The sequence below is a fragment of the Acinetobacter sp. YH01005 genome (assembly GCF_013420465.1).
Taxonomy (GTDB): domain Bacteria; phylum Pseudomonadota; class Gammaproteobacteria; order Pseudomonadales; family Moraxellaceae; genus Acinetobacter; species Acinetobacter amyesii.
On record NZ_VOYA01000006.1, the window covers coordinates 115343 to 217341 of the forward strand.

Here is a 101999-nt window from a genome sequence, read left to right on the forward strand (position 1 = left end):
CGTTAGACGTTAAAGTTGGTGACAACGTGCTTTTCGGTGCTTATGCAGGTACTAAAGTAAAAGTTGACGGCGAAGAGCTTCTTGTAATGAAAGAGTCTGACATTTTAGCTGTACTTGAAGGCTAATCTCAGAACTTTCGAACCAAATTCGATTTGAAAAATATATTAAAAATTTTGGAGTAAACCATGTCAGCTAAAGACGTAAAATTTGGTGATTCAGCGCGTTCAAAAATGATCGCGGGTGTAAATGTACTTGCAGATGCTGTAAAAGTGACTTTAGGTCCTAAAGGCCGTAACGTTGTCATCGACCGTTCTTTCGGTGCGCCGCACATCACTAAAGATGGTGTTTCTGTTGCTAAAGAAATCACGTTAAAAGACAAGTTTGAAAACATGGGCGCTCAGCTAGTTCGTGAAGTGTCTTCAAAAACCAACGACATCGCGGGTGACGGTACAACAACTGCAACTGTTCTTGCACAAGCAATCCTTAATGAAGGGATTAAATCAGTAACTGCGGGTATGAACCCAATGGATCTTAAACGCGGTATCGATATCGCGGTTAAAGCTGTAGTTGCTGAAATTAAAGCGACTGCAAAACCTGCATCTGACTCTAAAGCGATTGAACAAGTAGGTTCTATTTCTGCGAACTCTGACACCACTGTTGGTAAACTTATTGCTCAAGCAATGGAAAAAGTCGGTAAAGAGGGTGTAATTACAGTTGAAGAGGGTTCAGGCTTTGAAGATTCTCTAGATGTTGTAGAGGGTATGCAGTTTGACCGTGGTTACATCAGCCCGTACTTTGCAAACAAGCAAGATACACTAACAGCTGAACTTGAAAACCCATACATTCTTCTTGTTGATAAAAAAATCAGCAACATCCGCGAATTAATTGCTGTACTTGAAGCTGTTGCTAAAACAGGTAAACCGCTTCTTATCATTGCTGAAGATGTTGAAGGTGAAGCACTTGCAACTCTTGTTGTAAACAACATGCGTGGCATTATCAAAGTTTGTGCTGTTAAAGCACCTGGTTTTGGTGATCGTCGTAAAGCGATGCTTCAAGACATCGCGATTTTAACTGGCGCGACTGTAGTTTCTGAAGAAGTAGGCATGTCACTTGAACAAGCGTCTCTTCAAGATTTAGGTACAGCTCATAAAGTGACTGTTTCTAAAGAAAACACAGTAATTGTTGATGGTGCAGGTGTTGCAGAGCAAATTGCTGAACGTGTAACTCAAATTCGTGCGCAAATTGAAGAATCTACTTCAGAATACGACAAAGAAAAACTTCAAGAACGCGTTGCTAAATTGGCAGGCGGTGTTGCTGTAATCAAAATCGGCGCTGCAACTGAAGTTGAAATGAAAGAGAAGAAAGATCGCGTTGACGATGCACTTCATGCAACTCGTGCTGCAGTTGAAGAAGGTGTTGTAGCAGGTGGTGGTGTTGCACTTGTACGTGCTGCAAAAGCACTTGAAGGTGTGTCTGGTGCTAACGATGACCAAAATGTTGGTATCAACATTTTACGTCGTGCAATTGAAGCACCGCTTCGTCAAATCGTTGCAAACTCTGGTGATGAGCCATCAGTTGTAATCAATGCTGTGAAAAACGGTGAAGGTAACTTCGGTTATAACGCTGCGACTTCAGAGTATGGCGATATGTTAGAAATGGGTATTCTTGACCCAGCTAAAGTAACACGTTCTGCGCTTGAGCATGCTGCATCTGTTGCGGGCTTAATGCTTACAACTGAATGTATGATTACTGAAATCCCAGAAGATAAACCTGCTATGCCTGATATGGGCGGTATGGGTGGCATGGGCGGTATGATGTAATTCATACTGATCATCCGATCTAAAAAATCCCCGCTACTTGCGGGGATTTTTTTATAACAATCCTACTTAGAGTAAAACACTAATCAAGCTTTTTGGTGAGTTTAAGATTTACTTCAGGCATTTCTAGTTTTTCACCTTTATCACCACGAAGCTCAATAAAGTTTTCACCTACAAAATAAATTCGATTGTCGCCTTGGGCATCAAGTTGAATCATCCCAGGTTGATCTGGCAAAAACTTAAAACTGCCTTTCACTTTATTTTCAGTGTTCGCAGCTTTACCTAAAAACTCTTGGCTAAGCTCGTAGCTTTTATCGAGTTTGAGTTCAAGCTCAGTTTCAATCCCTTTGCAATCATGGCAAGGCAGAATCCCTTTATATTCACCTGCCCAATCAAGTGCATTTTCGGTGTTATCACCTGTGGCAATCGGACTTTCTGAGGCTGCGTCTGTATTGGCAATGACATTATTATCTGGTGGTGTCGCAGTTTCAGATTCATTGCTGGTTTTTGAACATGCCGTTAAGGTTGCACTGACCATACAGAGAGCGAGCATTAGTTTTTTCATGAGATTTATACACCGTACGTACCCAATATAATGCTAAGCGTGACTATTATTGCGCAAGAAAAATAGCCTATTCCTGTTAACAATTGTGTGTTTGGTTAATGGGTCAAAACTGAAATTTGTTTTTTAATAATTCGTAAATGAAAAAATATTGGTGACTTACCTAAAAGTGAACGCTAAAGGACATTTATATATTAATTGGTGAATAACTGAACAATATAGGCTTTTATAATTATTTTGCGTTGTTAAACTCTGCGGCATAGAAAAAACTGTCGGTGCAAATTGTGTTTGAAAAAACAGCGGAAAAAAGTCTGAACTTAATGGGGTGGCAAATTGATAACCATTGGGATTTAAATATCGACCAATGTGTCATGATTGCAGCGCCACATACCAGTAATTGGGATGCACTTTATGCACGCCTTGCCCTGAAAGCTTTAGGGGTAAATGTTCGTATCACGATTAAAGACAGTTATATGAAATTCCCGTTTGGGCCTTTTGTACGTGCAATGGGCGGAATTGGTATTAATCGTCGTCCAAAACAAGATGGTGAAGCACGTCAAAGTATGGTTGAGCTGATGGCTAACTTATTTAAGCATCATCCGAAATTAGTCATGTTGGTAACGCCTGAAGGGACGCGCGCTAAACAAGAGAAGTGGAAAACCGGTTTTTATCATGTTGCCATGCAAGCAGGTGTGCCGATTGCTTTAGCCTATATGGACTATGCGCAGAAAAAAACGGGTGTGGGTAAAATTGTTTATCCTACAGGCGATTATGAAAAAGATATGGCTGAAATCATGGATTTTTACGCGCAAATTCATGCCAAATTTCCTGAAAAATTCAGTGTCGATACACGCTATCACTAATTTAACAATCCAAAAAAAAGGACAGCATCGGCTGTCCTTTTTTATGTTTAGATTCTTCTATTTAGATTCTTCTGTTTAGATTTTTATATTGAAATTAATCATTAAAATCGGGATGGATACCGCCCAGATTTTGACATGCCGCCTTATAAATTATGTATTGCTGATCAACTACATCGATGAGCGGGATACGAAATAATTTTTCGCCTTCTTTATAGCTGTCGATATATGACACGACCTTTTGTTTACTTGATGCCAGTTTTTCTTCATGAAAACTTGTAATCGAGCTATGAGTCATATGTGAACTTTCAATATTATTGCATTGAAAATGTGAGAGTAGTTTTTCAGCTTTTTTAATTTCGCTGGACGTGCCAAACATACAGCCGCTAAGCAGAGTTACACCTGCAAGCAGGATGAACTTTTTCATGGTTTTATTTTAAGCAAAATTATGAGGTGCAATATTCTATTAATTTTCGTCAGAAAAATTAATTACTTTTTTACCATTTGGCTAATTTTTATTTAAATGTGAACTGTGTCATTGTTACAAGATGTGAATATCTAACTGAGAAGGGGTTTTTCTAGAATGATTTGGACAAATATCTTTAGGTTTTGAGTCATCAGCTTAAGATACTCATCGTTACCAAAAAGCAGCCTGAAGAAAATAATAGCCCTAACACGATATGCTTAAATTGGCGTTCTGAAATGCGATAAAAAAGTTTGGCACCAAAAATCACTGGAAAAGCCATAATTACCAACAGCACGGCTAAATAGGGCAGATGTTCACGATGGATGATCCCTTGTAGCAGATAGCTGATGAGTGTAACGAGCTGAATGGCTAAATTGAAATGTCGCAAAATATAGCGTTGTTCTGCTTTGGGTGTATTTTTCAGCATGAGCCATGCAGAGGGTAATGCACCACAAAAGCCTCCAAGACCACCCAAGATTCCAGCAATATATCCAATACTAGAATCCGCCCATTTCCCTGATTTTTGGATGAATGAAAATTTAGGATTAAAAAATAAAATTGGGCACCAAAACATTAAAAAAGCGCCCAAAACCAATTTAAATGTATCTGGATTAATGCTGTCTAATAAATACGTACCGAGCGGTACACCTAAAATTCCTGCAATTAAATAGGGATAAATGATTTTTTTATTGATCGGAATGCTTTTACGTTCTGATGATAATGAAATGAAGTGGCTATAAACTGAAGCGCAGACCACCAAGGGTGCGGCTATTTGAGGGGGGAGTATCCAAACCCAAAATGACATTGCGATAAGGGCGAATGCAAACCCTGTTAATCCTTGTATGAATCCCGCAAAGATGGCACCAAGAATAAAAATCAGCCAAGTCATTAAATTACAGCTTTGAAATACGTGGCGCTATTGTAGTGAATTTTTCTATATAAATGTGGCTGACTGAGTAAATGTAGCAAAATTGGACATCAAATCATGAATAGAACATGAATATTTAAATACAGCAGATGTACACAGACTTCCAATTAAATTCATTTCGATAAGTGAAAATGCTCTTCATCAAAGAGGTGAAAATGCTCTTCATCAAAGAGGAGTGCTACACATGCTTAAACAAGTTGCTTTGCTATCTGTGGTTGCAGTTACATTTACAGGGTGTGTCGTGGCGCCATTTGATGATGGCCGATACCATTCGAATCAATATGGCTATGCAAATCAATATGGTTATTCAGGTCAATATGGTGGTTCATACGGACAGCGTTATGACCGCTCGTATGGTCGAGTGAATAGCCCGCAACATCGACCAAACTCACCACGACCGAATTCGAATAGCCGTCCAGACGATACTCATAAACCGAATGTGCATAAACCGAATGTACAGAAACCTTCATCTCAGCATCCGTCAAATGTGCATCGTCCAAGCGCAAAGCCTCAGACGCCAGCTAAACCCAATACAAGTAAGCCCCAGCAGCAAAAACCACAGCAACAACGTCCAAAAGTGACGCCCGTGGATAAAGCTAAAACCCCAGGTGGATTTAACAGCCAGCGTCCACTTCGACCACAGGTTTAATGATTTTCAAGTAATAAAAAAGGACGCATTAACGTCCTTTTTTGTGTGCATTTACATTAAGCCTTTTTATATAAGCCTGCACGTACCGTACCTGCTTTGGTTTGTTTGATTTGCTGCCAACTGCTCGGGAGCTTTAACTGAGCAAGATCACGATCAGCTTCGATATAAATTAAACCATTGTCTGCAATGCAGGGATCGACCAATTCAGCAAGTTCTTGCCATAAATCAAGACTATACGGTGGATCTAAGAAAATCAGATCAAATTGATCTTTCAAATTAGGAATGGCTTGTTGAGCCGTCATGTTTTTGAGTTGCACACGTTGTTTGCTCACCCTTAAGAGTTCTAAATTGTCCATGAGAAACTTCGCTTGGGTGCGATCAGGTTCAATTAAAACGGCTTCTGCTGCACCACGTGAGAGTGCTTCAAACGATAATGCCCCTGAACCTGTACAGAGGTCGAGGACTTTGGCATTTTGAACATCCCACATGAGCCAGTTAAATAATGTCTCGCGGACACGGTCAGGTGTAGGGCGTAAACCGTCAATACTGGCAAAAGGTAATTGACGACGCTTCCATTCACCACCAATGATTCTTAATTGATTTTTCATGAATTATTCCTCATCGGTTGCATGTGCTGCACTGGCAGCACGAGGTGTTGTATTTACACTATTCGGTTGTTGAGTGGCACTGTTGTTCTGCTGAGCTGTTGGGCTCGCATTTGGATCGGCTGATAAAATATTCGAGCCGCTTGGTAATTCACTTGGTTTTAGACCTGCAGTCATGAGACCACCGCTAATTTGATGGCTAGCAGGACGAATTGGATTCTTTTTACGTGTTAATAACCAGTAATCAAACATCGGTTTCGCAATTTGAGCAGCAGAACCACCGTGACGACCATTTTCCCAAACGACGGCAATCGCAATTTCAGGTTTTTCCGCAGGGGCAAAACCAACAAATAAACCATGGTCAAGCTGACGCTCTGTCAATAAGGACTCGTTATAACGTTTACCTTGGGCAATACTTTTAACCTGTGCGGTCCCTGTTTTACCTGCTATTTGATACATTGGGGTACGAATACCACGACCGGTCCCTGTTTGAACCACATCAATCATGGCATCACGCATTTTGATCCAATCATCTGGCTTACCATTAAATTGAATGCGACCATTCGGGGCGTTATGGACTTTATGGACTTTAGCACCTTTACTTTCACGCAAAACGTGAGGTGTAACATGAGAGCCTTGATTTGCGGTAATGGCTGTCGCCATCGCCAGTTGTAATGGTGTTGCAGTAAATGCACCCTGACCAATACTGACAGAAATAGTTTCACCTTTGAGCCAGTTGGACTTCCGTGTGCGGAGCTTCCATTCAGGATTTGGATATAGCCCCGTACTTTCACTTGGTAAATCTACACCGGTTTTTTCACCGAAGCCAAACTGACGCATCCAAGTATTCATTTTTTCAATGCCCATACGATAGGACAAGACATAGAAATAGGTATCGCAGGAAATGACTTGAGCTTTGTGTAAATTAACTGAGCCATGACCAGTTTTTTTGTGGTCACGGAAACGATGGCTGTCACCCGGAAGCGTGAAATAGCCCGGATCTGAAATGGCAGTACTCCAGTCCACTAGACCATAATGAATACCACCTAGACCAAACATTGGCTTGATCGTTGAACCTGGAGGATAAGCCCCTTGCACAGCACGGTTATATAAAGGCTGATCAAGGCTATCACGTAGTTCAGAATAATCTTTACTGCTAATCCCGGTAACAAATAAGTTGGGGTTAAAACTTGGACTAGAAACGAGAGCAAGGATTTCCCCAGTACGTGGGTCAATCGCAACAATCGCACCACGTCGATCTGCAAGCTGCTCTGAAGCAACCATTTGCAGTCCATAATCTAGGGATAAATATAAGTCATTACCACGAATTGGATCTTTACGACCTAAATGGCGTAACACATTACCAAAGGCATCGGCTTCAACCGACTCATTCCCCGGCATACCGTGTAAAAGTTCTTCGTATGATTTTTCAACGCCAATTTTACCGATCAGGTTTGAGCCAGCGTATAAATCTTTATCAATCGTTTTTAGTTCTTTGTCATTAATACGACCTACGTAGCCAATCACATGGGCAAACAGTTCACCATGTGGATAGTAGCGAGTCATTTGGGTCTCTATATTGACACCCGGAAATTGATATTTCACCTCACTAAAACGGGCGATATCATTTTCATTTAAATTCAGTTTAATCGAAACACGTTCAGTCTTTTTAGAGGTTTTAATTCGACTTTTAAAGCGTTCGATATCTTCAGATGTAAGCTCTAATAAGGGTGTTAGGCGCTCAACAGTATCATCGATATCTTCAACATCCGCACGGCTCATGGTTGCTGAGAAAACCGGATAATTATCGGCTAATAACACGCCATTACGGTCATAGATATAACCACGAGAAGGTGCAAGTGGTTGCAGTCGAATTCGGTTTTGATCTGCAGCAGTTGAAAAGGTCTCATAACTCTTGATTTGCAAATATGCATAACGTGCCACAAGCAACAGCATAAAGAAGGAGACAATCCCTATCGAAATCACCACGCGATTACGATAAATCCGCTTTTCTTGCTGGACATTTTTTAAAGGATAATGCTGCTTCATACGCGTTCGACTTAAAGACTGAGAGCTAAAATAACGGAAGAGGCATATTCTAGCGCAACTGACATTTTTTTGATAAATAAAAAAGACTCTGCTGTGATTGCAGTCTATATTTTGACTTTGCAGACATGAAAAATATGGGGCTTTGTGTATAACAGTTCATATTATTCTGCTAAAGTCGAAACGTATAAAAAAGGAATATTCCAAAAAATAATACTAAGGAAGTTTGTGAAAACAATGAATAAATTATATCCATTGCTTGCATTTATGATGCTCGGAAGCATCGCACATGCCAATGACAATTCATTTTTACCTGAGGCAAAGTTAACAGGTAAGGGTTATCAACCATGGAATGTTGGAGCAGGTTTTACTCAAAAAATTATTCACGTGAATGGTGAGTGGGTAAACCCATATGGCATTGCCTATGCAAAAGCTGGTGTTTTCTTGAACGATGATAAAACACCTGGTGGGCAAGTCGGCTTTCGTTACCCCGTTCATTTCACTGGCAAAGATAAAAATGGTTATTATATCGGAGCTTATGCGGGCCACATCGACTCCAAGAAAGTAGATGGTGAAGATGAAGCGCGTTTAGGTGGTGGTATCGATCTTGCTTATGTGATGTTGAGTGCCGAGCGTATTAGTACGTTTAGTGTAGGCTTGGGTGCGGGTGAAAAATTAGAAGACAAATCAGGTAATGTGATTGTGGAAACCGAACCGAGACTACAAATCTCATATACTTTAAGTTTTGGTTTGTAGTGAAAATAATCAACTTTATTTTATAACCGCACTCACTGAATAAAATTAAATATGGAAGTTATGCATGCTTGAGTACGTTAACGAATTGTGGCAAACCTTTTTGCAACGTCCCGATTTTTGGGCTGTGCTGAGTATTATCCCCGTTACCGCATTCGTTACCTGGGCACACGTTTGGATGGCACTGAAAATGGTGTTTTACCCGATTACTTTCTGGGGATTCCATTTAGGTCCATTACCCGTAGGATGGCAGGGGATTGTGCCAAGAAAAGCTGGACGTATTTCTGGCATTATTACGGATAATACATTGTCTAAATTGGGTTCCTTACGTGAGTTTTTGGATGCAATGGATCCTGAGGACATGGCGCGCATCATTGGTGAACAAGTTGGCTTTGAACTTGAGCATTTGATTGATGAAGTCATGCTAGACCGAAATGCGGTGCTTTGGGAAAACTTACCGTATTCGATTAAACGCCGTATTTATGCCCAAGCACATAAACAGCTGCCAAATACCTTAAAAGAACTCGTGACCGAACTGACCATGAACGTAGAGTCACTTGTTGACATGCGAGAAATGGTGGTGAGTCAAATGGAAGCGGATCGTCTCTTGATGGTGCGGATGTTCCTTAAAGTTGGCCAGAAAGAAATCAACTTTATTTGGCATATTAGTGCCTTGATTGGGATGTTCTTTGGTATCTTCCAAATGATCGTTTGGTTTGTGGTGCCATGGCATTGGACGGTTCCATTTTGGGCCGCAATCTGGGGCTTTTTGACCAACTGGATTGCCATCTGGATGGTATTTAATCCAATAGAGCCGCACCCTGTTAAGTATTTGCAATTATTTGAATTAACTAAAGATCGTAAATTCCCTTGGATTAAACCTGTGATTCCACGTATTGGAACGTACAATGTTCAAGGGGCATTTATGAAACGCCAAGAAGAAGTTTCAGATGTATTCGCAAGTGTAGTCACAGAAGACCTAATTACGTTAAAATCTATCATGACCGAAATGATGTATGGCGGGAAGAAAGATAAGACTCGTCGCATTGTGAAACGTCATATTAATGAAATTATGGAATCTCCACTGGTTCGTACCTCATTACAGTTGTCTTTAGGTCCAAAAGAGTACGCAAAACTCAAGACAGACTTGATCGATCGCTCAATTGAAATTACGATGGTGCCTGTATGCGACCCTGCGTTTAATGCGAGCCGTGCACAGAAAATCTTTCAAATGTTTAGAGACCGTATTCGTGAGCTAACACCGAAAGAATTTCAAAATCTATTACGTCCTGCATTTCAGGAAGACGAATGGATTTTAATTGTCTTGGGTGGTGTAACCGGTTTTATCGCGGGTACAATACATTTGTTTGTGGCTTTCTTATAATTAGATGCTGGAAGACGATCTGAATCTTGGGTTCAGATCACTACATAGCGTCATACACAATGTTTAAAATGAGGATGTTTTTTTATGCGCATTATATTACTCGGACCACCTGGAGCAGGTAAAGGTACACAAGCTCAGTTGATCTGTAAGCGCTACGATATCCCACAAATTTCAACCGGTGATATGCTCCGTGCTGCGATTCGTGAAGGTACTGAATTAGGTCTACAAGCTAAAAGCGTCATGGACAATGGCGGCCTTGTATCTGATGAGCTTATTATTGGTCTTGTAAAAGAACGCATTGCTCAACCTGACTGTGTCAACGGCTGCATTTTTGACGGTTTCCCGCGTACGATTCCACAAGCTGAAGCGCTTGAAAACGAAGGGATCAGCATCGATCATGTAATTGAAATCGATGTACCTGACGAAGAAATCGTTCAACGTTTATCTGGTCGTCGTCAACACCCTGCATCTGGTCGTGTATATCACACCGTTTACAACCCACCAAAAGTGGAAGGTAAAGATGACGAAACTGGTGAAGACCTTGTTCAACGTCCGGATGACCAAGAAGCAACAATTCGTAAGCGTTTAGGTTCTTACCACGCTGAAACTGAGCAATTGGTTGGTTTCTACCAAGGTCGTGCAGCTTCTGGCGAAAACGCACCGACTTATGACAAATTAAATGGTCTTCGTCCAATCGATCAAGTTCAAACTGATTTGTTCGCGATTTTAGATCAGTCTAAATAATTCAACTTTTTTGAATTTTTGACAATCAAAGAGTCCTACTGCATAGTGGGGCTCTTTTTTTATGTGGCTTTTAGGGCGAATCTGTTATGAAATTTGCTTTGGTTATAATGGTCATCATCGCTGTGGCGGTGTTATTGGGCTTATTATTTGTCAGCTTTAAAATGTTGCGTAAGGTGCAAGTGGAAGAAGCAGAGCAAGCTAAATTGAACCCGAAGCAATATCGCTTACATCCAAAGCTGCAGCAAGAGTTTGATAAAAAAAACAAAGAACAAGATAAAAATTAAGCATCAACTCGATCAATTGATTTATACAAATTCCATCTACCCCGAAATTGAAGAGATTAATCTTCAATTTGGGTGGTTTTAATCGGTCTTAATGCGCCAAAGTCAAAACGGTCAGGCCAATTACATACATCAGACACGATACATTCATGACATTTGGGTTTGCGGGCAATACAGGTATAACGCCCATGCAGAATCAACCAATGATGTGAATCAACAATAAACTCTTTGGGGATGACTTTGACGAGTCGGTATTCGACTTCCAAAACATTTTTGCCGACAGCCAATCCTGTACGATTACCTAAACGAAAAATATGTGTATCAACGGCCATGGTCGGTTGACCAAAAGCAGTATTCAGCACCACATTTGCAGTTTTACGACCGACACCGGGTAAGGCTTCCAAATCTGCACGATTATTCGGAACGATGCTGTTGTGCTTCTCAATGAGAATCTTGCAGGCTTTAATGACATTTTCCGCTTTTGAGTTATACAGGCCAATGGTCTTGATATATTCCTTCAGTCCGTCAACACCTAATGCATAAATAGCTTCAGGAGTATTTGCTACTGGAAAAAGTTTATCTGTGGCTTTGTTGACACTGACATCTGTGGCCTGAGCAGATAGGGTAACAGCCACTAAAAGTTCAAATGGACTACTATAATTGAGTTCGGTTTTCGGGTTGGGGCGTTGCTCACGTAAGCGTTCAAAAAAAGTTTGAATTTGCTTCTTAGTCATGTTTTTAACAGCCATGATTAAGCCCCTTGCAGTTGTGTTAATTGTTGCGTGAGCGTATGGAGTAACTCACGTTTTTTTGCATCGTCTCGAACACTCAGTTGTTTTTCTAATTTCTTAATTTGTGTACGAATTTTTGCAAGTTCAATGGTGGTTTTTGCATCGAGTTGAACGACTGGCGTAGCAGGTTTTTCCACGACTTCAATGACCGGTACCAAGTCTGTCTGGGTCGAAAATTGGGCAAAAAGTTCCGTATCAATTTCTGCGCGTACAATAGGGCCTTTACGATGAATTCGGCGCTTTTCCTCACGTTGAATATGTGCATAGTAGCGGCGACGTAAATCATTCTGTTCTGCGATTCGAACAGGTTCAGATGGCACATGATCAAGCTCTTCGACTAGGTCGATACAATCCACTGGACACGGTGGGATGCAGAGTTCGCAGCCCGTACATAAATCCGTCAAGACCGTATGCATCAATTTGCCTGAGCCAATAATGGCATCGACAGGGCAGGCACTGATACATTTGGTACAACCAATACATTCATCCTCACGAATCACAGCTTTAACCCGTTGCGGGCGTCCATCACTTTGGATTGGCCAAACGCTGGCTTCTGCTGTTAAGTGTGGACGATTTAATAACGCTGCTAGTGAATCTGCCACAGGTTGACCACCGGGTATACATTTATTGGCTTCTTCTCCTTCACTGATGGCTTTGGCATAGGGTAAGCAGCCGTCTCGGTGTCCACAAAGTCCACATTGAGTTTGTGGCAATAGGGCATCAATTTGTTGGATGAGGGAAATTTCAGAAGTCATGGGTAGTCGCGAGTACAAATGAAGGCAGTGAAAAACCAAAGAGGACGTTGAATTCTAGCATGTTTCAGTATGAATTGCTGTGCGCAAAAATGGGTCTATAGATGCATCATAAATGAGCAAAATAATTCATTAAAATATTCCTAAAAGTAATAATATTTATAACTAAAATATCTGATTAATCAATTTAAATCGCTGTTCTTTAAAGAATTTAAAGATTTTTTAAAAAAACTATTGCTGATTAGTTACAAAAGATATTTAATATTTTGCGCCAAAATATATCTTTGATCAAAATTGTGATCAATTTTGATCCATACATCTGCTGAGGATTAAGCGTTGAAATATAACAGCCTTAACGACTTCCTAGACTACGTTAAAACACGTGATGAACATCAACCTGAATTTCTTCAAGCTGTTGAAGAAGTAATGACGAGCCTTTGGCCATTCATCGAAAAGAACCCACAATATGCTGACTACGGTTTGTTAGAACGTCTTGTTGAGCCTGAGCGTGCAATTCAGTTCCGTGTTTCATGGGTAGATGACAAAGGTCAAACTCAAGTTAACCGTGCTTTCCGTGTTCAATACAACTCAGCAATTGGTCCATTCAAAGGTGGTATGCGTTTCCACCCATCAGTGAACCTTTCAATTCTTAAATTCTTAGGTTTTGAACAAACTTTCAAAAATGCCTTAACTACACTTCCTATGGGTGGTGGTAAAGGTGGTTCAGATTTTGACCCTAAAGGTAAATCTGAAGGCGAAATCATGCGTTTCTGTCAAGCATTAATGATCGAATTATACCGTCATCTTGGTTCTAACACTGACATCCCTGCGGGCGACATCGGTGTAGGTGGCCGTGAAGTTGGCTACATGGCTGGTATGATGAAAAAATTAAGCAATGACACAGCATGTGTGTTCACTGGTAAAGGTTTAACTTTCGGTGGTTCACTTGCGCGTCCTGAAGCAACTGGTTACGGTACTGTGTATTTCGCTGAGGAAATGCTAAAAACTCGTGGCGATAGCTTTAAAGATAAAGTTGTAACGATTTCGGGTTCTGGTAACGTTGCACAATACGCTGCTGAAAAAGCAATGTACTTAGGTGCGAAAGTGGTTTCACTTTCTGACTCAGCTGGTACTGTATACGTAAAAGACGGTTTCACAACTGAACTTCTTGCTGAAGTAATGGAATTGAAAAACGTTAAGCGTGGCCGTATTTCTGAATTTGCATCTAAGCACGGTTTTGAATATTTAGAAGGTCAACGCCCTTGGTCAATCAAATGTGATATCGCACTGCCATGTGCAACTCAAAATGAACTAGATGAAGCTGATGCTGAAGCTCTTCTTGCTAATGGCGTAATCTGTGTTGCTGAAGGCGCAAACATGCCATCTACTTTGGCTGCAGTTGAGAAATTCGTTGAAGCGAAAATTCTTTATGCACCAGGTAAAGCTTCAAATGCAGGTGGTGTTGCAACTTCTGGTCTTGAAATGTCTCAAAACGCAATTCGTTTGGGTTGGACTTTCGAAGAAGTTGACGAGCGTCTACACGCGATCATGAAAGAAATTCACCGCAACTGCGTGAAATACGGTACTGAAGAAGATGGTACTGTGAACTACGTAAACGGTGCGAACATTGCAGGCTTCGTAAAAGTTGCTGACGCAATGCTTGCTCAAGGCGTTTACTAAGTTCTCCGTAAGTTGAACTGAAAACCGAGGCTCAAGCCTCGGTTTTTTTATGGCTGAATGGTTTGGAATATATTGGATTGTTAATTAGTGCTCATCAGGGTAAGTTGAATTTCGCTATCCATAACATTGAAGTGAAAATTTAAGGGTTGGTCGAGCAAACGTTTAAAAATAAAGCCCTAGCCGATGTAACTGTGGGCAGAACTTCAGAGTACTCCCTACATCATAATTGTGGCCAATGCGATTACAGCCACTAAAAAATGTCATCAGGCCATTGTTGAATGTGTGAGTTATTTGGGCGGGAGAGCGTTATTCTCTACGAGAACCCACGTCTATTGAGTTAATTGTTCTGCTTCAAAATCGCGTCAATGGGTAATTCGCTGTATGCTTAAAAATATCTGTCTGTTGATTGCGATTCGTCAGGATGAATTCAGGCAGGGCATTTTGCTTTTGTAGTGGCTTTAAATTTACATCGCTAAAGCGTTGGCTGAAAAGTACATCGTGATTTGAAAACTTTGCACGGCTGATCAGCGTTTGCGGTTGTGTAGATATAAAAAAAGACCGAGGCGATGACCTCGGTTTTTTATCGGCTGTAACTTACAAGGGACCTTTTACGGCTTCACGTTCGACTGACATATCAAAAATATAGGCATATTTTGATTGATCAGCAGCAGGGTTTTTACGTTCAAAACGTTTTACGCGAATAATTTGGCGTTCTGCAGGAGTGTGCTTAAAGCCTTCAATTTGATCGTAAAATAAGGTCCAGTCTTTATCAACTTGTGTTTTTAGGCCTTTTTCATCGTACTTCACTTCACGCACTTGCAAACAAGTTTGTGGAGCAGCGCCTGTACATTGTTTCGTTTCAGGGCTGACTTCTAGGAAAATCGTTTCGCCTTGTGAGTTGTACTGAGTTTCATGTGTTAATTTTCCAGTGAAAACCAGTTTTTCACCTGCTGCAGAGATAATGGTTAACGTTGGATTTTGCGGATCTGTGGTATTTAAAACAAAAGGTGCTTTACGGTCACTCAAGAGTGAAGATGCAAGTCCTTCTTGTTTCATCGCATTATCAGCACACGCCATCATCGTAGATGCAATATTGCCTGTTACGAGGGTATTGTGTTCCACTTTCCATTGGGTTGACATGCTATTACAGCTGGTTGAAATACCCAAAGTGCCATTTTCTAGAAAATTTAAAACCAAAGGTTTTGGTGCATTTTCAGTGGTGGTGCTCCATTGATATGAAGCTAAAGTTTTATCAGCATTTTGTTGTTGTAATACGCTCACGGCTAAATCTCCAGCTTTTTGGATATCGCTTGATTGACATGCTGCAAGGACTAAAGGGAAGAGGGCGATCGCTAAATATTTTAATTTCATTACGCTAACTGTTCTAAGTGAATTTCAGCCTGTAGCATAACCCATTCATTTTAAAAGAATATGAATACATTCAGCTCAAATAAGTAGCAAAATGTATCCATAAATAATAATTTGTTAACTTATTAATATAAATTATGAATAAGTCAAGCTATCAAGTTTATTTCACGTTTAATCAAAACGATAAATATCCATACCCAGCGAACCCATACTAAAGCTACTGTGAACAATAGAGAAGCGGGGGCCTGCACCCATCGCAAAGAAGATGGGTGCAAAATGTTCAATGGTCGGATGGTTGCGTTGTACAAACGGGATATTTTGCCAATCGAGAACTGCATCAAAATCTTGATGAGTGAGCTTATTGACCACAAAATTACGGAATGTAGATGCCCACTCAGGCACGGTTGCTGCACGTCCATCCCAAGCCAATTCACGTAAGTTATGAGTAATACTGCCCGATCCAATCAACAGGATTTGCTTGTCACGTAAAGGTGCGAGCGTTTGTCCAATTTTATAGATCTCTTGCGCAGACATAGTCATCGGCAGCGATATTTCAATCACAGGAATGTCTGCATCAGGATACATATGCAACAACGGCATCCAAACGCCATGATCACGTGGACGAGTGCTGTTGGCATGTGCCGATAACCCTGCCTTGGCAAGCAAATGAAGGATTTCTTCAGCGAGCTCTGGGTTACCCGGTGCAGGATAGCGAATATCATAAAGTTCCGGAGGGAAGCCACGGAAGTCATGCCAAGTTTCAGGACGGGCACTGGTACTTACTTCTAGTGCGTTACTTTCCCAATGTGCGGACATGATAATAATGGCTTCCGGTTTTGGAAGATTCAGGCTTAAACGTTCCAACGCAGGACCGACTTGCTCAGGATTGATGGCAAGCATAGGTGAGCCATGGGAAATAAATAAACCTGGAAGTGTTTGTAAATTCATCGCGGTCGCCGTTGGTTGTTTAAAGGAATATGATGATCATGCACTATATTATTCAGCGTAACAATTCGGATAATTTCAACGGTTTGTTTCATTGTTGCAACGCTGTAACTGCTGTATACGCTGGATGTTAGTTCGGATTAACCCGCACGATGGTAAGGGTGATTATGATTAATACTCATTGCACGGTATAGCTGTTCGATGAGCATGACACGAACCATTGGGTGTGGCAAAGTTAGTTTAGACAAAGACCAATGCCATGCTGCTGCTTTACGTACCGCCTCAGAATGTCCATCTGGCCCACCAATGGCTAAAACCACATCATTGCCTTCAAGCATCCAACCTTTCATGGTTTCAGCCAGTTTTTCCGTACTGAACTCACGACCACCAACTTCTAAGGCGATCAGTACTTCATTCGATTTCATGGCATTTAAAATGCTGTCACCTTCAATTTGACGGTATTTTAAAATGTCGGCTTCTGAGTCGTTCTTGCCACGTTTGGCCATAGGCAGTTCAATGATCTGCGTTTGAACAAATGGCTGAATACGTTTGAAATAATCTTCAAAACCCGTCAGAACCCATGCTGGCATTTTTTGACCGATTGTCAGAATACGAATTTTCATACAGCGCCTGAAAGTATACAAAAGAGCATTATAACGGTTCGCTTGCGCTTTGTATGTTCAGACACAATTTGCAATTGAAATCGTGTTCTGCTTGCTGTTTAAATACGCAGCATAAGCAGATTAGATCGAAGATGAAAATTGGAATAATAACAATGAAAAAAACATGGCAGGACGGTAAATTATTTTTGCTCAAGCAAGCAGCAATGCTTTCAATTTTTGCATGGTGTTCATTTGCGGCGTATGCCAACAATATTAGAACCGCTGAACCGGATAATTTAAAAGTCTATTTAGAGCAAATTATTGGTAATGAAGCTGAATATCGTAACTATAAGAACATTCAAGAGTTAAATCGGGTGTCTGCTTGGATTCGTGAGCAGATGCGTTTATTTGGTGTGAATTGTCGTTTTCAAACCTATACCGTAAACAGCCAACCATACCGTAATGTGGTTTGTCCCTTAAATGCAGGGCATAGCAACCGAGTGATCATTGGCGCGCATTACGATGTATTTGAGGAGCAGCATGGCGCTGATGATAATGCTTCTGGCGTTGCAGGTGTACTCGAAGCTGCTCGGATTCTTTCGGCTGAAAAAGCGCGTTTAAAACAAAATATTGAATTTGTATTTTATACCCTCGAAGAACCGCCGTATTTTAGAACAGAGTCGATGGGCAGTTTTATCCATGCAAAATCGGTAGCAAAGGAAAAGGATAAAATTTCAGGTGTGTATATTCTGGAAATGATTGGTTATTTTGATCCGAAAGTCACCCAAGAATATCCAGTTGGGTTGAAATGGATTTATCCATCGCATACGAATTTTATTGCATCGGTAGGGAACATTCAGTCTCGTGACTTAACTTCATCGTATTGTGCGGCGATGGAGTCTTTGAAGCAGTTGCAATGTGAACGCTTGATTTCACCGTCATTTATTCAGGGTGTGGATTTTTCAGACCATATGAATTATTGGCAATTTGATATGCTAGCGATGATGATCACTGATACTGCATTTTATCGTAATAAGCACTATCACACCGAGCAAGATACTATGGATAAATTAAACTTAGACAAAATGGCTCAAGTGATCGATGGTTTGGTGAAAACCATCTTAAATTTGAAATAGCATGTCTTTAAAAACATGACATAAAAAACGCAGCCCCGAAAGCCTGTGGACTGCGATAAAAGGTCATCTACCTGGAGATGTAGATGACCATCTTGTTCCAATGATCATCACGCTTTTACACGTGATTGGAACCAATAAAGAAACATACAGCGCGTATATCTCTCTACTATATATGTGGGATAGAGGGCGATATTTCAAGTAATAGCATTCAAATTTTGTAAGACTTTCTTATGGGTTATTATTGATCTTGATGTCGAATTTGAAATAGTTATCCAATCCATAGTTGTAGCTGTTGTCTTGAGTCTTGTCATAGCGAAGGATTTGAATGAAATTTTTCGAATATGCAGTATGAATAATGGATAAAAAAAAGCCCTGTCCAAACAGGGCTTTTTTCATTTATTGCGAGTTGCTAGCGCTTAGTGACGAGCAGCTTTGCCACCTTCAGTTGCTTTGACAATCGGTGTCTTTGCAAGAGGTTTAGGCATATCAACTAAGGCTAGAGGTAAAATCTCATCAATCGATTTCACTGGTTTAATTTCTAGACCTTCTTTGACATTGTCTGGAATCTCAGTCAAGTCACGAACGTTATCTTGTGGGATAAAGACAAGCTTGATGCCACCACGGTGAGCAGCGAGAAGTTTCTCTTTTAAACCACCAATGCGCATTGCACGGCCACCAAGACTGGTTTCACCTGTCATCGCAATATCTGGACGAATCGCAATGCCTGTAAACGCTGAAACCAGAGCAGTGGTCAGGGCCAAACCAGCAGATGGACCATCTTTCGGTGTTGCGCCTTCTGGTAAATGCACATGCACATCTGTTTCTTCAAAGCGAATCGCTTCAATACCTAGTTCATCTGCACGGGTACGTACAACGGTCATCGCTGCAGTGATCGATTCTTTCATGACATCGCCAAGAGAACCAGTGGTAATGAACTTGCCTTTACCTTTCACTGCTGCAACTTCAATCGTCAGTAGTTCACCACCAACAGATGTCCAAGCCAAGCCGTTTACACGACCCACTTCAGCTTCTTCTTCGGCCATACCGAAGTCGAATTTGTGTGGACCTAAGTAGTCAGGAAGATTTTTCGAATTCACTTCAATTTGAAGATTTTTCGCTTTCTTGCTCACTGCTTCTTTTACCACTTTACGTGCAATTTTCGATACTTCACGTTCTAAGCTACGGACACCGGCTTCACGTGTATAACGTTGTACGATATCGCGGATGGCTTCTTCGTGAACGGTTAATTCTTTTGCACGTAGACCGTTGTTCTTGATGGCTTTTGGAACAAGGTAACGTTCAGCAATATTCACTTTTTCATCTTCGGTGTAACCCGGTAGACGAATCACTTCCATACGGTCAAGCAAAGCTTCTGGAATATTCATGCTGTTTGCAGTGCAGATGAACATCACTTCAGAAAGGTCTAGATCAAGATCTAAATAGTGATCATTGAACTTACTGTTTTGTGATGGATCGAGGACTTCAAGCAATGCTGAAGCAGGGTCACCACGGTAGTCTTGCGCCATCTTGTCGATTTCATCGAGTAAGAACAGTGGGTTCTTTACGCCAACTTTTGTCAAAGACTGCACAATTTTACCGGGCATCGCACCGATATATGTACGACGGTGACCACGAATTTCAGCTTCGTCACGCACGCCGCCAAGCGCCATACGGACAAATTCACGACCAGTCGCTTTGGCAACAGATTCACCGAGTGAAGTTTTACCAACACCTGGAGGACCAACTAAACATAGGATTGGACCACGAAGTTTTTTCACACGTGATTGAACAGCAAGGTATTCCACAATGCGGTCTTTCACGTCGTCTAAACCATAGTGATCGGCATCAAGAATATCTTGAGCTTTCGCAAGGTTAATGCTGACTTTGCTGGCTTTGTTCCAAGGCGTATCTAAAATAACTTCTAGATAGTTACGCACGACAGCAGCTTCGCTCGAAGCAGGTTGCATTGCTTTTAGCTTACGGAACTCATTTTCAGCTTTCTTGCGTACATGTTCAGGTAAATCGGCTTCAGCTAGACGTTTTTCAATTTCTGCAACGTCATCCTCACCACCGCCATTCATGTCAGAAAGTTCGCGTTGAATGACCTTCATTTTTTCATTTAAGAAGTATTCACGCTGATTCTTTTCCATTTGGCGTTTTACAGAATCATGTAAGGTTTGCTCAATTTGCTGTTCTTCTGACTGTTGTAATAAATACGTCATCAGCTCAGCTAAATGTGCTTCAAATTCATCATGCTCTAAGAATTTTTGTTTTACATCAATATTCAAAGGCACGCGTGTTGCTACAAAGAATAATAATTGCAGCAAATCATCAATTTTATTGGCTGCTGCAATCAATTCACGTGCGTTACGCAATTTTGCTTCTGCATATTGAGCAAATAAGGTGCGTAATTCTTCCACACGATTATTCTGAGTTTCTGAGTCAACAGAAACCGTCATTGGGCTTAATGAATGCTCGGCAGTCAGGTAATCATCGGTATCGATAATTTTTTCTAACTTGGCACGATATAAGCCTTCAATCAGTACTTTTATACAGTTTTCATCATTCTCATGATTCACAACTTGCACAATCTTCGCGACAGTACCGTATTGATATAAATTGTCGTGATCAATTTCTTCTGTAAGCGAATCTTTTTGTGCAACTACGAATACAAGATTGTCACTGTCACGTGCGACATTGACTGCATTGATCGACTTTTCACGACCCACAAACAGTGCAATTTGCATGTGAGGATATACAACCACATCTCGTAGCGCTAAGAGCGGTAATACGCTCGGAATTGTAGTTTCCAAGCTTTCTTCATTCATAATAATCTCAGACATGGGCACTCCTAATGAGTGACAACGGTGTTGCCATGTTTTTTATAGTGATGTGTATTTTTTAAATTACAAGGGTCATGCCAATTAAAATGTGTAAAAAATGACTAAATATGTGATTTTTAAGTGTAACTCAGTGTCAAAAATATCAAATTAACGCTTAAAACGTAAAAGATGGGAGGGGGTTAAAAGTGCATCTAAAGGCTGATCCCATGATTCTCTTTTTAGTGTTTCATTGATTAATTGAAAGTCATGTGCAAGACCTAGTCGGTAGGGCTTTGTTGGTGCAGTCGCGAGGGTTTTATCGTAAAAACCTCCACCCATCCCAATGCGCGTGCCGAAGTGATCACAAGCAAGTAAAGGTAAAATAAGTAGATCTAAATGGGCGACATGTTGACCACGACTTGCCATAGGCTCCTTCATGCCGAGTGGGTGATGAGAAAAACGTTTACTAATGTATTGATGACGTGAGATTTCAACCCAAACCAATTGCTGATTCATGTTGCAAATCATGGGTAAATACACGTGTTTTTGATGCGCAAAACAATAGTGGATGATCTTTTGAGTGTGAATTTCACCGAATGCATGTAAATACACGCCTATATGCTGACTGCGCTGAAAATGACTGAGTCTGACTAAACGCTGGAGGACTTGTTGTTCAGCTTGTCGTTGGGTCCATAGGTTTAGGCTACGACGCTGCTTGCGGAGTTGTTTACGAAGGCTGGTGGTGCTCAAAGTCATGATTCATTTCAAAGTAGCACAAAATTCTTAAGGCATTTTAACGCGTTCAAGCTTAAAAGTCCGAAAAAATAGGTTTTATCTTTTTTATATAAAGCGTTCCTTAAACACTAGTTAGCTTAAGGAACGCATACTTATTTAAGTTTTTTTATACCAAGAATTTGCACATCAACACGGCGGTCTGCTTGTAAGCAAGCTTTTAAGGCATTTCGATCTTGCACATCAAAACAACCATTGGTTACAGGCTGAGTTTCACCTGCTGAAGCGAAACTTAATTTGTCAGCAGCAATCCCTTGGTTCATTAAGTAATTTTTGACAGTTAGTGCACGTTGCAATGCAAGTTGCTGATTATATTTTTCACTGCCTAAACGGTCGGTATGTCCGGTAAGCTTAATCATATCAATACGTGCATATTGGTTATTAAGTTTAGTTGCTAGTTCATTCAAGCTTGATTTACCTGCAGGAAGTAAATCATTTAGTTTGCCACCATTAAATTTTAATAAAGAATCGGCAGCTAAATTTATATTATCTAAACTTGGTTCAATTGGTTTTATCACATTTTTTAGAGCATTTTCTCTAATCGGGCAATTATTAATCCTAGTGCCATCATTATTCAATATAACGGGTTTGCCTTTATTATCAACTGTAAGTAATAAGTCATTCAAAAGTGACTTTTCGTTTACACAATAGCTAACTGAATAATTTTCACAATGATTTGTACAATTTTTCAATTTAAATTGGTATTCGCCTTCTTTTAAATAAAAATCAGCAGAATTATTAATATAAAAATCTCCCGCTTTAAAGTCATCTATATAGAGTTTAGTTGCACATTTTTGGTCTTTAGCTTGATCATCTGCGCATAATTTTTCATCACGTTGCACATGTATTTTGTATGCATCAATAGTATTGTTTTGAAACAACAAATTATCTGGTTTTGCATACTTATTTACGCCAGGAAAAGTTGAACATGCGACAACTGAGCGTCCACAAGTTGAAGTGACTGTGACACCGAATGGTGACATCGTACAGACTTACCCTGATGACACCGATCCATCCACAATTACGCCTGACCAAATTACGGTTAAAGATCCAAATGGCAAAGACATCGTGGTTGAGTTTGGTACACCTGAGACTCAACCAGACGGTTCAATCACGGTAACGGGTAAAGTGCCAGAGGACGTTGAAGGCAAAGTTACGGTTAATGTACCAGAAGGTTCATATGAAGACACTTCGGGTAACCTGGGTCTACCAGGTACAGGCAACGAAAACATCAATATGGTTCCGCCTGTAGCAGAAGTGACGATTACACCAGATGGTAAGATCACTGTGACTTATCCGGATGATGTTGATCCATCGACAATTACAGAAGATAAAATCATTGTTGAAGGTCCAAATGGTCCAATCGAAGTACCATTTACGCCGCCAGTGGAACAACCAGATGGCTCATATGTGGTGACTGGTGAAGTACCTCCGGGTGTTGATGGTAACGTTACGGTAACTGTCCCTACAGATAGTTATGAAGATAAATCAGGTAGTCCAGGTGAGGAAGTAGATAAAACTGTCCCAGTGGACAATATCGCTCCTGAAGTTGAGACAACCCAAGTGGTTACGATAGAAGATCAAAGTGTGACATTAACATGGGCGCATTTTGGTATTTCAGATGCAAATACAGCAAATGATCAGCTTGTTATTACGGTAACAAATCTGCCAAAAGACGGTGTATTGACAATCGTAGATGCTGCTGGGAATAAAACACCAATCATCGTGGGTCAAACACTATCTTATGCTGATATTAATGCCGGAAAAGTTGTATTTGCGCCAGATGCTAACGAAGCTTCAGCAACTGACGGCGGAGTATATGCAGGCCTAGAATTTAATGTTTCTGATGGTAAACATGTGACTTCAGGTGAATTGGAAATTGTTGTTGATGCAGTGGCAGATAAGCCTTCTTTAACATTAGATTTATTAGATTGGAGCCCAACGGCTGTTAATTTAAATATTCAAACTTGGAATAATCTTAAAACTGTTACTGTTGATGGAAAATTTTATAATTTATTGCAAGGTAATGGTAATGGCATGCCAGCAGATACCTTGAGAACGGTTTTTGAATACTTAACCAGTTCGAAAAATACAACTCTTCCACCTGCAAGCACTAGTGAAACTACAAGTTTGGTTGAACCGTACCGGGTTTGTCGGAGACTTTTTATTTAAGTTAGGCCACGTGACCTAACGGGTTAATCTTATCATAGTACATTGCTTCAAAATCAAAAGGTGATACATAACCTAGTGCACTATGTACACGCTCTTTATTGAACCAATCTACCCAGTTTAGTGTCGCAAGTTGTACATCCGCTAAACCTTGCCAGTCTGCTTTTAAATATTCAATCACCTCTGTTTTGTATAACCCATTCACTGTTTCAGCCAAAGCGTTATCGTATGAATCACCGGTCGTACCGACTGATGCTCGTAAATTTGCTGCTTCTAAACGATTGGTATAGCGAATTGAAAGATATTGAACACCTCTATCTGAATGATGAATCACATTCTTAGGCATACCTCGGTCATGCAATGCTTGCTCTAGTGCATCGAGCACCATGTCTGTATTCATACGTGTTGATACTTTCCATCCAACAATGGCTCGTGAAAACACATCAATAATAAATGCGGTATATACCCAGCCTGAATGAGTTTGAATATACGTGAAGTCACCGACCTGAGAAGCACTGCTTCGCAAGGGTCAGGATAATCTGCACTAAAATCCCGTTTCACTAAGTCGGCTGCTCGTTTTTGATCATCTCGGCTACGGGTCGTTTGTTTATTCTTACCACGCCAAACACCTTGTATACCTAGCTTTTGCATCAATCGAGCAACTGTACAGCGCGCAATAACATAACCTTCACGTTTCAGTTTTTGCCAAACTTTACGTACACCATATCGACCTGAACTTTCCTTCCAAATTCGTTTAATTTGTTCAGCATGATGCAAGTCATGTAAATCTCGTTTCGCTCGATGTTCTGGATTGTCCGCGAGATCTAAAGTCCGGTAATAGGTCGAAGGGGCGATCGGTAAAATCCTACAAATCGCATCAACACCGTATAACACTTTATTGTTATGGATAAAATCCACCATTATTTGTGTGGGCGGTCGAGCTCCGCCTGGGCGAAAAAAGCGGCTGCTTTACGCAGAATTTCATTGGCACGCTTTAATTCTTTGATTTCACGTTCCATTTGCTTCATTTTTTCTTGATCAGAGATCTGTTGTACTTTGATAGGATTTTGCTCATCTAAATGCTTTTGATGCCAAGCACGAAGTGTTTCAGGAGTACAACCAATCTTAGGCGCAATAGCTGTGATCGCAGCCCAATTAGATGGATAGTCTTTTTCAGATTCAATCAATAATTGAACCGCTCTTTCTCTGATTTCAGGGGTATATTTTAATTTGGTCATCGGAACATTCTCTCAGAATACTGAGTCTCCGACAAACCCGGTACGGTTCAGGAACTCAAATTGCTAAGACAGGTGAGAAAAATCAAAATGGACAGGATCAACTTGGTGTAGTAGCTCCGGAAGCAGACGCTCCAGAGAAAGTTTTACAATTTACTTTACATGCAGAAGTTTTAAATGATGCAGAGGAAAATGTGAATGTAAATGGTGTGAAATTTAAATCTGCTGCTCTTGATGCTTTAGTTGATGCCAAAGTTTCGGTAAATGGTATATCAGTAAGCAAAGATTCAGATGGGTATTATACTTATCAAGGCACTTCAAGTAGTCAAGTTGAAGATTTTATCGTGAAAGTTACAGTCCCTGAAACCTCAATTCAAGATGTAAATGTACTTACAACCCAGCTCGAAACAGAGTTAGGAAACAGTAATAATGTACTTCCTATTTAGGAAACAGTGACTGCGACAGCATCGTTTGCGATGTTCTCATTAGAAAGTGAAAGTTTACTTATTGGTGATGATATTGTTTTTGACCTTCTTGCAGACGATAATTTGGGTGGAAATGCATTAACAACCGTAAATGATTTTTCTACAACTGACCAAATCGACATCTCTTCATTACTTTCTGACAATGCTACTGAAGCGAATCTCGCAGAGTTTGTAACAGTAGAATATGACGAAGAAACTGATTCAGCTGTGATTTCAATTGACCGTGATGGCACATCAGGTCTGAAATACGAATCACAAGATCTCGTGATCTTGCTCAATCAAACGAGCAAAGTCGAACTAGATGATTTAATTAACAATAATCAAATTATTTACTAATAATTTGATGAACTAAAAAAGCACCTTCGGGTGCTTTTTTTATGCTTCCCAAAAAGTGAATGCAGATTGAAGACTTGGTTTTAATCAACAACTCATCGGAATTAAAACAAATACGCTATATCTACACATGTATATTGAATAAGCTTTCTTTGCGCTTAAAAAGCGACACTTATCTGATGACGTAGCTCAAAAGGTATGCATAAAAACAAATTAATGGACAATAAAAATGAAAAAGAATCTCTGGATCAGGACACTTCTTTGTATGACGGTTGCGGTGTCGCCACTTACTTTCGCAGCGACAACCACTGCACCCGTTCCACCCAATAGCCAGCAAGTTTTTTTTGTGGGTAATAACTGGGATGGTACGGTTACAGTCATCAATCCTTCAAAAAACTATCAAAAAGTTGGTGTCATCAATATGGTGCCTGACAAAAAAGAACGGCTCACTGAAATTTACCTTAACCCAGTAAAATTGATCGCCTATAGCTATATTCGTAATACAGCAGGAGAGGGAAATGATCAATTGGTCGATGACATGTATTCCACACCAGATGGCAAATCGGTAGTTGCATCACGCCCAAGTTTTGCAGATGTAGTCTCGATTAACATAGCAACAGGGAAAATTAATTGGCGCACACCCGTTGAGGGATTTCGAGCAGACCATATGGCAGTATCCCCTGATGGGCAACAGGTTGCAGTATCAGCGTCTTCAGGAAATGTCGTACATATACTCGATATCAACACAGGCAAGGAGCTCGGGCGCTTTGCCACAGGAGATAAGCCACATGAAAATATTTACTTTGATGGTGGCACAAAAATTCTTAACTCAGCCATAGGTAATGTGGAAACCTCAATGGATGCAGCGTGGCAGGATTTCACTAAAGGCAAACGCTATATCACCATTGCCGATGCTAATAATTTTAAAGTCTTGAAAAAAATTGATTTTCGACCTGCATTGGATGCCTTTGGCCGTAAAGACCTGTCTAACTCAGTTCGACCGATTGTATTTAGTAAAGATGAATCCAAAATCTATGCTCAGGTCTCATTTTTTAATGGTCTGGTCGAATATGATCTCAATCAAGACAAAGTCACGCGCATTGCACAGCTTCCGGGAAGTACAACTATTCCCTCTGATCGCACGAAATGGGTAAATGACTCACGTCATCATGGGCTTTCAATCAGTGGAGATGGTGAAAAACTATGTGTTGCAGGAACGATGGATGATTATGCCACCATCGTCGATCGTAAAACTTTGACCGCGGTGAAATTGATTGCTGCAGGCAAACCGTATTGGGCAACGCAAAGTCCAGATGGTAAGCGTTGTGTCATTTCTGAAAGTGCCACAGATGCAGTAACCGTGATTGATTTTGCAACAGGTGAAAAAGTCATCACAGTTCCAGTTGGCAATCACCCACAGCGTGTTCGTTTAGGTTATGCGCCAGCAGGATGGGGCAGTCAGTAAAACAGTTTAAATCAAATGCAAATGGAAAATTCAGAGTCAAATCGGCTCTGAATTTTTTAATTGAAGAACATTAGAGATTGGATCATGTATAAGAAATGGATAGTTCTAGGCTTAACGGTTGGCTTAATTTTATTGTTGATGATTCAGTTTTTAAAATCAGGGCAGCAGGAGGTTCATAAACAGCTACCGTTAGATCAACAAAAAGTGTCTGAAATACATTCAGAGCGAACTACAGAAAAGGTTTTACAGCATTCAAGTTCAAAACAAATACAAGAAAGACAAGATAAGGAAACGCACATCCAATTATTACAGCAACGTGAACAAGTATTTCAACAATTTCAGCAAATAAATACGCAGATGAGTCAGGGGCAGCAGCCGAATCAAAATCAAGTACTCGCTTTACTCGAGCAACAATATAGATTGGTTGAAAAAGGTGTCGTGCACGTGGATGAAGCCATTTCATCTATTCAATATTTACGCCAAATACTGCCGGAAATGGATCGATTTTTAGATGGGCAGCAAGCCAAACTGGAACAACTCAAAGATTGAATAAGGCGGATTAAATAAGCTTTTGAAAATTAACAAACTTGAATGAAATATTTACGCGAGGAACAGAAGTTGAATAGAACAGAAATAGAATAGTGAATTTTTTAGAGTATTTTTGAATTGAGATGAATGTTTAAAATTCATTTAATGATTTGGAAAATAAACACTCCGAAGATGCCGCTGCAAATGTCGTGACCCTGAACCCGATGAGTTCAAGGTGGACGCGACGTACACTCGCTGGGTTTCCCACACAAGGAGGGCATACGCTCAGAATATACAGAACACATCCATAAGTTTAAGTATCGGCAGGGGATTAGACCTAGCTGGCGAACACCTCAGAGATGTGCTCAGTATAACGAATTCATCGTTATTGGCAAATCACCAAACGCTGACAAAGTGTTTAAAATGAAGCAATCGGGCAAAGTATAATCACTAAACCACCGATTAATCAGTCAATTCTTCCACTTGTTCCAAAATATTTTGCAACAAAAGTTCGCAGTTTGCATATTCTTGCAAACTCTTATTCATCGACAGGACTTCTTGCATTAACTCAAGTGCGACCATAATGATCAGCTTACTCGGTTCCATACGTGGCGCTTTACGACGAAATTCATCGTATTTGTCATTCAGCAGTTGCGCTGCGCGTTCTAAATCTGCTTGTTGGTCAGAGGTCGTCGCTAAACGGAAACTATGACCTAGAACTTTTAAATCAACTGCAATTTGTTCACTCATGATCAAACTTCCTCATTGCTTTCAGTCGGATGCGCCAATTGTTGAATTTCTTGTGCATGTTGATCTTGAGCTGTACCTAAAATGGCTAAACGTTGAATAATCGCTTCAACTTTGGCTTTGGCATGTTCATTTTTTTGAAGCAGACGTTCACGTTCTTGCTTTAAACCTTGAATTTCTTGCTGAGCATGACGTTGTTCATTTTGCATTTTTTCTTTGACGATACGTAACTCATTACGCTCTGCCAAAATTTCCTGAAAACGATTTTTTAGATCAGTACAGCTTTTTTCGAGGCGGCTGTATCGGTCAGCCAAAGCAGTTGCATCAGTATTGAGCTGTTGAAGTTGAGCACGTGAATCAGTTAATTGCTCATTCAGTGTTTCAATTTCTTCTTGTTTCGAGGTGATAATGCCGTTCTTATGTACAATTTGAGCATGATGCTGCTCATTAGATGAGTTTTTCTCATCTTGTAAGGCACCATTTTCGCTTTCAAATTGCGCCAGTCGCGTTTTTAAAACGCTAATATGCGCTTGGAGACGCTGTAATTCTTCTAACATAACGTAGTCGCACAGTCTTGCAAACAAAGGTAATATATACGAAGTATAGAGATTGGATAAGCGAATGCAAGACGATATTTCAGGTTGGTCAGATTGGTCCCACAATTTTTCTAAAATTGAAGAAATTTCAAGCCCAAGTGAGTTACATGGTTTACTCACCGGTATAGTTTGTGTGTCAAAACCACCGAGTCGTGAAGAGTGGCAACAAATTTTAGCAACGCTTGATGTTGCTGAATTAGATGAAGATGCATTGGCATTGTTAACTGAAGAAGCAGAAGATGTAGCTCATTCACTTTCAGATGATGAACTCGACTATCTTCCTTTATTACCAGATGATGATCACTTACTTGGTGAGCGTGTGCAAGCCTTGGCAGACTGGTGTGCAGGTGTGGTTCTTGGTTTTGGTTTAGCAGCAGGACATCTGCGTACCAATGAACAAGAATTGATTGAGCATTTACAAGATGTCGCTTCAGTAGAATTTGAAGATTCAGATGATGATGAAGAAGGTGAAGAAAGCTATCAGGAATTATACGAATTTGTACGTTTAATCCCAGTGAGCCTGTCGATGGGACGTACCAAAGTTGATGTTTCAGAAACACCGTTGCTACAACTGAGCGCTAAAAATTCATCGGCTCAAGTGGGTAATGTGGTTGAAATGTTCACCCCGCATCGTCCAAGCTAAGGCATTAATTTTGCTTATATCTATGTGAGGTATTACGTGTTTTTATATGTGCCTCACATAGATTGAGAGATTCATATTCAATTGAATCAAAATTTAAACAATATCAGCCAGCAGGTATAAGAAGTACTTAAATGAAGAAATTAACTCAAGCGGATTTTCAAGAACGTCGAGACATCCTTGCGGGTGAAATGGGACTACGTAGTATTGCAATTATTGCCACGAGCAAAGAAGCCATGCGTAATCGCGACGCAGATTATAAATTTCGAGCTGATAGTAGTTTCTTTTATTTAACAGGTTTTGCTGAACCTGAAGCGGTTGCAGTGATTGAAACCTTTGATAGCGAAGAAGAAGGTTATAGCTATAGTTTGTTCTGCCGTGAACGTGACCGTGAAATGGAAATTTGGAATGGCTACCGTGCGGGTGTAGATGGGGCTGTAGAAGATTATGAAGCTGATGAAGCTTATGCAATTGATTTGCTTGATGAAGAAATTTTAGAAAAATTACAAAATAAAGATAAATTATTCTACCGTATTGGGCAGCAACCAGATTTTGATGCTCGTGTGGCGCAGTGGATTTCGGCTGCAAGTGGTGAATCACGTAAGGGTGCAAGTGCGCCTGCTCAAGTCATTCAACTAGATCGCATCATTGATGAAATGCGTTTGCATAAGTCTAATGATGAACTTGAATTGATGCAGATTGCTTCGGATATTTCAGCAGAAGCGCATACTCGTGCCATGCAAACGGTTAAACCAGGCATGATGGAATATGCACTAGAAGCAGAACTGAATTATGTCTTTGGTAAAAATGGCTGTGTGCCTTCCTATAACAGCATTGTCGGCGGCGGTGAAAATGGCTGTATTTTGCACTATGTGGAAAATGACAAAGAACTCAAAGATGGTGATTTGGTACTGATTGATGCAGCATGTGAATATCAGCTGTATGCTTCGGATATTACCCGTACCTTCCCAGTCAACGGCAAATTTAGCCCAGAACAAAAAGCGCTTTATAATGTAGTGCTCGATTCGCAAATTGCGGCGATTGATGCTGTGCGTATTGGCAACTCTTATAAAGAACCGCATAACGTTGCAGTGCGTATTTTAGTTCAAGGCTTACTGGATCTTGGGATTATGCAAGGAGATATTGACGAGATCATTGAAAAAGAAGCTTACCGTCAGTTTTATATGCATGGTACGGGTCATTGGCTTGGTATGGATGTGCATGACGTCGGTTCATACAAGCAAGACGGTGAATGGCGTGCCTATGAAGAAGGCATGGTTGTAACGGTTGAACCGGGGCTCTATATTGCGCCTGATGATGAAAGCGTTGATGCGAAATGGCGTGGTATCGGTATTCGTATTGAAGATGATGTGGCTGTAACTAAAGCAGGTCCACGTGTTTTAACAGCTGCAGTGGTCAAGTCGGTGGAAGACATTGAAGCCTTGATGGCGCAGTAACTTGCAATGAATAAAAAAAGCCGGTCAGTTGATCGGCTTTTTTTGTGTACAAGAGTTTTTTATGTTAATTAATTTTTTTCTATGTAAATCTGATAGTTTTATGAAGAGTAAGCTAGTAAAAACCTCTCGATATCCTCAATCATTCTGTGAACATTTTCCTCTGTAAACTGATCATAGTTACCATGGGCTGCATTATTTCGAATATCAGCCATAGCTGTGATGAGTTTTTGTTGGAGAGGGTTGTAAACTCCTGCTTTTGCTAAGTCTTCATTTAATCGTGTTAATTTTTTCTTCTCTAATTCTATTTCATTATTTAAACATAGTTCTTTAATTGCGGTTTCTAGAACTACACCAGCAATCACAGCAGCTGAATTTTTATAACCACTATTTAAGAGCGACCGTGCTTGCTCTAATTCACTATCAAAAACTTCTGCTTGAACGATTTGTTTGAAAGAAGTTAAAAAACCATTTTTAAAATCATCATATGCTGCTTTCAAAATTGGAATTAATCTACTGATTATTCTAGTGTTAGTATCAAAGCTTTGAGTTTCTTCAGCATCTAAAAAATCACGGTAATGAATAGATTTTTCACCACATGATAGCAATAATAGATTTTTAACTTTAACTTTCCATTCAAGGTAAAGAGCATCACCCTCATCACCCAACGTATCATAGCTTCCGCTATATTCTGAATAAGCTTTTTTTGCCATAGCTTTGATAGAAGCAGAATCGTTTAGTAGTTGTTCATAGCGTTGTAATATTTTTTGACTCATATTGATCCAAATATTTTGACTGAATTATTTAAATATTATTGCTATACAATAACATATATAATCATTGAGAAAATAATAAGGTCTGAATTCTTGAATGTCTCATAGTCTTTGGGTCTATTTGCGAACTATGATAAAAGTCAAAGACAAATCAATATTGGGAGAGCACAGCCTCCGACATAAAAACCAACAATTGTACAAACCAAAATGTTTTTTTCCTTATTGAGATCTATATGTTTATTTATATCCTCAATTCAATGGCTTATTAAATTTCATGGATAGGTAAAGTAAGTAGATAATATGTCTGATTGAATAGCCATCATAATAAAGAAGAGAATAAGATGACAAACTTCAGCTCAAGTTATACACGCACAGAAAAAATTAAACAGATAATTTTTCTTAGCCTAACTATGCTCATTATTTGCATATTGCATTTCATGGTTTTTCCATGGTTGAAGAGCACAAATTGGTTTCTCTGTCATCCCCATGAATTTGATGTGCTATATGGCTTCTTTACTATTTTTACTTTATTTTATTTGTAATGCTGCATTTTCTATTTTATTGACCTCGAAATATACGTACTGTGCGACTAAAGCAATATCCATTGCCTGTGCAAAAAACATAGTGACCGCAGCCATATCAATATGGCATAAAAGCCACATGGCGTGCGTATCTTTCAATTCTAATGATTCCATTCTGGATTGTGATGAGCGTATGGGGTTACTCAATCACACAGGATTTAAAAGCATCGCTCAATCCTCACAAACTACAACAAGAGCGTGTATTACAATGTCAAAAAACTGAGTCATGATGTAAGATAAATCCAATATATAAATGACGTATTTCGACACTCGAATCGAATACAACAGATAAGGAAACAAGCATGCAGCAAGAAGTCATCATAGTTGGTGGTGGTATGGTCGGTTTAAGTCTGGCACTCATGTTGGCCAAAGACAAAATTGGCGTAAAACTTTTAGAAGCCACTAAATACCCCAATTATGATGATGCAAACCTTGAGCCTTATCACTCGAGTTTTGATGCACGAAACAGCGCCTTGTCACGCCGTACGGTGCAAATTTATCAAGAACTAGGCCTCTGGGATGCTTTGCAGGAACACGCCACACCTATTTTAGAAGTGAATATTACAGAGCAAGGCAGTTTTGGTAAGGCAAGACTCAAAGCAGAACAAGAAAAAGTCGAAAGCTTTGGACAAGTTATTGAAAATGCATGGCTCGGCCGTGTGCTGCTCACAGAAGTCAAAAAAGAACCGCTGATAGAATTAATTGACGGCGTACAAGTGACTTCGCTGACGCAGGATGCAGACCATGCCTATATTGAAGCAAAGCGTGCTAAAGAACAGCTCAAACTACAATCTAAAATTGTGATTGCCGCCGATGGCCGTGATTCATTCTGCCGTAAAGCCTTAGGTATTGGCGCATCGGTGCATGATTATGACCAAGTGGCGATTGTCACTACAGTACAAACCTCTAAACCGCATGGTTATGTCGGTTTCGAGCGTTTTAGTCCGCTTGGTCCGCTAGCGCTGCTGCCACTTCCAGGTGAATACCGTCGCTCAGTGGTTTGGCCTGTTCCTAAAGGAACTGAAGGCGAGTGGATGGGTGATGAAAATGATCAGCACTTCTTAGATGCTTTACAAGAAACCTATGGCGACCGTGCAGGTAAATTCCAAAAAACTGGTAAACGTTTCAGCTTCCCATTGTCGCAAGTACTTGCAGAGAAACAAGCTGTAGGTCGTGTAGTGCTCATGGGAAATGCTGCACATACCATTCACCCAGTTGCTGGTCAGGGCTTTAACTTATGTATGCGCGATGCCTATGTACTACGCCGTTATTTAAAAGAGCAAGTTGAAAAAAATGCAGATCTGGGTGATGCAGCTATGTTGCTTGATTATGAAAAATCGCGCCTGACCGATCAGCAGCGGGTGATTAAATTCTGTGATTCAGTTGTTCGTGGTTTTAGCAACCAGAACCCATTTTTAAAATTGATTCGCAATACTGGATTAGTTGCCTTTGATACCATTCCGGGGATTAAGCCTTTGGTCGCGAATTATGCAATGGGGCTAAAAGCATGAGTTTAAATCAAACAAATGTACTGGATGCCGTGATTGTCGGCGGCGGCTTGGTCGGTGGCTTAACGGCATTGCTGTTGGCGCAAGGCGGTGTGCAGGCTACGGTATTGGATGCGGCACCTATTTTGGATGCAGAAAAAACCAAAAGTGTTGCGAATCCTCGAGTTTTGGCGCTCAGTCAAGCCACCATTCATTTACTCAAGACTGTGGGTGTTTGGGAAAAGCTTGCCCGTCAGCAGCCTTATACTGGTATGCAGGTGTGGAATAAAAATGGCTATGGAGAAATCAATTTTGGTCATGTGGCAGAGCAAACACCATCAGTTGAGCAAGCTTTAGGTTCAATGGTTGAACCAAGTGTATTGAATTTAGCCATTCAAGAAGAAATGCTAGAACAGCTTGAAGACTACCGAACCCAAGTTAAGGTCAGTCGAGTTGAGCGTGGCGTTGGTGTGTGGATCATTCACCTCGCAGATGGTACCCAGCTCAAAACAAAACTGGTGATAGGTGCAGATGGTGCAAACTCATTTGTCCGTGAGCAAGCTTTCATCGATCTAGATGTATTGGACTATAAGCAAGCCGGTGTGAGCTGTGCAATTAAAACCTCCCAACCGCATCAGCATTTAGCACGTCAAATTTTCTTAGAAACTGGCCCTTTAGCATTTTTGCCGATGGCGAGTCTGAAAAAAGAAGAAAGCGGTTATTGGCAATCGATTGTGTGGACCTTACCAGATGATTATGCCGATGAATATGTGGCTTTATCCGATGTTGAATTTACTGCGTTGCTCACTCGAGAAAGCCATCACATGCTCGGCGAAGTCTTAGAAGCAACGCCACGTGCTAAATTTCCATTGAAGGCACGAGCTGCACAGCAATATGTTCATGATGGTCTAGCGCTGATTGGAGATGCGGCCCATGTGATTCATCCGCTTGCAGGACAAGGCGTGAATATTGGCTGTTTAGATGCAGCGGTGCTTTGCGATGTGCTTTTGACCGATAAAAAACGAGGTGTGTGGGCACATGAACAAAGTTTGAAGCGCTATGAGCACCGCCGTAAAGGGCAAAACGATGCCATGATGCATAGTATGTCCGCGATTGGTTGGTTAGAAACCACCACTTTTTCACCTGTGGTGTGGGCGCGAAACTTTGGTTTAAAACAAGTGGAAAATCAGACTGTTCTAAAAGATGCGTTTATGGCTCAAGCCAATGGTCTGAGTATTTTAAAAGAGACAATCTACGCAGCTTAGGTCAAAGTCTGATATTTTTTAGACAGTCGTATAAACAAGGTTACGATTTTGATTAAAAAAGATACGATTTTTTGGTTGTGGGTACTAGTCGAAATGCTCAGAGATTGCTAAATTTCTGTTAATTTAAAACCAGCCATTCGCTGGCAAACAGAAGTCATTCGCGGGGAGAACACAATGACTGATATGAACGATTATGATGATCCAGAAGATTCAGTAGTTGATGAAGATGAAGCACAAGCAGCTGAAAAAGGTGCAGGTGACGCAGCTGATTCTGCCTCTGATGGTGACACCTCTGAAGCTGAAACATTAACAGTGACTGCAAAACTAAAACAACGTCAGGCGCTTGAAGATGAAGTTGCTGCGTTCTTAGCGCGTGGTGGTCGTATTACCGAAGTCCCTCCAGACGAATCGGCAAAAGATTAAAAATGAAAAAACACCACGTCATGTGGTGTTTTTTTTTGCTTCATTCGCTTGTGCGAGGCTGAAGGTCATTCATTTTTAAACTAAGCATGTTTAGTTATGACGTTGTGAAGTTATTTTAAGTCGTCTTTGGCTTCATATATTTACGACTGATCGCGTAAATAGGATAGAACACAAAATGCAGTAAAAGCAAAAACATACAATTGATAATGAATGCAGCAATATACGGCGGTGCATGCATGGCCGCCACAGCAGCGACAAAAGATTGAAAAAGTAATACCGCACTCAAAACGACATAAGCCCAATAGCGATGCCTATCCCAAAATTGGCTCAGTTTTAGTAAATTACCGACTACAAAATAGAGGGAACAATATCCACAGACCATCGCAATCGCGCTATGATCGGCCGTCATTTGCTCGCCACTAATATAGTGCGGATAGGGTTGAATGCCAGTATAAATAATATATGCAAGGGCCGTGAGCCAAACCAGATTAAAGAGAATGAACATCAGCGGTTTTTTGACAGACAGATTTATGGACATGTTATAAGCAACTTTTTTCATTCTATTTAAATTATTGTATGGGATAGCTTATGGAACCCGTAGGTCCCATAAGCGGTTCAAATTAAAAATAAAAAAAATTAAGCTTAATCGTTCGCTTGGGTTAATTCTAAAGCACGTTGATAGGCTACTTTCTTTTTAATCCCAGTTAAATCTGCAGCCAACTGAGAGGCAGCTTTAACGGACAAGTCTTGAAGTAAACGGGTCAACAATTTGTCTAACTTTTCTTGCTCTAGGTCTTTTTCTTCGGTCGCACCACCAATCACCAATACGATTTCGCCTTTTTGCTGATTGTGATCAGATTCGACAAAATGAACCAATTCGCCCAAAGACATTTTTTTAATAGTTTCAAATGTTTTGGTAATTTCACGTGCAAAGCCCACAGGACGATCTGCACCAAAGACATTCGACATATCTTTTAGGCAATCCACAATACGGTGCGGCGCTTCATAAATAATCATGGTTTGAGTTTCGTCTTTCAGTTTTTCCAGTGCTAAAAGACGTTGTGACTGTTTAGACGGTAAAAAGCCTTCGAAACTAAAACGGTCACTGGGTAGGCCGACAGCACTGAGAGCTGCAATGGCAGCACAGGCACCCGGCACAGGAATGACACGAATATTTTTTTCTTGTGCAGCACGAACCAGTTTAAAGCCGGGGTCACTGATCAATGGTGTGCCTGCATCACTAATCAGCGCCATATTTTCACCCTTTTCGAGGCGTTCAATCAGCTGGTCTATTTTGTTGCTTTCGTTATGGTCGTGGCAGGCGGTTAAAGGTGTATTGATACTAAAATGTTTAAGTAATTGTGCTGAAGTTCGTGTATCCTCGGCGGCAATAATTTTAACCGACTTCAATACCTCAATTGCACGATAACTAATATCATCTAAGTGCCCGATTGGAGTTGCAACAACAAATAACTGAGCACTCATAGGTTTCTCCATGTTGGATAATAAGAACAAAATTTTGGGTCTTTGCCTTTTAAGCAGTATGTTTACTGCTGCACAGGCAAACGTCTTGGTCATTCTACCTGAATCTGGTCCTATGGCGCGAGCCGCATCCAGTATTAAGCAAGGTTTCAATAGCGCATATCAATCATCAGACTACAAAGTGCCCATTAAGTTTGTAGATTCAAATCAAAAGCAAATTGCAGTGATATTGAAGCAACAGGTAAATAAAAAAACTCAATTGGTGATTGGCCCTTTAGCACGTCAAGACGTTGAAGCACTTGTAAAGGCAAAGCCTAAAGTCCGCGTGTTGGCTTTAAATGAAACGACGAGCCAAATTCCCAATGTTTGGCAGTACAGTTTATCGAAACGTGATGATGCCTTAGCACTTCAAAAAGTCTTTGAAAAAGACAAGTTAGCGCAAGTGCTTGTTCTACGTCAGCCTGCAACAGAGGCAGAACATGAATTATTGCTCATGTCCTTAATCAGCCAAAGTTCAGTACCTATTCAAGTGGTTGAACAACTCCCAACGAAGCTAGACAAAAATCAAGGGGTGCTGTTGCTGGGCAATAATGAATGGTTAAACAGTCAAAAAAAACTACCCAAAATGAAACTATATAGCGTCGCCAATGCGATTGAAGCCACTAAGCCCATTCCTGTAGGGCTGAAATTTTGTGATGCACCTGCCTTACATGATGCGCGTTGGCCAGACCTGATCCGAGCTTATGAGGAAAATCCAGTAGATATGCCATATCAACGTCTTTTAGCTTTTGGTGGGGACACATGGCATATCGCAAAACAATATTTGCAAGAACCGAAATTAAAAAGCATTGAGTTTCAGGGGCGAACAGGGCTAATCAGAATTAGTCAAAATAATATTCAGCGTGTTCCTCACTGCTATGAGCGAAGTAAAAAAGGCATCGTGGCGATCTCACTTTAGGGATGAAACGATGCAGCTAAACTTAGAGCAGATGAATTTGGGACAGATGAATCTGGGGCAGTGGGCAGAACGGCAAGCGCTGCGTTTGGTTGAGCAGCAAGGCTATGTACAGGTGCAACAGAATTATCATAGTCGTTATGGTGAAATTGATTTGATCGTTGCACGTGGTCAAGAATTGGTGTTTATCGAAGTTAAAGCCCGTTCAAATACCCGCTATGCCCAAGCCATCGAAAGTATTTCCATTCACAAACAACGTAAGATGATGAAGACTGCGTTGCTTTTTTTAAATGAACAGTCACATTTTCAAAATTATTATTGTCGCTTTGATGCAATTTGTTTTGATTTTTATCAACACTTTGCAAAAACACTACAGCAAGATTTTTCTAAATACCCGTATCATCAGCAATGGATTGAAAATGCTTTTACTTTTGATCAAGAGTTGATTAATCTCTGATAAAACAAACTGTGTAAACGCATAGAAAAATACGTGTGGAAATTTGAGGAGTCGTGCTGAGTGGTTAAGCGTATTGCAATAACGATGCTTTGTGTCGCAAGTTTATCTGGCTGTGCGAGTTTTATTTCGAATGGAACAGGATCAGCACCTGTAGGAACTGAAAGCGGCGCACGCTCATTGGGACAAGTTTTTATTGACTCTTCCATTGTTCGAACAGCAAAAATTAACTTATATAAATTAGATACTCGTTTTAAACAGTCACGTGTCAATATTGAAAGTTTTCATGGCAATGTCTTATTGACTGGGCAAGTGCCAGATAATCATTTAAAAGAATTGGCAGAAGAAAATGTCCGTTCAATGAGTGATGTCAAAACTGTACATAACTATATTACAGTGGGTAATCAGATCAGCTATAGCACCATCATGCAAGATACTGCGGTCACTGCGAATACCCGTGGTTTGATTATGAAAGCGCCTGTGGTATCTGACAGCAAAGTACACATTCATACTGAAGATGCTGTTCTTTATGTGATGGGCCGTTTAAACAGTGCGGAAATCACAGACTTAAATCAAATCTTGCAACAAGTGGGTAATGTAACGCGAATTATCACTTTAATCGATAATATTGATCAGAACCCAAATCCACAGGCACGTTCAATTAACTCAAGTTACACCACACCTGCTGTAGGTAATGTGCAACCTGAAGTACAAACGCCTGTAGCGATAGATCCGGATGCTGTTGATCCAAATGCTCAATAAAATGTCGGAAATGATGCTGTAAAATATGAATCAATGGTCTCTGCGGCTTCAGCAAAAAATGGATTTGGCTAAATCTTTATACCGAAATTTTCGGTTATATGATTTTGGCAGTTATGCATTAAATCGACTGACACCCAAACAAGGATATCATGTTCAAAACAATATCCCTTATGGTCTAAAAGCGCGCCATCGCCTAGATTTGTATCGCACGTCAGCACCTCGTCAGCAACGTCCACTCATCGTATTTGTACATGGTGGAGCGTGGATGCATGGTGACAAAAAGGACTATGGATTCATTGGTGAAGCTTTTGCCAAAGAAGGCTTCGATGTTGCTGTCATTAATTACCATCTCGCACCTGAATATATTTTTCCGGCTTCAATTGATGATCTTAGCCTTGCATTAAACTATTTGACGCAGTCTCAGCATAAGTTGCAGATTGAAGTGGAAAATGTGGTGTTAATGGGACATTCGGCAGGGGCATTTAATGTCATGTCTGCACTGTATCATCCGACGCCTTATCAGCTACAAGTGAAAGAGAATATTCGTGCAATTGTGGGATTGGCAGGGCCATATCATTTTGATTATAAAGGTGATCCGATTTGTGCAGATGCCTTTGATCAAAATGTACCGTATCAACAAGTGATGCCGTATTATTTTGTTGAGCACAATCAAGTGAAGCATTATCTATTTACTGCGGATAAAGACAATATCGTTGGCTATAGCAATAGTGAAGATTTAGATCGTCGATTAAAAGCCTCAGGCAACCACAGTCAGTTGATTCAAATCCCACGTGTTGGGCACATCACGATGATTGGTTCAGTTTCGAGTTTATTTAGTCGCTTCTTTAAAACCAAAGCTGAAATCATGCGTGTACTCGATGAAATTAGTCCACCTTAATGTCTTTGGTTAAATGATTGAAAATAAAAAAACCGCCAAGTATGGCGGTTTTTTTATTGCATGATTTATTTACTAAAAATAGCTACTTATAACCATGCTTCGGTGTCATCTGCAACAGCAGACCCATGGATGACATGCATAATCATCGAATGGGCGATACTTCCTTTGAACGGAATTTCAGGTAATGCATCAAATTTAAAGAAAGCCGCATCACTGATTTCTTCTTCTTGTAATTGAAGCTCACCTGAAGCATATTCTGCTTTAAAGGCGATCATTAAATTACTTGGGAAAGGCCAAGGTTGGCTTGCCAAATATTGAATATTTTTGACCTTCAGCCCAACTTCTTCTTCAGTTTCACGACGAACTGCTTCTTCTAGAGTTTCACCCACTTCAACAAAACCTGCGATCAGTCCATACATAGCACGGACATTTTTTGCATTTTTTGCCAATAAAATTTCATCTTCACCACGGGTAATGACGGTAATGACACAAGGATTGACACGAGGGTATTGGTGATAACCGCAAGCAGGGCAAACCATAGCATATTCTGTGGCGTGGACTTGAGTTGCAGTACCGCAGTGGCTACAAAATTTATGATTACGGCGCCATTCTAAGAGTTGAATAGCACGGCTGGCTTGTTCAAATTGCTGAACATTCCAAAGTTGTAAAAGCTGACGAATAGGGATGAGCTGTAAGCCTTCAGGAATTGGCTCATTTTCAAGTAGATCACGGGCAATCACTTGATCACCCGTGCCAATATTTAAATCACTTGCGAGTTGTTCAACTTCGGGAAGTTGAAAGTTTTCATCGACCAGCAATTGCTGTTGTTTGAAGATATACGCAAGTGATAATTTAGACATTAGGCTGCTGCTGATTTCAGTTTTTCGCTACTGTCCAATGCTACCTTAAACATGCCCTGTAAAACAGGTTGTTTGTTCTTTAAATTGTCAATCAACATATCTGCGCTTGCCAATGAATCTAATGCTTGATTCACTTCGTTTGCTTCAATCGCTGTTGAAGATTCAACTCGTTTCAAAATGAATTGAGCTGTTGAATTCAGCGCATTTTGAGCTGCATCTGCATTGAGGAACAACATTGCACCACCAATTTCACGGAATTGAGTTGCAGTCGCTTCAAGTTGTGTCAAATCTTGGTTTTGTAAATACAGAACCAAAGATTGGCTAGCAGCATCAATTAAAACCTTGGTCTCATTTAACAGAGCAGCGTGTGCTTCATCTAAACGGTCGAGTGAAATATTCATATTATTCACACGAAGTTGTAAGCGGCTAGAAGTGTGATGACGTTCAAGCACACCAATCGAGTTCATGGCAGACAAGATATTGTTCATCAACTGCTGGGCAAAGCTTTCATCTTGTAAAATCTCAGCATTACCTAATGACGCAGCTTGACGCGACAGGTCGTTATACGCTTCATTTAAGTTCAAGACTTTGAAAATATTTGCCAATTCGTTCAATTTCGCTTGAAGTTCTTGGGTTTTTTCAGGCGTCATATTTTGATAGTTAAATTCAATATCATTACGAATTTGCGTCATTTCAGTCGTAACCAATTCACCAATGGTATGCATGGTTTCGAAGTCAGGACCATATAAATGACGACTGAAAACTTGCAATTGGGTGTCGGTAAGAAGGTCTTCACCGATATTTAACTTGCCACGAATATGATGAGAAATGTCATCTTCTTGGCTAATGCTTAGACTTAAGACATTGGCTAAATCAGAAATGGATGCTTTAAAGCGCTCAGTTCCTGCAAAATATTGAGCTATATTGCGTTCAATGCTTACCAAGGTACGTAAACGAGCATCGGTAATTAAGATTTGATCAATTTGATTAAATGCAACAAAAACCAAGTTCCAGTATTGTTTGCTTGGATGTTTATCTGAAAGACCTGCTAAATACGCACCGACCAATTTAATCGCTTGCAGATCCAGCTCAGTTTCTTCTTGTTTAATCAATTTATTCAACGCCAACTTATACAGACGGTGAACGTATTTTGATTTTTCAAGTGCAGGAGCTTGAGGTAGGTCAAAGTCAGGAGTAATACAATCGAGTAGGGACTCAATGTGTTGGCCTTCCGACGTTAAAGGTTTACCTAAAGACAGTTCTAGACGATTCAGACTGTCGAGTAGGAACTGTGGGATTTTAACTTCACGTAAGCAGATAAATTCAATATAGCGTTTCAGCATGGTTGTGCCTTCGCTCAGTGCGATGACATCTTGAGTGTTAATTTGCGCAGGATTCCCCATGATCTTGCGCATTAACTCTGCTGAATATTGAGCGATTTTTGCCAAACTTGGCATATCAACTAAAGCTAATACTTGAGCACATTGTTCAAATTGAATCAGTGCATCATCAATCCCGAAAGGTAAAGTTTGATCTTCAACTAAGGTGCTGACTGCTGATTCGACTAACTTGATTGAGTTATCAACCTCATTTTTTATTATCAGCAAAGCCGTTGGATCAAAATGGATAGAGGTTTGGTAAGACATGTATCTGCACCTTTCCTAGATGTTTTATCTTGTTTATTAACCGCCCCTTAAGGCGGTCCATGTTTATGGTTTTACTATAGCGTATGTAAGAATTGTTTATATACAAAAAGTAACACGAAATTTAGATTTTATTTCGCAAAAAGGCAAGGTGTACCATGTTTTTCTTCAAATTGTTTGACCCATGTCTCATGGGCTTCAAGTTCATCGGCTGAAGGTAAAATCACGGGTAATTCTATTTCAACAGCGGCGCGGGTTTGCGAACCATCTTCATTTTGCGAGTGGGTCAGGGCATCGATATCAAAGGATACCTGACCACCCGTCATTGCTAGGTATACGTCAGACAGAATTTCCGCATCGAGTAAGGCACCATGGAAGGTACGGTCACGTTGTGGAATTTCGTAACGACGCACTAATGCATCGAGTGAGTTTTTCTGGCCTGGATGCTTGGCTTTGGCCATAGCCAAGGTATCGGTGACTTCGCAAACTTCAGATAAGGCCACAAAACCGGCACGTTTGAACTCCATATCAAGGAAGTTCATATCGAAGGTTGCGTTATGCGCAATGATTTCTGCGCCTTTTAGATAGTCAAATAAGACATCAGCAATTTCAGCATACAATGGTTTGTCTTTTAGAAAGTCATCACTGATTCCGTGAATATTTTCAGATTCACCGACAGGTTTTTGCGGGTTGATATAAATATGGATTGAGCTGCCGGTTAGTTTGCGGTTAATCATTTCCACCGCACCAACTTCAATAATGCGGTCTCCATCTTGGAAATAGAAACCCGTGGTTTCCGTATCCAAAATTAATTGTCGTGGGCCAGATACATCAACTGTTGCTGGTGTAATGACAATCATTGGATGGATTTCAGCAGCTTGCTTAGACTGTGTAGAAGCATCTGGACTCAACGTTGAAGCAGTGTCTGTTGCTTGTTGTTCTATCACAATGTCATCAATCTGCTCTGCGTCAATAGCTGACTCAGCTGAGATTTCTTCTGCTTCATCCTCGCTATCAGCAAATTCGAGTCCAAATGGATCATTTAATAGCCAGTCGGGTTCAGCTTTTTTTTTAGGTGCTTCAGCTGTAGTTGATGCCGCTAGTTTGATCTGTTCGAGGGTTTTTTCTGCGCCTAGATTGGCCAATTGATCGGCCATTTCATTTCCCGGATGGCCTGCATGCCCTTTAATCCAGTTCCATTCAATTTCCCGACCCTGACAAGTTGCATCCAGTAATTTCCACAGACCAGGATTTTTAACATCTTTCCAGTTTTTCTTTTTCCAACCATGTATCCACTCGGTAATACCTTGTTTGACATAGTTGGAGTCTGTCCAAATAATCAGTTTTGCATCGGACGGACAGTGTTGAATGCCTTCAATTGCAGCAGTCAATTCCATACGGTTATTGGTGGTTTCAGCTTCGCCGCCGCAGAGTTTTTCTTCTCCAGTTTCACGGATGATATACGCCCCCCAACCCCCTAAGCCAGGGTTGCCTTTACATGCACCATCAACATAAAGCGTGATTGTTTGAGACATAAATCAAATCCGGAGAAAAACAAGCATTCAGAACCGTATATTGTATAACGCAAATGACAGAGAGAAATCCATTTCTGGCGATTTTTTTAATTTCTTGTAACATTTATACTGAAATAGCGTTAAATTAACGCCTTGTGTCTGTGTTCTGCTTCACTACAATGGCATATCTAAAAAATAAATTTTATATGAGTTGTCTGGATTTTTTTATGTATAAATCAACTGCGACTGTCTGGCAGCCTACGTTACCACAAATTTTTAAATTTACAGTCTTGGGTTCTGCGCTCGCAGCTCTTGGTCTGACGGGCTGTTCTTCATCGCAAACGACTAAGCAGAACTCAGCAAGTAAACAAGTTGGCTCAAACTTTCTCGATGCCAATAGTTTAGATTCACTCGAAGATTTACTTTCTGCAACAGACATGCGTGCCGTAGAAGGCGATCGCCTTTTAGTACTTAAGCATGGTGATGTCTGGAAGCGTATGACTGTGGGTTTCAAAATGGATTTGAACCACTGGGATACGCGAATTGAAGCGCAGCGTGGTTGGTTTATTTCACGTCAACCATATATTGATCGTTTAAGTGCGCGTGCGTCCCGTTATTTATATCACACGGTTAAAGAAGCAGAACGTCGTGGTTTGCCGACTGAGTTGGCGTTATTACCAGTGATTGAAAGTTCTTATGACCCAGCAGCAACCTCAAGTGCAGCCGCAGCAGGCTTATGGCAATTTATTCCAAGTACTGGACGTATTTACGGCTTAAAACAAACCTCAATGTATGATGGTCGTCGTGACGTAGTGGAATCAACGCGTGCAGCTTATGAGTTTTTAGGTGCGCTACATAACCAGTTCGGTTCGTGGGAATTGGCTTTGGCTGCATATAATGCAGGGCCGGGCCGCATTCAACAGGCGATTAACCGTAACCGTGCAGCTGGTTTGCCAACCGATTATTGGTCGCTAAAACTGCCACAAGAAACTATGAACTATGTCCCACGTTTCTTGGCTGTTGCTCAAATTATTAAAAATCCAAGTGCCTATGGCGTAAGTTTGCCGCCAATTGCCAACCGTCCACACTTTCGTGAAGTGGCTGTAGGGCCTGCAAATTTAAATGAAATTGCATCTATTACCGGTTTAAGCCGTGCAGAACTCTATGCACTAAACCCGGGTCATCGTGGCGATGTGATTGATAGTAGCAGCCCAATGCGGATTTTAATTCCTGCGGATGTGAGTCCATCAGTCGATGCACGTTTGAAAAAATTACAATCAGGTGGTTCATCAGGTTATTGGGCAAGTAATTCAACTTATAACTTACCAAAAAATAATGTTGAAATAACACCGTCACGTGTTACTCCGCCGGAATTAAATAGTAAAACTATTCAGCCTGCAAAAGTGACGCCACCTACGCTGACCACACAGCCGACAGTGACAGCTTCTGCCAAACCACCTGTAGTCGCTGCAACGGTAATGCCAAGTATTCCATCAGGAACGAAAGGCAAAACACCAATGGGATCATCTGCTTTGGCTGCATTTGCATCGAATAGTGATATTCCAAGTGCGCCGCGTATTCCAGTCGCTGTAACACCTACGACGCCTGTGAAAGCCGTGTCTGTCGAGCCACCACTCAGCGCAAATGAGCGCGAGCAAATTATGGCGGCTATTAAAGCTGAAGGTGAGACCAAAACAGTCGATGAGGTATTAAAACCAGTAGCGACCAAAGCAGAACAAGAAGAAGTCGTTCAGGAAATTAAAGCTATTGCGCCGAAAGGCACTGAAATTGTCGATCCTTACGATGGCAAGATTAAGTTGACTGCGATTCAGACCAGTCAGTCGATTGCAGATCAACAAGGTAAAGAACTGACTAAAGGTTTCTCTTACCCGAAAAGCGTGGCTGAAAATACAGGTGCAGATTCCGAAGAAGCCAAACGCAACCAAGGTAAAAATGTCATTCGTACAGATTCTGAAATTGTAGTTGTACCACCTAAAGGTAAACGCAGTACTTATACAGTTTTGGCGGGCGACACATTAGCATTGATCGCGATGAAAAATGGCGTGAATTGGCGTGATATTGCAGCTTGGAACCAAATTTCGCCAGATTCGACCTTGTATGTTGGTACGACCATCTATTTATATGATGCGAAACCAATTGTGCAAAATAATGAAGAATCGAAAGCCAAGCCTATTGCAGATAGCTATGTAGTCAAAGCAAATGACAGTCTTACAGCTGTTGCGAGTCAATTTGGTTTAAGTACGAAGCAACTCGCAGACTACAATGGTTTAACCACCACGAGTGGTTTATATGTTGGGCAGAAATTGTCCTTAAAAGAAACACCTGCATCTAAAGCAAAATTGGAAGCTGACAAGAAAGCAGCTCAAGTTGTCGAAAAATCTGCAAAAGTTCAAACAAAATCCTACACGGTAAAACGTGGTGAATATCTAAAACTCATTGCAGATCGTTATGCGCTGTCAAATCAAGAGTTGGCAGATTTAACAACAGGCTTAACGGCTGGCAGTAGTTTGATGGTGGGGCAAAAAATTAATGTGCCATTACAAGCTGTAGCCGAGGTTGAGAGCAAAGTAGAGAAGCTCGACAGCAAAGTCGTAAATCGCATTGAAAATATCAAAGTTGATCCTGCATATAAAGTTGAAAGCTATAAAGTGCAGCGTGGTGATACGCTTTACAGTATTGCGACGCAGTCAAAAATCAGTTTGTCAGAATTGGCGAGTTTAAATGACATGTCGGCAAACAGTGGGCTGATGGCGGGGCAAAGCATTAAAGTACCTGCAATTTCAACTGTTCCAGATACTTATGTGGTGCAGTCTGGCGATACACTGACAGGTATTGCTAGCCGCTATGATTTGGGCATGGACTATGTCGCGAATTTAAATGGCATAGAGCGTAGTTCAGGTCTACGTGTTGGGCAGAAATTAAAATTAACAGGTGATGTTGCACCGGTTAAAGTAGAAACCAAAGTTGAGTCGACCAAAACTGAAAGCAAAACCAATACACGAACGAATTCTGCTGAAGTGACCGATATTCATGTGGTGAAATCAGGTGAAACGTTGGGTGTGATTGCGAAGAAATATCATCTTCAATTGCGTTATTTAGCCGAGTTAAATGGCCTAAATACCAATAGTGCGATTCGTGTAGGGCAGCGTTTAAAAGTTGATGGTGAACTCCCTGCTGATGTAGCTAGTAAAGCAACTGAAACTAAAAAAACGGAAGCTAAATCTTCTACGAGCAATGTGAAACCAGCAAATACTGAAAGCTATACTGTGAAATCAGGCGAGTCTTTAAATTCGATTGCTAGTCGGACAGGTTTAACTGTGGCAGCATTGGCTGAATTAAATAACTTGAATCCGCGTGCAGGACTGCGTGTCGGTCAAAATTTACAAGTCCCTAAAACTATTAGTGAATACCGTATTAAACGCGGCGATACGCTGATTGGTTTGGCAAGTCGCTATGGACTAGACACATCAAAACTCGCTGAAATGAATGATATGCAACCGTCTGCTCAGTTACGTATTGGTGACGTGATTAAAGTACCGAATTAAGCAACGACTACAGGGAGTTGTCATTGATGTTGGTGTCGTTCAAATCAGCACATCAAGCTATTGGGATGTGTGTGCTTAGTCTGTTCGGTCAAAGTGTGTGGTCTGCGATACAGACCACGCCTTATATTGCGATTCATAGCACACCCAAATATGACTCTGTCAAAGTCATGCCTTATGCCAATGCTTCTGCACCCAAAGGTGGATATTTAAGTACTTCATCAAATGGGACATTTGACAATTTAAACAGTATGAATGGTAAGGGCAGTGCGGCTGAGGGGGTAAATTATTTATTTGACTCCCTTATGGATAGGTCTTTAGATGAACCTGGCGTGCTGTATCCATTATTAGCTGAGAAGGTCACGTTCGATCCCGATCATACGAATTTTGTCATTTATCACTTAAATCCAAAAGCACGATTTAGTGATGGTTCAGAACTCACTGCTGAAGATGTTAAATTTAGTTTTGATACTTTTCAGACCAAGTCAAACCCAGGTTTACAAATGTATTTGGCAGATTTAGATAAAACCCAAGTGTTATCTAAATATGAAGTCAAAATGACCTTTAAGTCGGGTAATAACGCTGAAATGCCATTAATATTGGCGCAAATGCCGATTTATTCCAAAAAAGATTGGGCAAAAAAAGATTTTACTAAAATTACTATGCAGCCGATTTTAGGTTCTGGCCCGTATTTACTTGATCGAATTGATTCTGGCCGTAGTATTAGTTTTAAGCGCAATCCTAATTATTGGGGACGTGATTTAGTGATTAATCGCGGACGATATAATTTTGATCATTTGAAATATGTCTATTACCGAAATTTAGATGTTGCTTTTGAAGGCTTTAAGTCTGGCCAATATACTTTGCATGAGGAATTTACAGCACGAAAATGGGTGACGGAATATAAGTTTCCGTCCATCACTGCAGGAATGGTGGTGAAGTATCGTGATAAGCATGAAAATCCAATTGCAACTCAAAGTTTTGTATTTAATACGCGTCGATCGCCGTTTAATGATATTCGTTTTCGACAAGCTTTAACCTATGCTTATGATTTTGAATGGCAAAATAAAGCTCTGTTTTATGGTCAATACCAGCGCCTACAAAGCTATTTTTCAAATAGTGAGTTAGAAGCTAAAGGGGTACCCTCAGATGCTGAAATGCAAATTTTAAAACCATTGTTAACGAAATTAACCCCTTTAGAGCGTAAAGGGGTGTTATCAAACTGGAAATATCCCGTTTCGGATGCTAGTGGATTTAATCGAAATAATTTATTGACTGCTCGTCAGCTATTAATAAATGCTGGTTATCGATTTAAAAATGGTCAATTATTAGACCGACATGGTCAAGCCATTCGTATTGAATTTCTCATTCACCAAGATGGCTTACAGCGAACATTAATGCCTTTTGTGCGCAATATGAAACGTTTAGGTGTGACTGTAAACATTCGCCAAGTGGACGTGCCTCAATATATAGAACGGATGCGTTCGAAAGACTTTGATATGACAACAAATGTTATGCCACAGTCGCTCAATCCGGGTAATGAGCAAGCGCAATTTTGGGGAAGTGCATCGGCAGATCAGCCTGGCAATTACAACTATGCTGGCATTAAAAGTCCGATCATTGATGAAGTCATACAACAGGTGATTCGGGCACCAAATCGTGAACAATTGGTGGTGCGTACCAAAGTATTGGATCGATTATTAAGAGCTGGGTATTATCAAATTCCAACCTATGGTAAAGGTGAAAAATGGTTTGCGTATTGGAATATGTATCAACAGCCAAAAGTAAAACCAAAATTATCAACAGGTATTGATTATTGGTGGAGTAATGAAGCGCAATCGAAAAAAGTTGCAAACTATTTGCGCCAACAATAAATACTAATGAATGACAGGGAATGTTAAAGCAACATGGGCACATATATTTTAAAAAGATTGCTCCTGATTATTCCAACATTGTTTTTCATTTTACTGATTAACTTTGTCGTGATTCAGATTGCACCGGGAGGACCTGTTGAACAAGCCATACAGCAAGCTGAGTCCTTTCAAGGTATGGGAAACACAGGTGGTGGTGAAACTGCGACGACAGGCAGTAAATACCAAGGTGCTAAAGGCCTCAGTGAAGAAATGGTGGCAAAAATCGAAGCGCAATATGGTTTCGATAAACCATTATTCGAACGTTTTTGGCTCATGTTAAAGGGCTATGTGACGCTAGATTTTGGTACCAGTTTCTTTAAAGATAAGCCTGTGACCCAGCTACTTTGGGAAAAGCTGCCTGTATCCTTATCCCTTGGCTTATGGAGTACCTTGCTGATCTATATGGTGTCTATTCCATTAGGCATTAAAAAAGCCCGTCAACATGGTCTGTTATTTGATAAAAGTACGTCTATTTTATTGGCTATCGGCTACGCCATTCCTGCTTTTGCCTTTGCCATTTTACTCATTGTATTTTTTGCAGGTGGTTCATATTTTCAGTGGTTTCCTCTACAAGGTTTAGTTTCAGAGAATTTTGCTGAGTTAAGTGTATTTGGCAAAATTTCAGATTATTTTTGGCATATGGTGTTGCCTTTGTTTGCTATGGTAATTGGTGGTTTCGCTGGCTTAACTTATCTGACCAAATACTCTTTTATGGAAGAATTAAATAAGCAATATGTTCTTGCTGCTCGTTCTAAAGGTTTGACCGAATCACGTGTGCTGTATGGGCATGTATTTCGTAATGCAATGCTCATTGTTATTGCTGGTCTACCAGAAGCATTAATTGGCATCTTCTTTGTGGGAAATCTATTTATTGAAATTATTTTCAATCTAGATGGTCTGGGGTTATTAGGATTTGAAGCCATTGTACAGCGTGATTATCCAGTGATTTTTGGCACCTTGTTTATTTTTACCTTGATGGGGCTGATATTAAGATTAATCAGTGATGTCATGTATCAAATGATTGATCCACGAATTAATTTTGATTCGCAGGGGGCAAAATAATGTCTCCGATCATGCAAGCACGTTTTCAACGTTTTAAAGAAAATAAATTAGGCTTTACATGCTTTATCAGCTTTGCCTTGATTTTTATGTTGTCATTAGCTGTCGAGTTTATTGCCAATGATAAACCGCTCTTGGTCAAATACGATGATTCTTTATACGTTCCCGTATTAAAAAGTTATCCAGAAACTGCTTTCGGTGGCGTATTTGAAACTGAGGCAGATTATAAAGATCCTGTGGTACAGCAACTGATTGATGATAAAGGATGGGCTGTATGGCCACTGATTAAATTTTCCTATCAAACACCGAATTTAGAGTTGGCTGTGCCTGTGCCATCTGCACCGACTGCACAAAATTGGCTCGGTACCGATGACCAAGGGCGTGATGTGCTCGCACGTATTTTATATGGACTACGTGTGTCGCTCTTGTTTGGTTTTGCATTAACTTTTGCTTCAGCCATATTGGGCATCATGGTTGGGGCGATACAGGGCTATTATGGTGGCTGGGTAGACCTCATTGGTCAACGGATTTTAGAAGTCTGGGGCGGACTACCGATGCTATTCATGGTGATGATTTTGGTCAGCATGTTTACTCCGAGTGTGTATTGGCTCTTTGTCATTATGCTGCTGTTTGGCTGGCCCACTTTGGTCGGCTTGGTTCGTGCAGAGTTTTTGCGTGCTCGTAATTTTGATTATGTCCGTGCAGCACGGAGTCTTGGCGTTACAGATAGCACCATTATGTTTCGGCATATCTTACCAAATGCGATGAGTTCCAGTCTTTCACAGCTACCTTTCATGCTCACGGCAAATATTACGGCACTGACAGCCTTAGATTTCTTAGGTTATGGCTTACCGCCTGATGCCGCGTCCTTAGGTGAGTTATTGCTTCAAGGGAAAAACAATCTGAATGCACCATGGCTTGCCTTATCGGGGTTTTTTACCTTAGCGATCGTGCTGTCTTTATTGATTTACATTGGGGAGGCGACACGTGATGCATTCGATCCTAGACGTCAATAATCATCAAGTTAATGTACCTCCCATCGTATTAGCGGTTGAACATTTACATATTTCCCATGCAGCACAGGTCTTGGTTGAAGACCTGAATTTTAATTTGCATGCAGGTGAAACGATAGCCATTGTTGGAGAAAGCGGTTCTGGTAAATCGATTAGCAGCCTAGCTATACTCGGTTTGTTGCCAAGTGATCTGCAGGTCACAGGCAGCGTCAGCCTGAATGGACAGAATATTCTTGGACTGAGTCCTGAGCAGCATCGAAACATTCGTGGACAGAAAATTGCCATGATTTTTCAAGAGCCGATGACGGCCTTAAATCCCTTACATCGTGTGGAAAAGATTGTTGGTGAGTCATTGTTGTTACAGGGATGGTCGAAGGCAAAAACACGACAGCGCGTTATAGAATTATTAAATGATGTGGGTATTCCTGATGCTGAAGATAAGTTAAGGCGCTATCCACATGAATTATCAGGCGGGCAGCGGCAACGTGTCATGATTGCCATGGCATTGGCCTTAGATCCTGATATTTTAATCGCTGATGAGCCAACCACGGCTTTAGATGTCACTTTGCAAGCGCAAATCTTAAATTTATTAAAGTCGCTACAACAGCAGCGTAATATGGCCATGATTTTAATTAGCCATGACCTGAATTTGGTCAAGCGCTATGCCGAACATGTGATTGTGATGAATCGTGGACAAGTGGTGGAACAAGGAGATGTTCAGGAAATTTTTGAGCAACCGAAGCAGGCGTATACCCAAAATCTGTTAGACCATGATTTTGGTGTAGCAATACAGGTTTCACAAACGCAGACACTTTTAAAATTACACAAATTAGGAGTGAAGTTCCCAGTCAAACAAGGCTTATTGAACCGCATCAAAGATTATGTCGTTGCGGTAGAGGCTTTGGATTTAACAGTGGCTGAAGGTGAGTCGATCGGTATTGTTGGAGAGAGTGGTTCTGGGAAAAGCTCCCTAGCATTGGCTATTGCTCGGCTCATAGAAAGTGATGGCGAAATTATGTTAAATCAACACGCCATCCATCAACTTTCAGAAAAACAGCTCAGACCTTTACGTCGTGAATTTCAAATTGTCTTTCAAGATCCATTCAGTAGTTTAAATCCACGGCTAAATGTAGAGCAAACCATTGGCGAAGGTTTGGCCTTACAGCATTTATCTGCAAATGAAATTGTACAGCGTATAGATGAAGCTTTGCAGAAAGTCGAATTAGCCAGCTCATTTAAGCAGCGTTATCCACATGAGTTATCCGGTGGGCAACGGCAGAGAGTCGCCTTAGCACGTGCGTTGGTATTACGTCCTAAATTATTGATACTCGATGAACCCACATCGGCACTAGATCGGACGACACAAAAAGCCATCGTGAAGCTACTACGGCGTTTGCAGCAAGAATTTAATATGAGTTATTTATTTATCAGTCATGATTTACACGTGGTCAAAGCCCTGTGTCAAAAAGTGTTGGTACTGCGACATGCCAAAGTCATGGAGTTTCAAGACACTGCAGATCTATTTGCACGACCACAAACGGACTATACCCGTAAATTAATTGCAGCCAGCCAATACTAAAATCAAAGCTATGGATATTTTGACATGTGTCATTGTCAAAATATCCTTGACCTTTAGAAAATAATAATTAGAGTAAATACTCAGGACTTATTATTTCATTTTGGACATTGCCATGAGCCATTTAGCTGAAAGCTTTAAAATTCGTAATACCACATTTAAAAATCGCATCATTAAAGGTGCAATGAGCGAAGCATTGGCCAATACCGCAGGCCAACCCAATCACTTACATTTTGGGTTATATGAAGCTTGGGCGAAGGGTGGTTTAGGCTGTGCCATTACGGGTAATGTCATGGTGGATTTTTGTGCTAAAAATGAGCCTGGGGTTGTTGTCGCTGAAACAGAGCGTGATTTAGCACAGTTAACACAGTGGGCTGAGCTAGGCAAGAAGCACGGCATGGTGCAATTGGTTCAACTTTCACATCCTGGCCGCCAATGTCCTAAAGGTTTAAATAAAGAAACGGTTGCACCATCTGCTGTGCCATTTAGTCCAATGTTAGCTACAACGTTTGGAACACCGCGCGAACTTCGTGAAGATGAAATTTTAGATATCATTCAGCGTTTTGCACGTGCCGCACACATTTGTGAAAAGGCAGGCTTCGAAGGCGTGCAATTGCATGGTGCGCATGGTTATTTAATTAGTCAGTTCTTGTCGCCACTGACCAATAAACGTCAAGATCAGTGGGGCGGTTCAAATGAAAACCGCATGCGCTTTTTGCTTGAAATCTATAAGGCAGTTCGTGCAGCGACGACAGATGATTTTATTATTTCGGTCAAACTCAACTCTGCTGATTTCCAACGTGGCGGAATTAGCGAAACAGATGTGATTGAGGTCTTTAAGGCAATCGATTCCGCAGGGATTGATATGATTGAAATCTCGGGCGGTTCCTATGAAGCGCCAGCGATGGCGGGTGCTAAAGAAGAAAAACGTAAAGCCAGTACCATTGCTCGTGAAGCTTATTTCCTCGATTTTGCGGACAATATCCGTAAAGAAGTGAAATGCGCGTTAATGGTTACCGGCGGGTTTAGAACCGTCCAAGGCATGAATGCTGCACTAGACAGTGGAGCTTGTGATTTTATTGGTATTGCACGTCCTTTCGCTGTTGAAGTCGATTTGGCTGATCGTTTATTGGCGGGTCAGGATGTTCGTTATGGTGTGGACAAAATTAAAACTGGCATACCGATGATTGATAAAATGGCGATTATGGAAATTATTTGGTATGCCGCTCAGTTTAAATCGATTGGTGAAGGAAAACAGCCAAATCCTAAACTTTCACCGTTAAAAGTGTTTTTTAAATATCTCAAAGGCAATTTAACCGCGGTCATTAAAGGGCAAGTCAATTCACGTAAGTCGGCTTAGTCAATCATTGAATTATTAGAATAAGGGCAATCGGCATACATCCATGTTATGGTTGCCTTCATTCATATCAATATTACTTACAATAAAAATGTCTAAAATTTTAATATTAATAGTCATTCTTTCGGGGCTCAGTTCTGCTCTCTATGCCCAGTCTACATTTCAGACGGGGGATATCATTTTTCATATCTCAAAGTCACAACAAAGTTTAAGCATTCAAAAGGCGACACATTCGCCTTATAGTCACATGGGCATGATCGTAAATAAAAATAACCAAACTTGGGTGCTTGAAGCTATTCAACCTGTGCAATATACCGCTTTAAATCAATGGATCGCGCGTGGGGAGAATGCTCACTATGTGGTGAAAAGGCTCAAACAACCCTTAAATGTGCCGCAGAAAACGAAGCTAGTACAAAATGCAGAAAAGTACTTGGGCAAACCCTATGATATTTATTTTGAATGGGATGACCGTGCAATTTACTGTTCTGAAATTGTTTGGAAAGCTTATCAGCATGCTTTAGGAATCGAACTTTCGCCGTTACAACAACTTAAACAATTTGATTTAAAACAATATGAAGTGCAGCGTCTAATGCGGCAGCGCTATGGTCAAAATATTCCGCTAAATGAGCAGGTGATTGCCCCTAAGGCCATTTATGATTCAAAACTTTTAAAAGAAATATTTAGAAATTAAGGCAATAAAAAAGCCCAAGTCGCAATGCTTGAGCTTTTTAATGAGTGGTTAAAACCAACTCGAATATGGCGTCCCTACGGGGATTCGAACCCCGGTTACCGCCGTGAAAGGGCGATGTCCTAGGCCTCTAGACGATAGGGACAGTACAGAAAGCAAATTTTAAAACCGTTTATTTCAGTCTAAGTTTTTAGACTAAATAATGGCGTCCCTACGGGGATTCGAACCCCGGTTACCGCCGTGAAAGGGCGATGTCCTAGGCCTCTAGACGATAGGGACTTAATAAAATGTACTTCTGAAAATTGGCGTCCCTACGGGGATTCGAACCCCGGTTACCGCCGTGAAAGGGCGATGTCCTAGGCCTCTAGACGATAGGGACGTTTCAGAGGTGGGCGTATATTAGGGTGAAAATCGGGGGGTGTCAAACGCTTTTCTATAAATAAATTCAGTTTTTGTTGTTGAGTGCATAAAATTAAAACAATTTGCTAAAAATGTTTGAAAAATACATTATTTATGTCGGTTTTTTCAACACTTGTAAGATTGTAGCAATAACTTCTGGATGCGTTAAATATCCAGCAATATCGTGTGGGTGTTCAATCGATGTCTGAATTTGCTGGTTGATAATGGCGGGTTGAAAATCAAATGGTGCCTGACTCAGTGGAAAAGCGCTGAGAAAATCATCATGTGAATAAAAGTTTAACCAATCGCCTGAAATTGCATCAGGTCGCTGTAAAGGCTGAGGTAAGTGGGCTTGGATGACACGAAAAGCCAAAGGTGAGCCCAAGGTGATAAAGCGCTGTATGTTGAGTTCAGGATGTAACAGTAAAAAATGATACGCAATCACGCTACCTAGCGAATGTGCAATCAACAGGGTGGGTTTCGTTTGATGTAATTGCTCATGCAGACGAGTATGAACTGCCTGAATAAAGTGTGGATTGGATAAATAGAGATAAGTTTCGACCAAAAATTTATGCAAAAGTGTGGCATGTAATTTGGGGAAATAATTCATTAAAACTGCAAAATCGCGTAGCGCAAGATCTTTGCCGAGTGCGGTGATCGATTTGAATGACTGGCTCAATCCAATAGCATCATTGAGGGTGATGTCAGGTAGATTATTTTGTACAGCATGATGCTCAAGTACTTTTGGTGATTTTTCTGGGAGTTCAGTACGATGGATAAACGGAAAATGTGGCCACGTTTGAGGCGTCAAGGTGCTGGCTTGAAGCATATTCTGCAAATGATAACGCGTGAGTAAATCTCCATAAAAAGGCATGCGCATATGGTGCTGTATATATGATAAAAAAGTCTCTTGATGGCTTTGCTTTAAGCCTTGAGACAACAGTGCAAGCCAATGCTGTTCGAGCGAACGTGCAGTTTGTTGCTGTTGATTCATGCCATGGATAAAGATGATCTGCATATTGCACCTCATCGACGGATCAGTTTTTATTCTACTTTTATTAAAATATAGCCATAAAAAAAGAGCAACCGAAGTTACTCTTTTATCGTGTTTGGCATGACAACACAGATCAATCTTTGTTGTGATACAAGGTGTAGTAGCTGATATAACACGCCACAATGAAGATCATACAGCAGATAAAGCCAGTTAACATTTCTGGGTCAAATACCATACTAATACAGGTAATCAGACAGAATACAAAACCGAGTATCGGCACGATTGGGAAGAGTGGTGCAGCAAAAGCTAAATCTTTTGCAGTTTTGCCTTCTTTATACCACTGACGACGGAAGTTGAATTGGCTTAAACAAATACTCATCCATACCACCACCATGGTAAATGCCGCGACACCTAACAAGTTTTTGAAGATGGTTTCTGGAGCGAATTGTTCAGACAGTAAGCCCGGCATACCACCGATCATGGTCACGATCACGGCAACATAAGGAATACCGCGCGAGTTCACTTTAGAGAACACTGCAGGTAATTGCTTACTATAGGACAATGACCACATCATTCGAGATGCAGCAAATAAACCTGAGTTTGCAGCAGAAAGTAGGGCTGTGATAATCACAAAGCGGATGATGTCTTCTGCATAAGGAATACCAATGTGCTGGAATACCGTTACGAAAGGTGAACTACTTACACCTTCGGCAGATAAGCCAGCTTCTTGATGGGGCAATAATGCAGTAATAACAACAATAGTACCCACAAAGAAAATCAATAAGCGGAAAATCGCCGTGTTAATGGCTTTAGGCACATTTTTCGCTGGATCTTTGGTTTCACCCGCAGCAACACCAATCAGTTCAGTACCTGAGAATGCAAAGTTAACAATCAACATAGTAGCGAAGATTGGGAATAAGCCTTCAGGGAACCAACCTTGTGCAGTGAGGTTGCTAAACAGTGGTGCAGCTTCATAGCCTCGATAGCCTAAAACACCAAAAATGGCCAATAGACCTAAAATAATAAAGGCTACAACGGTAATCACTTTGACTAAGGCTAGCCAAAATTCAGATTCAGCAAACCATTTGGTTGAAATCATATTCAAGCAGAATACAAAAGCACCAAAGATTAAGGTCCACATCCACATAGAGCTGTCTGGGAACCATTCCTGCATTAAAAGTGCAGCAGCGGTAAATTCAGTTCCTAGCGTTACTGACCATGTCAGCCAATACAGCCAAGTGATGGTATAACCCGTACCCGGTCCGATATAGCGTTTAGCATAAGCGCCAAATGAACCTGATTCTGGCATATGTACAGCGAGCTCGCCTAAGCAAAGCATCACCATATAGGCGATAATACCGCCTAAAAAATACGAAATAATGGCACCTACAGGCCCCGTTTGTGCAATGACTTCACCCGAACCAAGAAATAAACCAGTACCGATTGCGCCGCCAAGCGAAATCATCACCAGATGTCGAGTACTCATAGCGCGTTTTAACGGCGCAGAATTGCCCTGATGCGAAGCATCATTCGGAGAATGAGATGACTGCATAGAGAAAAAGGAGAATCAAATAACGAAGCGAGTAATTGTAGAGAAGAATGCAATGATGATGCAATCAATTAATATAAATTATAGATAAATAAACTTTAAGTTTGTCAGAACTGACAGAAGAATTGGCGTCCCTACGGGGATTCGAACCCCGGTTACCGCCGTGAAAGGGCGATGTCCTAGGCCTCTAGACGATAGGGACGTTTTGAGGTGGGTGTATAGTACATAGCCCATCTATATTTGTCAAAATAGAGTTTCATTGTTATATTCTAAATGTATATAAATGAAACAAAAACAGAATTTTTTTAATGAAAAATAATTTTAATGAGTTTATTTCTGGAATTTTATTTGAAATCAATCAATTTAATGTGGGCAAAGTCCATGAAAGATTCTATATAGTTTTATTGAATTATTTGCATTGGTTTGAAGTTTATCCAAATAATTTTTCTTCGTATATCAGTAAATCAGAGTTTGAAAGAATTATTGATGAACTTTTATTTAGGGATTTAGATGGGGAAAGTAGAATTACGTATAATCACCTCAAATCTTTAGATGATTCTCATTATTTTTTAGATATCCAGAGCTTTTTTAAATTATATCTAATCTTAAAGGTTCGAAGATATCAGTTGTCTAGTGATGATGTAGAACTTGAAAAATTAGAAAAAAAATTGGATGTATGTTTTGAGCCAATGTTGTGGAGTAAAGACAAACAAGATTTATTGGTTATTAATCGTGATTTTCCTGAATTTAAAAAACAGATGAATTCAAGTCGGGTGCTTTTGCCACTTTCATTAATAGTTTTTAACTTTACTTTTGTTGAATTAATATCTAATACAAGTTTGAGAGTATCTATCCAAATATTTCTAGCAATAGTAGCTGCGTGTCTTTTAGCTAATGTTTCTAAAGGGGCAAAATCCGAAAAGGACTCATTAGAGTTGAAAGTATGGGATTATATCTTGGTGTTGAGCGAGGATAAAAACTCATTGACGAAAAGCAGTTGAACGATTTCCTTAAATTATAATTTGTACAGTGGTTTTTGTGGATTAAACTGCTCCCACAAATCATTTTTGAATTTATATGGAAACCCTAATTTTTCTCTCATAGGGAAGAGAAATAGTTTCATAAAAAAAGGTGGCTAATGAGCCACCTTAACTATTTTATTTATCGTGATATAACCAATAATAACCTGCATAACATGCTGCCATAAAGATCAGGCAGCCAATAAAGCCTGAAAGCATTTCAGGATCTGCAGCCATACTTAAACCTGTTGCGGTACAGCAGACAAAGCCAAGAATTGGAACCAGCGGGAACCATGGTGTACGGAATTTAAGTTCTGACACGCTATGACCTTGTTTCAGCCATTGGCGACGGAAGTTAAATTGACTCCAGCAAATACTCATCCACACGATCACCATGGTGAAGGCGGCAACCCCCATCAAGTTTTTGAAGATGACATCTGCCCCAAATTGTTCTGACAATAGGCCTGGTAAACCACCGATCATAGTAACCAATACAGCAATATAAGGCACACCAGTTTTGCTTAATTTGCCGAAAGCACGTGGTAATTGTTTTTGTGCGGACAGCGCCCACATCATACGTGATGCAGCATATAAACCAGAGTTAGCTGTAGACAGTAAAGCCGTAATAATGACGAAACGAATTAAGTCTTCTGCATAGGGAATGCCCATCAGGTTAAATACGGAAACGAATGGGCTACTACTTAAGCCGCCATGTCCACCAACATTTAAACCTGCATCGGTATAGGTCAACAGGGAACTGATGACGATAATAGTGCCGACAAAGAAAATGATTAAGCGCCATACCGCAGCATGAATGGCTTTAGGCACATTCTTTTCAGGGTTTTCAGTTTCACCTGCAGCGATACCAATCATCTCCGTACCATTAAAGGCAAAGTTCACGATCAATAGCGTGGCAAACAGAGGGAACAAACCATTTGGCAGCCAACCATGTTCTGTCAAATTGTGGAACATTGGAGCTGATTCATAGCCTTGGAAAGGTACGAAACCAAAGATGCAGGCAAAACCAAGGATGATGAAAATCAACACTGTTGCAACTTTCACCATTGATAACCAAAATTCTGACTCTGCAAACGCACGTGTAGAACTTAGATTAGAGATCAGTACGCCACCTGCAAAGATCAGTGTCCATAACCAAATAGAGGTTTGTGGAAACCATTCCTGCATCAAAATAGCCGCCGCAGTAAATTCTGTACCTAAGGTGGCAGACCAGCCCAACCAGTACATCCAAGACACCATATAACCGGTACCCGGGCCAATATAATTTGTCGCAAAAGCACCAAAAGAGCCAGAAACAGGTAAATGTACGGCAAGCTCACCCAAACAGAGCATAACCATGTAGGCGATTAGTCCGCCAATAATGTAGGCAAGTACAGCGCCCAAAGGCCCAGCTTGTGAAATAACTTCACCTGAACCCATAAACAAACCAGTACCAATTGCACCACCAAGTGAGAGCATCACAAGGTGTCGAGTCGTCATCGCACGTTTAAGCGATGGACTTTTACCTTCAGCAGACGAGTGTTGCGAAGGTTCAGAGGGAGATTGCATAGTGAAATGAAAATTGAATGAAAGGTATATTTTATGATTGAATGCAGTGAAATGATTGATAAATCGAATTTTTCTTATAATGTGATAATACTGATCTAAAATTTAAATCTTTAGCACTGACCATTAGATTAATGGTCAGGAGTTTGATATTCGGCTTCGGAGGTTGCAGGTACTTGAGTTTGTTCGGTTACAGGGGCTTTGTTGTCATCGCGGCTCACAATATACAGATAGAGTGCAGATGGAAATAAGATGGCTAAAACCAAGAGCAACTTTTTAAACATAGGGTGTTCTTACATCAAAATAGATCAAGCTGAAGTATAAACAAAACCAGTCAGGCTGTAATTAATTAAAGTTTACGGTTTTTCTGTTCTAGATTGGACAGGATGACTTGGTAAATGTCGGGGTAGTGTTGTTTAAAGTTCCGTTGTTGCATGATCGTGATGGTTGAAGCATTTGGCTCAACACCCAGTTTTAAAATTTTTTGGGTTAAAGCGAGTTGTGGGGAGCGACCATCAAAATGTGTATTCAGTAAGTTACCATCGGTATATTTTACTGTGAGTCTAATATTAAGTAGATAATCAAAAACATTAGGCAAACCAAAACCGGCAGCTTTGTAGAGTAAATTATATGTTTCTGCACGATAGCCACGGCCGTATGTTTGATGTGCTTTTAATAATCCTAATGCATTATAAAATTCTAATTTGGCAATAATTTCTTGTTCATTAATAGAACCATCGCCATTTTTTAAAATCCTATTGATGGTGTTAAAAGTCACATCGTTTGAGCTGGGTTTGCAATCAGCAGCAATCAGTCGCTTGATATCTTGAAGTGGAAGTATAAGATGCGCTGTGTCACACATTTTTTTAACTTCTTTATTTTTCATTTTACTGCTTTGAATATTTTTATTTTCAAATTCCTGCACTATGGCTGACCAACCATATATGTTTATAAACTTATAATAACGAGATGCATCATTTGTCATCCCTTTGATCTTTTTAAAGTCGTGAATGTTTTTCACTGATGGTGCATTGGTAGAGAGATTTTGTGGTAATGGAGCATTTGCAAAGCAATGCATACTCATTAGCAGGCAGCTGGTAATAACGATGTTTTTCATGGTTTGTGTGCTTTTAATAAATTGTAAACGTCAGGATATTTGGTTGAAAAGTCATTCTGTTCCATTTGTTTATAAACGTTACTATTGGGCTCGATTCCTGCATTCAGTAGTTTTTGAACCAAACTCACAGAAGGGTTACGGCCTTTGATATTGTCTAAAATTAAATTACCATCCACGCCCGTGTAATCGACACCAATACTCAGCAAATAATCAGAAACGTCTTCAAGCCCCCAACCAATTGCTTGGGCTTGCAAAGAGCTTTTTTCTTCATACGGGCCAAATTTATACGTAACGTGTGTTTGTAAAACATTTTCCGACTTGTAGAGTTTTAATTTTTCAATGATTTCGTTTTGATCTATTTTGCCTTCTGCATTGGTTAATACGCCATTAATAATCATAGAGGATGAACGACCATTGAGTGGTTTGCAATTTGCTTTAAATAAGCGTTTGGTTTTATCGGCAGTGCTTTGACTCAGTGCAATTTCGCAAAGTTTTTCTATTTCCCCTTTAGGCATTTTACTTTTTAGGATGGTTCCATTTTCAAAATCACGAACGATTGACTCCCAACCGTATTTACTTGCTGTTCGGTAATACTGTATTGCTTCTTCGCTCAATTTTTTGGTTTTTTTCGCTTGTATTTGAGTGTCATGATCGTTGGTTTCGGGAATAAAAGATTCTTGGTCATCATTCAATGCTGTTTGATTTGTCTGATTGGCATCGTGCTCAACAGTATTTGAAAGATTTGTCGGTAGGCTGGCTTCGGGTCTAAAAATGTAGATGAAGATACCGAGACATACTAGGCACAGGCCAAAGAGTAAGATTATTTTTTTCATGTTTTAGTCTATTTTAAAATGAATCAAGAGCGTTTTTAAGGCGCTCTTGATAGGGAAGATTAAAATTTAAATGTGACATCAGCAATGAACTGTCGCCCAATTTCAGATCTAAGTCTGTTGGTCGACTCACTAATACCTGGGGTGGTATAGATATTATGTCGATTGGTAATATTGTTAATGGTTAAACCGAATATTGCTTTGAGATCTTTAGCGAAATTGAAATCATAAGTGGTACGCATATCCCAACTAAATCGAGGTCTAATCGTATCTGTAGCATAGGCTTCCAACAGGACACCATCATGCTCAACTTTGTTTTTTAGTTTATACGTATCTTTATATTCAGATTTGTAGCTTAAAAAGTTATTAATCTTTAATGGTAAATTTGAAAACTCAATGTCCCAACCAAAACGAGCAGTCCAAGGCTGATTGAAATTTTCAACAGGACGTTCATTAAATTGGATGAGGCTGCCGTTAAAGATAATATTGCGATCTTCAGCAGCGGTATTACTGTTAACGTTATATGACTCAGAATAGTCTAAATAATTTTTTTCCGATTCAGTGTAATCAAAGCCAAAGTTAAACCCGTGCAGAGAGTTTTTATAAACGACTGGCAGCGTATTTCTGAGTGTGAGTGTGTAAATGTCAGCTTTTGCTTTACCACTATTGCTATATTCAAAATGATCGATGGTGTTACTGGTTGTTGGATCAATAAAACGATTTTTTGTGATTTCATCTTTGCTATCGCGATTCACCCATTTCAGACCAAGGTTCCAGTTTTTAACTTGGCTATTAATGGCAAACACAATTTCGTCAGCATAAGGGGTCTTTAAATTGGCACGTTGAATATTGGAATTAGCTAATATTAAATCTGATAACCCAGTTTGAGTCCAATAGTCTTCAGTTTGATTTTTTGTGCGTTTTAAATTGTATTCCAAAAATGCAAGTTGATCTTGCAGTTCAGTGGCTAAGGTATAGTTTGCATAATATCGATTCCATCCCGTAGTGAAGGACAAAAGATCATTTTTTAGCGGTTTATAGTTAAAGGCAGTACGAGGTGCAATATTTAAATTTTTCGACAAGCTGTCATAATCTGCACGTAAACCTATACGCGCTGAAAAATTATCCCAAGTCGATGTGTTTTCAATGAAGGTATGCACACGTTGTTGGTCAATATTAACTTTACCTTTTTGATAATACTTGCCATTTGTTTGATATTGGTCTTGATAGTTATTTTCATCCGTTGCTTCATCACAAAGAATATCACCTGCCGTACAGCTAATGCCTGAACTAGATGTAAAAGTCTTAGGCTGATTATACATATAGGCATCGTTAGGCCGTTCCCATGCAACTTTAGAATAGTCATAGCCCATACCAAAGCTTAATTGTTGCATGCTGTTGCCAATCTGAATGGTATCAAAAGCATTTTTTAGACTATACGAAAATGTATCTTGGTGTAATTCAATATCACTACTTGTGGCACCTTCACCAGGATTGGAACTCCAGTTTTTAGTTGGTGTTTGCTTCCAAAGAATGCCGGTAGTTGAATCATTTTCACGTGCTTGGCTTAGCGTTTGATAGCTAATATTTTGTTTTAATGTTGAATTATTGAGTTTACTTTCTAATTCACCAAAAAATGTCAGCGTTTCTGTATTGCTAATACTTTTTGAATTTATTCGCTTATCAACGAAATTTAGACTGTCCAAATCCCCTAAATCAAAGCCAAACTTCGCTTTGGTTGTGTCCGAAGGTGTGTAAAAAAGGGTAGTCCCTAAGTTGATATTATTACGCTCGCTTTTGACTTTACTGCGATCTTCTAAACCACTCATTACTGGAACGATGGATTCACGTTTAGAGGCATAACTATTGATGCCCCATTGTTCAGAGAGTTTGCTGTATAGGTTCAGGCTTAGGCCGTGTTTTTTATATTCTTTATTATTTGATGATGTTGGATCTTCAAACTCTGCAGCTTCTTCTTCATCGGTAAAATGATAACGTGACCAATCACTTTCCGTGTAGTCGTAAGTGACGGAGCCGTGGATTTTGCCAATTTCAGTATTTGGGGCACAAGTTTCAGCATTTACTACACCACCTGTAAATTCGCCGTATGCTGCAGAAACATTACTATCGATCAATTCTAATTTACAAATTAAATCGGTGTTTAGAGCCATCCCTTGTGAACCACCATCAAGCTTGCCTGAATAGGAGTCTCCGCTTGCCAGAGGGTCAAGGTTATTGGTGGTATTGACGCCGTTAATTACAAATTTATTTCGGTAAGTTTGCGCGCCGTTAATAGATATCTCGGATGGTCGTAGCTCAGCCTGTGAATCTGCAGAACGTTGTTCACGGCTAAACTGCACATTTGGATTAACTTTTAAAAAGTCTGTGATATTTTTCGAACTATTCGGCGTTTTTTCTAAATCTTCTTTGGTGTAGATGGTTTTACCTACTTCTTGTTTGGCTTTGACTTCAACTTCAATCGGCGTCATTTTGAGGTTATTGCTTTGAATAACTTGAGTTGAATCAATTTCATTGGCATAAGCTTGAAATGCTAAAGCAGTCAAAATTGCGAGATTGAGGGGAGAATAGGCAAAGCGCATGGCTGTCAACAATTATGCAGATTAAAACGATAGCGATTATCATTAACCTTATAAAAATAATCAATAGAAATGAGAATTATTTGCAATAAGTGATTTTTTAATACACAGCGAATTCAATGAAAATTTTGAATAATCAGAAGAGATGGTGATGTGTATTCAATAGACTTGAATAATCAGCTTGGAGAAAGTCTGAATAAGAATTGGCGTCCCTACGGGGATTCGAACCCCGGTTACCGCCGTGAAAGGGCGATGTCCTAGGCCTCTAGACGATAGGGACGTTTAGAAGATGGCGGTATCTTATTGATCCGCCATCATAGTGTCAAGTAGGTGAGGGCCGAGTTTGTTCAAAATATAGCAGAACAGTTCAGCGGTCTTCTGAGTATCGTAAAGTGCAGAGTGTGCTTCTTTGCCATCAAACTCAATACCTGCCTGAATACATGATTTTGCCAGCACAGTTTGTCCAAACATTACAGCGCTCAAAGTCACTGTATCGAATACGGAAAAACTATGGAAAGGATTTTGATTTTTTGTCCCTGTACGTGCAATCGCTGCCTGTACAAAACCTAAGTCAAAATGGGCATTATGACCAACTAAAACCGCGTGTGTGCAGTTCTGTTGGCGACGTACTTCATTCACTGACTTAAAAATACGTTTTAATGCTGATTTTTCATCTTCAGCCATGGCCATACGCATCGGATTAAATGGATCTACACCAATAAAATCCAGTGAACGACGGTCAAGGTTGGCACCTTCAAATGGATTGATATGTGCATGGTGGGCTTCACCCGGTACAAAATTACCTTCTGCATCATACACAATAGGAATCGCTGCAATTTCCAGTAAGGCATCGGTCTGTGAATTAAAACCTGCTGTTTCGACATCGACAACAACAGGTAGGAATCCACGGAAACGTTGACCAATGACTGGTCGAGTTTCATCTGTCACACTTTTCTCCATTGGATGGTCTTACCCGCATACAACGGAATAATTTTTTCGCCATCCAAGTAGTCTAAACTTTCAGGGATCACTTGATCTTCTTTTACCAAAGTAATGGTATTGGTATTTCGAGGGAGTCCGTAGAAGTCTGCACCAAAGTGGCTTGCAAAACCTTCTAAACGGTCGATTTTACCGACTTGATCAAATGCTTGAGCGTATAGCTCAATTGCTGTTGGTGCACTATAACATCCTGCACAGCCACATGCATTTTCTTTAGCATTTTTTGAGTGCGGCGCACTGTCTGTACCTAAGAAAAATTTAGGGTTCGCACTGGTCGCGACTTCAAGCAAAGTTTGCTGATGGGTTTGACGTTTTAATATCGGTAGGCAATAGAAATGCGGTTTAATACCACCCACCAACATATCATTACGGTTAAACAATAAATGTTGCGGTGTGATTGTCGCAGCGACATTACGGTCTTGTTCTAATACAAAATGCGCAGCTTCACTTGTGGTGATGTGTTCTAGCACCAATTTTAATTTAGGGAACTGTTTTAACAGTGGAGAAAGTACTTCATCAAGGAAACGTTTTTCACGGTCAAAAATATCGACATGGTTATGTGTCACTTCACCATGTAACAGTAATGGCACTTGGTGCTCTTCGAGTTGCTCAATCACACCATAGACTTTACTAATGTCGCTGACACCACTGTCTGAGTTCGTGGTTGCACCCGCTGGATAGAGCTTGATGGCATTAACATGCTCAGATTCTTTAATTTTTTTAACTTCACTTGCAGGTGTGTTGTCTGTGAAATAGAGCACCATGCGCGGGTCAAAGTGAACGCCTTCAGGAACATGTGCCATGATACGTTCACGGTATGCATTTGCTTCTTCAACGGTTTTTACCGGTGGTACGGTATTTGGCATACAAATCGCGCGAGAGAATTGTTGTGCTAAATCAGGAACTGTACGCTTTAGGGCTAGACCGTCACGTAAATGTGCATGCCAATCATCTGGCTGAAGAAGAGTAATCGTATTCACAGCGATTCCAAGCTTGGAAATAAAACAAATGATAATGCAAATAATGTGAAAATGGTAACGAGATTTATGTACAAATGACTGAACAGATATAAATAAAGAATAAAACTGTGGTATTTTTAAATGACTAAAAGAATTAGATAAATGCTTGGAAATGGAATACAAGTATAACCTTGCAAAGTTGCAATACGATAAAGAAAAAATAGAGGAACTGATTACACGGCAAACTCGTCGTGTAGGGGAAATGTTTCCTAAAAAACTGGAAACTCAATTTTGGACTTTAAGCCTCGATCGTGCGCAAACCAACATACGTCATTTTTTTTGGATGGGAGTGTTGATCTACTTTGTGCTCACGATGCTGATCATTCCCGGAGATTACTGGATAATTAATCAACAGCATTTTGTGCATGATTTTATTCGTTGTTTGCTTGGTCAGCTCAATGGTGCGCTGTGTCTTTTGGCTTTATATACCTTTGCCCGTTACGACCGTCTGAAGCCTTATTTTTCACTTGCCAGTATGTTTGTGGTGTTTTGGGCTGTTATTTCAATGTCTTGGCTCACCATGACCGTGTATACCGAAGCACTTAAACATCAGGCCATGATGATCCTTTGTATGATTTACATCTTGAGCTATATTTTGACGGGGGTAAAACCGGTCCAAATGTTGATGTCTGGATTGTTGGCTGCTGTGGTCACCATGTTGATGCTTTTTTCATTAGAAGTGAAATTTGATGTGATGGTGTTGGGGCGTGTACTGATTGGAAGCTGTGTATTGGGTTTTGCAATCAGTAAGATGCTCTGTGCGCGTGAACGGATGATATTTTTGAATATGCTGCGCGCGGATATTAGTGAAAAAATCCATCGTATTCATACCACAGAGCTTTTACATTTAAGTCAGCATGATGAATTAACCAAGATTTCAAACCGACGTACTTTTGATGAAATGCTTGATACCTTTTATGAGCAATCTCGACGTAATAACACCTCGCTTGCTGTGCTATTTATCGATGTTGATCATTTTAAAAACTATAACGATTTCTACGGTCATCAAAAAGGCGATGATGTAATTTCAACCATTGCCAAAACCATTAAAAATGCCATTCGACATATGGATTTTGTAGCGCGATATGGTGGTGAAGAATTTGTGGTTTTATTGCCTGAAACCGATGCGCATGGTGCTTATGCGGTAGCGTCAAATATTTATAAAGCAATCGATCGTTTAGAAATTCCACATGCCAAATCACAGGTTTCAAATCACGTCACTATTAGTTTGGGTATTACGGTATATCGTGCTGAAAATATGACGAAGGATGAACTGTTAAATATTGCCGATCAGGCGTTGTATCGTGCGAAACAATTAGGCCGGAATCAAATTTACTATCAGTCGATTCGTTCAGCACATGTGGCTTAATGTTTAATAAAATTGAGAACTTCTCTGAAATCGGCAATAAAAAACCGCGCAAAATGCGCGGTTTTTTATGACTCAACAAATCTTATTTGTTTTTGTCTTTTAATTGAGGCACTGCAGAACCTGTACCTACTGCAAGTAAGCCAGAGTTTGTGTAGATACCTAATTTAGCGCGAGTATCTGTGATATCCAGGTTACGCATAGTCAATTGACCGATACGGTCAGCAGGACTAAACATAGAGTCACCTTTCTCCATAGTTAAACGCTCAGCTTCATAAGTGAGGTTAGGAGATTCAGTGTTTAGAATAGTGTAGTCATTACCACGACGAAGTTCTAAAGTCACAGTACCAGTGATTGCTTTAGCAACCCAACGCTGCGCAGTTTCACGAAGCATTAATGATTGAGAATCGAACCAACGACCTTGGTAAAGAAGACGACCTAAACGCAGACCGTTAATACGGTATTGTTCGATGGTGTCTTCGTTATGAATACCAGTCACTAAACGTTCATAAGCGATATGAAGAAGTGCCATACCCGGAGCTTCGTAGATACCACGAGATTTTGCTTCAATGATACGGTTTTCGATTTGGTCAGACATACCTAGACCATGACGACCACCGATACGGTTAGCTTCAAGAATAAACTCAACTGGGTTTTCGATGCGTTTGCCATTTAATGCAACAGGGAAGCCTTCTTCGAAAGTTACAGAAACTTCTTCAGCTTTTACTTCTACGTCATCTTTCCAGAACGCAACGCCCATGATTGGGTCTACGATTTTGATACCCGCATTAAGGTATTCAAGATCTTTTGCTTCGTGAGTCGCACCTAACATGTTTGAGTCAGTTGAGTACGCTTTCTCTTTTGACATTTTGTAGTCAAAACCATTGTCGATCAGGAACTGTGACATTTCTGCACGGCCGCCTAGCTCGTCAATGAAAGTTTGGTCTAACCAAGGTTTGTAAATTTTTAGCGATGGGTTAGTCAACAGACCATAACGATAGAAACGTTCAATGTCGTTACCTTTATAAGTCGAACCGTCACCCCAGATGTTTACGTCATCTTCTTTCATTGCGGTTACAAGCATCGTACCTGTAACTGCACGACCAAGAGGAGTCGTGTTGAAATAAGGCATACCACCAGTTGAAATGTGGAAAGCGCCACATTGAATAGCCGCAATACCTTCTAAAGCAAGTTGTAAACGACAATCAACTAAGCGAGCTTTAACTGCGCCATACGCTTCCGCTTTTTTTGGAATCGCATCGTAGTCGTCTTCATCAGGTTGACCTAAGTTTGCTGTGTAAGCATAAGGTTCTGCACCTTTTTGTTTCATCCACAAAAGCGCAGCTGAAGTATCTAGACCACCAGAGAAGGCAATACCAACTTTTTTGCCAACTGGGACATTCTGCAAGATAGTTGCATTATCAGTCATTGTTAATCCTAACGATATAAATATAGGCACCGAGAATGGGTGGCCTGAAAGAATACATATATGTGCATGATTGTAGCACTTTTCTGCGGGGTTTTTCTAAAAAATCATGAGATACAAGCGATGAGGTAGAAAAAAATGATCGTTGAAATCTATTGATGAATACTTCATCCAGTTTTTGCAGGCGGAAAAGGCATTTTCTGAAAGAAATAGGTTGCACATATAAAGAAATCTATTTGATTTAAATAAATGGTCATACCAATATGGTGTTGATTTGGTTTTTATACTTTTCATTGAAATGAGACTGAGGTCAAACAAAGCGTGGTTATTAGACTAAAGTATATTTTATAAAGTTTAGTTGTAAATAATAAATACAAAACAGATATTTAAAAGTTGATATGGAGGTTTTTAAACGGAAAAATAATGTTTTTGTATTTCATATTGGTCATACCAAAAACAAGAAAAGCTTGAATGATTGAGTTGAAATAATTAAAAATTGCGGAGTATTTCAGCAATAGTATGAGTTTTTATGTCTTTGATTTTTATATTGGTCATACCAATGATAAAAAGACTACATGCTGATATTGCTCAATAATTAAATCTTAGTAAGCATTTCAAGGAGATGACAATGCTTCAATGGCAGCAAATATATGACCCAATGGGGAATATATGGATATCAAGTTTAATTGCGCTCATTCCGATTATCTTTTTTTTCTTGGCGCTTGCTGTATTTCGTTTAAAAGGCAGTGTGGCAGGTACGATCACCGTTGTACTGGCACTTTTGGTGTCTTTATTTGCCTATGACATGCCTGCGCTTATGGCATTGGCTTCGATGGTCTACGGTTTTTTCTACGGTTTATGGCCGATAGCATGGATCATTATTGGTGCGGTGTTCCTGTATAAAATCTCAGTCAAAACAGGGCAGTTTGACATCATCCGTTCTTCGATTCTTTCCATTACTGAAGATCAACGATTACAGATGCTGTTAGTTGGCTTTGCTTTCGGTACTTTCCTAGAAGGTGCGGCGGGTTTTGGTGCCCCTGTGGCGATTACCGCAGCACTATTGGTAGGTTTAGGCTTTAAGCCTTTATATGCGGCAGGTCTTTGTCTGATCGTAAATACAGCGCCAGTGGCTTTTGGTGCGATGGGTATTCCAATTATCGTTGCTGGGCAAGTGTCTGGTGTTGATACGATGGAAATCAGTCAGATGGTTGGTCGACAGTTGCCATTTATGGTACCGATTGTACTGTTTTGGATTATGGCGATTATGGATGGTTGGCGCGGTGTGAAGGAAACTTGGCCTGCAGTTGTGGTTGGCGCGAGTAGCTTTGCGATTGCACAGTACCTAACGTCGAACTTTGTCGGTCCTGAATTACCAGATATTACTGCGGCGATTGCGTCTTTAGTGTCATTAACGATTTTATTTAAATATTGGCAGCCTAAACATATTTTCCGCTTTGCAGATCAAGATGCGGCGATGAGTGAAGATGTTGCTGCACAAAAACAGCAAAAATATAGCTTGGGTCAAATTGCAAAAGCGTGGTCGCCATTTGCGATCTTAACGGTGATGGTCACGATCTGGAGTATTAAACCCTTTAAGGATTTATTTACTAAAGACGGTGCCTTACATGATTTAGTTATTTCGATCAAAGTGCCATTTTTACATCAATTGGTTCAAAAGATGCCACCTGTCGTACCTGAAATGAAGGACTACGATGCCATCTATAAATTTGATTGGTTTTCGGCAACAGGTACGGCAATTGTCATTGCTGCGATCATTACCATTATTTTCTTAAAAATGAAGCCTAAAGACGCGATTGTGACCTTTGGTGAAACCATTAATGAATTAAAAATTCCAATTTATTCGATTGGGATGGTCTTGGCTTTTGCATTTATCGCCAACTATTCAGGGATGTCGGCAACATTGGCATTAGCACTTGCGCATACAGGCCAAGCCTTTACTTTCTTCTCGCCATTTTTAGGATGGCTTGGTGTATTCCTCACAGGGTCAGATACGTCCGCCAATGCACTATTTGCAGCATTACAGGCAACCACTGCACAGCAAATTGGAGTACCAGAAGTATTACTCGTTGCTGCCAATACCAGTGGTGGTGTGACTGGAAAAATGATTTCACCTCAGTCAATTGCAATTGCATGTGCAGCAGTTGGTTTGGTGGGTAAAGAGTCGGATTTATTCCGTTTTACCGTAAAACACAGTATAACGTTCACAATCATGATGGGGATTTTAATCACCCTACAAGCTTATGTGTTCCCTTGGATGATTCCATAACACGCATTGTGTAACAACGTTAAGGAAAGCAGATGAAAGTCTCTGATAAAACTGTTCAAAGTCTTCGTGTATTGATTGAAGAAAGCAATATGCAAGTTGGAGATCGTCTGCCTGCTGAACGGAAACTGTGTGAACAACTTGGCGTCTCACGCACCTCTTTACGCGAAGCGATTTCTCAATTGACCAGCATGGGCGTGTTGGTCAGTAAAGTGGGTGCGGGGACGTTTTTAAAGCAATTACCTGCGACTTGGTCGAGTTATCAAATTGTGCAGCCCATCAGCAGTTTGATTAGTGAAGACCCTGCCTACCGTTTTGATGTGCAAGAGTCGCGCATTATTTTAGAAGGTGGTACCGCATGGTATGCGGCACAACGTGCTACAGCAGAGGACTTGGCACATATCCGACATTATTATGATCAGATCAATCATTTTCAGGCTTTAGGCAATGACGCTGAAGCAGCGCGTGCAGATGCCAAATTTCATTTAGCAATTGCTGAAGCATCACATAATTTAGTGTTGATTCAGATGATGCGTGGTCTATTTGATCTGTTGCAATTTAATGTCGTTTTAGGTCGTCGAAAAGTTTATAGCGAAGCACACCGATTTGATCAATTGCATGATCAGCACTTTCAAGTCATGAATGCAATTGAACGTCGTGATCCTGAAGCTGCACGTAAAGCAGTCTGTGGACACATTGAGTTTGTAGTACAACAGGTGCGTATGATTGATGAAGAAGAAGCTCGACGTCAGCGTGCCAGTCGATTAAACAGGATATAAGCATGATTATTTCTTCTGCCAATGACTACCGTGAAGCGGCACGTCGTCGTTTACCGCCATTTTTATTTCATTACATTGATGGCGGGGCGTATGCCGAATATACCTTAAAGCGTAATGTAGAAGATTTATCAAAAATAGCGTTGCGTCAACGTGTGTTGAATGACATGTCACAGCTGAGTCTAGAAACCCAACTGTTTAATGAAACTTTATCGATGCCTGTGGCTTTATCACCTGTGGGTTTAACAGGGATGTATGCACGCCGCGGCGAAGTTCAAGCAGCCGTTGCCGCAGATAAAAAGGGCATTCCATTTACGCTGTCTACCGTTTCAGTTTGTCCAATTGAAGAAGTGGCGCCAGCGATTCAGCGTCCCATGTGGTTTCAGTTGTATGTGCTACGTGACCGTGGCTTTATGAAAAATGCCTTAGAACGTGCCAAAGCAGCTGGCTGTTCAACTTTGGTGTTTACCGTGGATATGCCTGTTCCGGGCGCGCGTTACCGTGATGCGCACTCAGGGATGAGTGGCCCAAATGCAGCAATGCGCCGTTATATGCAGTCGTGTTTCCACCCACATTGGGCGTGGAATGTGGGTTTATTAGGTCGTCCGCATGACTTAGGGAATATTTCTAAATACTTGGGCAAACCAACAGGTCTAGAAGATTATATCGGCTGGTTGGGGAATAACTTTGACCCATCGATTTCATGGAAAGACCTTGAGTGGATTCGTGAATTTTGGGATGGCCCGATGGTTATTAAAGGCATACTTGACCCTGAAGATGCCAAAGATGCTGTGCGTTTTGGTGCAGATGGCATCGTGGTGTCAAACCATGGTGGTCGTCAGCTCGATGGGGTTTTATCATCAGCGCGTGCATTACCGCCAATTGCAGATGCAGTAAAAGGCGATATTAAAATCCTTGCGGACTCTGGTATTCGAAATGGTTTAGATGTGGTGCGTATGCTGGCTTTGGGTGCGGATACCTGTATGCTCGGTCGTGCCTTTGTTTATGCGCTCGGTGCAGCAGGTGGTGAAGGTGTTTCCAATCTTTTAGAACTGATTGATAAAGAAATGCGTGTTGCGATGACGTTAACAGGTGCAAAAACCATTGCGGATATTACATCTGATTGTTTGGTGAAGTTAGAGAAAGAGTTGGCTGGGTGATTTTTTGAATAGATCTCTTGGGAAAGTTATTCGTTATCAAAAAAAATTAAAAAATGAAAGTTCCCTCTCCTTGTAGGAGAGGGTTAGGGAGAGGTATTTATTGATTAATTAATTCTCCTAACCCTCTTGTGTAGCATTGCTACTCATCCCAAAGGGAGAAGGGATATTCATTATAGATTTTAATAACAATGACTAAAAACTTTTGATATGTGCAAATAAACCTACGTTGTTTAAATTATTTAAATCAATATTTTTTATTGCATAACAATGCAATTCCTCTTTAGCGAGGAGAGAAAATAATGAAAATGGAAAATTCTACGAGCATGCAAAGTCAATCATCACAAACCATTCAAAACTTTATCAACATCGTCGGTAAGCAACACGTTTTAACTGAAGATAAAGACACACGTTTATACCGCCAAGGTCGCCGTTACGGTGCAGGAAAAGTATTGGCTGTGGTTACACCGGGCTCTTTGCTTGAGCAATGGCAAGTGCTGCAAGCGGCTGTGGATGCAAATTGTATTGTGATTATGCAAGCCGCCAATACAGGTCTGACAGGTGGTTCAACGCCGTTTGGTGATGACTATGACCGTCCTGTGGTGCTGATAAGTACACGTCGTTTGGTTGGCATCCAAGTGATTAATGAAGGCAAGCAAGTGATTTGTCTACCGGGTGCGACATTAGACAAACTTGAAAAAGATTTGCTGCCATATAATCGTGAACCTCATTCGGTGATTGGTTCTTCGTGTATTGGGGCATCGGTTTTGGGCGGTGTATGCAATAACTCAGGGGGTGCTTTGGTACGCCGCGGTCCTGCCTATACAGAGCTTGCACTGTATGCACAAGTGAATGAGTCAGGTGAGTTAGAGTTGGTCAATCATCTAGGTGTCAATCTTGGCAATACGCCTGAAGAAATCCTCACAGCGCTGGAAAATAAAAATTATCAAATCAATGACATTGTGAATAATTCTAGTTGCTGTGCATCAGATCAACGCTACTCACATGATGTTAAACAAGTCGATGAAAATACACCTGCACGTTTTAATGCAGATCCGAGTCGACTATTTGAAGCATCAGGTTCAGCGGGTAAAGTCTGCGTCTTTGCCGTACGTTTAGATACCTTTGAAAAAATTCCTAGTCAGGTGTTTTATGTGGGAACCAATTCGCAAGATGATTTAACAGAAATTCGTCGTTTTCTATTAAAAGATCTTGCACGCCTCCCGATTGCGGGTGAGTACATTCATCGCATGGCATACGATATTGGGGCTGAATATGGCAAAGATTCTTTTGTATTTATTGAAAAATTTGGCACTGCAAAAGTTCCTGCTGCTTTTGCCATGAAAGATAAAGTCGATGGCTATTTAGAAAAACTGGGCTTGCGAGGTTTGTCGGATAAAGTCTTGCAGCTGGTGACTAAATTTTTGCCGAATCATTTGCCAAAACGTATGAATGAATTTCGTGATTTATATGAACATCATTTGATGATTCGTATTGAAAATCAGGATGTTGATCAAGTTGATGCGTATTTGAAAACGTATTTTTTAGATAAAACCTCAGGCAATTATTTTAAATGTACGGATGAAGAAGGTCGTAAGGCATTTTTACATCGTTTTGCGGTGGCAGGAGCTGCCATTCGTTATCGTGATACGCATCGTTCAGAAGTGGAAGACATTGTTGCATTGGATATTGCATTACGTCGCAATGATCGTGAATGGGTGGAAACTTTGCCGAACGCCATGGATGAGCAAATTATCCATAAACTCTATTATGGACATTTTCTCTGTCATGTTTTTCATCAAGATTATATTGTGAAAAAAGGTGTAGATCCTTTGGCAATGGAACATGCAATGTGGCATTTACTCGATGATCGTGGTGCTGAATATCCTGCGGAACACAATGTTGGACATTTATATGTGGCTAAGCCTGCATTAAAAAATCATTATCAAAAACTGGATCCGACTAATAGTTTTAATGTCGGGATTGGACAAACCAGCAAGCTGAAACATTGGAAATAATGCTTTTAAAAACAACATGCCGTGATGTGAAAGTTCACGGCTTTTTTATGAGTGAATAATTTATGCGTAACACGGTATTGACCATAAAGGCGAAGAATATTTTCTAAATTGTCATCCCAAAATATAAAAAAAACGCTAAAGTGTTATGCAACAAGTTGCAAAGCCAAAATAAGGATTCAGCATGACAACGACTAGCTATGCAAATATTTTAAAGCCTTTACATTTGGGTTTTACCACGATTAAAAACCGTGTCGTGATGGGGTCCATGCATAGTGGGCTGGAAGATCGTTTTTATAATTATCCTAAGCTTGCAGCTTATTTTGGTGAGCGTGCGAAAGGTGGTGTCGGCCTGATTATTACAGGCGGTATTTCGCCAAACCGTCAAGGTTGGCTGTTACCTGCTGGCGGTACCATGAATACGTTAGGTGATATCGCTCCGCATCGCTTGGTGACCCATGCCGTACATAAACATGGCGCCAAAATTTTAATGCAAATCTTGCATGCTGGGCGTTATGGCTATCAGCCTTTTGCAGTGTCAGCAAGTCCGATTAAATCTCCGATTTCACCGTTTAAACCGCGTCAATTAACGGACAAACAAATTCTTTCAACCATTGATGATTATGTCAAAACGGCAAGTCTTGCACATAAGGCCGGCTATGATGGTGTTGAAATTATGGGTTCAGAAGGCTACTTGTTGAATCAGTTTTTAAGCCGTCATGTCAACCAACGGACAGACCGTTGGGGCGGTGAAATTGAAAATCGTATGCGCCTTGCGGTTGATATTGTGAAATCAATACGTGCTGAAGTGGGTGAGAAATTTATTATCTGCTTCCGTTTGTCATTGCTTGATTTGGTTCATGATGGGAACACCATGGCAGAAGTCATTACTGTTGCTAAAGCATTGGAAGCAGCAGGTGTGACGTTGCTGAACACGGGGATTGGCTGGCATGAAGCACGTATTCCGACAATTGTGACCTCAGTGCCTCGCGCAGCGTTTGTGGACTATACCGCTGAAGTCAAAAAACATGTTGCGATTCCTGTCATTGCGTCCAACCGTATCAATATGCCAGATACAGCTGAAGAAATTTTAGCTTCAGGCAAGGCAGATATGGTGCAAATGGCGCGTCCATTCTTGGCAGATCCATTTTGGGTAAATAAAACGGCGACCAACCGTGTCGATGAAATTAATACGTGTATTGCCTGTAACCAAGCCTGTTTAGATCATACTTTTAAAAATCAGCGTGCGACGTGTTTGGTCAATCCACGAGCGGCATATGAAACAGAATTGGTTTATTTAAAAACCAAAAAACCGAAGCGTATTGCAGTCGTCGGTGGTGGCGTGGCAGGTATGTCTGCTGCAACGGTAGCGGCAAGCCGAGGTCATGCCGTGACTTTATTTGAAGCTGGTGCAGAGGTGGGTGGTCAATTTAACTTGGCAAAAGTCGTTCCCGGTAAAGAAGAATTTCACGAAACGATTCGCTACTTTAAAGTTCAAATCGAAAAAACGGGTGTTGATTTGCGTTTAAACACGCGTGTAAACCGTGAGCAACTTGAACGTGAAGGGTTTGAGGAAGTTGTTATTGCAACTGGTGTGGTTCCTCGCAGCTTAAAAATTGAAGGTAGTGATGCACCGAATGTCTTGTCTTATGCAGAAGTGCTGAAGGGCGCAGCTGTGGGGAATAAAGTTGCTGTGATTGGTGCAGGCGGCATTGGCTTTGATGTATCTGAATTTTTACTCAAACCACCACATCAGCCACAACCAATGCCTTTAGCGGATTGGCAGCGGGAGTGGGGTGTTGATCCAAATCCAAACTATGTAACAGAAGGCGGTATGCAGGCTGCTGAGCTCGAACCTCCTGTTCGAGAAATTTATTTATTACAACGTAAAACAACTGCACTCGGTGCAGGGTTAGGTAAAACATCAGGCTGGGTACACCGTGCACAATTAAAGAAAAATGCGGTTCGTATGCTGCGTGGTGTTCAATACAAAGCCATTAGTGATGAAGGGCTTTGGGTTGAACATGCAGGGCATGATCAATTATTACGTGTAGATACGATCGTTGTTTGTGCAGGTCAGGAATCGGTAAAGCATTTGATGCCCGAACAGGGTGAGAAAACCCTTGCCAATTACCATATTATTGGTGGTGCAAAACTAGCAGCAGAGTTAGATGCGAAACGCGCAATACGTGAAGGTGCGGAGCTCGCGGCTAAACTTTAAGGATTTGGCGAAACAATATTCATTTGAAAGGTTTTGTTGTAATTTTTACTTGTCAGATGAATAAAACCTCCGTATTATGGCGCACATGGAAGCGTGGCAGAGCGGTTTAATGCACCGGTCTTGAAAACCGACGAGGGCGCGAGTCCTCCGTGAGTTCGAATCTCACCGCTTCCGCCAAATTCAAAAAAGCCCCTGTAGTGATACAGGGGCTTTTTTTATCTTAGATTTAAATTGGAGATGGTAGTCATTACATACCAGTGTTTTTAATAATGTCAGAAATGAATTTCAGGCATAGCATTAAGTCAAGTATTGATGTCAGCGTATTTACAGGCTGAATTGAAAGTAAGAAAAAAGAATAATGGTTTATTGATATTATTGAATTTTATTTAATGGCTGAGTTATTCACAACACTCCCAATCAGTGGGCAGAGCTATGATCGCTTATTTTGAAAAAATATCAATTGTATTTTATTTGATCAAATGTTTAGAAGTGTCACGACCCCTTGGCAAGGGATAAAAAAGTGCTATATTTAAATCACAGTAGGTCATAAGCAAGACGCTACTAATAGGTTGGACGGATCAATGACAGCTCGTTGAGTTTAGTAATATTTAAGATGTTTTTGAATATTACAGACAAGAAATCAGCACTAGCCTTCCAACATAGAGCCCGCAGCAATGCGGGCTTTTTAATGTCTTTCAAAATGTGAAAATATAGTGTTTTTGTCAAACAATAATTAAATAGTCAATCTATGTTATTGATATATATTTACTAAAGTAAAATAAGTTTACATTGCCATGAAATCTAACATTTACAAAGCAGGTTGTTGCGTAAAGGTGTGATATAAAAAATTCAATTATTAAAACAAGTAGAGACGTCACTATGACACAGATGATCGATATTAAAGTGAAGGACCAATTTAGTCAGGTTTATGAAGCACAAGCTTTGGTGCGTAATCCTTCAGAAGAAGATTCAAGAGCGCTGTTTCATCGCATTGAACATATCATTATTGCAGGTGAAATCATCCTACCCAGTATCGAATTACTTTTTGAAAGTCAAAAATCGGACAGTATTTACAAGCTTTTAGAAGCTTAAATTGAATGAATAAAAAACTCACCTTAATGGTGAGTTTTTTTTAGAGATAGAACTTTAAGCTATTTGATCTGCTTTAAATTGATTCAAAATATAAGACAGTAACTGATAGCGTGTCATCGGGTTGCTAGAAGACAGTTCAACGTCTTGTTTACGTACTTGGATTTCTTGAGTTAAAACACCAGCTTGAAAACGTTGTACGATCATATGATCTTTTGATACATCATGGTCGGTCAGCACCAGTTTTGGTCCAAGGTGCAAATGTCCAATCGCATCTAGACATTGTTCAATGCTGCTATATAGGTTGAAAAGGATGAGTGCCTGATCATTAGAATAATTGGCTAAGTTCATTTTTATTATCCATGGTCAAAAATTATTGAGCAGGAATAGTGTATACGAATTGAGCAACATTAATCTGTATGGATTATTTTTCATTTAATGTCTGTCTAGCTAACTTTGGTTAAATCATTGAGACAGCTTAAATCTTTATGAAAAATAAGTTGGAATTCGCTTTAAATTAAAGCGGCTTGAATAGCAATGGGACATCATAACGGGCAAATTCTTCAATGATACTGTTTAAAACCAATTGAGCTTGAGGTTCCGCTGCTGTAAAGGTGAGTTCTTGGTTCGTTTGGCTGTTGAAGCATTCAACTTGTTCTATACGCCAAATTGTTTCAATGGCTGTATTTTGAATGACCACCCGTCGAGGTTGTAATTCATCACTAATTTTTCGTGGCATGACATAGGTAATGGCCAATTGAACATTAGGCAATTCGTCTTGTGAGGTTAAGAAGGTAAATACCCAATTGCCAATTTTGCTGAGTTGCATAGGATTATCGAAAGAATCAAATTCTAAACAAAACTGTTGTGACATTGACATGCTCAAACGCTAGGAGGTCGGTTTTATTCTTGCGATTTTTTACTGTTGATTGACATTAGGGGAAGGTCGTATAAAACAGTGGTTAAAACCATAAAAGAAATAAGTGAATATATAAAATTAATGAAATTCAATTTCTTATATTGATATATGGGGAAAATAACTCACCTCATTAAGTTGTTTTTTGAATGAGAAGTGAGGAAAAGTCTCTAAGTTAAACCAGTTGTTGCAGATTTTTTAAACTGTAATTTATTTGCTGTAATGCATGTTGTAAGAGTTTAGGTTGAATATTGGATTCATTTAGACAGGTGATCCATTGCATCTGACAGGCTTTTAATTCTGCAATATCTGTGGCCTGTTGAATATTAAGAATTAATTTTTTTGCCATCAGCCCACAATAGCGCTGTAAGTAACTGCACATAAAGCTCTGTAACTCATCAAAATCATGCTCGATGAAATCAACGGTTTTTTCTGGCAATACTGGATTGTTCGTTGTCGTAGTTTTAGGTGTGGCTTGTTTGAATTGATGGGGTGTAGAGCTCATCGCATCCATTGGTAGGGGGGGCGTCAGTGCGTACTGTGTCTGAGTCTGAGGAACTTCCATCGTAGGCATTGAATGTTCATTAAAAGTCACATTTTTTTGCGCTGTGAGATCGGATGCAGGGCTAAAGGTATTGAGATCGGACGTATTGCTAGGCGCTATTTTAGGAGGATTAAAAGCAGAAAAATCGGAGCTTTGAAGGCGTTGATGATCATGTGCTGTAATCGGCTGAATCAGCTCGAGTTCCATCAGTTGCTCGAGCAATGTCGCTTCAGCAATGCGCTGCTGATAATGCACAGGCATTTGGTTAAAGTCATCAGTACCAATTAAGAGTAGCAGACGACGTTGTCTAGCATTTAATGCGAGCTGTCGGTCTTTTAATGTTTGAAAACCCAGCTCAGTTTTTTGATAGTTGAACATGCCTTAATTCCATAGCTCAAAAGAATTAAGGCAATCCTATGCAGTGATAATGACAGTAATATTAAGAAAATATTAAATAATCAATGATTTATAAAGTAATGACAGCAGAGTTTTCTAAAGCTTTACGTAAGTACGAGTCTAAGTCATCTTGACGTAATAGCCATTGCACATAGTCCGCAGGTAATTCTGCAATTGCGGTACCACGGTGTTTACCAAAATTAATACTGCGTGGAATGCGTGCATCTTCCGAAGCTTCAAATAGTTCTTCGATGCTGTTGATTTTTAAGTGATGGACGATATGCATCAAAATATTGGCAGTTAAAATAATATCCATATCTGCGCGGTGAGCTTTACGGATCATTTCACGTGCTTTTTCACTGCCTTTGGTGATCATATAAATCAAGGCAGAAATATTATGCGCTTCTGCATCAGGCCAAACACGACGAGCAAGGGCAAGGGTACAAATGGCTTTGATTTTTGAACCATCTACACCGCATTTTTCAAGCGCGCGAATATCATAGTCAATATTATGCCCAATGATATATGTCGTCTCTGATGGGAGTTCAAAACTACTGTAGTGGGGCTGACCTTCAAGATCTGATTCTAAAATATGATGTACAGCCATTGCTGCAAAAGAAATCGCTTCATCACAACGATAAAGTTGATCAAAAATTTTAGATTTATCTAGGGTAATTTTGGCATCTGCCACCTGAATTGGAGCATAGGCAATCTCGATGGGTTGTCCATTTAGTGTATGGGTTTCTGTGTCGAGAATGATGGCTTGCATGTCCAGTTCCAGCATGTTGAATAATGTTTATGAATGTACATGATCACATCCACACTGACAAACCCATGCTGTGATTATTTGTAGGAATATTATGAAGATGGCTGCGCAGTGTTTAAATAATCTGCTTTTATCGCATCTGCCGAAATAAAACCTTTACAGCGGGATAAAGCTAAACCATCTTCTAAATCGACTTGTTTTAAAGGCTTTTGTCCATCTTGATATCCAAAAATGTCGCTAAGTGGATTAAGCACTAGAGTATGTTCACGATCAATGGCATGGTGGTTTTTCGGCTTTACTTTTGTGCATATGTTTGTGTAGTTGGCAGGGGGTACAGCATTTTTGTTGATTTTACATTTTGCTTTAACCTCCGAAAAATAGCCCAATCTGTATCCAATGATCAGAAATATAAGTTCAGCCATTTTTCTGAGATCGGGGTGGCTGATGTATTCGGATACTGTTGATTAATATCAAGTTAAAACAAAGTGTTAATTCAAGGTTATTTTAGTATATTAAAATAAGAGTAGTTGCTTAAAAATTAGGCTTGAACAAAAGTTTGTTCCATGTATTTAATGATTCATATTCAATGAAAAATTGACTTTAAAACAACAAACAAAATGATCATGGAATGAAAATGCTGCGTTTAACGGTTTTAGTCAGCAGTGCGCTATTTTTAGCAGCCTGCGGTAATGATAGTAATGACCAACAATTTAGTAATCCTGAAACAAACGCTGATCTCAATCAGATCAAAAATCCAGTGGTAACTACAACCGCCTATAGTCAAGACAATATGTCTGCTGTGAGTGCAGACAGCCGTTTGATGACCTATAAAATGCTAGGAGTAGATGGCAAAGTTGTTCAAGCCACAGCCTTAGTCTTTACCCCAAAAACTGTTGCTCCGGCAGGTGGTTGGAAAATTGTGGCTTGGGCACATGGAACGACCGGTGTGGCTGATAAATGCGCTCCGAGCCGACAAGGTTTGCAAGGCACTGAATATTTATTGCAAATGTTATTGGCAAAGGGTTATGTCGTTGTGGCACCCGATTATGAAGGATTAGGGGAACCTAGTGGACGTGAAAACCATCCTTATCTGAATCTAAAAAGTGAAGCCTTTTCGATTACCGATGCCGTTGTCGCTGCTCGAAGTTATTTAACCAGCCAAGGTAAAACGGTGTCGAAGGATTGGGTGTCAATCGGGCATTCTCAAGGTGGTCAAGCCGTGTTAGGTGCAGCTGAATTCGCATCGCGTGCTGACTTAAACTATAAGGGAACGATTGCCATAGCACCTGCAAATAATCTTGCGCTCATTCTTGACGCAGGCGAGAAGTTAGCGGAAGGTAAACCTGCAACTGTGCAAAGTATGATTTATGCACCTTTAGACAGTTTTACTGCGCAGATTATTGCGGGTATGCAAGGGCATAAAAACAGTGTGGATTATTCAAAAGTATTTAGTGGACATTTGGCTGCGATTGCACCTCAGGCTGAAACAGTGTGTTCAGGTGAGTTAACCAAGTTAATTCAAGATGACATGCTCAGTTATGCGAGTCAGAACACGACTTTGGATAACTATGGACGCATGCAGTCTGATTTCTTAACTTTAAAGCCAATCCAAAACTTTATGAGTGAAGGTTCACAGCCTTTAACGACAGCGGTGAAAACGCCGATCATCATTTATCAAGGTAAAGCCGATCAGACCATTCCAGCAGATGCGACTAAATTTATGATTAGCCTTGCTAAGCCGGGAACATCGATTGACTACCGTGAGCAAGCGACAGCAGATCATATCAGTATTTATACCGATAATCTGGCAAATTTTGTGCAAGATGTAGAGACTCTCATGCCAAATCAATAAGTTGATTTGACTTAAATAGTGCTCGTGCAGATTCAACACGGGCATTATTTATTTAAAAACAGCACAAACTTCCCTCTCTTATTTCTAAAACTTCATGCTACAATACGCGCCAATCTTAGCACGGCTTAAAAGCCCTAATTTAATAGGACCTCGCTAATGTTTGCCAACACCTCTATTGCTCAATTTGACCCTGAATTAGCTCAAGCGATCTCGAATGAAGATGCTCGCCAAGAAGCGCACATTGAGTTAATCGCTTCAGAAAACTACTGTTCACCTGCAGTAATGGAAGCTCAAGGTTCAAAACTTACTAACAAATATGCAGAAGGCTACCCTGGTAAACGCTACTATGGCGGTTGCGAGTATGTAGACGTGATCGAACAATTGGCCATTGACCGTGCTAAAGAATTGTTTGGTGCTGATTATGCAAATGTTCAACCACACGCTGGCTCACAAGCAAACTCTGCAGTTTACCTTGCGCTACTTAACCCAGGCGATACAGTTTTAGGTATGAGCTTGGCTCACGGTGGTCACTTGACTCACGGTGCTAAAGTTAGTTTCTCTGGTAAAACTTACAACGCAATTCAATACGGTTTGAACCCAGAAACTGGCGAAATCGACTATGAAGAAGTTGAACGTTTAGCTGAAGAACACAAGCCAAAAATGATCGTGGCTGGTTTCTCTGCGTATAGCCAAGTTGTTGATTGGCAACGTTTCCGAGATATCGCGGACAAAGTTGGTGCTTACTTATTCGTAGATATGGCTCACGTAGCTGGTCTAGTTGCTGCTGGCGTTTACCCAAGCCCAGTACAAATTGCTGACGTAACAACAACGACTACTCATAAAACACTTCGTGGTCCACGTTCTGGTTTAATCCTTGCGAAAGCAAACGAAGAAATCGAGAAAAAATTACAATCAGCTGTATTCCCAGGTAACCAAGGTGGTCCTTTAGTTCACGCTATAGCGGCTAAAGCGATCTGCTTCAAAGAAGCAATGGCGCCTGAATATAAAGCTTACCAACAACAAGTTGTTAAGAATGCGCAAGCAATGGCTGAAGTTCTAATCGAACGTGGTTATGATGTTGTTTCTGGCGGTACTAAGAACCATTTGTTCTTATTATCTTTAATTAAACAAGACATTACTGGTAAAGAAGCAGATGCTTGGTTAGGTGCTGCTCACATTACTGTGAACAAAAACTCAGTACCAAACGACCCACGTTCTCCATTCGTGACTTCTGGTATCCGTATCGGTACACCTGCGGTAACAACACGTGGTTTTGGCGAAGCTGAAGTACGTGACCTTGCAGGCTGGATCGCTGACGTTCTAGACAGCAAAGGTGACGAAGCTGTAATTGCTGCAGTGAAAGAAAAAGTTGCTGCTGTTTGCGCTAAATTCCCAGTTTACGCAAAATAAAACAGACTTGAGAAAAGCCCCCTCAAGGGGGCTTTTTTTATGTCATCAGAAAAATTCAAAAGTTATCTAAACATTTATATTTCTGATATAACGGAATAAGAGATAACAAAAAATTTGCCCATCGCTATAGATCTGTTGGCAAGGTCGCAAAGGAACTTTATATGAAAAAACCCAATATTATTCTTTCAGAACAAGATTTACATCGCTTAGAAACCATGTTGGAGCATCAGTCTAAGTTGACGCCGACGATGGAGCATTTGGAAGATGAGATGGCGCGCGCTGAAGTGGTTGCTCCACAAGATGTCCCTGCCAATGTGGTGAGTATGAATGCCAAAGTTCTCATTAACATTGCACCTGCGACAGAAGCAACCGAAATTACACTGGTCTATCCACATGATTTTCGTGGCGATAAAGGTCAAGTCAATGTTTTGGCTCCAGTGGGCGCTGCCATTTTAGGTTTGGCTGAAGGGCAGGAAATAGAATGGCCGCAGCCTGATGGTCATACCATGAAAGTCAAAATCATTAAAGTGCTCTATCAACCTGAGCGTGAAGGGAATTATCTATAATTCCGCTGTGATATACAGATAAAATCCGCACACAAAGCCATCGATACCGATGGCTTTTTTATTTTTTCTTTATTGCATTTTTAGATATGAAATGTGCAAATGTTGTTAAGCAGATTTCATTACAACCATAGCAGTTTAACTTGGGAAAACTGTCAAATAATTGACAGAGTCATGGGCACGAAGTCGGCACACTGTATTTCAACAACACCATCGTTGCTTAATAATTTGAAGAATAAGGTAGAGCCCTATGACACAATTAGAATCGAATCATTACAATCCGGACTATCAATATCAGCATATTGAAGTAAAACCTGTAACCGGTCGTATTGGTGCCGAAATTTCTGGCATTCAGTTGTCTGGAAATTTAGACAAAAGCGTGGTCGATGAATTTAATCATGCACTATTAAAATATAAAGTTGTATTTGTGCGTGGACAGCAAGATCTCACCGATTTAGAACAAGAAGCCTTTGCACGACTTTTAGGTAATCCGTTGAATCACCCAAGTGTGCCACTCAAAGATGGTACAGCACATACTTTGTCAATTGACTCACGTGGTGGGCGTGCAGACTCGTGGCATACCGATATTACGTTTTTGCCCAATTATCCTAAAGCCACAATTTTAAGAAATGTAGTTGCACCTGAACATGGTGGCGATACGGTTTGGGCCAATACCGTGACCGCTTATGAAGATTTAAGTCCTGAGCTGCAAAAGTTGGCGGAACAATTACGCGCGGTGCATAGTAATAGTTATGACTATGCGGCGCCGAAAGGTCAGTACAATGAAGAAGGTCGCCATTTATTCCGTACCGCGGTAGAAGTGGAAACTGAGCATCCTTTGGTGCGTGTACATCCTGAAACAGGTGAAAAAAGTTTGGTTTTGGGTCACTTCTTTAAACGCTTCAGTGGATATAGTCCGGCACAGTCACGTCGTTTATTTGAACTGTTTCAAGAGCAAATCGTGCAATGGGAAAATGTTGTGCGTTGGCGCTGGGCGGTTGGTGATGTTGCCATTTGGGACAATCGTGCAACGCAGCATCGTGCCATCAATGACTATGGTGATGAGTTACGTATCGCCTCACGTGTCACCATTGAGGGTGATGTACCTGTCGATGTAAATGGTCAGCCGAGTACTGTGTTGAAGAATATACAAAACACGGACATTTCAAACTTGCGTTCAGAAGCAGGCCGTATTTATGAGAAAGCATCTTAAGTATTAGAGCGTCATTTAAAACAGCACAAAAATAGATAAATAATGCGAAAAACAATGGTTTTACATTTTTCAGCACTTGCCTAAGATCGATGAGATCTTAGGCATTTTTTTATAGACGTGAGCGATCAAAAGAACACAGCCCAACAGCATTTGTTGCAAATTTTGCGTAATGAAGACATCTTTCAGGGCTTTAGCGATCAGACTTTAGAACAGCTTGTACAACAGGTGAAATATTCACGTTTTCATGCACAGCAGCACATCTTAAAACAACAACAAATCGTGTAAGATATTAATATTTTGCTTTCAGGTACGCTACAAATTGGTTGGTTGCAAAATAATGGTGAATTGATTGTAAATGACTATATCCGTCGCCAGTCGGTATTTAATTTTGTCGCAGTCTTACAACAAAAGCCTTTGAATTATGATTATTTTGCTGCGACACATGTCGAGGTGGCAATCATTTCTGGAACAACGTTTTTAGCGGTTTTACAGCGTGATCCACAGGCGCTTTGGAATGTCGTGCAATCTCTCAGTCGACGTATGTATTTGATGTTTGAGCATAATCGTTATTTGAGAACGGCAACGCTAGAGCAGCGCATCGCAAGACATTTGATTCGACTCTATGAACAATATGGATGTCGGCAGGAAATTCCTTTGAGACTCAGTCAGCAGGAATTTGCAGAGTCATTTAATATTTCACGCCAAACGTTGAATAAACATTTACAGCAATTTGTCCAAACACAAGTGATCGCGTGGAATTATGGACAAATCGCGATTTTGGATCTTGAGCGTTTAAGGCAAATGAGTGAACTTGATGAATAACTAGATTTAAAATTTGACGAGAAGCCATGATCGCAAATGGCTTCATTGGCCTTACTTAGATTAGTGCTTACTGATTTTATCCAAATAACCCATCATAAAAGCAGAAAAAACAAAGGTTAAATGCATGATGATGTACCACATGATTTTGTCATTGGGGATGTTTTTCGCATCCATAAAAATACGCAATAAATGAATCGAAGAAATTGCCACGATTGATGCTGCAACTTTGAGTTTTAATGAATTGGCATCCATGGTGCCGAGCCAGTTCAAGCGATTGGTCGATTCATTTATTTTCAGTTGGGAAACAAAGTTTTCATAGCCTGAAAACATCACCATTACAATCAGTCCGCCCACCATAGTCATATCTACCAAAGAGAGGATGACTAAAATCAGGTCAGCTTCTGAATATTCTAAAATATGCGGAAGGACATGAATGACTTCTTGGAAAAATTTAATCGCGAGCAGTAATAGTGCAAAGGATAAACCAAAGTACACGGGAGCCAGAATCCAACGTGCTGCATACATTGTGTTATGGAAAAAACGTTCCATTTAAGCCTCTAAAATTATTGATCTAATATTTGGTTCTAAGGTATATGAATTAAATTTTACGATAATTTTGATAATAATTCATGTAGAGTCAGTTGTTTAATTTAAATCTAGATTGAATCTTTGGGTGTCTTAAGCTTGAATTCATCTGTGTAGGTCATCATATCCATTCAAATGATGCTGTATGGCTGCTTTGGCGGATCTATATGCAACGGTTGAATTTGATGGCGAAATTTGACTGATGAAATAGATGTATTTTTTGCAAAATACTACAAGACTTTTATGGCAAAACTTGTAGTATAAAAATGATTTTATTGAGTTTAATTGGCTATGTCACAAATTGATGTATTGGTGCCGTTAAAGGATATTACGGTAGATCGGGCGGAAGTGCTTTCGATTAAGCGGAATGACCTTGTGCCATTACTGACCGATCAATATCGTCTAAATCATTATGCAGATCAATTAATTCAAGCACAGTCGGTGCTGCTAGATGGTGTTGACCCTCAGTTGACGAAACAACTTAGTCAAACCATTGAGCAGTTGATTCAAGCCTTAGCCAATTCAAAAAAATATTTAAAAACACGCAAATTTAATGCCCTGCAAAAATGGTTAGGCATTGATTTGGAGTATGGTTCAGGACAAGTTGAATATTATAAAAATCTGGATCAATTGCTTGATCGGGCAAATCATCTGAGCCAAAAACTACAGTTAGAAATTCAAAAGTCCCAAGCACGTTTTAATCAACTACAAGGCTTACGTGAGCAAATGGCGCGATATATCGTCGCGGCTGAAGAGTTTTTGTTGGAATACCCACAGTTTGTGAAAAATCAGCATCCGCTTGATAACTTTGCAGAACGTTTATCGAAAAAGGTGAATACGTTGCAAACCTTACAAGCCAGTAATGATATTGCAATTACACAAATGCAGCTTTCTCAGCAGCTTTCTTTTGGATTATTAGATCGATATAAGGAAGCTCAGCAGGTGTTGATTCCAGCATGGCAATATCATGTGAAACAAAGTCGTCAAAGTAACTCGACAAGTTCATTGGAAAAGCTTGATAATAGCCGTGAAAATTTGATTAAAACTTTAAAAAAATCATTAGAGAATTCCTCTAAGTCTTAGAAATATAAGGTGAGTTATGACCGATTTAGATGCCAAAAATTTACCCGTTGAAGTAAGCAAAGAATTGACTGAAGAAAAGTTTCAGCAACTCAATTTGCAGGAAATTGGCTTACAAACTTCCGATTTTCACGAAGTCGAAGCTGCACGTAAGGAATTGGCAGATTTAAGTCATAATAGTGTTGCTGAATATGGTAAAAACATTGCCACCAAGACGTCGACCTATACCGATGAATTATTAAATTTGGTGCAAAATAAAGATCTAGATGCGACAGGTCAAAAGCTCAATCAGGTGGTACAAGTCGCACAGCAATTGAATACCACGAGCATTTTAAATAAATCTAAAAGCTCAGGATTTTTTGGTGGTTTACTGAGTAAATTTAAAGGTGCCAAGCAAAGTTTTGATCAGCACTTTAATACCACCAAAGAGCAAATTGATGCTTTGGTCAAAGAAATTGAAACTTCGCAAAATGGCTTAAAAGCGCGTGTAAATACCTTAGATAAAATGTTTGAAGGCGTGCAAGACGAATATAAACAATTAGGGGTGTATATTGCCGCAGGTAAGTTGAAAGAGCAGGAAATTCAACAGGAAATTGCGAGCTTAACGACACAAGTTCAAGATCAAACGACTACGCAAAAAGTTTATGACCTCAACCATTTGGCCAATAATCTTGAAAAACGTGTGAGTGATTTACAGATCTTGCAACAGTCTGCGATGCAGACCTTGCCGATGATTCGTATTATTCAATCCAACAATTTGATGTTGGTTGATAAATTTTATGCTATTAAAAATATCACCTTACCGGCTTGGAAAAACCAAATTAGCTTGGCGATTTCATTGCAAGAACAAAAGAACAGCGTGCAATTGGCAAATAGCATTGATGATGCGACCAATGACCTGTTAAAACGCAATGCAGATTTGTTGCATCAAAACTCTGTCGATACAGCGAAAGCCAATCAGCGTTCAGTGATTGATATTGACACACTTGAACATGTGCAAAATACCCTCATTAAAACCGTTAATGATGTGATTCAAATTCAGAAAGAAGGTGTACAAAAGCGTGAAGAAGCGACGACACGTATTCGTGCCTTACAAAATAATTTGAATCATTTAGTAATTGAATCGAGTGGTTCAAACCCTTCTTCATAAACGGTGAGGGAGGTGAAAATATAATCTGAAGGAGTATGTCTTTGCCTCCCATTGATGAATATTCGCTAAATCCGCAGCAACTGGAAACAGGGCTTCAAACCATTAAGAAGCGTCAACGTAATTTAACGTTATTGACCTTAACCAGTGTTTCTGTGCTGATCGTTTCGGCTGTGATGCTGTTTATTCAGCATGATATGGTCTATAGCTTTTTTGGCCTAAGTTCTAGCGTACAGCAACTGCATATCCCTGTTAGTGCAGGTGATTTGGCATATCAACTCGGTGAGTCCTCCGACTATTTTTCAAATTTTTTATCCTTTATTGGTTGGTTATTTCTCAAACTTATCGTTTCATTTATTGGCGCATTTTTCTTGGTTGGATTTCTAAAGAAATTTCAATTTTTTAGAATTCGATTCCAATCTTTTGTATTGAAATTTGTCGGCTGGATTTTATCGTTTATCGTGCTTTGGTCAGGCTTAACTTATGTGCAATATGACCTTAATCATGATGACCGTGCAGCAGATCAAAAATTGGTACATTATGAAAAAAATATTCAAGAAAGCCAGCTGGCTTTCGAGATGGAAGATGCACAATTGGCAAAACCCGTGCAAGCCTATTTACTTGCACAAGCTGCTTTGATGCATAAGCCTGTAGATCGTGCGACAGCAATTCCTTTGGTGCAATCCTTAATCAATGCCGAGCAACAAAATCCAGCAAAATTCCGTGAATACGGTTTTCAGCCTGAACAGCTCTGGGCGATGCAAAATCAGCTATTTGATAAAACCATGACACCGATGGCGCAAAGCGTGGAAAAACAAGTTCAGCAAGCCAATGTAGTAGAAGTTGTTGTACGTTGGTTGTTGATCACCGTGATGGTACTCACGCTGGTTTTGAGCTTAATTTTGTATCTACTATCTCAGCATTTCAAATCACGGATTAATCGAATTGAGCAGGGACTTCATTAACAGGCCTATTTTCTTTTTAGATCATTGCATTGCTCAGAATAAAAATCCCCATCAAATTGTATGGGGATTTTTGATCTTAGGTAGATTAACTTGCTCAATGAAACAGTTGTCGGAGTTCCTGTGTAGAAAAAGTCTGATCATTCACTTCGCCATCCACAAGGTAAAAAGGAATGGGGTGCTGTCCCTTTGATTTTACATATTGTGTAATTTCATGCTGACGGTCTGCAATATCTTTATTTTGAATTGAGCGCAGTACTTTTGAGCCATCTAAACCAATGCCTTCAATGATGCTTTTTAAAACCTGAATATCAGCAATATTTTGACCGTGTGCAAATAATGCATGGAATAAGGCTTGAGTCAGGGCATATTGATCCAGAATATTGTCCAAGGCCAAAATAGCTTGATGAGCTAGTTGACTGTTTGGCATACGTTTCATGTGCTCAATATTGACAATCACATCTTCGCTATAAGCGGCAAACTTTGTCATTTCGAGTTTTCGATTTGCTGCACTTGCGCCATACTTATTGGTTAAATACTACAGCACATCTAAGCCTTGTTCAGGAATTTCAGGAACGCGTTGAATCGGCAATAGCTCTACACGGGTTGCGGTATGTTCATTCCAGTTTTGTTTTAACTTTTGAAATGCGACATAACTCATGGGATAAACAATATCAAAGACAAATTCAATTTTCATTATTCTGCTCACTGTTGATTTTATACTTGTAGATCGATGGCTGATTGATGCAAGGGATTGATTGTGGCTTTATTGATGGAACTCAAAAGCAGTCAAATCACCTGATATTTCATTTGATTTAATGCCGTCTTGCTGAAATGAAACTTAAAGCTTTATAAAGATTTTGTAATTAATCAGGACGTAAGTGGGTCTTGCGCAGGCTTGGTGTGATTTCAATAAAAAAGAAAAAAATGAGGGATTTATCACGATATATATGTACGAAATAAATCATTTTAATGTTAATATAGGCCCATATATTTATGATTTAGAAAGAAATTCAATCATTTGATTTGTAAAACCGATTAATTTTATAAAAACAAACCGTTTCACCTATTTAATGGTTTGTTCTATCATTCTCTCATCAAATAAATTTACTCCTCTGGAGACGTTAGCAATGTTAGATCAAAATACTTCTGCTCAATTAAAAACCTTACTTGAACGCCTTGAAGGCCCGATTGAAATCGTCGCGACTTTAAACGGCACGGACAAATCAGACAAAATTAAAGAATTGGTGACCGAAGTTGCTGCCTTATCTGATTTAGTGACTGCACGTTTTGACGGTAACAACAGCCGTGCGCCAAGCTTTGGTATTGCAAAAGCAGGTGAAACACCACGTGTATTCTTCGCAGGTCTACCGATGGGCCACGAATTCACTTCTTTGATTTTGGCATTGTTACAAACCTCTGGTTATGCACCGAAAGTTTCTGACGAAGTACTGAATACCATTAAAGGTTTAGGTCTTAAAACTGACTTTGATGTGTTCGTATCACTCAGCTGCCATAACTGTCCTGACGTGGTTCAAGCCTTGAACCTAATTGCGATCTATAACCCAGGTACAACTGCAACCATGATTGATGGTGCATTCTTCCAAGACGAAGTGGAAGAACGCAAAATCATGGCTGTACCGATGGTATTCCAAGACGGCAACCACATCGGTCAAGGTCGTATGACCTTGGAAGAAATCATTGCGAAATTGGATACCAACTCTGCCGCAAAAGATGCTGAAAAGTTAAATGCCAAAGAAGCCTTTGATGTTCTTGTGATTGGTGGCGGCCCTGCGGGGAATACTTCTGCAATCTATGCAGCACGTAAAGGCATTAAAACAGGTATCGTGGCTGAACGCATGGGCGGTCAGGTCATGGATACGATGGACATTGAAAACTTCACGTCGATTCAAAAGACTCAAGGTCCTAAGTTTGCTGCTGAAATGGAAGCACATGTACGTGAGTACGGTGTGGACATTATGAACTTGCAACGTGTATCTGACATCAAAGGTGCTGACCAAACAGCTAATGGCTTAGTTGAAGTGACTTTAGAGAATGGTGCAAAACTTGAATCTAAAACAGTGATTCTTTCAACAGGTGCACGCTGGAGAGAGATGAATGTTCCAGGTGAGCAAGAATACCGTACTCGTGGTGTAGCTTACTGCCCACACTGTGACGGTCCATTGTTTAAAGGTAAACGTGTTGCGGTGATTGGTGGTGGTAACTCAGGTGTCGAAGCGGCGATTGACCTTGCTGGTATTGTAGAACATGTAACACTCGTTGAGTTTGATACTAAGCTTCGTGCTGACCAAGTCCTTCAAGATAAGTTAAACAGCTTACCGAACACCACTGTGATCATGAATGCATTGTCTACAGAAGTGGTTGGTGATGGTTCACAAGTGACTGCATTGAACTACAAAGACCGTGCAACTGATGAAATCAAAACGATTGAATTGGCAGGTATCTTTGTACAAATCGGTTTGTTACCAAACACTGATTTCTTAAAAGAAACAGCAGTTGAACTTTCAAACCGTGGTGAGATCGTAATTAACGAGCGTAACGAAACCAATGTGAAAGGTGTATTTGCTGCAGGTGACTGTACAACAGTACCGTACAAACAAATCATCATTGCAACAGGTGAAGGCGCGAAAGCATCATTATCTGCTTTTGATTACATCATCCGCTCTGGTCAATAAAAGAAAGGCCAGTGTGTTTCGAGAAACACGCTGGCCGCGCTGAATGTTGTCATTTGAATATTATTTTTCTTAATATTCTCGTTTTACAGGAACTTTGGATGCTAACACTGGAGTTCCTTTTTTTTGTCTGCAAAATTAGGATTCAAAAATGTCCCCACACATTTTGAATCCTATTCGTTGCCCAGCTATTTTTGTTTTACAACCTTATTTTTATACTTTCCCCAAGGTTGTTTCTCTATAAAATATAAAGCGGAGTATGCAATTAATATACCAATCACATCACGAATTTAAGATTTAAATAAATTCAAACCTTTAAACTTCTCCATTAACTGCTCATCTGTCTCCATGTATTCAGGATGAGGCACAATGCACTCAATCGGACAAACTGAAACACAAGTTTGGTGCGCATAGAAACCGACGCATTCAGTACAACGTGCGACATCGATTTCATAAATCTTTGAGCCTTCATAAATGGCATCATTGGGACATTCAGGTAGACACATGTCACAATTGATGCATTTGTCTGTAATCAACAAAGCCATAAAGTAAACTCAAGCCTGATAAGCTAAAGTTGAAGCCGAAATATCCACTGTCGAATTGGGTAAGTTACGAATCAGTAAGGCGTATCGCATATCCACATCGGCAGGTACAGGAATATCCACGATATGACCTGAACCTTTGGCATCGTCAATTAGATTACCTTTTTTATCTTTCATTTCAGTTAAAACGAAGGTGATGTTGCCTGAAGTGGTCATCAGTTCTAAAGAATCACCTACAACAAAACGGTTTTTCACTTCGATTTTAAGAGAGTCACCATTGCGTTCTAAGACTTCACCTACAAACTGTTGATGATCAAAACGTGAAGAGCCGGTTTCATAGTTTTGATATTCACTATGTACATGGCGGCGTAGAAAACCTTCGGTATAACCACGGTTCGCAAGACCTTCAAGCTGAGACATGAGAGCAGGGTCAAATGGTTTACCAGAAAGGGCATCATCGATGGCTTTACGATAAATTTGAGCGGTACGCGCACAGTAGAAATAAGACTTGGTACGGCCTTCAATTTTTAAAGAATGAATGCCCATTTTGGTTAAACGGTCAACATGCTGTACAGCACGCAAGTCTTTCGAGTTCATGAAATAAGTGCCATGTTCATCTTCTTCGGCAGCAAACATGTCTTCTTCATTGCGTTGTAATAAAACCGGCTCGCCGAATTGGTGTTGTTCTAGGGCGTGTTGCTCATCGGCATTTTTATTATTGCAGCATGATGATTCTTTAATTTGTGTGACTGGAATAACATCACCAGTTTCATCTTCAACTGCATCGTGAATTTTATAATCCCATCGGCATGCATTGGTACATGCACCTTGGTTTGCATCACGTTTATTCATATAGCCAGAAAGTAAGCAACGACCGGAGTAAGCCATACATAATGCACCATGTACGAAAACTTCAATTTCCATATCAGGTACATTGTGTTTAATTTCTTCAATTTCTTCGATTGATAATTCACGTGACAGAATGACACGTGTCAGTCCCATATTTTTCCAAAATTTAACCGTTGCCCAGTTCACCGCATTGGCTTGGACAGACAAATGAATGGAAACTTCTGGAAAATGTTCACGCACCATCATGATCAGACCAGGGTCAGACATGATCAGTGCATCAGGATTCATGGCAACCACAGGTTCAAGGTCACGGATGAAATTTTTCAGTTTTGAGTTATGCGGTTGGATGTTTACCACCACATAAAACTTTTTCCCTAAGGCATGAGCTTCTTCAATGCCAATTTTTAAATTGTCATGGTCGAAAGCATTATTGCGCACACGTAAGCTATATCGCGGCTGACCTGCATACACGGCATCTGCGCCATAAGCAAAAGCGTAGCGCATGTTTTTCAATGAGCCAGCAGGTGAGAGGAGTTCGGTTACGTGTTGAATCGTCATGTCAATAAAGGCATAAAAAATTTATGGCTTTATTGTAGTGATCTAAAAAAAGGATTCAACCAAGTATTTTAGTTGGGTTTTCAAGATATTCCGTTTTCCAAATGTTTTAAAATTTGGCAATCATTAATTTGACTGGTTTCATTACAACTGGCACGGAGCTTACTTAACTGTATTTTAAAATTTTCTAATTCTTTAATTTTTTCAGAAACTTGACGAATGTGATTATCAATTAATTCATTCACAGCATGACAGCTTTGCGTAGGGGATTGCTCAAGTTCAAGCAGGGTTTGAATCTCGGTGAGAGAAATATCGAGGTTTCGACAGCGCTTAATAAAAACCAAACGTTTGTACATTTCTTCATCATAATAGCGATAATTGTTGTCTGCGCGGAAGCTAGGTTTCAGCAGTTTTTTCTTTTCATAAAAGCGAATACTGTCAATGCTTACCCCAGATTTGGTGGACAATTCTTTAATCAAATAATGTTTTTGTACGTTCATGCTTGACCTTGGAGTGAGTCCATAGTTTTGAATAAGAGTAATACAAATCCATTGATTTTAAAATTGGAGCACATTTATGGCATGTACATGTAGTCATGAGCCAGCACCAAACAAACCCAACAGTAAATTTCGTATCGCACTTTGGATTGCCTTAATCATTAACGCCATGATGTTTTTGGTGGAGCTGATTGGTGGGGCTTATGCACATTCTTCTGCGCTTTGGGCGGACTCGCTGGATTTCTTTGGTGATGCTGTAAATTATGGGGTTTCATTAGCCGTGCTTGGCGCCAGTTTATATTGGCGTGCAACAGTTGCCTTGGTGAAAGGTTTTGTTATGGCAGCGTTTGGTATCGTGGTGATTGCCAAAGTGCTCTATGCCTATGCCAATGGGATCGCTCCTGAACCGATCACCATGGGTGTGATTGGTATTTTGGCCTTAGTCGCTAATGTCATTTGTGCATATGTTTTATATGCCTTCCGAGAAGGCGACTCCAATATGCAATCCGTTTGGCTATGTAGCCGTAATGATGCGATTGGTAATGTCGCGGTGATCTTGGCGGCTGTTGGGGTATTTGGTACAGGCAGTCTATGGCCAGATTTGATTGTGGCCGCAATCATGGCAATTTTAGGTTTAACGGGCGGTTATCAGGTGATTCGAAAAGCACTGCAAGAGCGTAAGCAAAAAGATATTATGAGTACCCCTTGCTCTTAAATACTTACTCTTAAATCCACCGTTAATGGCATTCATTTTATCCATGTTTTTAACGCAGATGAAGAGTCGTTAAGTCGCTAGTTGATATTAAAATAGCAGTCAGTTTTATACTAATTTTTCCTGACTGCTAATTTGATAAATCTTCTGAAATCAGACTGTATTTAATGGGGTGCTCAGGTTTTATCTACAGACTCCCATTAAGTTATGCTTTACAATAGCGCGCGAAAATCATGTTTAAAAATTAGGTTTTCTACCTTAAAAGCTTTATGTTTAGGCTCCATTGGTGCATCAGGTAAATTAAATGTCGAAAAAGCAAGACATCATTAACGTTGCGCTCCAACTCTTCAATTCTTATAGCTATAACTCGATTGGTATAGATCGAATTATTGGGGAATCGGGCGTTGCTAAAATGACGTTTTATAAATATTTCCCCTCTAAAGCCAAATTAATTGAAGAATGTCTCGTGATTCGAAATCTTAATTTACAGGAATCACTTGAAGCTGCTATTGCAGAATGTGATCCAGAAGACCATCTTTCGCATATTAAAACCATTTTTGCTTGGTACGATGCTTGGTTTCATACTGCAGATTTCAATGGTTGTATGTTTCAAAAAGCAGTAGAAGAAATATCTAAAGTTTATCCTTCGTCATTACAACCTGCGATCGATTATAAAGACTGGCTCAAATCAAAACTAAGTACTGCTTTGCAAAATCTGGGCATTCAGCAAACTGAACAACTAGCTGCATTTCTGAGTAGTATTTTGGATGGCATGACCATCCAAGCCCAAATTGACCCCAACCAAGTGCATTTAGCAGAGTATTGGAAGCGAGTCGAAACCTTAATTCGTTTGGAATTGGCGGCTTAAAATTTGCTTGTAGGCATCTGGGTTTTAAATCTAGAGACGACTTATTTGTATTGATTAACCATCAATTTTTTTCACATAACTTAAGATTCTAAGAAAATAAAAAGCGCGATTATTTGGGGTAATCGCGCTTTGCTGACAATTGTGCGTTCAAATCATTCACTTTGTTAGCTTAAGTCAATGATTTGATTATCGAACGTTTTATACGTTTTCTCTCATTTATATTTTTACCCTCTGAATGCTAAATTCATTCGGTTTTTGCAGCAAAATAGACAGACTTGTCTGTTTTTTTGAATTATAGGGGATCTTAGGTGAATTACAAGACAGGAAAGAAAGGTTTGTGTGTTTTTTAATCTAGCTTAAGTTTAAATTAATCCACTATTTTTAAAAATAATATTAAAAATTTGATCATTAAGCTCGATGTAAATTAGATGATAAAACTATTTTTACACTTGTGTGAATGACGCTGCTCGTTGGATGCAAGAGCATGGTCTAAGACCATTTTGTGAATATTTTATATGCAAAAAGTATTTAGTGAGTGGGTTCTCAGCTTTTTAGTTTTAAGTGAATTTTTGAATCGTGGATTTTACATAACGAAACATCTTCTATGGTTTTAAGCATTAATTTTATTGATGAATTTGACTAAACTAGCAGCAGAATTATTTCCATGATTACAATTTAGAATTTTTATTATGTTAGGCAAAATATTTGCTGTATTAGAACAATTGGGGCTATCCGCCCAAAAACGTGCCATTCATGTGCAATTTTCCAACCCTGCGTTGAATGATGAGCTTTTTATTCAACGTATTGATGGGGAGCATATCTTAAACCAAGGCGTGCAAGCGACTTTGATTTGCCTATCTACCAATGCCCTTATTCCATTAAAACAATTTATTGGCGCACAAGTCGCCGTTGATCAAGTGACCGATCAGGGCGAACTCTTCCGTACAACGGGTATTATTACCGAAGCCACCCAAGGGCAGAGTGACGGTTCACTCACGCTGTATAAACTCACTTTAGAAGATGCAACATCGCTGTGGCATAAGCGCCGCAACAGCCGTGTGTTTATGAACAAATCGGTGCGCGATGTTAGTGAAACAATCTTCAAAGAATGGCAAAGCAAAAGTCCGCTCTTTGCTGCCAGTCTAACGCTTGATCTAAGCGGTTTAAGCCAAAACTATGATGTACGACCTTTCATCATGCAGTCGAATGAAAGCGATTATGACTTTTTAACCCGCCTTTGGCGCAGTGAAGGCATCAACTGGCTCATCGATGAAGCGCAGCTGAAAGTGCCACATTCCTCAGCGCCAATTGAAAAACAAAAACTCCGCCTGATTGATGACAATAGCCAATATCAAGCACTCAGCCGTCGTAGCATCCGCTTTCATCGTTCTAGTGCAACAGAAAAACAAGACAGCATCACCAGCTTGATTGGTGAACGTAGCATTCAGCCGACTGCGGTACACATACAGCGCTGGCAAGCCGATGGTCTCAGCCAAGAAGAAGGCGCAGGTTCAGTTCAAAGTAAACATCAGCATAGCCAAAGCCAAGACAATGCCAGCTTAAGTTTGGAACAAGCATGGCATATCAGCCCTGCATGGATGCAGGACTTAAAAGGCGAAGACCAAGCTACCGCTTCATCCAATAGCCAAATTGAAAAATTGAATCAAAACCTAACGCGCTACCACGAGCTACAATCTAAAAAATTCAATGCACAATCGACCGTGCGTGATACCCAAGTCGGTTATTGGTTTGAATTGAATGAACACCCAGAAATCGATCAACACAGTGGTGCAGACAAACAATTTTTAATTACAGAAAAGAAATTCTATAACCAAAATAACTTACCCAAAGACCTCTCTGAACAAGTCAATCAACTGATTGAACAAAGCCAGTGGAACATTAAACCGATCCATGAACAGGCCGAGCGTCAGGCCAATCAGCTCACATTACAACGCCGCAATATTTCGACCGTTCCTGAATATAACCCACTCGAACACCGTCCAAGCACCCATCCGCAACGCGCCAAAGTCGTTGGGCCAAGTGGTGAAGAAATACATGTCGATGAATGGGGACGAATCAAAGTCCGCTTCTTATTTACTCGTGGTGGTGACCACAGCCATGATGGCGGAGCAGGCAGCAATGACAATGACACAGATTCTGCATGGGTAGATGTGCTTACACCATGGGCAGGTGAAGGTTATGGCGCACGCTTCTTGCCACGCATTAATGAAATCGTGGTCATCGATTTCTTTGACGGCAACATCGACCGCCCATTTGTGGTGGGGCGTATACATGAAGCACAGCGCAGTCCAACCCAATTTGATAGTAAAGGCAAACTGCCAGACACCAAAAAACTAGCTGGAATAAAAAGTAAGGAAGTACAAGGCGAAGGCTTTGGACAACTACGTTTTGACGACACGACGGGACAAATCTCGACACAATTACAAAGCACCCATGGCGCGACTCAGCTCAACCTCGGTAACCTCAGTCATCCCAAAGAAACCGCAGAAAGTGACGGTCGAGGCGAAGGCTTTGAACTGAGAACCGACCAATGGGGCGCAGTACGAGCAGGACAAGGGCTCCTTGTCAGCACACACCCACAACAACAAGCAGCAGCAATGCACCTCGACGCACAAGCGGCGAAAGAACAAATCGAAGCGAACTTAAACAGCAGCAAAGCCTTAAGTGAAGTGGCGAAAAACC

General features: G+C 40.3%; 95 protein-coding genes, 6 tRNA genes, 1 other RNA gene, 1 pseudogene and 1 other annotated feature (1 of these 104 cut by a window edge). Of the genes and pseudogenes, 53 read left to right on the forward strand and 50 right to left on the reverse strand.

Going from position 1 to position 101999, the window contains the following annotated elements:
• Nucleotides 1–125, forward strand: the end of a protein-coding gene (gene groES, locus FTT72_RS05680) for a co-chaperone GroES (protein WP_078189876.1). 166 nt of this gene lie to the left of the window's left edge; the window shows 125 of its 291 coding nt (coding positions 167–291); its start codon lies beyond the left edge, outside the window; it ends in the stop codon at nt 123–125.
• A gap of 60 nt (nt 126–185) precedes the next feature.
• Complete coding sequence (gene groL, locus FTT72_RS05685; RefSeq protein ID WP_180178006.1) at nt 186–1820, forward strand: chaperonin GroEL; 1635 nt, start codon at nt 186–188, stop codon at nt 1818–1820.
• A gap of 79 nt (nt 1821–1899) precedes the next feature.
• On the opposite strand, the gene FTT72_RS05690 is transcribed toward groL, so the two are convergent.
• The gene (locus FTT72_RS05690; protein WP_180178007.1) at nt 1900–2382 is read right to left on the reverse strand and encodes a copper resistance protein NlpE; all 483 of its coding nucleotides are present in this window, start codon (nt 2380–2382) and stop codon (nt 1900–1902) included.
• A 281-nt stretch (nt 2383–2663) separates the two neighbouring features.
• On the opposite strand from FTT72_RS05690, the gene FTT72_RS05695 reads away from it, so the two are divergent.
• The gene (locus FTT72_RS05695) at nt 2664–3242 is read left to right on the forward strand and encodes a 1-acyl-sn-glycerol-3-phosphate acyltransferase (protein WP_180178008.1); all 579 of its coding nucleotides are present in this window, start codon (nt 2664–2666) and stop codon (nt 3240–3242) included.
• A 94-nt stretch (nt 3243–3336) separates the two neighbouring features.
• On the opposite strand, the gene FTT72_RS05700 is transcribed toward FTT72_RS05695, so the two are convergent.
• Together FTT72_RS05700 and FTT72_RS05705 are read right to left on the reverse strand one after the other, a co-directional pair.
• Complete coding sequence (locus tag FTT72_RS05700) at nt 3337–3666, reverse strand: hypothetical protein (protein WP_078189873.1); 330 nt, start codon at nt 3664–3666, stop codon at nt 3337–3339.
• Nucleotides 3667–3856: 190 nt separating this feature from the next.
• Nucleotides 3857–4594 (reverse strand): sulfite exporter TauE/SafE family protein, encoded by a 738-nt coding sequence (locus tag FTT72_RS05705; RefSeq protein ID WP_180178009.1) that lies wholly within the window; start codon nt 4592–4594, stop codon nt 3857–3859.
• Between the two features lie 223 nt (nt 4595–4817).
• Between FTT72_RS05705 and FTT72_RS05710 the strand changes: the two genes are divergently transcribed.
• The gene (locus FTT72_RS05710; RefSeq protein WP_180178010.1) at nt 4818–5282 is read left to right on the forward strand and encodes a hypothetical protein; all 465 of its coding nucleotides are present in this window, start codon (nt 4818–4820) and stop codon (nt 5280–5282) included.
• Nucleotides 5283–5338: 56 nt separating this feature from the next.
• Here the strand turns inward: FTT72_RS05710 and rsmD are convergent, their stop codons facing one another.
• Both rsmD and mrdA read right to left on the reverse strand, forming a co-directional pair.
• A complete protein-coding gene (gene rsmD / locus FTT72_RS05715; RefSeq protein ID WP_168378319.1) occupies nt 5339–5890 on the reverse strand; it encodes a 16S rRNA (guanine(966)-N(2))-methyltransferase RsmD in 552 nt (183 codons plus the stop codon).
• A gap of 3 nt (nt 5891–5893) precedes the next feature.
• Nucleotides 5894–7936 (reverse strand): penicillin-binding protein 2, encoded by a 2043-nt coding sequence (gene mrdA, locus FTT72_RS05720; RefSeq protein WP_180089049.1) that lies wholly within the window; start codon nt 7934–7936, stop codon nt 5894–5896.
• Between the two features lie 234 nt (nt 7937–8170).
• Between mrdA and FTT72_RS05725 the strand changes: the two genes are divergently transcribed.
• From FTT72_RS05725 to FTT72_RS05740, 4 genes are all read left to right on the forward strand, one after another.
• Nucleotides 8171–8689 (forward strand): hypothetical protein, encoded by a 519-nt coding sequence (locus tag FTT72_RS05725; protein ID WP_078192958.1) that lies wholly within the window; start codon nt 8171–8173, stop codon nt 8687–8689.
• A 64-nt stretch (nt 8690–8753) separates the two neighbouring features.
• Complete coding sequence (locus FTT72_RS05730; protein WP_168378316.1) at nt 8754–10070, forward strand: hypothetical protein; 1317 nt, start codon at nt 8754–8756, stop codon at nt 10068–10070.
• A gap of 84 nt (nt 10071–10154) precedes the next feature.
• The gene (adk, locus tag FTT72_RS05735) at nt 10155–10814 is read left to right on the forward strand and encodes an adenylate kinase (protein WP_078189866.1); all 660 of its coding nucleotides are present in this window, start codon (nt 10155–10157) and stop codon (nt 10812–10814) included.
• 86 nt (nt 10815–10900) lie between these two features.
• Complete coding sequence (locus FTT72_RS05740) at nt 10901–11098, forward strand: hypothetical protein (RefSeq protein WP_180026662.1); 198 nt, start codon at nt 10901–10903, stop codon at nt 11096–11098.
• Between the two features lie 56 nt (nt 11099–11154).
• On the opposite strand, the gene nth is transcribed toward FTT72_RS05740, so the two are convergent.
• Together nth and FTT72_RS05750 are read right to left on the reverse strand one after the other, a co-directional pair.
• Entirely contained in the window at nt 11155–11844 is a 690-nt protein-coding gene (gene nth / locus FTT72_RS05745; protein ID WP_180089050.1) for an endonuclease III, read from the reverse strand.
• Nucleotides 11845–11846: 2 nt separating this feature from the next.
• Nucleotides 11847–12641, reverse strand: coding sequence for an RnfABCDGE type electron transport complex subunit B (locus FTT72_RS05750; RefSeq protein ID WP_180178011.1), 795 nt, complete (start codon nt 12639–12641; stop codon nt 11847–11849).
• A 333-nt stretch (nt 12642–12974) separates the two neighbouring features.
• Between FTT72_RS05750 and gdhA the strand changes: the two genes are divergently transcribed.
• Entirely contained in the window at nt 12975–14318 is a 1344-nt protein-coding gene (gene gdhA / locus FTT72_RS05755; protein ID WP_078193293.1) for an NADP-specific glutamate dehydrogenase, read from the forward strand.
• Between the two features lie 594 nt (nt 14319–14912).
• On the opposite strand, the gene FTT72_RS05760 is transcribed toward gdhA, so the two are convergent.
• The 3 genes from FTT72_RS05760 to rlmH all read right to left on the reverse strand — a co-directional run bounded on the left by FTT72_RS05760 (nt 14913) and on the right by rlmH (nt 17254).
• Nucleotides 14913–15689 (reverse strand): META and DUF4377 domain-containing protein, encoded by a 777-nt coding sequence (locus FTT72_RS05760; RefSeq protein WP_180178012.1) that lies wholly within the window; start codon nt 15687–15689, stop codon nt 14913–14915.
• Between the two features lie 168 nt (nt 15690–15857).
• Entirely contained in the window at nt 15858–16634 is a 777-nt protein-coding gene (locus FTT72_RS05765) for a dioxygenase (protein WP_180178013.1), read from the reverse strand.
• Nucleotides 16635–16771: 137 nt separating this feature from the next.
• Entirely contained in the window at nt 16772–17254 is a 483-nt protein-coding gene (rlmH, locus tag FTT72_RS05770) for a 23S rRNA (pseudouridine(1915)-N(3))-methyltransferase RlmH (RefSeq protein WP_078189858.1), read from the reverse strand.
• A gap of 152 nt (nt 17255–17406) precedes the next feature.
• On the opposite strand from rlmH, the gene FTT72_RS05775 reads away from it, so the two are divergent.
• Nucleotides 17407–18369, forward strand: coding sequence for a M20/M25/M40 family metallo-hydrolase (locus FTT72_RS05775; RefSeq protein ID WP_373686894.1), 963 nt, complete (start codon nt 17407–17409; stop codon nt 18367–18369).
• A gap of 416 nt (nt 18370–18785) precedes the next feature.
• On the opposite strand, the gene lon is transcribed toward FTT72_RS05775, so the two are convergent.
• The 3 genes from lon to FTT72_RS16275 form a co-directional block, all read right to left on the reverse strand.
• Entirely contained in the window at nt 18786–21212 is a 2427-nt protein-coding gene (gene lon / locus FTT72_RS05780; protein ID WP_180162818.1) for an endopeptidase La, read from the reverse strand.
• A 147-nt stretch (nt 21213–21359) separates the two neighbouring features.
• Nucleotides 21360–21947, reverse strand: a complete 588-nt coding sequence (locus tag FTT72_RS05785) for a 5-formyltetrahydrofolate cyclo-ligase (RefSeq protein ID WP_180178014.1) — start codon at nt 21945–21947, stop codon at nt 21360–21362.
• A gap of 131 nt (nt 21948–22078) precedes the next feature.
• On the reverse strand, nt 22079–22966 hold the full coding sequence (locus FTT72_RS16275) for an OmpA family protein (protein ID WP_257233402.1): 888 nt from the start codon (nt 22964–22966) through the stop codon (nt 22079–22081).
• Between FTT72_RS16275 and FTT72_RS05795 the strand changes: the two genes are divergently transcribed.
• Complete coding sequence (locus FTT72_RS05795) at nt 22947–24155, forward strand: cadherin-like domain-containing protein (RefSeq protein ID WP_180178015.1); 1209 nt, start codon at nt 22947–22949, stop codon at nt 24153–24155. The two genes, FTT72_RS16275 and FTT72_RS05795, sit on opposite strands and share 20 nt — an antisense overlap.
• A gap of 1 nt (nt 24156) precedes the next feature.
• Here the strand turns inward: FTT72_RS05795 and FTT72_RS05800 are convergent.
• Nucleotides 24157–25390: pseudogene (locus FTT72_RS05800) on the reverse strand (IS3 family transposase).
• Nucleotides 24999–25115, reverse strand: a sequence feature (AL1L pseudoknot). (Overlaps the previous pseudogene by 117 nt.)
• Nucleotides 25391–25581: 191 nt before the next feature.
• Here FTT72_RS05800 and FTT72_RS05805 point away from each other — a divergent pair.
• The 4 genes from FTT72_RS05805 (at nt 25582) to FTT72_RS05820 (ending at nt 28219) form a co-directional block, all read left to right on the forward strand.
• Nucleotides 25582–25833 carry a hypothetical protein gene (locus FTT72_RS05805; RefSeq protein ID WP_180178016.1) on the forward strand — a complete coding sequence of 84 codons (252 nt, stop codon included), beginning with the start codon at nt 25582–25584 and terminating at the stop codon, nt 25831–25833.
• A 6-nt stretch (nt 25834–25839) separates the two neighbouring features.
• Nucleotides 25840–26208, forward strand: coding sequence for a type I secretion C-terminal target domain-containing protein (locus tag FTT72_RS05810; protein ID WP_180178017.1), 369 nt, complete (start codon nt 25840–25842; stop codon nt 26206–26208).
• 262 nt (nt 26209–26470) lie between these two features.
• Complete coding sequence (locus FTT72_RS05815) at nt 26471–27670, forward strand: YncE family protein (protein ID WP_257233406.1); 1200 nt, start codon at nt 26471–26473, stop codon at nt 27668–27670.
• 84 nt (nt 27671–27754) lie between these two features.
• Nucleotides 27755–28219: a hypothetical protein gene (locus FTT72_RS05820; RefSeq protein ID WP_180178019.1), complete on the forward strand. Its 465-nt coding sequence runs from the start codon at nt 27755–27757 to the stop codon at nt 28217–28219.
• 159 nt (nt 28220–28378) lie between these two features.
• On the opposite strand, the gene ssrS is transcribed toward FTT72_RS05820, so the two are convergent.
• From ssrS to FTT72_RS05835, 3 genes are all read right to left on the reverse strand, one after another.
• Nucleotides 28379–28561, reverse strand: a non-coding RNA gene (ssrS, locus tag FTT72_RS05825) — 6S RNA.
• A 99-nt stretch (nt 28562–28660) separates the two neighbouring features.
• A complete protein-coding gene (locus FTT72_RS05830; protein WP_168378082.1) occupies nt 28661–28948 on the reverse strand; it encodes a cell division protein ZapA in 288 nt (95 codons plus the stop codon).
• A gap of 2 nt (nt 28949–28950) precedes the next feature.
• Nucleotides 28951–29502, reverse strand: a complete 552-nt coding sequence (locus FTT72_RS05835) for a hypothetical protein (RefSeq protein WP_078189180.1) — start codon at nt 29500–29502, stop codon at nt 28951–28953.
• A 64-nt stretch (nt 29503–29566) separates the two neighbouring features.
• Here FTT72_RS05835 and FTT72_RS05840 point away from each other — a divergent pair, with 64 nt between their 5' ends.
• The gene (locus FTT72_RS05840) at nt 29567–30184 is read left to right on the forward strand and encodes a UPF0149 family protein (RefSeq protein ID WP_180178020.1); all 618 of its coding nucleotides are present in this window, start codon (nt 29567–29569) and stop codon (nt 30182–30184) included.
• Between the two features lie 131 nt (nt 30185–30315).
• Entirely contained in the window at nt 30316–31638 is a 1323-nt protein-coding gene (pepP, locus tag FTT72_RS05845; RefSeq protein ID WP_180178021.1) for a Xaa-Pro aminopeptidase, read from the forward strand.
• A 98-nt stretch (nt 31639–31736) separates the two neighbouring features.
• Here pepP and FTT72_RS05850 read toward each other — a convergent pair whose 3' ends face one another.
• Both FTT72_RS05850 and FTT72_RS05855 read right to left on the reverse strand, forming a co-directional pair.
• Nucleotides 31737–32411, reverse strand: coding sequence for a HEPN domain-containing protein (locus tag FTT72_RS05850; protein WP_180040710.1), 675 nt, complete (start codon nt 32409–32411; stop codon nt 31737–31739).
• Between the two features lie 524 nt (nt 32412–32935).
• Entirely contained in the window at nt 32936–33103 is a 168-nt protein-coding gene (locus FTT72_RS05855; protein WP_180040712.1) for a hypothetical protein, read from the reverse strand.
• A 188-nt stretch (nt 33104–33291) separates the two neighbouring features.
• Between FTT72_RS05855 and ubiH the strand changes: the two genes are divergently transcribed.
• The 3 genes from ubiH (at nt 33292) to FTT72_RS05870 (ending at nt 36164) form a co-directional block, all read left to right on the forward strand.
• Nucleotides 33292–34500 (forward strand): 2-octaprenyl-6-methoxyphenyl hydroxylase, encoded by a 1209-nt coding sequence (gene ubiH / locus FTT72_RS05860; protein WP_180055979.1) that lies wholly within the window; start codon nt 33292–33294, stop codon nt 34498–34500.
• Complete coding sequence (locus FTT72_RS05865; protein WP_180178022.1) at nt 34497–35741, forward strand: FAD-dependent monooxygenase; 1245 nt, start codon at nt 34497–34499, stop codon at nt 35739–35741. The genes ubiH and FTT72_RS05865 overlap by 4 nt, the downstream gene beginning before the upstream one ends.
• A gap of 174 nt (nt 35742–35915) precedes the next feature.
• The gene (locus FTT72_RS05870) at nt 35916–36164 is read left to right on the forward strand and encodes a hypothetical protein (RefSeq protein WP_078189169.1); all 249 of its coding nucleotides are present in this window, start codon (nt 35916–35918) and stop codon (nt 36162–36164) included.
• A gap of 115 nt (nt 36165–36279) precedes the next feature.
• Here FTT72_RS05870 and FTT72_RS05875 read toward each other — a convergent pair whose 3' ends face one another.
• On the reverse strand, nt 36280–36702 hold the full coding sequence (locus FTT72_RS05875; protein WP_180178023.1) for a hypothetical protein: 423 nt from the start codon (nt 36700–36702) through the stop codon (nt 36280–36282).
• Between the two features lie 104 nt (nt 36703–36806).
• A complete protein-coding gene (rsmI, locus tag FTT72_RS05880; protein WP_078189168.1) occupies nt 36807–37649 on the reverse strand; it encodes a 16S rRNA (cytidine(1402)-2'-O)-methyltransferase in 843 nt (280 codons plus the stop codon).
• Between the two features lie 10 nt (nt 37650–37659).
• Here rsmI and FTT72_RS05885 point away from each other — a divergent pair, with 10 nt between their 5' ends.
• Genes FTT72_RS05885 through FTT72_RS05900 form a run of 4 tightly spaced genes read left to right on the forward strand, consistent with a single transcriptional unit; the run spans nt 37660 to nt 40715 of the window.
• A complete protein-coding gene (locus FTT72_RS05885; protein ID WP_180178024.1) occupies nt 37660–38604 on the forward strand; it encodes a penicillin-binding protein activator in 945 nt (314 codons plus the stop codon).
• Nucleotides 38605–38650: 46 nt separating this feature from the next.
• Nucleotides 38651–39058, forward strand: a complete 408-nt coding sequence (locus FTT72_RS05890; RefSeq protein WP_180063273.1) for a YraN family protein — start codon at nt 38651–38653, stop codon at nt 39056–39058.
• Between the two features lie 60 nt (nt 39059–39118).
• Nucleotides 39119–39817, forward strand: coding sequence for a BON domain-containing protein (locus tag FTT72_RS05895; protein WP_180004165.1), 699 nt, complete (start codon nt 39119–39121; stop codon nt 39815–39817).
• A 25-nt stretch (nt 39818–39842) separates the two neighbouring features.
• Nucleotides 39843–40715, forward strand: a complete 873-nt coding sequence (locus tag FTT72_RS05900) for an alpha/beta hydrolase (RefSeq protein ID WP_180163540.1) — start codon at nt 39843–39845, stop codon at nt 40713–40715.
• An 86-nt stretch (nt 40716–40801) separates the two neighbouring features.
• Here the strand turns inward: FTT72_RS05900 and nudC are convergent, their stop codons facing one another.
• The 3 genes from nudC to dnaQ all read right to left on the reverse strand — a co-directional run bounded on the left by nudC (nt 40802) and on the right by dnaQ (nt 44753).
• Nucleotides 40802–41575 carry an NAD(+) diphosphatase gene (gene nudC, locus FTT72_RS05905; protein ID WP_180011997.1) on the reverse strand — a complete coding sequence of 258 codons (774 nt, stop codon included), beginning with the start codon at nt 41573–41575 and terminating at the stop codon, nt 40802–40804.
• Nucleotides 41575–43221 (reverse strand): chemotaxis protein, encoded by a 1647-nt coding sequence (locus tag FTT72_RS05910; RefSeq protein ID WP_180178025.1) that lies wholly within the window; start codon nt 43219–43221, stop codon nt 41575–41577. Before FTT72_RS05910 ends, nudC begins: the two co-directional genes overlap by 1 nt.
• Before the next feature lie 128 nt (nt 43222–43349).
• On the reverse strand, nt 43350–44753 hold the full coding sequence (gene dnaQ, locus FTT72_RS05915) for a DNA polymerase III subunit epsilon (protein ID WP_180178026.1): 1404 nt from the start codon (nt 44751–44753) through the stop codon (nt 43350–43352).
• A 206-nt stretch (nt 44754–44959) separates the two neighbouring features.
• Here dnaQ and FTT72_RS05920 point away from each other — a divergent pair, with 206 nt between their 5' ends.
• The 7 genes from FTT72_RS05920 (at nt 44960) to FTT72_RS05950 (ending at nt 55904) form a co-directional block, all read left to right on the forward strand.
• Nucleotides 44960–48298: a LysM peptidoglycan-binding domain-containing protein gene (locus FTT72_RS05920; protein WP_180178027.1), complete on the forward strand. Its 3339-nt coding sequence runs from the start codon at nt 44960–44962 to the stop codon at nt 48296–48298.
• Nucleotides 48299–48363: 65 nt separating this feature from the next.
• Nucleotides 48364–50169 carry an extracellular solute-binding protein gene (locus FTT72_RS05925; protein WP_257233407.1) on the forward strand — a complete coding sequence of 602 codons (1806 nt, stop codon included), beginning with the start codon at nt 48364–48366 and terminating at the stop codon, nt 50167–50169.
• A gap of 33 nt (nt 50170–50202) precedes the next feature.
• Complete coding sequence (locus FTT72_RS05930; RefSeq protein ID WP_180004177.1) at nt 50203–51270, forward strand: microcin C ABC transporter permease YejB; 1068 nt, start codon at nt 50203–50205, stop codon at nt 51268–51270.
• The gene (locus FTT72_RS05935; RefSeq protein WP_180004178.1) at nt 51270–52283 is read left to right on the forward strand and encodes an ABC transporter permease; all 1014 of its coding nucleotides are present in this window, start codon (nt 51270–51272) and stop codon (nt 52281–52283) included. Before FTT72_RS05930 ends, FTT72_RS05935 begins: the two co-directional genes overlap by 1 nt.
• Entirely contained in the window at nt 52258–53859 is a 1602-nt protein-coding gene (locus FTT72_RS05940) for an ABC transporter ATP-binding protein (protein ID WP_180178049.1), read from the forward strand. The genes FTT72_RS05935 and FTT72_RS05940 overlap by 26 nt, the downstream gene beginning before the upstream one ends.
• A 112-nt stretch (nt 53860–53971) precedes the next feature.
• Entirely contained in the window at nt 53972–55216 is a 1245-nt protein-coding gene (locus tag FTT72_RS05945; RefSeq protein WP_180008287.1) for an NADH:flavin oxidoreductase/NADH oxidase family protein, read from the forward strand.
• 88 nt (nt 55217–55304) lie between these two features.
• Nucleotides 55305–55904, forward strand: a complete 600-nt coding sequence (locus tag FTT72_RS05950; protein WP_180008285.1) for a YiiX family permuted papain-like enzyme — start codon at nt 55305–55307, stop codon at nt 55902–55904.
• Between the two features lie 66 nt (nt 55905–55970).
• Here the strand turns inward: FTT72_RS05950 and FTT72_RS05955 are convergent.
• From FTT72_RS05955 to FTT72_RS05980, 6 genes are all read right to left on the reverse strand, one after another.
• A tRNA-Glu gene (locus FTT72_RS05955) sits at nt 55971–56046 on the reverse strand.
• Nucleotides 56047–56104: 58 nt separating this feature from the next.
• Nucleotides 56105–56180 (reverse strand) — tRNA-Glu (locus tag FTT72_RS05960).
• 24 nt (nt 56181–56204) lie between these two features.
• A tRNA-Glu gene (locus tag FTT72_RS05965) sits at nt 56205–56280 on the reverse strand.
• Nucleotides 56281–56412: 132 nt separating this feature from the next.
• A complete protein-coding gene (locus FTT72_RS05970; RefSeq protein ID WP_111885776.1) occupies nt 56413–57318 on the reverse strand; it encodes an alpha/beta fold hydrolase in 906 nt (301 codons plus the stop codon).
• A gap of 109 nt (nt 57319–57427) precedes the next feature.
• The gene (locus FTT72_RS05975; protein ID WP_078189154.1) at nt 57428–58846 is read right to left on the reverse strand and encodes an amino acid permease; all 1419 of its coding nucleotides are present in this window, start codon (nt 58844–58846) and stop codon (nt 57428–57430) included.
• A gap of 123 nt (nt 58847–58969) precedes the next feature.
• Nucleotides 58970–59045: transfer RNA gene (locus tag FTT72_RS05980), tRNA-Glu, on the reverse strand.
• Nucleotides 59046–59151: 106 nt separating this feature from the next.
• Between FTT72_RS05980 and FTT72_RS05985 the strand changes: the two genes are divergently transcribed.
• Nucleotides 59152–59844 (forward strand): hypothetical protein, encoded by a 693-nt coding sequence (locus FTT72_RS05985; RefSeq protein WP_168379377.1) that lies wholly within the window; start codon nt 59152–59154, stop codon nt 59842–59844.
• Nucleotides 59845–60000: 156 nt separating this feature from the next.
• Here FTT72_RS05985 and FTT72_RS05990 read toward each other — a convergent pair whose 3' ends face one another.
• From FTT72_RS05990 to pyrC, 8 genes are all read right to left on the reverse strand, one after another.
• Nucleotides 60001–61428: an amino acid permease gene (locus FTT72_RS05990; protein WP_180126537.1), complete on the reverse strand. Its 1428-nt coding sequence runs from the start codon at nt 61426–61428 to the stop codon at nt 60001–60003.
• A gap of 128 nt (nt 61429–61556) precedes the next feature.
• Nucleotides 61557–61709, reverse strand: coding sequence for a hypothetical protein (locus FTT72_RS05995; RefSeq protein WP_180004134.1), 153 nt, complete (start codon nt 61707–61709; stop codon nt 61557–61559).
• A gap of 65 nt (nt 61710–61774) precedes the next feature.
• Nucleotides 61775–62542, reverse strand: coding sequence for a hypothetical protein (locus FTT72_RS06000; protein WP_180178029.1), 768 nt, complete (start codon nt 62540–62542; stop codon nt 61775–61777).
• The gene (locus FTT72_RS06005) at nt 62539–63375 is read right to left on the reverse strand and encodes a hypothetical protein (protein ID WP_180178030.1); all 837 of its coding nucleotides are present in this window, start codon (nt 63373–63375) and stop codon (nt 62539–62541) included. The genes FTT72_RS06000 and FTT72_RS06005 overlap by 4 nt, the downstream gene beginning before the upstream one ends.
• A gap of 59 nt (nt 63376–63434) precedes the next feature.
• Nucleotides 63435–65972 (reverse strand): TonB-dependent receptor plug domain-containing protein, encoded by a 2538-nt coding sequence (locus FTT72_RS06010; RefSeq protein WP_180178031.1) that lies wholly within the window; start codon nt 65970–65972, stop codon nt 63435–63437.
• A gap of 201 nt (nt 65973–66173) precedes the next feature.
• Nucleotides 66174–66249, reverse strand: a tRNA-Glu gene (locus FTT72_RS06015).
• A 20-nt stretch (nt 66250–66269) separates the two neighbouring features.
• Nucleotides 66270–66929: a ribonuclease T gene (rnt, locus tag FTT72_RS06020; RefSeq protein WP_078192915.1), complete on the reverse strand. Its 660-nt coding sequence runs from the start codon at nt 66927–66929 to the stop codon at nt 66270–66272.
• Nucleotides 66914–67948, reverse strand: coding sequence for a dihydroorotase (gene pyrC / locus FTT72_RS06025; protein ID WP_111885770.1), 1035 nt, complete (start codon nt 67946–67948; stop codon nt 66914–66916). The genes rnt and pyrC overlap by 16 nt, the downstream gene beginning before the upstream one ends.
• Before the next feature lie 151 nt (nt 67949–68099).
• On the opposite strand from pyrC, the gene FTT72_RS06030 reads away from it, so the two are divergent.
• Complete coding sequence (locus tag FTT72_RS06030; protein ID WP_180178032.1) at nt 68100–69356, forward strand: diguanylate cyclase; 1257 nt, start codon at nt 68100–68102, stop codon at nt 69354–69356.
• A gap of 82 nt (nt 69357–69438) precedes the next feature.
• Here FTT72_RS06030 and argG read toward each other — a convergent pair whose 3' ends face one another.
• A complete protein-coding gene (gene argG, locus FTT72_RS06035) occupies nt 69439–70782 on the reverse strand; it encodes an argininosuccinate synthase (protein WP_078189146.1) in 1344 nt (447 codons plus the stop codon).
• 619 nt (nt 70783–71401) lie between these two features.
• On the opposite strand from argG, the gene lldP reads away from it, so the two are divergent.
• From lldP to FTT72_RS06070, 7 genes are all read left to right on the forward strand, one after another.
• Nucleotides 71402–73069, forward strand: coding sequence for an L-lactate permease (lldP, locus tag FTT72_RS06040; protein ID WP_180178033.1), 1668 nt, complete (start codon nt 71402–71404; stop codon nt 73067–73069).
• Between the two features lie 32 nt (nt 73070–73101).
• Complete coding sequence (gene lldR, locus FTT72_RS06045) at nt 73102–73845, forward strand: transcriptional regulator LldR (protein WP_180178034.1); 744 nt, start codon at nt 73102–73104, stop codon at nt 73843–73845.
• A gap of 2 nt (nt 73846–73847) precedes the next feature.
• Nucleotides 73848–75002, forward strand: coding sequence for an FMN-dependent L-lactate dehydrogenase LldD (gene lldD, locus FTT72_RS06050; RefSeq protein WP_078192909.1), 1155 nt, complete (start codon nt 73848–73850; stop codon nt 75000–75002).
• Nucleotides 75003–75325: 323 nt separating this feature from the next.
• Nucleotides 75326–77017, forward strand: a complete 1692-nt coding sequence (dld, locus tag FTT72_RS06055) for a D-lactate dehydrogenase (protein ID WP_180178050.1) — start codon at nt 75326–75328, stop codon at nt 77015–77017.
• A gap of 181 nt (nt 77018–77198) precedes the next feature.
• Nucleotides 77199–79235 carry an NADPH-dependent 2,4-dienoyl-CoA reductase gene (locus FTT72_RS06060; protein WP_180074327.1) on the forward strand — a complete coding sequence of 679 codons (2037 nt, stop codon included), beginning with the start codon at nt 77199–77201 and terminating at the stop codon, nt 79233–79235.
• Nucleotides 79236–79322: 87 nt separating this feature from the next.
• Nucleotides 79323–79412, forward strand: a tRNA-Ser gene (locus tag FTT72_RS06065).
• A gap of 702 nt (nt 79413–80114) precedes the next feature.
• A complete protein-coding gene (locus tag FTT72_RS06070; RefSeq protein WP_078189132.1) occupies nt 80115–80327 on the forward strand; it encodes a hypothetical protein in 213 nt (70 codons plus the stop codon).
• Between the two features lie 54 nt (nt 80328–80381).
• Here the strand turns inward: FTT72_RS06070 and FTT72_RS06075 are convergent, their stop codons facing one another.
• The 5 genes from FTT72_RS06075 to FTT72_RS06095 form a co-directional block, all read right to left on the reverse strand.
• Nucleotides 80382–80675: a hypothetical protein gene (locus FTT72_RS06075; protein WP_180178035.1), complete on the reverse strand. Its 294-nt coding sequence runs from the start codon at nt 80673–80675 to the stop codon at nt 80382–80384.
• A 166-nt stretch (nt 80676–80841) separates the two neighbouring features.
• Nucleotides 80842–81198: a hypothetical protein gene (locus FTT72_RS06080; RefSeq protein ID WP_180178036.1), complete on the reverse strand. Its 357-nt coding sequence runs from the start codon at nt 81196–81198 to the stop codon at nt 80842–80844.
• A 217-nt stretch (nt 81199–81415) separates the two neighbouring features.
• Nucleotides 81416–82162 (reverse strand): hypothetical protein, encoded by a 747-nt coding sequence (locus tag FTT72_RS06085; protein WP_180178037.1) that lies wholly within the window; start codon nt 82160–82162, stop codon nt 81416–81418.
• An 88-nt stretch (nt 82163–82250) separates the two neighbouring features.
• Entirely contained in the window at nt 82251–82949 is a 699-nt protein-coding gene (locus FTT72_RS06090; protein WP_180178038.1) for a DUF3820 family protein, read from the reverse strand.
• 89 nt (nt 82950–83038) lie between these two features.
• Complete coding sequence (locus tag FTT72_RS06095; protein ID WP_180041538.1) at nt 83039–83332, reverse strand: hypothetical protein; 294 nt, start codon at nt 83330–83332, stop codon at nt 83039–83041.
• A 242-nt stretch (nt 83333–83574) separates the two neighbouring features.
• On the opposite strand from FTT72_RS06095, the gene FTT72_RS06100 reads away from it, so the two are divergent.
• The 6 genes from FTT72_RS06100 to FTT72_RS06125 all read left to right on the forward strand — a co-directional run bounded on the left by FTT72_RS06100 (nt 83575) and on the right by FTT72_RS06125 (nt 88806).
• On the forward strand, nt 83575–84798 hold the full coding sequence (locus tag FTT72_RS06100) for an alpha/beta fold hydrolase (protein WP_180041539.1): 1224 nt from the start codon (nt 83575–83577) through the stop codon (nt 84796–84798).
• 156 nt (nt 84799–84954) lie between these two features.
• Entirely contained in the window at nt 84955–86208 is a 1254-nt protein-coding gene (gene glyA / locus FTT72_RS06105) for a serine hydroxymethyltransferase (protein WP_180178039.1), read from the forward strand.
• 161 nt (nt 86209–86369) lie between these two features.
• Entirely contained in the window at nt 86370–86774 is a 405-nt protein-coding gene (rnk, locus tag FTT72_RS06110; RefSeq protein WP_078192900.1) for a nucleoside diphosphate kinase regulator, read from the forward strand.
• Between the two features lie 247 nt (nt 86775–87021).
• Nucleotides 87022–87984, forward strand: a complete 963-nt coding sequence (locus FTT72_RS06115) for a TauD/TfdA family dioxygenase (protein ID WP_180178040.1) — start codon at nt 87022–87024, stop codon at nt 87982–87984.
• Nucleotides 87985–88101: 117 nt separating this feature from the next.
• On the forward strand, nt 88102–88269 hold the full coding sequence (locus tag FTT72_RS06120; RefSeq protein WP_180178041.1) for a hypothetical protein: 168 nt from the start codon (nt 88102–88104) through the stop codon (nt 88267–88269).
• A 12-nt stretch (nt 88270–88281) separates the two neighbouring features.
• Entirely contained in the window at nt 88282–88806 is a 525-nt protein-coding gene (locus FTT72_RS06125; RefSeq protein WP_180178042.1) for a Crp/Fnr family transcriptional regulator, read from the forward strand.
• Nucleotides 88807–88866: 60 nt separating this feature from the next.
• Here FTT72_RS06125 and FTT72_RS06130 read toward each other — a convergent pair whose 3' ends face one another.
• Nucleotides 88867–89355 (reverse strand): TIGR00645 family protein, encoded by a 489-nt coding sequence (locus FTT72_RS06130; RefSeq protein ID WP_078189122.1) that lies wholly within the window; start codon nt 89353–89355, stop codon nt 88867–88869.
• Between the two features lie 327 nt (nt 89356–89682).
• Here FTT72_RS06130 and FTT72_RS06135 point away from each other — a divergent pair, with 327 nt between their 5' ends.
• The 3 genes from FTT72_RS06135 to FTT72_RS06145 are packed head-to-tail and all read left to right on the forward strand — an operon-like array spanning nt 89683 to nt 92583.
• Entirely contained in the window at nt 89683–90474 is a 792-nt protein-coding gene (locus FTT72_RS06135) for a tellurium resistance protein (RefSeq protein ID WP_078189121.1), read from the forward strand.
• Between the two features lie 16 nt (nt 90475–90490).
• On the forward strand, nt 90491–91621 hold the full coding sequence (locus tag FTT72_RS06140) for a toxic anion resistance protein (protein ID WP_180163520.1): 1131 nt from the start codon (nt 90491–90493) through the stop codon (nt 91619–91621).
• Between the two features lie 41 nt (nt 91622–91662).
• A complete protein-coding gene (locus tag FTT72_RS06145; protein ID WP_180178051.1) occupies nt 91663–92583 on the forward strand; it encodes a hypothetical protein in 921 nt (306 codons plus the stop codon).
• Nucleotides 92584–92677: 94 nt separating this feature from the next.
• Here FTT72_RS06145 and FTT72_RS06150 read toward each other — a convergent pair whose 3' ends face one another.
• The gene (locus FTT72_RS06150; protein ID WP_257233403.1) at nt 92678–93070 is read right to left on the reverse strand and encodes a DsbA family protein; all 393 of its coding nucleotides are present in this window, start codon (nt 93068–93070) and stop codon (nt 92678–92680) included.
• Between the two features lie 48 nt (nt 93071–93118).
• Nucleotides 93119–93277, reverse strand: coding sequence for a hypothetical protein (locus tag FTT72_RS16280; protein WP_257222656.1), 159 nt, complete (start codon nt 93275–93277; stop codon nt 93119–93121).
• Nucleotides 93278–93710: 433 nt separating this feature from the next.
• Here FTT72_RS16280 and ahpF point away from each other — a divergent pair, with 433 nt between their 5' ends.
• Nucleotides 93711–95276, forward strand: coding sequence for an alkyl hydroperoxide reductase subunit F (gene ahpF, locus FTT72_RS06155; RefSeq protein ID WP_078189029.1), 1566 nt, complete (start codon nt 93711–93713; stop codon nt 95274–95276).
• Between the two features lie 287 nt (nt 95277–95563).
• Here the strand turns inward: ahpF and FTT72_RS06160 are convergent, their stop codons facing one another.
• The 3 genes from FTT72_RS06160 to FTT72_RS06170 form a co-directional block, all read right to left on the reverse strand.
• Complete coding sequence (locus FTT72_RS06160) at nt 95564–95818, reverse strand: YfhL family 4Fe-4S dicluster ferredoxin (protein WP_168379317.1); 255 nt, start codon at nt 95816–95818, stop codon at nt 95564–95566.
• Nucleotides 95819–95827: 9 nt separating this feature from the next.
• Complete coding sequence (gene yegQ, locus FTT72_RS06165; protein ID WP_180010889.1) at nt 95828–97222, reverse strand: tRNA 5-hydroxyuridine modification protein YegQ; 1395 nt, start codon at nt 97220–97222, stop codon at nt 95828–95830.
• A gap of 80 nt (nt 97223–97302) precedes the next feature.
• Nucleotides 97303–97719: a Cd(II)/Pb(II)-responsive transcriptional regulator gene (locus tag FTT72_RS06170; RefSeq protein WP_168379319.1), complete on the reverse strand. Its 417-nt coding sequence runs from the start codon at nt 97717–97719 to the stop codon at nt 97303–97305.
• A gap of 76 nt (nt 97720–97795) precedes the next feature.
• On the opposite strand from FTT72_RS06170, the gene FTT72_RS06175 reads away from it, so the two are divergent.
• The 3 genes from FTT72_RS06175 to FTT72_RS06185 form a co-directional block, all read left to right on the forward strand.
• On the forward strand, nt 97796–98431 hold the full coding sequence (locus tag FTT72_RS06175; RefSeq protein ID WP_180178043.1) for a cation transporter: 636 nt from the start codon (nt 97796–97798) through the stop codon (nt 98429–98431).
• A 301-nt stretch (nt 98432–98732) separates the two neighbouring features.
• Entirely contained in the window at nt 98733–99296 is a 564-nt protein-coding gene (locus FTT72_RS06180) for a TetR/AcrR family transcriptional regulator (protein WP_180056092.1), read from the forward strand.
• A 689-nt stretch (nt 99297–99985) separates the two neighbouring features.
• The coding region (locus FTT72_RS06185; protein ID WP_180178044.1) for a type VI secretion system Vgr family protein at nt 99986–101999 on the forward strand (2014 nt) is incomplete at its 3' end.

Coding starts and splice junctions, on each gene's coding strand:
- FTT72_RS06085 (WP_180178037.1), bottom strand. CDS start 82,162: ATGTTCAACTATCAAAAAACTGAGCTGGGTTTTCAAACATTAAAAGAC.
- FTT72_RS05765 (WP_180178013.1), bottom strand. CDS start 16,634: ATGAATTTACAAACACTTCCAGGTTTATTTATTTCCCATGGCTCACCT.
- FTT72_RS05900 (WP_180163540.1), top strand. CDS start 39,843: ATGAATCAATGGTCTCTGCGGCTTCAGCAAAAAATGGATTTGGCTAAA.
- nudC (WP_180011997.1), bottom strand. CDS start 41,575: ATGTCTAAATTATCACTTGCGTATATCTTCAAACAACAGCAATTGCTG.
- yegQ (WP_180010889.1), bottom strand. CDS start 97,222: ATGACGATTCAACACGTAACCGAACTCCTCTCACCTGCTGGCTCATTG.
- FTT72_RS06010 (WP_180178031.1), bottom strand. CDS start 65,972: ATGCGCTTTGCCTATTCTCCCCTCAATCTCGCAATTTTGACTGCTTTA.
- rlmH (WP_078189858.1), bottom strand. CDS start 17,254: ATGAAAATTCGTATTCTGACAATCGGTCAAAAAATGCCAGCATGGGTT.
- FTT72_RS05750 (WP_180178011.1), bottom strand. CDS start 12,641: ATGACTTCTGAAATTTCCCTCATCCAACAAATTGATGCCCTATTGCCA.
- rnk (WP_078192900.1), top strand. CDS start 86,370: ATGAAAAAACCCAATATTATTCTTTCAGAACAAGATTTACATCGCTTA.
- FTT72_RS05730 (WP_168378316.1), top strand. CDS start 8,754: ATGCTTGAGTACGTTAACGAATTGTGGCAAACCTTTTTGCAACGTCCC.
- lldP (WP_180178033.1), top strand. CDS start 71,402: ATGACAATGCTTCAATGGCAGCAAATATATGACCCAATGGGGAATATA.
- FTT72_RS05700 (WP_078189873.1), bottom strand. CDS start 3,666: ATGAAAAAGTTCATCCTGCTTGCAGGTGTAACTCTGCTTAGCGGCTGT.
- ubiH (WP_180055979.1), top strand. CDS start 33,292: ATGCAGCAAGAAGTCATCATAGTTGGTGGTGGTATGGTCGGTTTAAGT.
- FTT72_RS05785 (WP_180178014.1), bottom strand. CDS start 21,947: ATGACTTTGAGCACCACCAGCCTTCGTAAACAACTCCGCAAGCAGCGT.
- FTT72_RS05885 (WP_180178024.1), top strand. CDS start 37,660: ATGTTGGATAATAAGAACAAAATTTTGGGTCTTTGCCTTTTAAGCAGT.
- FTT72_RS05935 (WP_180004178.1), top strand. CDS start 51,270: ATGTCTCCGATCATGCAAGCACGTTTTCAACGTTTTAAAGAAAATAAA.
- FTT72_RS06115 (WP_180178040.1), top strand. CDS start 87,022: ATGACACAATTAGAATCGAATCATTACAATCCGGACTATCAATATCAG.
- FTT72_RS06090 (WP_180178038.1), bottom strand. CDS start 82,949: ATGCAAGCCATCATTCTCGACACAGAAACCCATACACTAAATGGACAA.
- groL (WP_180178006.1), top strand. CDS start 186: ATGTCAGCTAAAGACGTAAAATTTGGTGATTCAGCGCGTTCAAAAATG.
- FTT72_RS05870 (WP_078189169.1), top strand. CDS start 35,916: ATGACTGATATGAACGATTATGATGATCCAGAAGATTCAGTAGTTGAT.
- ahpF (WP_078189029.1), top strand. CDS start 93,711: ATGTTAGATCAAAATACTTCTGCTCAATTAAAAACCTTACTTGAACGC.
- FTT72_RS05775 (WP_373686894.1), top strand. CDS start 17,407: ATGAAAAAAACATGGCAGGACGGTAAATTATTTTTGCTCAAGCAAGCA.
- FTT72_RS05740 (WP_180026662.1), top strand. CDS start 10,901: ATGAAATTTGCTTTGGTTATAATGGTCATCATCGCTGTGGCGGTGTTA.
- lldR (WP_180178034.1), top strand. CDS start 73,102: ATGAAAGTCTCTGATAAAACTGTTCAAAGTCTTCGTGTATTGATTGAA.
- FTT72_RS16280 (WP_257222656.1), bottom strand. CDS start 93,277: ATGAAAATTGAATTTGTCTTTGATATTGTTTATCCCATGAGTTATGTC.
- argG (WP_078189146.1), bottom strand. CDS start 70,782: ATGACTGATAATGCAACTATCTTGCAGAATGTCCCAGTTGGCAAAAAA.
- FTT72_RS06135 (WP_078189121.1), top strand. CDS start 89,683: ATGTCACAAATTGATGTATTGGTGCCGTTAAAGGATATTACGGTAGAT.
- FTT72_RS06140 (WP_180163520.1), top strand. CDS start 90,491: ATGACCGATTTAGATGCCAAAAATTTACCCGTTGAAGTAAGCAAAGAA.
- FTT72_RS05995 (WP_180004134.1), bottom strand. CDS start 61,709: ATGTTTAAAAAGTTGCTCTTGGTTTTAGCCATCTTATTTCCATCTGCA.
- adk (WP_078189866.1), top strand. CDS start 10,155: ATGCGCATTATATTACTCGGACCACCTGGAGCAGGTAAAGGTACACAA.
- rsmD (WP_168378319.1), bottom strand. CDS start 5,890: ATGAAAAATCAATTAAGAATCATTGGTGGTGAATGGAAGCGTCGTCAA.
- dld (WP_180178050.1), top strand. CDS start 75,326: ATGCAAAGTCAATCATCACAAACCATTCAAAACTTTATCAACATCGTC.
- FTT72_RS06000 (WP_180178029.1), bottom strand. CDS start 62,542: ATGAAAAACATCGTTATTACCAGCTGCCTGCTAATGAGTATGCATTGC.
- FTT72_RS06175 (WP_180178043.1), top strand. CDS start 97,796: ATGGCATGTACATGTAGTCATGAGCCAGCACCAAACAAACCCAACAGT.
- FTT72_RS06180 (WP_180056092.1), top strand. CDS start 98,733: ATGTCGAAAAAGCAAGACATCATTAACGTTGCGCTCCAACTCTTCAAT.
- FTT72_RS06160 (WP_168379317.1), bottom strand. CDS start 95,818: ATGGCTTTGTTGATTACAGACAAATGCATCAATTGTGACATGTGTCTA.
- FTT72_RS05840 (WP_180178020.1), top strand. CDS start 29,567: ATGCAAGACGATATTTCAGGTTGGTCAGATTGGTCCCACAATTTTTCT.
- FTT72_RS05990 (WP_180126537.1), bottom strand. CDS start 61,428: ATGCAATCTCCCTCTGAACCTTCGCAACACTCGTCTGCTGAAGGTAAA.
- rsmI (WP_078189168.1), bottom strand. CDS start 37,649: ATGAGTGCTCAGTTATTTGTTGTTGCAACTCCAATCGGGCACTTAGAT.
- FTT72_RS05910 (WP_180178025.1), bottom strand. CDS start 43,221: ATGTCTTACCAAACCTCTATCCATTTTGATCCAACGGCTTTGCTGATA.
- FTT72_RS05705 (WP_180178009.1), bottom strand. CDS start 4,594: ATGACTTGGCTGATTTTTATTCTTGGTGCCATCTTTGCGGGATTCATA.
- FTT72_RS06070 (WP_078189132.1), top strand. CDS start 80,115: ATGACACAGATGATCGATATTAAAGTGAAGGACCAATTTAGTCAGGTT.
- FTT72_RS05855 (WP_180040712.1), bottom strand. CDS start 33,103: ATGGAATCATTAGAATTGAAAGATACGCACGCCATGTGGCTTTTATGC.
- FTT72_RS06100 (WP_180041539.1), top strand. CDS start 83,575: ATGAAAATGCTGCGTTTAACGGTTTTAGTCAGCAGTGCGCTATTTTTA.
- FTT72_RS05920 (WP_180178027.1), top strand. CDS start 44,960: ATGTATAAATCAACTGCGACTGTCTGGCAGCCTACGTTACCACAAATT.
- lldD (WP_078192909.1), top strand. CDS start 73,848: ATGATTATTTCTTCTGCCAATGACTACCGTGAAGCGGCACGTCGTCGT.
- lon (WP_180162818.1), bottom strand. CDS start 21,212: ATGTCTGAGATTATTATGAATGAAGAAAGCTTGGAAACTACAATTCCG.
- FTT72_RS05710 (WP_180178010.1), top strand. CDS start 4,818: ATGCTTAAACAAGTTGCTTTGCTATCTGTGGTTGCAGTTACATTTACA.
- FTT72_RS05850 (WP_180040710.1), bottom strand. CDS start 32,411: ATGAGTCAAAAAATATTACAACGCTATGAACAACTACTAAACGATTCT.
- FTT72_RS05815 (WP_257233406.1), top strand. CDS start 26,471: ATGACGGTTGCGGTGTCGCCACTTACTTTCGCAGCGACAACCACTGCA.
- FTT72_RS05925 (WP_257233407.1), top strand. CDS start 48,364: ATGTGTGTGCTTAGTCTGTTCGGTCAAAGTGTGTGGTCTGCGATACAG.
- FTT72_RS06030 (WP_180178032.1), top strand. CDS start 68,100: ATGGAATACAAGTATAACCTTGCAAAGTTGCAATACGATAAAGAAAAA.
- FTT72_RS05930 (WP_180004177.1), top strand. CDS start 50,203: ATGGGCACATATATTTTAAAAAGATTGCTCCTGATTATTCCAACATTG.
- rnt (WP_078192915.1), bottom strand. CDS start 66,929: ATGGAGAAAAGTGTGACAGATGAAACTCGACCAGTCATTGGTCAACGT.
- FTT72_RS05725 (WP_078192958.1), top strand. CDS start 8,171: ATGAATAAATTATATCCATTGCTTGCATTTATGATGCTCGGAAGCATC.
- FTT72_RS05945 (WP_180008287.1), top strand. CDS start 53,972: ATGAGCCATTTAGCTGAAAGCTTTAAAATTCGTAATACCACATTTAAA.
- FTT72_RS05830 (WP_168378082.1), bottom strand. CDS start 28,948: ATGAGTGAACAAATTGCAGTTGATTTAAAAGTTCTAGGTCATAGTTTC.
- nth (WP_180089050.1), bottom strand. CDS start 11,844: ATGGCTGTTAAAAACATGACTAAGAAGCAAATTCAAACTTTTTTTGAA.
- FTT72_RS05760 (WP_180178012.1), bottom strand. CDS start 15,689: ATGAAATTAAAATATTTAGCGATCGCCCTCTTCCCTTTAGTCCTTGCA.
- pepP (WP_180178021.1), top strand. CDS start 30,316: ATGAAGAAATTAACTCAAGCGGATTTTCAAGAACGTCGAGACATCCTT.
- FTT72_RS06080 (WP_180178036.1), bottom strand. CDS start 81,198: ATGTCACAACAGTTTTGTTTAGAATTTGATTCTTTCGATAATCCTATG.
- FTT72_RS05940 (WP_180178049.1), top strand. CDS start 52,258: ATGCATTCGATCCTAGACGTCAATAATCATCAAGTTAATGTACCTCCC.
- FTT72_RS05820 (WP_180178019.1), top strand. CDS start 27,755: ATGTATAAGAAATGGATAGTTCTAGGCTTAACGGTTGGCTTAATTTTA.
- dnaQ (WP_180178026.1), bottom strand. CDS start 44,753: ATGTCTCAAACAATCACGCTTTATGTTGATGGTGCATGTAAAGGCAAC.
- mrdA (WP_180089049.1), bottom strand. CDS start 7,936: ATGAAGCAGCATTATCCTTTAAAAAATGTCCAGCAAGAAAAGCGGATT.
- FTT72_RS05890 (WP_180063273.1), top strand. CDS start 38,651: ATGAATCTGGGGCAGTGGGCAGAACGGCAAGCGCTGCGTTTGGTTGAG.
- FTT72_RS05875 (WP_180178023.1), bottom strand. CDS start 36,702: ATGTCCATAAATCTGTCTGTCAAAAAACCGCTGATGTTCATTCTCTTT.
- glyA (WP_180178039.1), top strand. CDS start 84,955: ATGTTTGCCAACACCTCTATTGCTCAATTTGACCCTGAATTAGCTCAA.
- FTT72_RS06075 (WP_180178035.1), bottom strand. CDS start 80,675: ATGAACTTAGCCAATTATTCTAATGATCAGGCACTCATCCTTTTCAAC.
- FTT72_RS16275 (WP_257233402.1), bottom strand. CDS start 22,966: ATGTCACCATTCGGTGTCACAGTCACTTCAACTTGTGGACGCTCAGTT.
- FTT72_RS06060 (WP_180074327.1), top strand. CDS start 77,199: ATGACAACGACTAGCTATGCAAATATTTTAAAGCCTTTACATTTGGGT.
- FTT72_RS05950 (WP_180008285.1), top strand. CDS start 55,305: ATGTCTAAAATTTTAATATTAATAGTCATTCTTTCGGGGCTCAGTTCT.
- FTT72_RS06170 (WP_168379319.1), bottom strand. CDS start 97,719: ATGAACGTACAAAAACATTATTTGATTAAAGAATTGTCCACCAAATCT.
- FTT72_RS06130 (WP_078189122.1), bottom strand. CDS start 89,355: ATGGAACGTTTTTTCCATAACACAATGTATGCAGCACGTTGGATTCTG.
- FTT72_RS05985 (WP_168379377.1), top strand. CDS start 59,152: ATGAAAAATAATTTTAATGAGTTTATTTCTGGAATTTTATTTGAAATC.
- FTT72_RS05865 (WP_180178022.1), top strand. CDS start 34,497: ATGAGTTTAAATCAAACAAATGTACTGGATGCCGTGATTGTCGGCGGC.
- FTT72_RS05975 (WP_078189154.1), bottom strand. CDS start 58,846: ATGCAGTCATCTCATTCTCCGAATGATGCTTCGCATCAGGGCAATTCT.
- FTT72_RS05835 (WP_078189180.1), bottom strand. CDS start 29,502: ATGTTAGAAGAATTACAGCGTCTCCAAGCGCATATTAGCGTTTTAAAA.
- FTT72_RS06005 (WP_180178030.1), bottom strand. CDS start 63,375: ATGAAAAAAATAATCTTACTCTTTGGCCTGTGCCTAGTATGTCTCGGT.
- FTT72_RS05970 (WP_111885776.1), bottom strand. CDS start 57,318: ATGCAGATCATCTTTATCCATGGCATGAATCAACAGCAACAAACTGCA.
- FTT72_RS06150 (WP_257233403.1), bottom strand. CDS start 93,070: ATGACAAAGTTTGCCGCTTATAGCGAAGATGTGATTGTCAATATTGAG.
- FTT72_RS05690 (WP_180178007.1), bottom strand. CDS start 2,382: ATGAAAAAACTAATGCTCGCTCTCTGTATGGTCAGTGCAACCTTAACG.